This window comes from Halomonas sp. KO116, assembly GCF_000734975.2.
Taxonomy (GTDB): Bacteria; Pseudomonadota; Gammaproteobacteria; order Pseudomonadales; family Halomonadaceae; genus Vreelandella; species Vreelandella glaciei.
Genome location: NZ_CP011052.1, coordinates 3,279,631 through 3,394,973, shown reverse-complemented (window position 1 = coordinate 3,394,973; position 115,343 = coordinate 3,279,631). Strand labels below are relative to the sequence as shown.

Genomic DNA, 115,343 nt, shown 5'->3' with positions numbered 1-115,343 from the left:
AGCACTGCGAAGATAATCAAGAGTAGTCGGTATTGCGAATAAAAAGCGCCTAGCAGCTCCACGGCCCCAGACACTGGTCTATCGGCAAACTGCACCTCGCGACCGAAGGCGATGATGATCAACTGTCCTAGAACGATACCAAGTCCCCAAGTCGCCAAGATGGCATCTAAGGGGCGATGGTAAAGAAAACGCAGTATAGCGCGCTCTATGAATGCGCCGAGTAGGCAACCGACCACAAAGGCCAACGGCATGCTAAACCAAGGGTCCCAGTCGAATCGAGTCACCACCAATGATGAATAACCGCCAATGGTGAGGAATACACCATGTGCGAAATTAATGACTTTCATCACACCAAAGATAATGAGTAAACCAGAAGATATAATGAAGAGGATCGCTGCGGTGGTAATGATATCAAGAAACAGATAATTCACTTTTTTTGTTCCTTGCTGGCGACCACCACACAGTCACCCAAACCTCGGGGTTAGCTGGTTGTGACGGTCGCGTGGGCTAAAGCGTGATTAGCTGGTCGGGCACTGCTCGCCGGGATCTACGCCCTCGAATATTTCTACCACTTCTACACTACCGTCACCTTGGACCCGGCCGAGATGCGTAGTGAGTGGCGCATGGCGTTGAGCGTTCATCTGCACGGTCCCACGAGGACCGTCATATGAGACTTCCGCCAGTGCTTCGATAACCGCGTCAGCATCCGTGGTGCCAGCCATTTCTACAGCGGCTTTGTAGAGATAAATGGCATCGTACTGTGGTACAGAAAGGTCGTTTGGGGTGCGAAGATCGCTCCCGAAGTGAGTTTCTATACGCTCAAGGAAGTCTCTATTAGCCGCGCTATCAATGGCCGTAAGATAAGAGGCTGAAATATAGATTCCCTCAGCGTCCTCGCCCATACTCTGTGCGGTTAACTCATCTACGCTCAGATTGCCCACCAATGCTTGCATACCTGCCGCCTTGTACTGGCGCTGCAAGGTAACATTTGGTGCTCCTCCGGCGGTGGACATGATGACTGCATCGGGATTATTACGACGCATCTGACTGATGATGGATGTCCAGTCGGTTGCGTCCATAGGTTGATACTCCTCAGCGACAACTTCTCCTCCACGCTCTTCAATATAACTGCGCGTAAACTCAAGCATGCCTCGCCCAAAAGCGTAGTCACTGCCTACTAGGAAGAAGCGTTCTGAACCTTCTTCATCCATGAAATAGTCCACGATAGGACCTACCATCTGCTCTGGTACAGCACCGTTGGCATACAGGTAAGGGCTGCAGGAACGACCTTCGTATAGCGAGGTATATATGTAAGGCACTTGATGTCGTTCGACGATGGGAATGCCAGCATTCCGAGCGGCACTGGTTTCCATAGTGATTATAGCGTCAGCATTTCGGTTACTGATCAGGTCGTCAAAAGCGCGTTGAGCACCGGAAGCACCACTGCCATCATCTGCAATTTCCAAAACTACTTGGCGTCCTAAAATACCACCGCTGTCATTTATCTCCGCTACCGCCAGTTCAGAGGACTGAACCACTGCGGGTGCTACGGTGCTGTTTGCTCCACTTAGACCCGTCGGGACGCCGATTATTATTGGTTCGGAAGCCGTAGCCGATGATGTGATCGCCGATAGGCAGGCTGCACCTGCCATCGCGGCAACTTTTTTAGAAATATTCATGCATGTTTCTCCAACTTTTTTGTTTAAGAACGTGGTGAAGGCATCAATAGTCTATTGATCAAAAAGGTAGCAATTTCCGGAATACTGTTAATATTCTGCAAAAGTCAGTCCATTTTTTAAAAAAAATATTTAAAACAGTTATTTGAGTTTGATTGTTTGCATTAGAAAAGAATATTGTATTCATATTGAGATTTTATTTGCTCCATATTGAGGCAAAATTCATCATTAGCCATCCGAGTTTTCTCTAATAGAGGTATTACGACAAAATAATTATTTCCTGCAGACTTCGCTGATTGAGTAGGGAGGGATGATGAGTATTAATTTATTTTTAGAAGCTAAGCGTGCTACCCAATAGATGTGCCAGGCGCTCTCAGATTTTCAGGCCTACCCTCTCCCCGTTATTGGTTGGCCGTTTGTAAATTTGCTGTTAAGCCAACGTGGCGTATGAAAGCCATTAAGAAAAATTAGTCGTAGGATGAGAAGCGTGTTTTAGTTGTAAGCGCCCATAAATCGGCACCTACAGCCACGCCCTGAAATTGCCCACACTGATTTCCTCATAAACACCAGGAGGAATCAGCATGACACACGCCGAACGCAAACGTCTCTGGCAGCAGCATATCGAGGACTGGCAGGCGTCGGGTTTGTCCGGCATGGCCTACTGCCAGCAGCAATCACTGACTTATTGCCGCTTTGTTTACTGGCGCAAAAAGCTGGCCGAACCGGAGACAGCGGTTCCGGAGCAACCCGTGTCGTCGCCTGGGTTTGCCAAGGTATCGGCAGTGCCTGGTCCGGAGTCGTCAGAAGGATTAACGGTGTCATTGCCCGGCGGCGTCTCGATCACCGGCCTGCACGCTGGCAATGTGGAGTTGCTCGGTGCCGTGCTGAGGCAACTGTAATGCGCCACCGCTATCTGCGCCCCTCCTGGGACCTGCCGGAGATATACCTGTATCGACAGCCTGTCGATTTCCGCAAGCAGGCCAATGGGCTGGCGCTGATTGTCGAGCAGGAGCTGGGGCACAGCCCGTTCTCCGGCGCGCTTTATGCGTTCACCAACCGGCAGCGCAACAAGATTAAGTGTCTGATGTGGGAAGACAACGGCTTTGTGCTTTACTACAAGTCTCTGGCCGAGGAAAAATTTAAATGGCCGGGCCCGTCGGATGAGCTGATGCCGCTGAACGGCGAGCAGATCAACTGGTTGCTGGACGGCTACGACATCACCCTGCTGCAGGGCCATAAAACCCTGCATTATGAGAGCGTTGGGTAGCACTTTTTAAGTGTGTCAGGGCGTTGTTTTTGCTATCATTTCGCCATGAAAACAATGCCTGATAACACGCCCAAAACACCCGATTTCAGCGGTCTCTCGCCCGCTGAAATGGCGGCGGTTATCAACGATTTGCAGGAACAACTGGCCGCGAAAGAAGCGGCTCTGCAGAGTCAGTTGCAGCAGCATGATGAGGCCCTCCGGCGTCGCGACAATTACATCGCCATTCTCGAAGAGCTGCTGCGTCACAAGAAGATCCAGCAGTTCGCCGCAAGCAGTGAAAAACAGCCCAACCAGATCGTGTTGTTCGATGAAGCCGAGCTGGAAGTGGCGATTGACGAACTACGCGACGAACTCCCTGACGATGTGGAAGAAGCCGATGCGCCGCCTCGCTCCCGCAAGCGCCGCCAACGCGGCTTCTCCGACACGCTTTTGCGTGAGCGTATTGAGCTGACCCTCAGCGACGACGAGAAAGCCGGCGCCAGCAAGACCTTCTTCACCAAAGTGAAAGAAGAGCTGGAGTATATCCCGGCCCAACTGAAAGTCCTGGAGTACTGGCAGGAAAAGGCGGTGTTCGAACAAGACGGCCAAGAGCATGTCATTGCGGCCGCCCGGTCCAAGCACCCACTGGGCAAGTGCATTGCCACACCGTCACTACTGGCTTACCTGATCACCTCCAAGTACGCCGATGGCCTGCCACTGTACCGGCAGGAGCAGATGTTCAAGCGCCTGGGTCATGACCTGAGCCGCACCAGCATGGCCCACTGGATCATCCGCCTGAACGACGTGTTCAAACCGCTGATGACCCTGATACGTGAAACCCAGAACGGCAGTGACTACCTGCAGGCCGATGAAACCCGGATCCAGGTGCTCAAGGAGGATGGCAAAAAAGCCCAATCGGACAAGTGGATGTGGGTGACCCGGGGTGGTCCACCGGGAAAACCCTCGGTGCTGTTCGAGTATGATCCATCACGAGGTGGCAAGGTGCCGGTGCGCCTGCTGGATGACTTCCAGGGCATCCTGCAAGCCGATGGCTATTCCGGCTATGGACAAGTCTGCCGTGAAAACGGCCTGACCCGCATCGGTTGTTGGGACCATGCCCGACGCAAGTTCGTGGAAGCCTCCCGGGCCGCGCCAGCCAAGGGCAAAAAAGGCCAGCCATCGAAAGCCGATGTGGCCCTCAGCCACATCCGCAAACTGTACGCCGTCGAGAAAGCCGCGAACGAACTGAGCGACGCCGAGCGCTATCGCGTGCGCCAGGAAAAAAGCCTGCCGCTGCTGAATGCCTTCAAGGCCTGGCTGGATAAAAACACCAGCAAAGTACTGAAGGGCTCGCTCACCCGCAAGGCGATGGATTACACCCTGAACCAGTGGGATACCCTGGTGGGCTACTGTGAACGTGGCGACCTGAAAATCAGCAACGCGGGTGCCGAGAATGCCATCCGCCCGTTCGCTCTGGGAAGAAAAGCCTGGCTGTTCGCCGATACCTCGCAGGGCGCGAAAGCCAGCGCCACCTGTTACTCGCTGATCGAAACGGCCAAGGCCAACGGACTGGAGCCGTCGGCTTACATCCATCATGTGCTGACGCACATCGCCGATGCAGTTACCCTCGAACAACTCGAAACGCTCTTACCCTGGAATGCAGAGCTGCCAGCTTTAAAAAATGTGGCTCAATACGGTTAGGGCAAGTGGGTCGGTTTAATGGCGCTTACTTTTAGTTCGCCCGCAACATGAGTAAGGCTGAGTAGATAACTTATGCCCGCACAAAAACAACAACGGCGCCCAAAGGGCGCCGTTGTTAACGATTACTAATGGTTTAGTGAGGACTAAACTGCTGGCTTTGCTACCAGCGAGCGGGTCTCTTCGCGGGCTTCGGTCAAGATGACGCGAAGCGGGTCGCCTAGCTTGTAACGCTCTTCGCCTTCTATCTGGATACGTCCCTCTTTATCATCAATCACCACTTTGCTGCGGTCACTGTGCATTAAAGGGGCTGGAACAAAGGCGGTCGCGCCATTTTCCAGCAGACGAACGCGCATACCGCCACGGTTGATGGCCATGATTTCGGCCTCAAACGTATCCTGGTTCTGCGCGGCGGGTGTTAGGTAGCGCACGTAGAGCCAATCTTTCACATCGCGCTCGGCCATACGATTCAGGCGGCGACGCTCCGTCAACTGCTCGGTGAGCTGCTGGGTAGCTTCGGCGGGCGCCTGTTCGCCTTTCAGCACGCGTTTGATCAGGCGGTGGTTGACCATATCGCCATACTTACGGATTGGCGAGGTCCAGGTGGCGTAGGCGGCCAGACCCAAACCAAAGTGCGGGCCAGGCTGTGCGGACATCATGGTGAAGCCCTGGAAGCGGCGTAGGCGCGCATCCAGCCAAGCGTCGTCGCGGCTTTCCAGTGCACGCTTCAGCTCGGTGTAGCGGGCAAGCTCAGTCAGCGCTTCGCGTTCGACCACAATCTCCTGGCCTGCCAGGAATTCCTGGGCAGCTTCGGCTTTCTCTGGCTCGAAGGCGCGATGCACGTTAAAGATACCGTGACCGATATGCTGGGCCAGGAAATCCGCGCAGCAGGCGTTAGCCACAATCATCGACTCTTCGATCATGCGGTTGGCAATGCGGCGCTCTTCGGTGCGCACGGCCAATACGTTGCCAGCGGGATCGAGATCAAACACGTAGTCAGGGCGGTCTTTAAACACCAACGCGTGTTCGTTGCGCCAGGCGGTACGTGCCTCGGTCAAATCACGCAGCGCGGTGAGCTGCTCGGCAATCTCATCTGTGGGCGCCCAGTCGCCTTGACCTTCGATCCAGTCGGAGACGTTGTCATAAACAAGCTTGGCGTGAGACTTAACGTTCGCCGCAAAAAAACGATACTCGCCCAGGCTGCCGTCGGCATTGATATTCAGCGTACAGGCCAGCGCGGGGCGATCCTTGCCTTCCCATAGCGAGCAGAGATCATCCGCTAGCTGCTCGGGCAGCATGGTGACGTTCTGACCGGGCAGGTAAACGGTGAAAGCACGGGTGCGGGCTTCTAAATCAGCCGCATGGCCCTCTTCCACATAAGCGGTGGGGTCGGCAATCGCGACACTCAACTGCCAGCCGCCTTCAGCGCGAGGTGTGATGTGCAGCGCATCGTCCATATCGCGGGTCTTCTCGCCATCGATGGTGAAGAAGGGCGTGGCGGTTAAATCTTCGCGAGCCAGGCCTTCATCCATCAGCGGCCAGTCGGTGCCTGCATCGGGGCACTCTTGCTCCAGCGCATGGCGGGCAAGCGTGACGCGCCATGGTACCGCCGGATCATCACTTTTAGCGACCAGCTCATCAATCTGGGCAAAGAAAGCGCGGTCATCGGCTTTTAGCGGATGACGCACCAAGCGGGCAACGACCCAGTCGCCGTCAGCAATGGTGTCTTCATCAAGGCTGTTCTTAATCCGTGCCTTGATCACATTTTTAATCGACGGATGGTCGGGTACGACGGACAGGCGGCCTTCGCGCTTCTGCACGCGGGAAACAAACCGATCCAGCCCCGCTTCAATCAGCTTTTCAGGCTCAACGGATTTTTTGTCACCGTTCTCGTGGATAACCGCTTCCACACGATCACCATGAAGCACTAACTTCATGGCGGGCGGCGGCACGAAATAGGATTCACCGTCGTCAGTTTCGAGAAATCCGAAACCTTTGTCGGTGGCTTTGATCACCCCTTCAGCACGGGGGGTGGTTTGACGAATCTGTTGCTTGAGCTGGGCAAGCATGGCGTTATTCTGAAGCATGAGCTCAATCAGTTGGCGAGAGTTAGGGTGCCACTATACGGATTCCCGCTTGCCACGCCAATTGCCGCCATGCGAAGTCGGCCCTAATGTTAGCGTTGGTAACGGCACGTCAAAGGCTTACATGCGTCCAAAAGAATCGGTTAAGCTAAACGCCCATGGATATGGAGCGCGTTATGACACCCCGCCTGATTGTTTCTGACCTGGATGGCACTCTTTTAGGAAGCGACCATACCCTGCACGAAAGCACGGTTGAAGTGCTGCGGGTGCTGGCGAAGCAAGGCCACCATGTCGCGCTTGCCTCGGGGCGCCACTATCACGATATGAAGGTATTTCGCGATCAGTTGGATATACCAGCGCACTTGATCAGTACCAACGGCGCCTATGTGCACGACCCGAAAGGCACCTTGCTGGCCGCTACTCATGTTGACCCTGAGCATGCAAAAACGTTGATAAATCTCCCGCGTCCGCCTCAGGTGCGCTTGAACCTCTACCGTGAAAGCGGCTGGCATATTGATGCCGAAGCCCCACATCTATTATCTCTTCACGCCTCTACCGGGTTTAGTTATGACGTCGTGCCGCCTGATCAGATGGACATTAACGGCGTGGGTAAAGTGCTTTATCTAGGCGACCCGGAGGCGCTGAAACAGCTGGAAGAGCAGGCTCATAAGGCCCATGGCGCTGCGCTGCATATCACCTACTCGACGATTGACTCCCTGGAGATCATGGCCGGTGGGGTCAACAAAGGTGTGGCGCTGTCATCACTGCTTGAACGGCTGGGCTTAACGCCCGCAGATTGCCTAGCATTTGGCGACAATCTTAACGATACCGAAATGCTCGTTTTAGCCGGGGAAGCCCAGGTAATGGCCAACGCCCACCTTGATCTATTCGACCGTATAAAAGGCGCCGAGCGTATCGGTCATCACGGTGAAGCGGCTGTTGCCGAATGGTTGAAAAAACGGTTTGGACTGTAACGCTTACCTCAACCAGCCTAGTAGACAGCTGTTCGCGTTAGGTAGGGCGCTCCACTTCACCTTTATCTAGCTACTATAAAAGATAATAACTTAGTGGACGCTTTTCACGATGACAATCACGCTTGCTACCATTGTCGCCGATGATGGGTTGGACGATCTTGAGCTACTGGCGATTTACCCAGGTCAGCAACTAACTCACATACCTTTATCAATAAGGTAGCCCCAAGTACTGAAGTTGTTCTATGAGCCTCGGTAAATTATAGATAGCTCCGATAACAAGCGATATAGATTGTTTGAGCGAACTTGACTGGATGACAAAATGACAACGCAATTGGACTCTGATCGAGCACTGGAGAACGAAACAAAGGACAAATTTGGTTTTGCTGGTATGGCAGAGAGGCTGGCTCCTTCACTCGTTGAGGCATCGAAAGGTGATGGCATAGTCATTGGATTGGAGGGGAAGTGGGGTTCAGGTAAGACTTCGCTTCTAAATTTTCTTCGGCATGAGCTTGTTGCCGCTCAAGATGAGGAAATTTATACCATCACAATTGCCCCTTGGTTAAATGGAGATACATCATCATTAGTAGCTTCATTGTTGGAGCCGATGAGTGGGATATTAAATAAGAAAGAATATGAGATAGCTCAAGCTCATAGCGGGCAGGCCAGAGAAACAAGGGAAAGGATGGCTGAAGTCAGTCAATTGCTCCGTAACTACGGCCCAAAGACAGCGCGAAGAGCCGCATCAATTGCAAATGTTGTAGGGTACCTTGTCCCAGGAGCTCAGCTTGTTGGCGGTGCGCTTGAAGCAGGTGCAAACGCGGCAGAACAGGTGTTGCCGACAGAAAAGACACCTTCAGAACTAAAGCAAGAAATAGGGCAAAAAATCCGAGATTTGGATATTGGGTTTGTTGTCATCCTAGATGATCTTGATCGTCTTGAACCGGCACAAGCAGTTGAGGTAGTGCGCTTAGTTCGTTCTGTCGCTGATTTTCCAAGAGTTGCTTATTTAATGTGCTATGACCGGGAAGTATTGGCACAAGCACTTAAAACCGGCCTGAAAATAGATGATGGTGATCTTTTCTTACAAAAAATTGTGCAACTCACATTCAGTATACCACTTCCAGAGCCATTTGATCTTCGAACACAATTCTTAGAGGAAGCGCAATTAATCTATGAAGAAGTGATGGGTAACAAGATCGCAGGTGAGTTACTTGTTGACTTGAAAACTGCTGTTGACCGGCAAGGAAGCAAGCTATCTACTCCACGTGAAGTAAAGCTCGCTCTGAACGGTATTCGTTTTGTGTTTCCTCAGATTAAAGACGATGTATATTTTCCTGATTTCTGTCGCCTACATTTGATCAAAACTACACATTATAAATTGTATCAATGGTTGGAGTCATACCTGTCTGTACGTTCAGTTTTAGTGACCGGTGATGCAACTGTTGCAAGTGATGAAAGAGCTGAAATGGGTAAAGTTCTAAAAAAACTTTTACCGTCAGAGGGCGTTGGTTCAGCTCAGTCAATTTGGAGCTTGCAACGATTTGTTCCCGGTGTGTCTAACCAAAAAAAGCCTGAAGAGAGTGTTTTTAATCGAGCTGGCACCATGTCGGTTTCAAAGACCATAAGCTTAAAAAGGCTAGGTAGCCCGCTACATTATAGGTTTTATTTCGCTCTCACTGGCCCAAAGACTGTCATGTCTGATAATGATTTCAATAGCCTTTTAGAGTTGGCAAGATCTGATGTTGAAAAACTGGTATCACGCCTTTCTGAAGAAGTTGAAAAACGGCGGGGCTCTGGTAAAACTTGGTTTGAGCATGTGTTAGATAGACTGGATGATGGGTGCATATCAAATCTTGATGAGAAGCAGTTGGAGGGGTTCCTTCTAGCATTTGCCGATATGATGGACACTGCAATTTCTGTTGGGAATAATCAAGATTTCTTCTTTGTTACAGTAGATCAGGCCGCTGATTCTGCTGCACAGTGTTGTCTTAGGTTTTGTACGAAAAGTCGGCGAGCGAAGACTAGACAAGGCAAAATTAACGAGAAAGCGGAGTTTACGAGGTGTAAATGAGCATTTCGAGGCGATTTTTAACGCCGTATTGTCGAGCGCAGGCAGTTTTCGTACAAAGCCTAGTCGGTTACAAGTCTTAAACCCTGATAAGCAAGCTGAAACTGTTCGAAAAATCGCAAGTGACGGAAAAGCCATAAACTGGTTAGTTGGCTATTTTTTTCGAAACCAGCTTTTTCGCCACGGTAAGGTAGGCGATAAGGCTGAGCATCCAGATCAATGGGAAATTTCGGAAAAGGTGCTTGATCAAGCAATCGAAATTCTGAGAGAGCGCGTTCGTCAGCCAGATATTAAAGAGATCATACCAAGCTTGCCTGATGTTTCAGCCTATCTATATGGCTGGATTAACATATCTGAAAATGATGATGCCGTCGCGTGGGTACAAAAATACTGCGAAAGTGACGAAGGATTTCTCAAAATTTTGGATCACCTTAGAGGCTGGGCGATGAGTGATAGGGTTTATTATCCTCTGTCAGCCGAATCCGTTTCACGATTTCTTGACTGGAACGAAACCACTATGCGTTTGAAACAGTTGAAAGATGGTGAATTCAGTGAAAAAGTTGCTGAGCTGGAAATGGCAATTAAGCAGTCCCGACACTAATTTCTAACTTATACGTTCAATTGATGTTACTGCGAAGCCTGCATTGCCGCATGGTTAAAAACGCGGTTTGATATCCTGAATTCATTTTAAATTGCGACACTAATGCAACCTTGGTCGTAGCGGTATTGCTACTGCCTAGCCCCTCGACCATCATCAAGGCCCAATAAAGACAACAATGTAGGGCTGAACCCGCTGCGATGACGACAACCCCTGCTACTTTGATTGTGGTCGACGATGACCCGGAAATTTGTGAACTGCTCGCTGACTACCTGGGGCGGCACGGTTACCGGGTATTGACGGCGGATGGTGCCCAAGCGCTGCATTCGCTGCGCGCTGAACATACCCCCGACTTGCTGATAGTCGATTTAATGCTCCCCGGTGATGACGGCTTTACCATCTGCCGCGACGTCCGAAAGCACAGCGATGTGCCGATTATCATGTTGACCGCCAGTGCCGATGAGACCGACCGTATTCTAGGCCTTGAACTGGGTGCGGATGACTACTTGGGCAAGCCGTTTAATCCCCGCGAACTGCTGGCGCGCATCAAAGCGGTGCTCCGCCGTACCCGCAGTGCTCCGCCAGCGTTGCCCGCCGGGCAGGCGCGCTGGGTCACTTTCGGCAATTGGCAGCTCGACCGTATGACTCGCGAGCTGATTGACCTGGAGGGCGAGCGCGCCGCGCTGTCTGGGGCTGATTTTCAGCTATTGCAGGTGTTTTTAGAGCATCCGGCGAAGGTGCTCACTCGGGATGATCTCTACGCGCTTACCCGTGGGCGGGACGCGCCGCCGCTTGATCGCTCCATTGATGTCCACGTTTGCCGCCTGCGCCAACGGCTGGGGGAAGATGCTCAGCACTCGCAGTTAATTCGAACGGTGCGCGGGGCAGGCTATGTGTTAACCGCTCAGGTCGATGCATTAACGTGAAACAAGTGGGCTGGGCCGAGACCAGGCGGCGTTTATCCAGACGAGTAGCCCGCTGGCTGCCGGCGTCGCTGCGCGGGCGCTTCGTGATCATCATGATCGCCGGAGTGCTGGTCGCCCAAGGGGCCAGTTACGCGATCTGGACTTCTCAGGTGCGCTCCAGCCACTTGGCTCAGTTGGATGAGCTGTCCACCAATATGGCGTTTAGCATCGCCTCCACCATGAAGTTTTTCCGCTCACTGCCCGTTGACTACCGCCACATCGTGCTGGATCAGCTGCGTAATATGGGCGGCACGCGCTTTTTTGTCAGCGTCAACGAACGCAGGCTCACTATCGACGATATCGGCTCGGGGCCGGAAAAAGAGGTGGTGGTAAACAACGTGCGTTCGGTGCTCACCCAGCAGCTCAATATTAACGATGTGATTGTCGAGTTCTCCCGCCCGGAAAACCTGCGGGTGCTTAATAACGAAGTGCTGCTTTACGACCTGCCGCCCCGCTGGGGGCAGCACAGCCTGCTGATGGAGCCACTCTCCCCACCGATTTTAGTGGTTCAACTGGAGCTTGCCCCGGACACCTGGCTGTATGTCGCCACGCTGCTAGGCGTACCGGATATTTTCAGCGGCTATCGCTGGCTTTCTGAGGAGCGTTTGCTGGTCGGGTTACTGGTGCTGCTGAGTGTGCTGGCGCTTTCGCTATTGGGCATAACCAGCGTGACCCGGCCATTGGCGCGGCTTTCACGGGCAGCGAATCAGTTGGGCGATGATTTGGATATGCCGCCGCTAAAAGAGAGCGGCCCCAAAGAGGTCGCTGCCACTGCGGCGGCGTTCAACCGTATGCAGCGGCGCATCCGCGAGCAGATTGAGGAGCGCGAGCGGCTGTTTTCGGCGATTTCCCATGATTTAAAGACCCCCTTAACCCGCATGCGCCTGCGCGCTGAAATGCTCGAAGACGACTATCAGCGCGAGCGTTTTTGCGCCTCACTGGATGAGCTGGATAGTTTGGTTAAAGGCGCCTTGGCCTCAGTGAAAGGCTTGGATCTGCACGAAGAGCCCGCGCCCGTTGATCTAACGAACATGGTCGAAGAGCTGGCCGAGGAGCTTAGCCTTCAAGGCGGTAAGGTCACTATCGAGACTAAAAGCGGTAACCCTATTCCACCGCTGATTGCCAAACCGCTGGCGCTTAAGCGCTGCCTGGCAAACCTGCTTGAGAACGCGGTGTTCTATGGAAAGCAGGCCGATGTGCAGCTAATCGATCACGGCAATGTTGTCACCATGCGTATTCGTGACCACGGCCCAGGTATACCCGAAGAGCAGCTGGGGCGGGTGTTTTCGCCCTTTGTGCGCTTAGAACCCTCACGCAGTCGACATACTGGTGGTAGTGGCCTCGGGTTGGGCATTGCCCGGCATATTGCCCGTGCCCATGGCGGCGATATCACGCTCGCCAACCATGCTGATGGTGGGCTGGTGGTGACTCTCTCGCTACCCCGCCAGGAAACTATTACAGGTTTGTAATAAAACCCCAACACTATGCAGTACTCGGTAACTCCCGTTGACGCACACCTTGGCGTAACCTCTTGGATGTCGCACGTCCGAGAGGACAATAACAATATAAGGAGTGACTCCATGTCGACGTTTAAGAAGACAACCCTCGTGCTTGCTCTGGCAGGAGCCTCGCTCGCCAGTACCGCCCAGGCCAATGAAGTCGAAGTGCTGCACTGGTGGACGTCCGGTGGTGAAGCTCGCGCTGCCAACGTGCTTAAAGAGTTAATGGAAGCTGAAGGCTACGGCTGGCAGGATTTCGCCGTGGCCGGTGGCGGCGGAGAAACCGCCATGACGGTGCTTAAATCCCGTGCCATGTCGGGCAACCCACCCTCCGCCGCCCAAATCAAAGGCCCCGAAATTCAGGAGTGGGGTGAGCTTGGCCTGCTCGGTGACCTGAACGGCGTTGCCGATGCGGAAGGTTGGGATGAACTGCTGCCGGAAGTCGTGGCCGATATCATGCGTCACGACGGCAAATACGTGGCGGTGCCCGTCAATGTGCACCGGGTAAACTGGTTGTGGGCCAACCCGGAAGTGCTGGAAGCGGCAGGGGTAGAGATGCCCACCACGCTGGATGAGTTGTTCGAGGCAGGCGAGGCGATCCGCGAAGCGGGCTTCGTACCGTTGGCTCACGGCGGTCAAGCTTGGCAGGACGCGACCGTATTTGAAAGCGTGCTGCTGGGTGGCCAGGGCAGCGAGTTTTACCAGCAGGCATTGGTAGATTTGGATCCTGAAGCCCTGGGTGGTGAACAAATGATCGATGCCCTTGAAGACTTCAAGCGTATGCGCGAGCTGATGGATGAGGGTATGTCCGGTCGCGATTGGAACATTGCCACTGCGATGGTGATTGAGGGAGTGGCCGGCTTTCAGCTGATGGGCGATTGGGCAAAAGGTGAGTTCACCGCGGCAGGGCTGACCGCCGGCGAAGATTACCTCTGTGCCGCAGCGCCGGGCACCGAAGATGCGTTCACCTTCAACATCGATAGCCTGGCCATGTTCCGGGTCACCGACGACGAAGAGCGCGAAGCGCAGCAAGCGTTAGCCCGACTAGTGCTTGAGCCTACCTTCCAAGAGGCGTTTAACCTTGCCAAGGGCTCAATTCCTGCGCGGCCTGATCTGGACATGAGCGAATTCGATAGCTGTGCCCAGCAGTCGTTGGCTGATTTCCAGCGCACCGCCGAAGAGGGTGGCTTAGTGCCCAGTATGGCTCACGGTATGGCCGTACGCGCGGATATTCAGGGCGCCATTTTTGACGTGGTGACTAACTACTTCAACGACGCCGATATGCCCGCTGAAGAAGCGGCAGAACGTATGGTGAGCGCCGCCGAAGCGGCCTCTTTCTAGGCTTTTCTAGCGCTTGCGTTCTCCAGGCGCCGCTGCAATGGCGGCGTCTATTCTGCTTAGCAAGAACACTATTTTGCTTAGCAAGGACACTATGTTGCTTGGCAAGGATACTTCTCCATGAGAGATTCCCTCCCCATGAAAAATACCTCTGCGTCGCCTTTAGGGGTTGGCGCTAAGCGGTCGACGCCATCCGGCGGTTTGCAGGCGTGGCTGCCTCGTCTGGTGCTGGCACCGTCGGTGGCCATTTCGCTGTTCTTTGTTTACGGCTTCATGTTGTGGACATTCGTGCTCTCGCTAACCAGCTCACGCATGCTGCCCAGCTACGACTTTGTCGGCTTTGGTCAATATGCACGCCTTATGGCCAATGAGCGCTGGTGGGTTGCCTCGACCAACCTGATGATTTTTGGCGTGTTGTTCGTGGTAGTTTGCCTGGTGATTGGCTCGCTGCTGGCAATTCTGCTTGATCAGAAAATTCGCCAAGAGGGCGCACTGCGCACGATCTACCTCTATCCCATGGCGCTGTCGTTTATCGTGACCGGGGTGGTGTGGAAGTGGCTACTCAACCCGCAATTGGGTATTCAGGCCATGGTCCAGAGTTGGGGCTTTGAATCGTTTCGCTTTGATTGGATCACTGACCCGGATATGGCGATTTATACCCTGGTGATTGCCGCCGTATGGCAGGCGTCAGGCTTTGTGATGGCGCTATTTTTAGCCGGGCTGCGGGGTATCGACGACAGTATTATCAAAGCCGCACAACTAGATGGCGCTAGCCTGCCGCGGATTTATTGGCGCGTGGTGATGCCGTGCCTGCGCCCGGTGGTGTTCAGCGCCGTGATGATTTTGGCCCATATTGCCATTAAGAGCTTTGACCTGGTCGTTGCGCTCACCGGCGGTGGGCCGGGTTATGCCACCGATTTACCCGCCACCTTTATGTATGCCCATGCGTTTACCCGCGCGCAGATTGGCTTAGGCTCGGCCAGCGCCATGCTGATGTTGGGCGGCGTGCTGGCGATTTTGATTCCTTATCTCTACTCCGAATTAAGGAGCCGCAAGCATGGCTAATGTGATTCGTCGTCAGACGCCCGCTGCGCGGCTGGGCCGTGGCCTGCTCTATGGCGTGCTGATACTCGCCGCGCTGTTCTATATTCTGCCGCTGGTGGTGATGCTGATGACCTCGGTGAAGCCGCTGAGCGAAATCAGCGCCGGGTCGCTGCTCTCGTTTCCGCAAAATCCCACTTTCGCGCCATGGACGAAAGCCTGGGGCGAAGCCTGCACCGGCATGCGCTGCGAGGGGGTGGGTGGCTACTTCTGGAACTCCTTTGCGATCGTGATTCCAGCGGTGCTGATCTCCACCACTATCGGCGCCCTTAACGGCTATGCACTGACCAAATGGCGCTTTAAAGGCTCTGAATTAGTCTTCGCACTAATGCTTTTTGGCTGTTTTATTCCTTTCCAGGTGGTGCTGCTGCCCATGGCGCAAACCCTCGGCTGGCTGGGGATCTCCAGCTCCCGAGCGGGGTTGATCCTGGTTCACGTGGTCTTTGGCATCGCCTTCACCACGCTGTTTTTCCGCAACTTCTACGTGGGTATTCCCAATGAGCTGGTCTCTGCTGCCAAGCTGGATGGTGCCGGATTCTTCCGCATCTTCTGGCGCATTCTGCTGCCGGTTTCCGCGCCTATCATCGTGGTGTCGGTAATTTGGCAGTTCACCCAAATCTGGAACGACTTTCTGTTTGGCGTAGCGTTTTCAGCCCACAACACCCAGCCCGTTACCGTGGCGCTTAACAACCTGGTGAATACTTCCACCGGCGTTCGCGAGTACAACGTGGATATGGCGGCGGCAATGATTGCCGCGCTGCCTACCCTGGTGGTGTACGTGCTGGCGGGAAAATACTTCGTGCGCGGGCTGACAGCGGGTTCGGTTAAAGGTTAGTTATTTTAAAAGCCTAACAAAAATAGGGTTCCTTATTATGGCAGCGTTAGAAATCCACAACGTACGCAAAGAGTTCGGCAGCGAGCGGGTGCTCAAAGATGTCAGCATTTCGATCGATTCCGGCGAGTTCTTGATTCTGGTTGGTCCCTCAGGCTGCGGTAAGTCCACGCTGATGAATGCCATTGCCGGGCTTGAGCCGGTGACCTCTGGCAATATCTATATCGATGGCGAAGACGTGACCTGGCGCACCCCCGCGGATCGGGACATCGCCATGGTGTTTCAGTCCTACGCGCTTTACCCCAGCATGACCGTACGCCAGAACATCAGCTTCGGGCTTGAGATGCGCAAGGTGCCCAAAGCCGAGCGGGAAGCAGCCGTGGAGCGGGTAGCCGACTTACTGCAAATTACTCACCTGCTGGAACGCAAGCCTGCGCAGCTCTCCGGCGGCCAGCGTCAGCGGGTAGCCATGGGGCGGGCGCTTGCTCGGGAGCCCAAGGTCTACCTGTTTGACGAGCCGCTCTCTAATCTGGATGCCAAGCTGCGTGTGGATATGCGTACCGAGATCAAAAAACTCCACCAGCGCCTGGGTACCACCATCGTTTACGTTACCCACGACCAGGTCGAAGCCATGACCCTGGCCGACTGCATTGCGGTGATGCGCGACGGCCATATTCTGCAGCTCGGCTCGCCGGATGAGGTCTACAACAACCCGGTGGATATGTTTGTGGCGGGTTTTATGGGCTCGCCGTCGATGAATTTTATTCGTACCTCTCTGGAAAATAACAACGGCGGTTATCAACTGCGCATTGCCACGCCCGGTGAGGATGAGCTGGTGCTGCCCTGGCCAGAAGAGCGCATCGCCGCAGATATGGCCGAACGGCTTAACCAACCGGTTATTCTCGGCCTACGCCCAGAGCACTTCAGCGAAGAGGATGAGCGCTTAACGTCCCAAGCGGAAGGAACGCTGCTGAGCGCCAGTGTGGCGGTAGTCGAACCTACCGGGGCGGATATCCTGCTGCGTTTACCCTTGGGCGAACAGGAAGTGACTGCCCGTGTTGGGCCCAAATGCGCGGTGGCGGCAGGGGAGCGCTTATCGCTGCGTGTTGATATGGGCCGGGCGATTCTATTTGATGCGGAGACCGAGCAGCGTATTGCGTAATCAACTTGGTTTGAACCTGTTGTGAAATAGTAAGGCCCTCTGCTGGTTTCAGCAGAGGGCCTTTTTTACAGTTGCCTAAAGGTTTTAGCTGCAGGTATCACTTTCGGATAAGCCGCAACTCGCCATTGAGCGCCTTGATAATCGAGTAGCACAATAGCAACATCACAATCGAGAACGGAATAGCGGTGGCGGTGACCCCTGCCTGAAGCGCGGTCAGACCACCACCGATAAGCAGCACAATCGCGATCAGGCCCTCGATGACTGCCCAGAACATACGCTGTGGCCGCGGCGCGTCGATTTTACCACCGGCGGTGATGGTATCGATAACCAGAGAGCCGGAATCCGAGGAGGTGACAAAGAAGATCAGCGCCAGGACGATACCCAGGGTCGACATTAGGCCCGTCAACGGTAGCTCGTTCAGCATGCCGAACAGCGAAAGCTCGGGTCTGTAGTTGTCGATGACATACTCTTTCACCAGGCTGCCCGCCGGGTCAGCGTAGAGCTGTTCAAGGGCGGTCGAGCCAAAGACGCCCATCCAGATAAAGATAAACAGACTGGGAACCAGCAAAACGCAGAGGATAAACTCACGCACCGTGCGCCCCCGAGAAACACGAGCAATAAACATCCCCACAAAAGGTGCCCAGCTAATCCACCACGCCCAGTAGAAAATCGTCCAGGACTGACGGTAGGCATCGTCCTCGCGACCGAAGGGCGCGGATAGAGGAATAAAGTCCGTGACATAGGTGGTAAGCCCCGACCAGAAGCCGCTTAGCGCCAAAAGCGTGGGACCAGCGAAGAGCACGAAAAAGAAGAACAGAACGGCCAGGATCATGTTGATCTCGGAGAGCTTCTTCAAACCGCCCTCAAGACCGCGCCAAACCGACACCAGCGCCACCGCCGTTACCAGAATGATGACGATGACCTGGGTTAAGGTGCTGACTTCCAGGCCGAAGACAAAGTTCATCCCCGCATTGGCCTGCTGGGCGCCGAGCCCGAGGGACGTTGCCAGCCCGAAGAGGGTGGAAAACACCGCCAGGATATCGATCACATGGCCCCACCAGCCCCAGACACGCTCGCCGAGGATGGGAAAGAACGCCGAGCGAATCGAGAACGGTAGGCCCTTGTTATAGGTAAACAGGCCCAGCGCTAGCGCCATGACGATATACACCGCCCAGCCATGGATACCCCAGTGGAGATAGGTGCCGGCAAGCCCTAAGGCACTGGCATCAGCAATCGCCGCTGGGTTTAGCTCACCGTCAGCACCAAACGGGGACTCGACGCCCAAGGGCAGCGAGACATTGGCATGGTAAACCGGCTCGAGTACGCCGAAGAACAGCAGGCCGATGCCGATGCCCGCGGTGAACAGCATAGCGAACCAGGAGAGATAGCTGTGATCCGGTCGGGCATCGGCCCCGCCCAGTCTGACTGAGCCATAAGGCAGCACCACCAGTGCTAAGCAGAACAGAATAAAGAAATCGACCAGGATCATGAAATACCAGTCCAGCGTTCCCGTAGAGAAGGCGACAATGGACTGGAAAACGCTTTCCGCTCGCTCTGGAAACAGCAGGGTGAGGATGATGAAAATGGCCGAAGCAAGCGCGGAGACCACAAAGACGCGGTTGTGGATGTCGAATCCGATGGGGCCAAACTGCCCCTTGATATTGTCTTGACCGACAATATAGTCGGTCTGCATATCGCTCGCTGCCGAAGGCGACTCTGATTCATTAGGATGGTTCATACACTGCGTCTCTTCATTGGAGGATGCCATGATAAACCTCCATCATGAGGATAATCAGCGTTGAATCCCATCTAGTGGTTAAAAAACAGCTTGTGGAGGTTGTTTTATCAACGGCTCTGCGGCACTTTATCTTTATCCAACTGCTTGATCTGCCGCCATAAATCTTGGCGCAGATCGGCAATCTTGGGCTGTTCATCGACAGTGAAGGGCACCGGACGGCAGAGCCGCTGGGCGCGTAACCCAAGGCGCGCGCTAAGCAGCCCGGTGGCGAGGCCTTGGCCTGCGCGTGCGGAGAGGCGGCTGGCTAAATCCAGCGAGAGCATATCCATACTGGCGTCGGTGGCCAATTCGCTGGCACCGGCAAAAGCCATGTTGTGCAGCACGTTACGAAACAACCGCAGGCGGCTGGCGTAGCCCAGCTCAAGGCCATACAGGCGGCAGAGTCGATCCACCATCGCCAGGCTGCGCCAGGCTACCAGCGCCATATCCACCAGCGTTAGCGGGCTGATGGCGACCATGATGGCGGTTTCACCGGACATACGCGTAATCAGGCGCTGGGCCTCGCGGTCACGCGGTGTTAGCAGGTGATAACGCAGCAGTGTCTGGATCTCCTCACCACTATGGTGGGGTTGGCTAGCGCGTTGAAAGGCCAGCCAGTGCGGGTCATCGTCGGCTAGTTTAAGTTGGCGCCTCAACTGCTCGGCCATGGCCCGGGCCTGTTTGGGTGAGCGCAGCGGCAGTTCGGCAAGGTCGCCGCGCAGTTTGTCGTGGCGTTTAAGGCGGCGCAAACGCCCCAACTCTTTCAGCAGTGAAACGCCCCCTAGACCAATCAGGCTAATCCCGAACAACTGCCAGGCAATGGCGAGCCACTGTGACTGAGCCATCGCATCAGGAATGCCGGTGACCAGCTCGGCTGTGCCTAGCCCGGCACCACCCACCAAGGCAAATAGCAGCCCCCAGCGGCGTTTACGCGGGGCACCTAAACTGGCAGCAGGTAGCGCTTTATCTTCGGGAAGGGGCGCTAGCGGATGGTGCTCGCTAGTGCCAGCAAAGGCTTCGCGCTGGCGCAAGAGCGTCTCCGCATCAGCGGCCTCTTCGGGCTGGTCATCCAACGTAAAGTGGCGCCGTGGCTGTGGGGTTGTCATGTCAGTTTATCTCCAATCAGCCAGTCGATGGCGGCGTCCATGCGAATATGATCCAGCGCTTCTGAAGTGGTTTGCATCGGGCGAAAGCCGGGGAAGTCAAAGCCCTGCTGCTGCCAAAAATCGGCAGCGGGCAGCCGGGCGGGCACATCGCCGGGGTAAACCAGCACCTCTTCGCCTTCCAATGTGGTGCCTCGCAGAGCAGGTGAGCGCTTACCCTCATGGGTCACCTCGCGGGCTTCCGTGGCGCGAATCGCTGCCAGCGAGAGCGCTTTGACCGGTACGTTGGCAAAGCGTAGATCTTTGAGTGGCTCTGCCAGCAGGGCCTCTAACAGCTGCACCAAGTGGCCGTGTTGATCGGGAGTGACGTGATCGGCTTTGGTGGCGGCAATCGCCAGGCGGTCTATTTTAGGCGCGAACAGGCGCGTCAGTAGACTGCGTTGACCATAATCAAAGCTGTGCATTAACTGGCGTAGCGCACTGGAAAGGTCTTCAAAGCGCTCCGGCCCGGCATTGAGTGCGCCAAGCACGTCCACCAGTACAATCTGGCGGTCAAAGCGGCGGAAGTGGTCGCGATAAAAGGGCTTGACCACCTGCTGCTGGTAGTAGCGAAAGCGAGCTGCCAGGGTAGCGTAAAGGCTGTTGGCGGGCAGTGCCTCAAGCGCTTCTCTGGAGGTATCAAGTTGAGTTGAATTAAGCTGCGGTAGCGGGAAAAACTGCAGCACAGGCGCCCCTTCCAGCTCGCCCGGCAGCAAAAAACGCCCCGGCTGCAGGTCGGAGAAACCGGCCTTTTTGGCGCGGCGCAGGCCCTGGGCGTACTCCTCGGCCAGAGCGGCGAGCTGAGCCTCATCCGCCTCGCTTGCAGGGTCGAGTTGTTCCACCGCTGCCAGCCACTCACTGAAAAGACCGCGGCGTTGTTCACCTGCGTACATGGCCTGGGCTTTGCTCCAGCTGTAAAAGTCATGCTGCAACAGCGGTAAGTCGAGCAACCACTCGCCGGGGTAGTCGAACAGGTCGAGAGTGAGGTGGGCAATTTCTGGGGTTAACCAGCCGCTGCGGGCAGGGCGGTAGCGTAGCTGTAAGCGTAACTCGCTGATCCCGCGGGTGGGCTCCGGCCAACGCGGGGGCGTATCGCGCAGTGCAGCCATGCCGGGGTCGTAGGGAAAACGCGGCACGCCCAGGTCGGGCTGGTTAAGCCGCTGGGCGCCGAGCAGGCGGCCTTCCCTGGCAGCGGGCAGCAAATCGAGCCGCGCCTCAACGCCAGCGTGACGCAGTTGATTGACCAGCGAGGTCAAAAAAGCGGTTTTGCCTGCTTGCGAGAGGCCCGTTACCGCTAAGCGCAACTGGCGATCCCGCCCCCGCTCTAACAAATTGCTCAGTTCGCGACTTAACGGCTGACGCATCCTTTCGATCCTTTTATGGCTCTTGCCAACTTAACGCGGTCCCGTCTCTATTCAAAACTGGGTCTCTTCATAATCAGCCCAGTTCAAAACAAGCCGGGCTGTATGACCATTACTGGCGAAACATTAATAGTAGCTGTGAAAGCATCGGTAGGGTGGCAATCAAAAAGCCGATCCCCGCCAACGTGTAGCCCGGCCAGCGGCGAGTCATTTTTTGCGCCAAGGTAAGACCCACTAAACACACCACCATGCCGATTAAATTAAAGGCTAGCGTAGCGGCCTCTAGCCATTGCTGCGGATCCATTGGATCTCCCTAGCTCAAATGAAAGTGAGCGCATGATAGCAAAATATTGATGAACCGAAGGTTAACCGCGGCTGAGGGTGGTGCCTAACAGGTGCTGTGCTCCGGGCACCAGCCAGACCGGGTCTAGGCGCGTATTGGCCGCTTCAACGCAGATAAACTGGCGTGCTACCTCGGCGGGAGTGTCGCTGGGCAGGTCGTGGTTGGGATGCCACACCACGGTGGAGTCGCTGGACTGTTTGCCGATGCGCAGGCTGCGCTCGCCATCGTTGAGCAGCACGGCTTCATTGGTGTGATAAATGCGGTCAACGGCGCCCTGAACGGCCAGCGTGCCCTGCTGCTCACTCTCAGCAAAGTCGCGTAGTTTGTCGAGATAGCGGGCGCCGGAAAGGCCTTCCAAGCGGCACTGATGGGTGTCAGCAACGGCTAAATAGGTGTGCAGCGCACCGCTGGTTTTGATCGGCGTTTCGCCGATGTTTTCGCTAATCAGCTCAACGTTTAAGCGCTGTGCGTTGGCTTGTACCACCAGGCGCGCTGTGAGCACTGTATGCAGGGGCTGCGCCGGGGAAAGATGGAGTTCAATTCCCTCGGCGTGCTCATCCACGGCGTCCAAATGCCATTCAGCGTGGCGGGCAAGGCCATGGAAGGGACCGTCATGGTTGGGGCTCTCATCGGCATAGCGCTCGTCGGCGAACCACGGCCAGCAGAGCGGAATACCGCCCCGGATAGCACCTGGCAACGCCTGTGGCGTAGGCGTCAGCCATAACCAGTCGGTGTCGCCTACAGGGCAGAAGTGCAGCACTTGAGCGCCCTGGAAGCTAATCACCAACTCGCCCCACGGCATATTGAAAAGCACCACGTCTCGGCCTTCCCACTGGGCCGTTTGTTGCCCTTGAGTGCTTTTAACCAGTTGATTGAGCGAGTCGGGGATCATGAATTTTCCTTTAAGAGTTGCCAAGCAGCTATACCGGTAGGCGCCGAACACTAACGCTGTGTGCTATGGTAGAACAAGCGTGACTAGTAGGTAAAACACCTACTAACATACGTAGTGGAGATACATAGCTGAAATACGTACTTGAAACCCGTCATTAAATAGTAAGGAGACTATATGGGCTTTATTGCATGGTTAATTATTGGTGGTTTAGCTGGTTGGATTGCTGGCAACATCATGCGCGGCGGCGGTTTTGGCATCCTGGGTAATATCGGTGTCGGTATCGTTGGTGCGGTCGTGGGTGGTTTTTTGTTCAGCCTTCTTGGCCTCTCTTCTGGTGGCTTTATCGGTTCGCTAGTCACCGCGACCGTGGGTGCTGTGGTACTGCTTTGGGTAATCAGTAAGGTTAAAAAAGCGTAGCGATTGAGTTGCTACCTGTAAAACACCGCCCGGCCTTGTGCCGGGCGATGTCGTTTTATACTGACGCTATCGGTGTTTCGCGCCACTTCCGTTACACTGGGCGGCCTTATTCCGGCGCTTTGTCGGTGCCACTGTGTTTTTTTCGAGGTGCTTCTTGATCGACGCGTTAAATGCCTGGTGGGCCCAACAGCTCGTGCTGTGTGATTGGGCGTTTACTCCTCATCCGCTGGCGGTCGATGCAGGCGCTGCTGAGCAGCGTTTGCTGCAACTGGGAATTACCGATCGGGGAGAGCTGGCCGAACAGCTGTTTCACGGCCTGGGTGCACCTGCAGGTCGTGCCGATCGTCTATTAGGCGCGCTCGAGTGGGCTGCGCTTGCCGGAGCAGCGGGCTGGTTAGAAGCAGATCAGTCACGCGCCTGGGCGCACCATTTAACACGCCGTATTACCAGTGATTACAGCGATTTGCGCGCATGGCTCGCTGACCTGCGCCGTGCCCTGGGGGCAAGAGGCTGGGAAGTGGGTGCGGACGATCGCTTTATTGATGCCTGCCAGGCGCTTGCCAATCTCGAAACCGATGGCGAAGGCGTCACTTGGGAAGCCCTCGAAAACGCCTTGGCTAAACTTCCTGCCCCTGCGTCACTCTGGCCTCAACAGCCTCAGGCACAGAGCTGGCGGCTATGCGCGCTGTTTCGGCCAATCACTGTTTATCCTGCTAGCCATACCGACTGGCCCGACGCCACCGCGTGGCTGGCCCACGTATGGGATGTTCATGACCGCGACGCCCTGCTGGGGGGAATGCTCTGGCTAGGCGCACAGGGCGAGCGACAGCGCTGGGATATCGAAGCCCGTGAACTGCTGAGCATGGATAACGCTCAGCGCATGGAGTGGCAGCGCAGCGTAGTCGAAGAGTCGCCATATGCACCCGTACTGAATAAATTTGTAAACCAGGGAGAACCGCTGGAGTGGGCAGCCTGGGATTGGCTTCGACTTGTCGAGCTTGCCTGGGCGGGCGCTTGCTGCGGTTGGCTCAGTCAGGATGAGGCCGATGACCTGGCGGGACACGCCGCCGATTTGATCAGCCGCCGCTACCATGACTGGTACGCCGTCCTTAACGCCTATGGGCGTGGACAGAGCCTGTTTGATGGCATTGACCGGCGCGGTAAAACTCCCAGTGAGCGGCACCAGTTACTGCTGCACAGCGCTCACAGCCCCTGGAAGCGTTCGCCGGGTGAGCTATTGGATGAGCCCACGCGGAAGGCGTCTCAAACGCGTATTCGTGATTGGCGCAATACCCCTCACCACTGGCTGCTGGCATTAGCCAGCGTCCGTGAGCCGGATGTGATGCTGCGCCAAATAGACCCGTCAGCTGCGCTGCCAGAAGAGCAGCGAGCCGATGCGGCGCTCTATTTGCAGGAGTCGCTGGGTCTGCACGCCGATGAAGGTGCCCATGCGTTGGCGCGCTACTGGCTACCCGCTCAGGCGCATCATCTTAATCAACTGGCGGCTGACGCGGTGCATGGCGTTTTGCCACCCTCGCAAAGTTGGTTTGGCCAACCGACTCCGGAAGAGCTTAAACAGCGTAATGCCGTCAAGGGGGTGAGCCGTCACGCGGCCACTATCCATATGGCCGAAAAATTCGCTTTCTATCTGCATATGTCCCTCGATAGCGGCTTACTGGATCGTGGGCCATTAATGGAGTACGCCAGCGCGCTTCGCAGTTGCCTGTGTCGGTTTTACCCCAATGCCAAGCGCTTATTAGACGCATGGTTTGCCTGGGAGAGTTGCCTGCCCGAGCCCGAGCATGCATCGCTAATTAACGAAATTATTTGGCATATCGAAGACCCCGGTAGCCTGTTCCACTGGCTTGATTGGCGCCACGACGCCTGGTGTGAGCCGGGCAGCCGTCCCACCTTAAGCCACTTCACGGCCATGTCGCTGGTCGGGCCTTTAAACAGTGCCGTATGGAGCGAACCACAGCCCGAAAGCGCCCGTGAGTGCGCTGAAATCCGCGAGTGGGTAGAGAGCCATTATCACTTGAGCAGCGCTGGGGATATGCAGGAATTTTTGACCTATATGCTCGAGGCGGGGGATCGCCAGGAGTATCAGATCAACTATGCGCCTTACACCCTCAATACCGAACGTTTAAGCGCTGAAATCGCCATTCTTGAATCTGGCGACTGTGCTGAAGATGAGCACCACCATCTGCTTCGTTTACGTCGGGTACGCGACAACGAAGATGGCTGTAATGAAGTCGATATGGCGGCCTGGGATATTGCCCAGCTGGTCGATCTGGCGATTGCAGCACGGCAGCTTGGTTGGCTTGATAGTACTGCGTTTGCCAGCGTATTGGATCGCGCTTATCAGCTGGCGGCGGATCACTACGCCGGGTGGCAGGAGTATGCCATGGGCATGTACGCTGGCTTCTCGTTTTTTATGGGCGAAACCCCAGAAAGAGAGAGTTTTTTAGCCGGTTTTCGTCAAGCCCTGGTGGCCTGGGTATGTGGTGCGCCGGTCTTGGCCGGGCCGTGGGTCAGTCTCGATTTTCCGGGGAATAAACCGCGCCATTTTGCGCCACTGCATATTGATACGCTGCCGGGCGATCAGCGCACCTTACATTAGGCTCGCCAAACATAGGATAACTAGCTTATAGTCATGCGTGGGAAAATGAGTTTTGTCATACCGACCCCTTATCAATGTCACGAGGTTTATCGCATGGTTGCGTTGCCACGCCCCGCTGTGACCGCTGTTAGTGTTGTAAGTGTTTGTTTTATAGTTACATTGGTGGCTGGCTGCGCAGGTTCCTCTCGACAGAGCAATATGCAGGCCCCTGAAAACTACTTCTCTATGTCGTTGCCGGGTATGGGGGCGAATCCGCAAATGTCGCCGGTTGATCCCATCGATGCGCAATTGCGCAGTATGCAAGTCCCGCCGCCAACAGTGGTGCGCGAGGCGCTGCTGGCCCAGCATCAGCGCTGGGCAGGAACGCCTTACCGGATTGGCGGCACGACAGAAAGAGGAATTGACTGCTCGGCCCTGGTTCGCAATGTTTACCGTGACACCTTTAATTTAGAGTTACCGCGCTCCACTGGAGGGCAAATACACGAGGGACGCCCGATCGACCGCCAAGAACTGCAGGCGGGCGATCTGGTGTTCTTCAGCCCCCCAGGTCGATATAACCATGTCGGCATTTATGTCGGTAATGGCTATTTTCTGCATGCCTCGACCTCGAAAGGGGTGATTATTTCCAGCTTGGATAATAGTTACTGGCGGCGTTACTACTGGCAGGCGCGTCGTGCCCTGGAGCCAACGCATTTGGCCCAGCTAAGCGGAAGTGTTTTCTAGCCGTCAGGCCTCTCACTTTTTAGTTAGGAACGGCATGATTGAAGCCAAAACGCGCGCCTGGTGGCGCGCCACCTTGGCGCTTTGCCTCGGCTCATTTCTTGTTTTTATTAATCTTTATGCACCGCAGCCGTTGTTGCCAGGGTTAAAGGAGACTTACGATGTCTCGACCCTGGGTGTCAGCTTGCTCATGTCAGTATCGACCCTCTCTCTCGCCTTGGCTTTGCTGGTATTTGGCCCCCTTTCGGATGCCATCGGTCGCGAAGGTATCATGCGCATAACCCTGCTGCTGGCAGGCGGCTGCTCCCTTGCTTTGGCCTTCGCGCCCACCTTTGAAAGCTTGTTACTACTGCGCTTGGTGCAGGGCTTCGTGCTGGGCGGGTTGCCAGCAGTGGCTATCGCCTGGATGGGCGATGAGTTTGAGAAGCCAGCGCTATTAAGTGCGGTAGGGCTCTATATTGGCGCTAATTCGCTCGGCGGAATCAGTGGGCGTATTGTCGGTGGGGGCGCTGCCGAAATAGGTGGCCCCACCGCGGCATTTTTAGCGGTCGGTATCATGACGCTAATCGGCTGCGTCGTATTTTGGCGGTTGTTGCCCAATAGTCGCGCCTTTACTCCCCAGCGCTTTGAGCTGCGCAAAGCGGCCAGTGATTTAGTCAGTCATCTGCGCAACCCGGTGCTGCTGGCCGCTTACTGCTTGGGCGGCATCAACTTTCTGATCTTTATTAACCAGTACAGCTATATCACCTTCCGCTTAGCGGCGGTGCCATATCAACTGGCGGCCAGCGGTTTGGGGCTGATTTTCTTAACTTATCTAGGCGGCACTTTTGGCTCGATGATTTCCGGTCGGTTGGCAGGACGTTTTTCGCCGGCGGCATGCATGATGGTGGGGGTGCTGATTTTAATGCTGGGCACGGCGATCACCTTATCTGAGTCGCTAGTGCTGATTATTGTCGGGTTAAGCATCAATGCCTTCGGCTTTTTCCTGGCGCACTCGTTGGCTTCCAGTTGGGTGGGGCGTTATGCCCAGGGCGCCCGGGGCAGTGCCTCGGCGCTCTATCTGGTGTTCTACTATGTGGGTGCCAGTCTGGGTGGCTTCTGGTTAGAGCCGTTCTGGCGCTGGGCAGGCTGGGCCGGGGTGAGCATTGGTTCGTGGTTACTGCTAAGTATTACGCTAATGATTGCCTTCGGCCTCTGGCGCTTTGAACGTCGCCAAGCGGTTGGTTAACTACCATCAACTACCATGGGTTCAATTGGCCACCGCTTAAGTGCAAGCGCTGTGGGCAAAGCCGTTCCAGTAGTGAGCTGTCGTGACTGATCACCAGCACGCCAAGCTGGCGTTGTTCCGCCTCCCGTTTTAGCGCCTGCCACAGCTCAAGTTGAGTGATGGGGTCGAGCATCGTTGATATTTCATCGGCGATTAGAAAGCGTACCTCTGGTGCAAGGGCACGCAATACGCAAACGCGCTGTAGCTCTCCCCCTGATAACGATTGTGGAAAACGAGATAGCCAGCTTGGCTGCACGCCAAACGTTTGGCACTGCGCGTTAGAAGGCGTCCACGCTTCGCGTAAAATCTTGCCGACTCGCCAGCGGGGGTTAACCGCCAGCTCCGGCGACTGCGGCAGCCATTGAACGGGCTGTACACCGCTTTTCGGCAGGGCCTTACCATCTAAGCTTACCTCTCCTTCAAACGGAGCTAAGTAGCCTGCCAGTAGTTTTCCCAACGTCGATTTGCCTGCCCCTGAGTCACCGCTCAACCCTGCCCACTGGCCCGCGTTCAGCGTGAGTGAAACGGAATCAAACAAAGGCGCATCGGGTGAGAAATGAAAGCTAAGTTGGCGCGCTTCAAGCAACGGTGGCCTCCTGTTCCGTCTGTGGAGCATGGCTTACCGCGTGGCTCGAAAAGCTATTGTCGGGCAGTGCTAACCACAATGCCTGGGAGTAAGTGTTGGTAAGCGAAGCGCCGCTGTCTTGAAAGGCGCGGGCCGGGGCCGTTTCGACCTGCTGGCCGTTACGCATAATGGTAACGCGATCAGCAATCGGCAGGGCGTGGCGCAGGTCGTGGGTAATTAATATCACCGTTTTTCCTTGGTCGGCCAGTCCGCGCAGTGCATCTAAAACACGCTGGCGATGGAGAGGGTCTAGGCCCACTGTGGGCTCATCGGCAATCACTAGCTGTGCCTGACTAACATGAGCCATCGCCGCCAGTACGCGACGTGCCATGCCGCCGGAAAGCTCATGGGAGTAGGCCTGCTGGGCGCGAGCATCTAGCTGGTAGTGGTCTAAGGCACGTTGGGCGGCGTGTCGAGCGTGACGTGACGAGTGTCCGGCGCGCTGGGCCGCCCAGGCCACTTGGCGTTTGGTGCGCGCCAGTGGGTCTAGTGCGTTAAGCGACTGAGGAATAAGCGCCAGCTCCCGGCCGCGAAGCTTGCGTTGACGTGATGCATTCAGCGGTTCGCCCTTGTAGCCAATTTGCCCACTCAAACGAGCAGGTGTTGGTAGTAACCCCATCACTGCGTAGGCCAAGAGACTTTTTCCAGCTCCTGAAGCGCCGACCACTGCATGCACTTCACCCGCGGAAAATTTTAGTGAACATTCATTCAGGCAGGTGGCCCATTCACGCTTCCACCAGGAGACATATAACGGTAGCTGTAGCGACAGCCGATCAATCGTTAACACGGTAAACCTCCCATCAGTAATCTCCTTGAAAGCGCTAAAGGGCCCGGCGTAGATGAGTGGAAAGGCGCTCGAATCCCAGCACCATCAACAGCAGCCCCAGGCCGGGAAATACCCCCAGCCACCAGTAACCGCCGCTCAAATAGCGCATGGCATCGGCCAGCAGTACGCCAATAGCGGGCTGGCTGGGGCTCAAGCCAAATCCCAAAAAGGTCAATGCCGCTTCGTGGAGAATGGCGTGAGGGAACAGCAGCAGGGCACCGACTAAGCAGTGGGGAACAAGATGGGGTAATAGATGGCCGTGGATCACAAACCAGCGTGATTTACCTAGCGCCCGGGATATTCGCACATAGGGTGCCTGGCGCAGTTGCAACAGCTCGGCGCGTAGCACCCGGGCCAAACTCGGCCAGTGGGTGACGGCTACGGCAATAATCACTGCCTGGGTGCCGCCGCCCAGGGCAAAGGCGATCAACATCAATAAAATCAGGTGGGGCACACTGAGTAGCGTATCAATCAGTAGACTTACCAGCGCATCCAGCCGCGCTGATAGCGTGGCCAGTGCCGCCAGGCTCAGTGCAATCAGTGTGCTTAGTAGCGCCGCCAGGCAGCCCACCCAAAAGCTGAGTGCCAGCCCGGCCAGGGTTTTTGCCCAAAGTTCCCGACCTAGCGCGTCGGTACCTAACCAGTGGTCAAGGCTGGGCGGGGCCAAGCGGGCGTCAAACTGCATCTGCTGAGCTGAATCACCCAGCAGCCACTGGCTGGCGACCAGCCCCGTCACCAGCAGAACGGTGACGCCCAGGCTGAAAGCGGCACGCAGGCGTGGTTGAGCATCGCGGCTTGTTAGGGCGAGTCTCATAGGCCGCCCTGCTTAATGCGAGGGTCGATAACGCCATAGAGCGTATCGGCGATCATATTGCCGACGCTGACAAACAGCGCGGTAAAGAGGCCAATGCCTAGCAGCAGGGGAACGTCACTGCGCAGTCCCGCTGCCACCGTGGCCTGACCTAAACCGGGGTAGGCAAATACCTGTTCAATAAGGATAGAGCCGCCGAATAGCTCGCCCAGTGAAGCAAACGCCAGCGTCATCGCTGGTAGGCTGGCATGGCGCAGGCCGTGGCGCCAGGCCACATCAATTCGGCTGGCACCCTGGGCGAAAGCATGAGTGGCCACCTCTGAGCGCATTAGCTCAAGCATGCGAGCGCGGGTGTGAAGAGTGACATTGGCAATGCCCAGCAACGCCAGGGTGGCGATCGGCAGTATCAGATGGTGCAGGCGCGTAGCGAGAGTGACATCTTGGCTTAAGGTGCCCGTTGGGCCAGCGCAGCAAGTGGGTGTCCAGCCTAGCGTTACTGAAAAAAGCAGCACGGCAAGTATCGCCAGCCAGAAGGCGGGCGTGGAGGCGGTAATATAGGCGTAGGTACTAATGATGTTATCCAGCGTGGAACCCTCTTTAGCACCTGCCACAACGCCTAGGCTAAATCCGAGCAGCGCTGCGAGTAGCCAGGCGCTGCCCAGAAGCATGATTGAGCGCTGAAATCGCTGGCCAATAACCTCGCTAACCGGCTGGTTATACACATGGCTCCAGCCTAAATCACCGCTTACCAGCTGGCGCAGCCAGTGGCCAAACTGAACGGCGGGTGGCGCATCGAATCCCCAGCGTTCGGCAATCAGTGCACGCTGCTCAGGGCTTACCTGCGCCATTTGCGGGCCGAGGTAGGCATCCACAGGGTCGACGGGCGAGACCATCATCAGCCCAAATGACACCAGGCCTACGCACAGCAGCACCAGCGTCAGGCGGCCCAAGCGCCTTGCAATACGCAGGATCAGTCGCACGTCCAGCGCCACTCAAGCAGATTAGCGGTGATGGGCCAGCCGTGACCATGGGGCGCTACGCCAAGCTCGCCAACGTCTAAACAGGTGTTGGCGAAGTAAACGTGTTCAAGGTTAACCAGCCACGCCCAGCTGCTATCGCCGCGTACGCCATAGCCAGTGGTGCCATCCCACTGGGCAGCGCGCCAGTACTGGTTAGCAGTTTCGACACTCTCCGCGGCCTGAGCGGCATCTAAGTGTGTATCCACTTCAGTGTTAGCGTAGAGGCCGCTGTTATAAAAACCGTTGCCCCCATGCTGGCTGTGAAAAAGGTAATAAACCTCTTGGGGGCTGTGACTGCCAAAGCCGAACATGATGGCGTCCTGGTGAATCGCTTCACGCTGGATTTCATCCCAGTGGCGGCCTGTCGGCTGCATCTCGATGCCCAATGGGCGAACCATCTCGGTACTCACTTCCGCAAGCAGTTGTCGGGTGGTATCGCTTGAGGGGTAGGTAAGCCGAAAGCGAGCGGGCAGGCCATCTTTATAGCGCAGGCCATCGTCCCTCAGTTTCCAGCCAGCGGCGTCAAGTAGCTCATTCGCCTGGGCAAGGTCAGGTGCGTCTATCCGCTCTTCATCACTACTCCAGGGAAGGCCGTCTGCCGGGCCAAAGGCGGGGCGACCAAAGCCGTGCAGTGCTACTTCCACCAGCGTATCGCGATCAACGGCCAAATTGATCGCTTGACGAATGGCGGGGTCAGCCGTGACATCGTTGCCAATCGGTGCGCCGGAAGTGGCATGCTCGCCGGTGGCTGGCTGCATGGGGAAAAGAATGCCGCGATTATCGACGCTCTCCATGGTGACCCGTTGCATATGCTCAGGCACATTGGCCGCCAACGCCGGTGGAATTGATGCGATATCGACCTGGCCTGCATGGGCCGCACTGAGCGTGGCGTCTTCGCCGGTAAACAGAAATATCAGGCGATCAAAGGTGGGGGCAGGGCCGTAAAAATAGGGATTTCGTTCAACTATCAGCTGTTCGCCTTCCTGCCACTCCACCAGTTGATAGGGTCCAGAGCCCAAGGGATGTCGGCCGTATTGTTCGTTATAGCCGCTATCCCGCTCGGCGTGGGGCACAATGCCCAGCGTCATCAGTTGGTCTATAAAGGTAATTCGCGGGGCGTGAAGGCGAAGGGTGACGGTCTGATCATCAATGGCGCTCGCCTCGGCAAGCGCGCTTAAGTCTGCCCGCCCACCTGCCTCTGCCGCGGTATTAAAGGTGTAGGCCACATCTTCGGCGGTCAACGAGATGCCGTCGGCAAAGCGGGCGTCTTCACGTAGCGTTAGCGTCCAGGTGAGGCGATCTTCAGAGAGCGACCACTCGGTGGCTAATTCTGGCTGCGGCGCAAGATCTTTCCCCCGCGAGAGCAGCGTCGACTGAAACAGCGGAGTGCCATACTGCCCCCAACCCAAAAGTGGATCGAAGCCCTGTTCGGGTTCGCCACCAATGGCCAGAATTAACCGCTCTTTTGCCTCGGCGGTGCTGATGGCAGCTAAACAACTTAGCGCAATACCCAGTAAGATAGGCCGAGTTGGTGGAGCCATCGCTTTATCCTTTACGCTATTTAGTATGATGTTTTTACAATAACATCATACTAACGGTGGCGGCAGCACATGGAAAGCGGGTCTTATGAGAGGAGGCGTGAATGCAGCGTGTAACGGTAACGCTTGATGAGGAACTGGTGGCAGAAGTAGATGCGCTAATGCGTGAGCGCGGCTACCAAAATCGCTCAGAAGCGATTCGTGATTTAACCCGCAGTGGCTTAAAGCAGGTGAGAGAAGAGGCTGCACCGGACTCGCCCTGCATGGGCGCGCTGGTGTATGTTTACGACCATGCCGCTCGCGAGCTGTCCAAGCGCTTGACCCGTCATTCCCATGACCATCATGACCTCACGCTTTCGACCCTTCACGTGCATATCAATCATGACAGTTGCCTGGAAGTAGCGCTGCTCAAAGGTCAAGGGCGTGTACTTAAGCAGTTCGCCGCTGAAGTTACCTCGTCGCGAAGCGTGCGCCACGGGCAGCTAGTGCTGATACCCGATGAATAAGCCCGCTTTTCAGATGCCAAAAAAAAGGTGACCCGGAGGCCACCTTTTTTGATCGGTAGCGTGAGCGTCTTAGTGCTCTACGCCGCCTTCGCCGTGCACGTGGCCGTGCTCAACTTCTTCACTACTCGCTTCACGTACTTCAGCGATCTCAACGTCAAAGTTGAGCTGCTGGCCAGCCAGCGGGTGGTTGCCATCGACAACAACTGTATCGCCTTCGACTTTCTTGACGGTAACCATTAGCGGGCCACCTTGAGTCTGGGCTTGGAATTGCATGCCCGGCTCAATGCTTTCAACGCCCTGGAACGCATCGCGCGGTACTTCTTGCATTAGCTGCTCTTGCAGCTCGCCATAACCTTCTTCAGGAGAAACGCTAACGTTCAGCTTTTCGCCAGCAGCACGACCTTCCAGCTCTTTCTCAAGGCCCGGAATAATGTTACCGGCGCCATGGAGGTAGGTAAGCGGCTCACGGCCTTCGGAACTGTCTAGCACTTCACCTGCATCGTTGGTCAGAGTGTAGTGAAACGCGACAACCGAGTTTTGCGCAATTTGCATGGAATAACCTTTCGGTGAGTGCATGTTCCAATATGGTAACGCGTGTAGGCTGACTTGTCAGGGGGGGTGGCGGCGCTTTTTCCTACTCACCACTTTCGACGGTATTGCGCGCCAGGGTGACCAGGGATACCCTACGGCCATCACTTTTTTCTTTGCCCTATCATTTTGGAGCATGCAATGACGATCTTGATTATTTGGCTTATCGCCTTTTGCCTGATTGCTTATTTTGTCAATGACCGCTGGAACAAGGGTGTTAGCCAAGGGTTGGATAAGATGTTGCCCAGTGTGCTGAAGAGCCATGGCAACAATCGCTACTTATGGGTGATTTCGCTGGCAGTACTGGGAGCCACCACTCTGATCCAGCCCGTAGAGATGCTGTTGGTGGTCATTCTGCTAGCTCTTATTGGCTGGGCCATCATGGCTCTAGCTAATTGGGCAAGTAACAAGACTCATCATTAAGTTATCCGCCATAAAAAGTCAGTTGCCATAAAAAAGCCCGGCCATCTAATAAGATGGCCGGGCTTTTTTGATAACAAAATACTATTGAACGATAGCAATCAATTAATAAGGTGCAACACTCATGCTGGCGCCGCTACCGATTAAGCGTACCCGCTGACCAGCCTGGAACTGGCGGTCTGCACGTTGTACAACGATAACGTCGGTACCGTCGTCACGACGAATTTCCATTTCCAATGCGTCAACGCGGTTAGTCGCGTCTTCAGCTGCAGTGCCAGCTACGGCACCACCGAGAGCGCCTGCCACGGTTGCTAGCTGGCGACCTGAACCACCACCCACTTGGTTACCCAGAAGGCCGCCGATAATGGCGCCACCGCCGCTGCCTAAAAGGCCTCCAGCGCGGCTATCGGCTTGAATCTGTACCGGGCGAACCGCCACGATAGTGCCGTAGGTAACGCTTTGGCCGGTTTTTGCTTGGTTGCCGCTATAGACATCACCCGAGTATCCCGAGGTGTTGGCACATCCAGCCAACGTGAGAATACTTAAAGCTACAGCCGGTAGAAGAAGACGTTTCATTAAAACCTCCAGAGTGTCTATTGAGTTAACTGTCGCCCACACTGCCGTCGTTAAAAGCAAAGTGAAGAGCGATTATAGTTATAGAACGGTGTTCGCTAAAGATAGCTGATGTAAAGCATTTTGACCAGCAATCAATGGAAAAGGTCAAAGCTGACAAAAAAGTAGTCAAGAAATATCATAACGGAGAGTGTAACAGCGTATTAAGAAAACAGTGTGCAAATACTCAGAGCGAACCAAAACAGGAGGCCGTTAGGCCTCCTGTGCAGGGATCAAAAAGTAACGTGGGCGATTACTAACCAAATTGATTCATGGTGTTGTCTTTGCCCCCGGCTTTGAGCGCGGCATCACCGTGGAAGAACTCTTTATGATCATCACCGATATTGGAGCCTGCCATATCCTGATGGCGAACCGTGGCGATGCCTTGACGAATTTCCTGGCGCTGTACGCCTTTCACGTAAGCCAGCATACCTTCATCGCCAAAGTAGCCTTTCGCCAGGTTGTCGGTCGAGAGGGCGGCCGTGTGGTAAGTCGGCAGCGTAATTAAGTGGTGGAAGATGCCTGCGTCGCGAGACGAATCGCGCTGGAAGTTGCGCGTCCACTCATCGGCCAGCTGGCCCAGTTCGGTGTCGTCGTACTCGGCGCTCATTAACTTGTCACGCTGGTAGGCAGAAACATCCTTACCCTCTTCCTGCCAAGCACCGAACACCTGCTGACGGAAGTTCAGCGTCCAGTTGAACGACGGTGAGTTGTTGTAAACCAATTTGGCATCCGGCACGACATCGCGAATCCGGTTAACCATGCTGGCGATCTGGCCCACGTGGGGCTTCTCGGTTTCGATCCACAGCAGGTCGGCGCCGTTTTGCAGGCTGGTGATGCAGTCAAGAATCACGCGATCTTCACCAGTGCCGGGTTTGAACTGGTAGAGGCCCGAAGCGAGGCGCTTGGGTTTCACCAGCTTACCGTTCTGCTTGATGACCACGTCGCCGTTATTAATGTCGGCGGCGTTTTCGATCACATCCCCGTCGAGGAAGCTGTTGTACTGGTCGCCGAGATCACCTGGCTCATTGGTGACGGCAATTTTTTGCGTCAAACCCGCGCCGAGTGAGTCGGTACGCGCAACGATAACGCCATCTTCAATGCCGAGTTCCAAAAAGGCGTAACGCACGGCGTTAATTTTGGCCAGGAAGTCTTCATGGGGCACGGTGACTTTACCGTCCTGGTGGCCGCACTGTTTCTCATCGGAAACCTGGTTTTCCAGCTGGATGCAGCAGGCGCCCGCTTGAATAAACTTCTTGGCGAGCAGGTAGGTGGCTTCTGCGTTACCAAAGCCGGCGTCGATATCGGCGATGATTGGGACGATATGCGTCTCATAGTTGTCAATTTTACCGATCAGTTCCTGCTCTTTTGATTTGTCGCCAGTCTCTTTGGCTTCATCCAGGGCACGGAATAGGTGGTTAAGCTCCCACGCATCGGCTTGTTTCAGGAAGGTATAGAGTTCTTCGATGAGATTCGCAACAGAGGTCTTTTCGTGCATTGACTGGTCGGGCAGCGGACCGAACTCGGAGCGCAGCGCGGCAACCATCCAGCCGGAAAGGTAGAGGTAGCTACGCTTGGTGGTGCCAAAGTGCTTTTTGATCGAGATAAGCTTCTGTTGGCCTATAAAACCGTGCCAGCAACCCAACGACTGGGTGTACTGTGCGGTATCAGCATCGTAAGCGGCCATATCCTCGCGCATGATTTTGGCGGTGTAGCGAGCGATGTCCAGGCCGGTGTGGAAGCGGTTTTGTGCACGCATACGGGCGGCGTATTCCGGTTTGATGGCTTCCCATTTGCCGCCTTGAGCTTCGCGTAACTGGGCCATTGCTTTGATATCGTCGAGCAGTCCTGTCATGAGCTTATCCTCTTCGGTAGTGAACGTATTTTGCAAATCAGCACTTGCTTATGCTGCACCTGCGAGGTTGTATTTAGCATTATTGAATTTCGTGATTGTGTCTCTAGGCCAATCGTCTCTCATGCAAACGTCTTGAAAGCTGGAAGCAGTAACGCTAGAGACCTCCGCTACAGCGTTGAGCGGGCTTTATGGATTGACCAAATCGGCTTAACGCTGCAATGCAATAACTATCCACGAGGATGGCGCCTTCAACAATTGACACTTGGGGGCAGAGGCCGTTGTAACCCGACGACAGGGAGGTAGAGGAAGGGAGGGTTTGTGTAGTGGTTTTTCGTCAAACAGGCATAAAAAAGCACTGCCGAGGCAGTGCTAGAGATCCATCAAGAGGGCTTGTTAATCGAGCGAAAGCGTCATTTCTCGATGGGGAATGCCTGCATCCAGGAATTCATCGCCATGAGCGATGAAGCCCAGCCGCTCATAAAACGCTAGAGCATGGACCTGAGCGCTGAGGGCGACCTGGAGGTGGCCCGCATGACGCGCTGCCTCAATCGCAGCCTGCATCAACAGTACGCCAATGCCGGTGCCACGGGCAGTAGCGAGTACCGCGACACGGCCAATGTGCGCATCGGGTAGCAAGCGTGCGGTGCCCACTGGCTGGCCGTCAAGCATAGCGAGAAAGTGCTGGCACGCGGGATCCAGTCCATCCCACTCCTCATCCTGAGGCACGTTCTGCTCGTCGATAAACACCTGGCGGCGGATCTCGCTAGCCGCCGGGCCAAGTGTCTCCCAATCGCCAGTGCTAATGTGGGTAATGGCCATTAATACTCCTCGTCGTCCTCACCCTCATCACTCATAAAGCCCAAGCTGCCGGTGTTGACCAACTGGGTGATGAGCGCTGCGGCACCGTCAAGCTCAAGGTCTTCGGTGTAAAGGGGCTTGGTGTCGGCTAGGCGCTTGGCTAATTCAGTTGAACAGGCGTGGCCGTCACCATCCACAAATAGCGTGGTGCCGCTGGCGTCGTGTCGCCAGGCAAAGCGTGAGCCAGGCATATGGTAGAGCGGTTCACCCTCTTGTAGTTGAGCAACAAGCGCCGCTTCGGTTAGCGGCGTTTCAAGCGGCACCACTTGATCCACATACTTTGGCTGGGTCATCACCCGGCCAAACCACTGGGCAACCTGGGTTGGGTTATCCAGCGTCGACATAATCAGTTGGCGCATACGCTCGACGGCGTCGTCGTCCAGCTCACCGACCTGCTCGGCAGGCGCCATGCCCGCATCACTGTAACGCTGTGAGGCAGGAAGCTGCTCGCCCAAATAATCGGCATAGGAGGTAATCGCCTCATCAGCGGAGGGCGCGCGGAAACCAATCGAGATCGTCATGCAATCATCGCTTTGGCTCACACCGTGATGTGCCCAGCCGGGGGGGAGATAGAGCATGTCGCCGGGGTCAAGCACCCAGTCGGAGTCCGGCTCAACGGTGAATTCTTTCAGGATGCGAAGATCGATACCTTGGATGATCGGCGCATCTTCCGTGAGCTTGCCGCCCAGCTGCCAGCGGCGATGGCCGCTGGCTTGGAGTAAGAAAACATCGTATTGATCGATATGCGCGCCCACATTGCCACCAGGAGGCGCGTAGCTGATCATCACGTCATCGAGCCGCCAGCGCGGCAGGAAATCAAACTCGTCCATTAGCGCGGCGACCGCAGGCACATAATGGTCAACGGCCTGCACGAGAAGACTCCAGTTGTTCTCTGGCAGCCGTTCAAAGGTGGCTTCGTCAAAGGGGCCGTGGGAGACCTGCCAGGGCCCATCGGGGCCTTCTTCTTCGACCAGGCGTGCCTCTACGCCAGGCTCGCAGGCGAGCCCCGCCAGCTCATCAGCTTCAATCGGGCTAATGAAGTCGGGCATTGCGCCACGAATCAGCAGCGGCTTTTGCTGCCAATAATTGGCCAGGAAGTCTGCGGCGGTAAGATCGCCCAGCAGTGTTAGCGGCTTATCGTGATGGTTCATGGCGTGTCCTGGTGTAGTGGTCGCAGCAACGTTGGTTACAGCAAGTTGGTCACAACAAATGGGTTACAGCGAGTTTAGCTGATGCGTCAGTGCTTCGGCTTGTGCCTGGGCATTACCAATATAGTTGGCCGGTGAAAGCGCCTTCAATTCGGTTTTGACGTCGCTGGGTAGTTCAAGGGTATCAATAAACGCCGCAAAGCCTGCTTGGTCAATACGTTTGCCCCGGGTCAGCTGCTTGAGTTTTTCGTAGGGCTTCTCAATGCCGTAGCGGCGCATTACCGTTTGAATCGGCTCGGCGAGCACTTCCCAGCTGTTATCCAGATCAGCGTCTAAACGTTCAGGGTTGGCTTCAAGCTTGCTGATGCCTTTGAGGCTGGCGTGATAAGCAATTAAGCCATACGCCAAGCCCACGCCTAGATTGCGCAGCACGGTGGAGTCAGTCAGGTCGCGCTGCCAGCGGGAGATCGGCAGTTTTTGCGCTAGGTGGCTAAGCACTGCATTGGCCAGGCCCAGGTTACCCTCGGAGTTCTCAAAATCGATTGGGTTAACTTTATGCGGCATGGTGGATGAGCCAATTTCGCCCTCGACCGTGCGCTGCTTAAAGTAGCCCAGTGAGATGTAACCCCATACGTCGCGATCAAAATCGATCAGGATCGTATTGAAGCGGCAAATGGCATCAAACAGCTCGGCGATATAGTCGTGAGGTTCGATTTGAGTCGTGTAAGGGTTGAACGTTAACCCCAAGCCCTCCACAAAAGTGCGCGCATTGGCTTCCCAGTCGATCTCTGGGTAGGTAGTCAGGTGGGCATTGTAGTTGCCCACGGCGCCATTGATTTTGCCGAGCACTTCCACCGCTTCAATTTGCTTGAGCTGGCGCTTGAGGCGATAGGCCACGTTGGCCATTTCCTTGCCCAGGGTCGTAGGGGTCGCGGTTTGACCGTGGGTGCGCGACAGCATCGGCTGGGCGGCATGGGCAATCGCCAGCTTGGCAATTTCGTCAGCCACTTCGTGCATGGTGGGCAGCATGGCGTTAAGGCCGTCGCTGAGCATCACGCCGTAGGAGAGGTTGTTGATATCTTCGCTGGTGCAGGCAAAGTGAATGAACTCGGTCACTGCGTGGAGCTCGGCCTGACCTGCGATCTTCTCTTTCAGGAAGTACTCAACCGCTTTGACATCGTGATTGGTGGTGCGCTCGATCTCTTTGATCCGTTCGGCATCGGCAATCGAAAACTCACGAATCAACTGTTCAAGAAACGCCGTCGCTTCAGCGGAGAGGGGCGGCACTTCGACGATTTTCGTGTGCTCGGCCAAGCGCTGCAACCAGCGAACTTCCACAATCACACGGGCGCGGATCAGGCCGAATTCGCTGAAGTGTTCGCGCAGGGCGGCGGCTTTAGAGGCGTAGCGGCCGTCAACGGGGGAGAGGGCGGTCAAAGCAGAGAGTTGCATGGCATGGTTTCCAGGTAGTTCGAGAGCAGATTAATCGAGAACAAGTCGGTCAAATAGATTGGCGGACTAGTTGAGGCTGTCCAGCGCCCGGCGTAGCGCTTTGCGCTGGAAGACCAGCTTCCAGCGCCGCCCGCCTTGCTGGTGCCACAGGAGTCCAAAGCGAATGCCGGCCATTAAACAGGCGCGAACGCGTTCAGGCATCATGCGGCTTTGCAGCAGGGATGGGTCGCCTTGCACCACAATGCGGGTTTTAAAGGTGGAGATCGTCTCTTGGTACGCTTCCCCTAGGCTGGCGACCACGTTTTCATGGGTGGGACCGAAGTGCTCGGCCTGACCCTGGATACGGGTAAGCTTTTGGCCCAGGGAATCCATCATGTTGGTATTGGTGCGCAACTTGTTCATCAGCATGAGCAGCGAGAAGCCGTAACGCAGCACCACCGGGTTCGCCTGTTTGCGCCCTACTAAGGCTTCCAGCGTGTCCAGGCCGCGGCGCAAGTTGTTGGGGTGGCCACCATAGATGGCTTCGAAGCTTGCCGGATTGGTATCCACGGTGGCTTCAATCAACGTTTCCCAGGCGCGCGGGTCTACCTGACCGGTGCGGGCGAGTTCGTCCACCAGACTGGCGGCTTGAAACACACCGGCCAGCGCCAGCGCTTGGCGAGCTGCCGGGGAATCAGGCGCGCGATGAATCGGCGTAGTGGGGTTCATGCAGCAGCCTCCGCGGCTTTCTTCCAGGTGGCGCGAATAACGCCGCCACCCAAGCAAATGTCGCCATCGTAAAGCACCAGCGACTGGCCAGGCGTGACTGCCCACTGAGGATCATCGAAGGTGATCTCTACGCCGCCGTCGGGCAGCGCGCGCATTTCACAGCCGCAGTCACTTTGCCGGTAACGCGTTTTGGCGGTAAAGCGGCCCTGCTGAACCGGCGGCTCGCCTGCCACCCAGTCCATCACCTCGGTGGCCAAGGTGTCGGAGTAAAGCAGTTGATCGTGCTTACCCTGCACCGCGATCAGTACGTTGCGATCTAAGTCTTTCGCCGCCACGTACCAGGGCTCTTCTGAGTAGTTGGCAAGCCCGCCAATGCCTAGCCCCTGGCGCTGGCCCAGGGTGTAATACATCAGGCCCATATGTTTGCCGATGACATCGCCATCCGGCGTTTCAATGGTGCCGGGCTGGGCGGGTAGATATTGCTGAAGGAAGTCGCGAAAGCGCCGCTCGCCGATAAAGCAGATACCGGTAGAATCTTTTTTCTTGGCGGTAATCAGTCCATGCTCTTCTGCCAGCGCACGCACGGCAGGCTTTTCCAGTTCACCCACGGGGAACAGAGTGCGGGCAATGGCGGCTTCCGGCACCGCATGCAGGAAATAGCTTTGGTCTTTATTACCGTCGAGTCCTTTCAGCAGGCGCGGTCGGCCTTCACGAACCCCTTGTCGAACATAGTGGCCGGTAGCGATTTTGTCGGCCCCAAGCATTTCGGCGTACTCAAGGAACACCTTAAACTTGATTTCGCGGTTACACAGAATATCCGGGTTGGGCGTGCGGCCCGCTTTGTATTCGGCTAAAAAGTGCTCAAATACGTTATCCCAATACTCGGCGGCAAAATTAGCGGTGTGCAGCTTAATGCCCAGCTTTTCGCAGACAGCCTCGGCGTCGGCGAGGTCCTCTTTGGCCGTGCAATATTCGGTGCCGTCGTCTTCATCCCAGTTTTTCATAAACAGGCCTTCCACCTCATAGCCTTGCTGCATGAGGAGAAGGGCAGAAACAGACGAGTCAACGCCGCCGGACATACCGACAATCACTTTGCCGTTAGCGTTTGGCGCAGTAGTGGATGGCATAAGCATCCTCAGTAGATGTAGTGTGCAATTGGGGAAGGATTATACACGATGGGGGGTAATGGCTTCGAGTGCTTCACTCGCGAATCACCGTCAGCGGATAACACGGCCCGCTGAGGGCATCTTCGATACGTTTGAGTACCAGTGGGCTACGCAGGCGTGACTGTTGATCTAATTCGCGCAGTTGCTCAAGTGTCAGCCAGTGTGTGGCCATGATGTCGGGGTCCAAAGCAAGGTCGAGTTGACGCAGAGGCGCGGCACTAAAACCGTGGCTATGAAACGTTTGTCCGGCATCGGTATGAAAAATATATAGCCCAAGGTAGCTGGTAAGCGACACGCGCCAGGCGGTCTCTTCCTGCACCTCGCGCAGAATGGCTGCGATGGGTCCCTCACCGGGCTCGATATGTCCGGCGGGCTGGTTGAACACGCTATGCGGCCCGCCGCGCTGCTCTTCCACCATTAAGAAGCGCTCGCCTCGCTGTATAACACAGGCCGCCGTGCTGTGAATAAGGCTCATGATGGCTTCCTGCGTTTAGCGGCGGGTCGCGCTCGTTGAGCTGTTCGCTTATTTGCAGCTGTATTCGCCGGTCGGGGTGCGTGCAGGGTCTCTTTACGCCACTCGCCAGGCGCTAACCCTTCCAATGTCCAGGGGCCAATGGAGACGCGAATCAAGCGCAGCGTAGGAAAGCCTACGTGAGCGGTCATGCGGCGAACCTGGCGATTGCGCCCTTCGCTAATGGTTAGCTCCACCCAGCTAGTCGACGGGTGGCGCTTGGGGTCGATAGGAGATTGGCGCAAGGCGGTGGTGGGAGGCTCCATTTGGCGAGCCTTCGCTGGCTGGGTCGGGCCATCTTTGAGGGTAATGCCCTGACGCAGCGCCTTGAGGGCCGTGTCATCTATTTGCCCTTCGACCTGCGCCCAGTAGGTTTTGGGCTGTTTGTGGCGTGGATGAGAGATGCGATGAATCAACTCGCCGTCGTCGCTGAGCAGCAGCAGGCCTTCAGAGTCGTAGTCAAGCCGCCCTGCGGGGTAAATGTCTTTGACATCAATATATTGAGCCAGTGTTTGGCGCCCTTCGCGGTCGCTGAACTGGCTTAATACTTGAAACGGCTTATGCAATAAATAGAGGCGGCTCATGACATCTCGTTACTCTTTTTACTTTTTATGCGCTCTTGGGACGGGACATGTCGACAATGCGCATGGCGGACAGCGCTGGTATACTCCGGCCTAGCTGCTGGGGCGCGCTGGGGGCGTCATCGTTAAAAACAGGCTAGAGACCCGGCCATTAGTGAACTCGCGCTCCGCTCAAGATTTCTTGCAATCGTAGTGACAAGAGAGGTTAACGCAAAAATGACCAAAACGCCGAAGATCATCTACACGCTCACCGACGAAGCCCCCGCGCTTGCGACGTACTCCCTGTTGCCGATTATCGATGCCTTCACCGATTCAGCGGGTATTCAGGTAGAGACGCGCGATATTTCGCTGGCCGCTCGGATTATCTCTCAGTTTCCTGATTACCTGAGCGAAGAGCAACAGATCGGCGATCACCTGGCCGAGCTTGGCGAACTGACCAAGACCCCAGAAGCTAACATTATCAAATTACCCAACATCAGTGCTTCACTGCCCCAGTTGAAAGCGGTGATTAAAGAGCTGCAGCAGCAGGGCTACAAGCTTCCCGACTACCCGGAAGCGCCCCAGGCTGACCAAGAGAAAGACATTCAGGCGCGTTACGACAAAGCCAAAGGCAGTGCCGTTAACCCGGTGTTGCGTGAAGGTAACTCAGATCGCCGCGCACCGCTGTCGGTTAAAAATTACGCACGCAAATATCCGCACCGCATGGGCGAGTGGAGCAGTGACTCCCAGTCCCACGTGGCGCATATGAGTGAAGGCGATTTTTACGGCAGTGAGAAGTCGGCGCTGATTGAAAAAGCCACTGATCTTAAGATTGAGCTGGTCGCTAACGATGGCAGCACAACAGTGCTCAAGCAGAAAACGCCAGTACTCGAAGGCGAAGTGGTTGACGGTGCGGTCATGAGCCGTAACGCGCTGCGTCGTTTCGTGGCTGACGAAGTTGCTGACGCCAAAGCGAAAGATGTACTGTTCTCGCTGCACCTCAAAGCGACCATGATGAAAGTCTCTGATCCGATTATGTTCGGCATGGTGGTTAGTGAATTCTATCAGGACGTGTTGAGCAAGCACGCTGATGAGCTGAAGCAGGCAGGCTTTGATCCCAATAACGGCATTGGCGATCTCTACTCGGCGATCAAGTCGCTGCCGGAACAGCGTCAGACTGAGATTGAAGGTGAGATCCAAGCGCTGTATGCCGAGCGCCCACGCCTTGCAATGGTGAATTCTCATAAAGGCATCACCAACCTGCACGTGCCCAGCGACGTGATTATTGATGCTTCTATGCCGGCGATGATTCGTGACTCTGGCAAGATGTGGGGCGCCGACGACCAGCTGCACGACGTCAAAGCGGTAATTCCTGATCGCTGCTACGCCGGTATCTACCAAACGGTGATCGAAGACTGCAAACAGCACGGTGCGTTTGATCCGACCACCATGGGCAGCGTGCCTAACGTCGGCCTAATGGCGCAGAAAGCTGAAGAGTACGGCTCTCACGACAAGACCTTCCAGATTCCCACCGACGGTACCGTGCGGGTCACGGATGCCGACGGTAACGTCGTGCTTGAGCACAGCGTAGAGCAGGGCGACATCTGGCGTATGTGTCAGACCAAAGATGCCCCGGTTCGCGATTGGGTGAAGCTGGCGGTGAACCGCGCCCGTGAAAGCGGCACTCCGGCTATTTTCTGGCTGGACGCGCAACGCGCCCATGATGCTCAGCTGATCCAGAAAGTAGAAAGCTACTTGAAAGATCACGATACCGTTGGCCTGGATATTCGCATCATGACGCCGGAAGACGCGATGCGCTTCTCGCTGGAGCGTATTCGCAAGGGCGAAGATACTATCTCCGTTACCGGTAACGTATTGCGCGACTACCTGACCGATCTGTTCCCGATCATGGAGCTGGGTACCAGTGCCAAGATGCTTTCGATCGTACCGTTAATGAATGGCGGTGGCCTATTTGAGACTGGCGCAGGCGGCTCTGCCCCGAAGCACGTTCAACAGCTGTTGGAAGAGAACCACCTGCGTTGGGATTCCCTGGGTGAATTCCTTGCTCTGGCGGCTTCCCTTGAGCACCTGGGCAGCACGTTCGATAACGCCCGAGCGAAAATGTTAGCCAAGGCGCTCGATCAGGCCAACGGTAAGTTCTTGGACAGTAACAAGTCGCCTTCACGTAAAGTGGGTGAACTCGACAACCGCGGTAGCCATTTCTATTTAGCGCTATACTGGGCAGAAGCCTTGGCTGAGCAGAGTGGTGATACCGAGATGCAAGAACTGTTCGGTCGCTTAACCGAAGCGTTAAAAGCTAAAGAAGCGACGATTGTCGATGAGCTTAATAGTGTGCAGGGCCAGCCTACCGATATTGGTGGCTACTACCACCCTGACCACGAGTTGACGGACAAAGTGATGCGTCCCAGCAAGACCCTCAACGAGACATTGTCCATCGTCGCAAAAGGCTAATCGCTCCCGTATTCGATTAAGCCTGAACCCCCGCCCGCTTGGCTTGGTAGGCGGGGTTTTACACTGCCTTCACTATTGCATCCTGTGATATTTTACTTTTTCCATGAACCCTTACTGATCAGCAGCGTCTTACGTTCTAGTAAATTCGTTATAGCTGTAAATTCGCCATCGCTGTGGATTAGCTATAGTGAAACGTAAGCGATGCTTACATCGGTCAGTCTTGAGACAACCAACCGTGCTGCTTATGTCCAACCTAGAGAGTTCATACCTGGTCGATTTTCCCGTATACGCGGGAATGACACGTCCAGATATGCCCGATGAAGATGGCGATATAGCGGTGCAGCCGGCAGAACCAGCGCTGGCGCAACCGCCACTTTATAAGGTGGTGCTTCATAATGACGACTACACGCCGATGGAGTTCGTTATTGAAGTACTACAAGGTTTTTTCAACATGGATAGCGAGACTGCCGTTCAGGTTATGCTCGCGGTACATACCCAAGGAAAGGCCACTTGCGGCGTGTTTACGCGGGATATAGCGGAAACCAAAAGCTATCAGGTAAACGAGTACGCCCGTGAGTGTGAGCACCCGTTGATAAGTGATATTGAGGCCGCCAATTAAAAGCGTTGAGAAATAATTGGTGGTGAGGCTTGCAACCGTGCCATTTGTACCCGATGTTGAGAGTGCCGGTCGATTAAACTGATCCGACGCAAGCCCTAGGTGGCGATACGCCCTAGGTAGTAGCGAAAAGGGGACTGCCATGCTGAGCAAAGAACTTGAAATGACCCTGAACACGGCCTTTACCGTGGCCCGCTCCAAGCGCCACGAGTTTATGACCGTTGAGCACCTGCTGCTAGCGTTGCTGGATAATGCCTCAGCGGTAGACGTACTGAAGGCATGCGGGGCTAACCTCGACAAGCTGCGGTCCGATCTGCAGGATTTTATCAACTCGACCACCCCGCTGATCCCCGAGGGTCAGGGTGATCGTGAAACACAACCCACGCTCGGATTTCAACGCGTTTTACAGCGTGCGGTTTTCCATGTTCAGTCATCGGGTAAGAGCGAAGTATCCGGCGCGAATGTGCTGGTGGCTATCTTCTCTGAACAAGAGAGCCAGGCGGTTTACTTCCTTAAACAGCAAAACGTAGCCCGCGTTGACGCGGTGAATTATATTGCCCACGGTATCTCAAAAGTGGCTGGTCATGGCCCATCTCCTTCGCCCTCTTCATCAGAAAATGAAGACGCGGAAGAGGGAAGCAACGAAGGTGCTGCACACCCGCTTACTGGTTATGCCACTAATTTGAACGAGCAGGCGCGGCTGGGCAAAATCGATCCGTTGATTGGCCGGGATCACGAGCTTGAGCGCGTCGTTCAGATACTGGCGCGGCGGCGCAAAAATAACCCGCTGTTGGTCGGTGAGGCGGGCGTAGGTAAAACCGCGATTGCTGAAGGTTTGGCCAAGCGTATTGTTGAAAAAGACGTGCCCGATGTCATTGCCGATGCAGTGGTTTACTCGCTCGATATGGGCGCGTTGCTAGCAGGCACCAAATATCGCGGTGATTTTGAAAAACGTCTTAAGAGCCTGCTGGGTGAGCTGCGAAAGCAGCCCAATGCGGTGTTGTTTATCGATGAAATTCATACCGTCATTGGTGCGGGCGCCGCCTCCGGCGGTGTGATGGATGCGTCGAACCTGCTTAAGCCGCTGCTCTCTTCGGGCGAGCTACGCTGCATTGGTTCAACCACGTTCCAGGAATTCCGCGGTATCTTTGAAAAAGACCGTGCGTTAGCGCGCCGCTTCCAGAAAGTGGACGTAATGGCGCCGTCGGTGGATGACACCATCAAGATCCTCAAAGGTCTACGTTCACGCTTTGAAGAGCACCATGAGCTTAAATACACCGACGGTGCATTAGAAAGCGCAGCGCGGTTGGCGGACCGCTATATCAATGATCGCTTCCTGCCTGACAAAGCGATTGACGTGATTGACGAGGCAGGCGCTCACCAGCGGCTATTACCGCCGGAAATGCGCGCTAAAACGATCGACGTTGAACAAGTAGAAGCCGTTGTGGCCTCTATTGCGCGTATTCCACCGAAGAGTGTTTCAAGCTCTGATCGTAAGCTGCTTGAAAAGCTCGACCGTGACCTGAAAATGCTAGTGTTTGGTCAGGATGAAGCGATTGATAGTCTCTCTGCGGCTATTAAGCTGTCCCGGGCAGGGCTTAAAGCGCCCGACAAGCCGGTGGGTAGCTTCTTGTTTGCTGGCCCCACTGGGGTGGGTAAAACCGAAGTGGCCAAGCAACTCGCGCATATTATGGGCATTGAGCTGGTTCGCTTTGATATGTCGGAGTACATGGAGCGTCATACCGTATCGCGTCTGATTGGTGCGCCCCCAGGTTATGTTGGTTATGACCAAGGTGGCCTGTTGACTGAAGCGGTCACTAAACAGCCGCACTGTGTGCTGTTGTTAGATGAGATTGAAAAAGCGCACCCGGAAGTCTTTAACCTGCTACTGCAGGTGATGGATCACGGTCGCTTAACGGATAATAACGGGCGCGAAGCGGATTTCCGCCACGTTATCCTGATTATGACCTCTAACGCCGGTGCCGAGCAGGCCTCGCGTCGTTCGATTGGTTTCCAGCATCAAGACCACTCGACCGATGCCATGGAAGTAATCCGTCGCACGTTCTCGCCAGAGTTCCGCAATCGCCTGGATAGCATTATCCAGTTCCACTCACTGCCGGTTTCTGTTGTACGCAACGTGGTCGACAAGTTCTTGATAGAACTGCAGGCACAGTTGGATGAGAAGCGTGTTCAGTTGGATGTGGACGACATGGCGCGGGATTGGCTGGCTGACAAAGGCTATGATCCTGATATGGGTGCACGCCCAATGGCGCGCCTCATTCAAGAGAAGCTGAAGAAGCCATTAGCCGAGATGATTCTGTTTGGTGAGTTGGCTGATCAGGGTGGCATTGTTCATGTCAGCCTGGAAGAAGGCGAACTGCATCTTGCCACAGAAACGGAAATGGCTGATGCGCCCTGAAAAGGGCGCTAAGGCGCTCTAAAGTCAATCACGCTTGTTTACAAGCAGCCAAAACGCAGCGCCCTGTCATTGACGGGGCGTTGTCGTTTTTAGTGAACAGCCATTGACGCTGATCGGCGCTGTCGTTAAAAGCTGTCATTAAAGACAGTCTAGCGGGAACAGTTGAGATCAGCCGAACGCGTTAACGGTGCAACGACTTAGCGCGAACGGTATACGATACGGCCTTTAGAAAGATCGTAAGGTGTTAGCTCTACTTTTACCTTGTCGCCGGTCAGAATGCGGATGTAGTTTTTGCGCATTTTGCCAGAGATGTGAGCGGTAACAACGTGACCGTTTTCCAGCTCAACACGAAACATGGTGTTCGGAAGGGTATCGACGATAACGCCTTCCATTTCAATATGATCTTCGCGTGCCATATAGGCATGTCCTCACTTATGAGTTAGTAATGTAATAATCGGTCAGAAATTGAGGGCCGCATAGGTGGGCACCCAAGAAACAGCGCTATATTGTGCCGTAAGCCTGCCGTCAAGGCAAAAAAGCTGACGTCTTTAGCGAATTAATTGCCGCCAATGGCGCCCATCAAGAATTTCTAGTGGCGCAAAAGCCTGTTTGTAGCGCATCTTACGGCACTCTTCGATCCAATACCCTAAATATAGGTGCGGAAGCGCTTTTTGTCGGCTGAGCTCTACCAGTTGGAGAATGGCAAAAGTACCGAGTGAGCGCTTATCCAGTTCCTCGCTAACGGCAAAGAAGGTGTAGATGGCGGATAGGCCATGTTCCAGTTGGTCAAAGGCAGCCACGCCCACCAGTTCGTCGTGAAGGTACATTTCCATGAGATGAGCATAGGGCTCATCAAGAGTGAGAAACGTGCGGTACTGTTCACGACTGGGCGGATACATATCACCGTCAGCATGGCGCTGACGAATATAATCAGCGTAAAGCGAGTAGTGGGTGGATGCAAAGTAAGCGGGCATGATGCGGATGCTAATATCGGCATTGCGACGCCAGATTTTACGCTGTGTGCGATTGGACTCAAACTGCTCAACCGGAATGCGCACCGAGCGGCAGGCGTTGCATCCTTCGCAGTGAGGACGGTATAGATGACGCCCGCTGCGACGAAATCCTAGCAGTGCCAGCGAGTCATAGACGCCAGGCACAGGTGACTCCTGAGGGTCGAGGAACAGCGTCGTCGCTTCTCTGCCGGGTAAATAGCTGCAAGAATGAGGCACGGTAAGGAAGAAGCGCAAATCCCGCACCGGGCGACGCGGAGTGTTACTACTCACAGCTTGCCTCCTGGGTGAAACAGAATGAGTTCATCTCTAATCGTTAGCCTCAGTAGCAATCGCCTTCAGCCACAGCGATGCAGGAACAGGCGGTATTTCAACGGGTGATGAGGGTAACGTAAACGCCTTATCGGGTAACCAGTTTTTAAGATAGTTGATGAATGCCTCGCGAGCGACTGTAATAGCGCCCAGGCTGGCCAAGTGAGGGGTATGCATTTGGCAGTCGATGAGCTTACCATCATGCTCGCGCATTGCTCTGGCTAGGTGGGCTAGCGCTACCTTGGAGGCATCAGGCGCGCGGGAGAACATCGATTCGCCAAAAAACACCGGCCCCATTGCGATACCATACAGGCCACCTACCAACTGTCCGTTTTGATGGACTTCAATGCTATGGGCAATGCCGAGCGCATTTAGCTGGCTGTAAGCGTCGCGCATTTCGGCAGTGATCCAGGTGCCGCCTGCTTCTTCGCGTGGGGCGGCACAGGCATGAATAACCTGATCGAAGTGTTGATCCAGGGTGATATGGAAGCCACCATGGCGTAATCGCTTGGTCAGGCTACGACGCTGCTTAAATTGCTCGGGTAGGAGTATCATGCGCGGGTCTGGACTCCACCATAAAATGGGGTCGTTGTCGCTGAACCACGGAAAGATTCCCCGCCGGTAGGCTTCTACCAGCCAAACGGGGGAAAGCTCTCCACCGGCTGCCAGCAGGCCGTTGGGGGAATCCAGGGCCTTAGTGGTGGTTGGAAAATTAGGATATGGCGAGGAAAGCCAAGGTAGCATTACTTGCTCCTGTTGCTACGTGCTTTTACTAAGCTCTTGAGATGAGTTCTTGTACTGAGCTCTTGTATTGAGCGCTTAGATAACAGCTCTGTGACGGCGGAAGGATGCTCGGTATCATGCAAACTCGCAAGTGGATTAAAGACGCCATTGAGGTGTAAAGGGAGAGTCGCTTGAAAGTGAATAAAGCAGTCAACAAGCGAACGCAGCGTAGCGCGCGTCAAACACCACCATCGGCTTCTTCTGCGCGTGTTAACGCCGCAAAGGATCAGGCTCGCCGTTTTGGTCTGCGCTTACAAGGCTCCGTGCGCGAAGGCGTAGTGGTGTTACTGCTAGCGCTGTGTGTGTTTTTATTATTAGCCTTATTTAGTTACCACTCCTCTGATCCAGGCTGGTCTTACCAAGGGCCGGAAACGGAAATCCGTAACTGGATGGGGCAGGTGGGGGCCTGGTTAGCCGATGTTCTCTATTCACTACTAGGGGCCAGTGCGCTGTGGTGGCCGGGGATGTTTGGTTTTGCCGCCTGGTGGCTGATTCGCTCACGTCAGGTGCGCTTTGAACTCGACCCGGTCGCGATTGCTGTGCACGCGGGTGGCTTAGTACTCCTTATTTTTGGCACCACCATGTTAGGTGCGCTGCACTTTTATCATCCTGACAGCATGCTGCCCTATGCCTCTGGCGGCATTTTAGGGGAAGGCTTGGTCGGTGCATTAAGACCTTTAGTAGGCAGTGGCGGCGTTGGGTTAATCGCCGCGGCGCTTATTTTAAGCGGCTTTCCGCTGTTTAGTGGCGTGTCATGGTTGCAGGTGGCGGATGAGCTCGGTAAGCGTATATGTTGCCTGGGCGGCTGGCTATCGGCTCGTCGGCAGACAAAACGCATGCGCGCAGCGCAGCGAGCGGCCGCGAAAACCGCCCCTGCGGCGAAGTCTCAAGTAAAACCCGAGCTAGCTCCCAAAGCTTCATATGTTGAGGATAAACCTGCTGAAGCCAAGCCTGCTGACGTTAAGCCTACGGAAGCTAAGCCGACTGCTGAATCGGTAGGTGTAGGTAAAAGTGCCACGGGTCGCGAACGGCGCGAGCCAGGTTTCTCCATGCCGTTTGATAACAGTGTCACCGACCATTCAGCCGCTACTGAACACAGCAGCGAGACCACCGATACCTCGATTCCCTGGGAAGCCGCGGCTTTTTCAAGCAATAAGCACGTGCCCGCTAAATCACCGGCCGCTACCGAGGAGCCAGCAGTTACGGCGCCTGCAAAGGCGTCAGTGCCGCCAGTAGATAAATCCGCAGAAGAGGCGGAGGTGCCGGCACCCCCTGCGCCGCGAGAAAATGCCTTTGTCCAGGCAGAGGAGCCGGCAGCAGTGCCTGAGCCCGTTCCCAAGGAAAACGATGAGCCCAAGGAAGCCGACGTCTCCTTCCCACTACGCGCCTCGCGTCAGGAAGAGTCGCCAGCATCTGCTGCAAGTAACTTCTTTGTCAGCGACGAAGCGCCTGATGAGAAAACGCATACTCAGTCAGCGCCTGCTGAACGCCGCAGTGAGCCGACACTCAGCGAGTCACCTGAGCCTGTTTCTAGGCGCGCCATGGAGCCTGAGCCCGCACGTAAACCGGAGCGTGTGGCTGAAGTCGTCCCGGAGCCAGTGTGGGACGACGAAGAGCTGGACGACGAGTTGTACCAGCCAGAGGAGCCAAGCGAACCAGCACCAGTGCCTACGCCAGCAGCACGCCAAGAGCCCACTTTCTCGCCCGATGTTCAAGCGCAAGAATCTGACGAAGGCCCCGCGCTGTGGACCGTGGAGCATTTGCAGAGCCAGCGGCCTGCCTTTGAGACCCTGGACGAGCCCGAAGGCGATGTACCGAGCTTACAACTGCTGACTCCTGCTGAACCGCATCAGCCTAATTACAGCGATGAACAGTTGGCCGACATGGCCGAGCTGCTTGAAGTGCGGTTGCGCGAATACGGTGTTAAGGCGGAAGTCGTCGATACCTGGCCTGGGCCGGTGATTACCCGCTTTGAGATTAAGCCGGCGGCGGGTGTGAAGGTTTCCAAGATCAGCAATCTTGCCAAAGATTTGGCGCGTTCGCTGATGGTCAAGAGCGTGCGAGTGGTCGAGGTTATTCCTGGCCGTCCCACGGTGGGTATTGAAATACCTAACCCCAATCGGGCCATGATTCGTCTGCGCGAAGTGATCGATTCTGACCGATACCAGCAGGAAACCTCGCCGCTGACCATGGCGCTGGGTCAGGATATTGGCGGCAGCCCCGTGGTGGCCAACCTGGGTAAGATGCCTCATTTATTGGTAGCCGGTACCACTGGGTCAGGTAAGTCAGTGGGCGTTAACGCCATGCTGATCTCGATGCTGCTCAAGGCGAAGCCCAGCGAGCTGAAGCTGATCATGGTCGACCCCAAAATGCTGGAGCTGTCGGTCTACGATGGTATCCCCCATTTGTTGGCGCCAGTGGTCACCGATATGAAAGAGGCGGCCAACAGCCTGCGCTGGTGTGTGGCTGAGATGGAGCGCCGCTATAAGCTGATGGCGGCGATGGGGGTGCGGAACATCGCGGGCTTTAATGGACGCTTGGATGAAGCAGAGCGCGCCGGTGCCCAGGTGGCGGATCCTTTATGGGAGCCACAGCCCTGGGAAGTGCACCAGCCGCACCCCGTGCTGGAAAAGCTGCCCTATATCGTGGTGGTGATCGACGAATTTGCTGACATGTTCATGATCGTCGGCAAAAAGGTCGAAGAGCTGATTGCCCGCCTGGCACAAAAGGCGCGAGCCGCGGGTATCCATTTGATTCTGGCTACCCAGCGGCCCTCGGTGGATGTCGTAACGGGTCTGATCAAAGCCAACATTCCTTCGCGGATGGCGTTTCAGGTTTCCTCGCGCATCGATTCGCGCACCATTCTTGACCAGGGCGGTGCTGAAAGCCTGTTGGGGCATGGTGATATGCTCTATTTGCCTGCTGGCTCTGGGCCACCTAATCGTATCCACGGAGCCTTTGTCGATGATGATGAAGTGCACCGGGTGGTCGATGACTGGAAGCGTCGGGGCGCACCGGAGTATATCGAAGAGATCCTCTCAGGGGGCGTCTCAGCCGATGCCTTGACCGGCCTTGAAGCCGAAGGGGGCGATAGTGACGATGCCGAACAGGATGCGCTTTATGATGAAGCTATCCAGTTTGTCACTGAAACACGCAAAGCCTCGATTTCTGCCGTCCAGCGCCGCTTCAAGATCGGCTATAACCGGGCCGCTCGTTTAGTGGAGGCGATGGAGGGTGCCGGTGTGGTGACCTCCATGGGCTCTAACGGCGCACGCGAAGTACTTGCGCCGCCGCCGGTAGGCCACTAGGCCAGCCGAATGGTTGCGAGCCAATGCTACCTCCCAAGGGTACAAGTGGCTGGTTTTAAACGCCGGGTTGAATGGCGACAATTATGCAATAAGCGTGAAAGCCGTGCCGCGGGTGAAACCCTGCGGCGTTTTTTACGTCTTAACAACACATGGATGGTTAAGCCGACCTCACAGCTTGATTATTGAGCACTAATTTTTGAGCGACCGTTTTGAGTAGCCGTTATTTGGCAACGGTTGTCTAGGGAGATCACATGCGCGATACGCAAACAAAACGAACTTCATCGCTGGGCGCTTCACCCCTGGCATTAGCGGCAAGCGCCTTGGGTCTAACCTTTGGCGCCCCCGCATGGGCGGATGATGCAGCTGAGCGTTTGACCGAGCGATTAGATCCGCTTGAGCGTTATCAGGCCAATTTTGAGCAGCAGATTTTAGATGGCAGCGGCGATCGTCTTCAAAGTGCGCGCGGTGAAATGTGGCTTTCTCGCCCTGGTATGCTGCGCTGGGAAGTAGAAGCACCCTATTCCCAGACTGTGGTTTCCGACGGAGACGATGTTTACATGTACGATCCCGACCTTGAACAAGTCACCGTTCAAGAGATGGATGATCGCGTCACCCACACCCCTGCGTTACTGCTGTCAGGAAGCGTGAACGATTTAACCGAAAGCTATGAGGTGTTTTACGAGCAGGACGGGGGAGAAGATGTGTTTACCCTGGTACCTATCTCTGCCGATACGTTGTTCGAAGAGTTAAGCATGGTGTTTGATGCTGACACGCTAACCGAACTATGGATGATGGATAGTACCGGCCAGCGTACCGCGATTACCTTTAGTAATATTACCCTCAATGGTGAGATTGCTTCAGACGTGTTTGATTTCGAGATTCCCGAAGGCACTGACGTTATCCGCGAAGAGCTTTAATGGTGGAGGGATAGTGGTAAAGAGTCAGCGGTTGATTGAGATTCGTAGTTAGGTAATAACCATCAGGCGCCTTAGGGCGCCTGATCTGCTTCCTGATCACGATTTTCCCGCCACGCCATAATTTCGCCAAAGCGTTTCTCCTGTCCGAAAGGGCTCGGCTTGAAGAAAGTAGTTTTAGGCAACTCTTCAGGCCAGCAGTCGTGGGCGCTACCTGCCGGGTAGCCGTCTGGCTCGTTGTGTGCATAGCGATAGCCTTCACCATGCCCCAGCTGCTCCATTAGCTTGGTGGGGGCGTTGCGAAGGTAAGTTGGCACCTCCACCTGGGGTTGCTGGCTTACAAACTTTTTGGCCTCACTCCAGGCGCGATCAATGCGGTTGCTTTTGGGCGCCACCGCCAAATGAATCGCTGCATGGGCAATCGCTCTCTGGCCTTCGTAATCCCCAAGGCGCAGGTAGGCGTCCCAAGCAGCAATGACCAATGGTAGGGCGCGCGGGTCGGCATTGCCGACGTCTTCTGAGGCAATGGCGGTCAATCTGCGTACCACGTCCAGCGGGTCGCCACCGCCCTGCATAAAACGCGCCATATACAGCAGTGCGGCATTAGGGCGTGATGAGCGTATCGATTTATGAATGGCCGAGAGCAGATCATAATAAGCGTCACCCTGCTTATCGAAAGCGCTGGCTTGGTGGCCAATCACATCCGCCAGTACGTCCTTATGGAGTACTTCACGGCCCGCTTCCTGGGTGGCGAAATCACACGCCGTTTCTAATAGCCCCAGCGCCCGACGGGCATCGCCTGCGCTGGCATGAGCCAACGCGTTTAACACCTCATCGTCAACGTGAATATCGCGTTTTCCCAGCCCTCGCTCAGCGTCATTAAGCGCTTGACGCATCACTGTAATCAACTCATCCTGAGTGAGAGATTTCAACACGTAAACCCGTGCACGGGAGAGCAGCGCCGAGTTGACCTCAAACGACGGATTTTCGGTAGTGGCACCAATCAGCGTGAGCAGCCCCGACTCTACATGGGGCAGGAGGGCATCCTGCTGGCTCTTGTTGAGGCGATGGATCTCATCTAAAAAGAGGATGACCTTGGATGACATTTGCTGGGCACGTTCTACGACGGCACGAATCTCTTTCACCCCGGCCATCACCGCGCTGAGGTGCTCCAGGTGGGCTTGAGAGGCCCGGGCTAAAAGCTCTGCCAGCGTGGTCTTGCCCACCCCCGGCGGCCCCCATAGAATCATCGAACGCACAACGCCTGATTCCGCCATACGGCGTAGCGGTTTATCCGGCCCCACCAACGCCTGTTGGCCTACGTAATCGTCCAATTGGCGTGGGCGCATACGAAAGGCTAGCGGGGCGTCTTCTGAAGGTGCTGCGTGGGCGCTATCAAAAAGGTCCATGTAAACTTCCGTTGTCAATCGGGGCGTAGAACTACTTATTGGTTACAAGTGTCTGTGGTAAAGCGCAGCTTGTCGAACTACCTTTGGCGTAACCTAACAGAAAGATGCGCTTGCTAGGATAACGCCATAGAGGCATTGTTAATGATAACCCCTGTTAGTTGCTATGCCCCTATGATTGCGTGCCGTCAGCTTAATTAGGCAAAACGGCAGGCATGACACGATAAAGGAGACGGCTCAATGTTAAACCAACTGCGTCTAGATCATGCCAACATGGCCCGGATGCTTCATGTGCTACAGCTGAAGCAAAAAACGTTAGCACAGGGAGAACGGCCCAATTTCAAGCTGATGCGTGAGGTAGTCGATTACATTTTATCCTATATGGATGGTTTTGCCGCCCCGCTGGAAAAGGTTTGCGTTGAGCGGTTGCAGGCTAAAGCGCCCGACCATAGTGCGCTTACCGAACAGATGGCCAATGATTATCGTGAGTTAAAGCCTCGTCTGCAGCGTCTCTCCAGCGATATCGATATGATTCTGATGGACAATGTGCTGCCCATGGATCGTTTTGCTGAAGATCTAAAAGATTATTTAGAGGCGCATCGGGCCTACTTGCGCCACGAGCGTGAAGGGCTGTTCCCGCTAATTGATGAGCACTTTAGTCAAGAAGATATGGAAAAGCTTCGCGAGGCGCTTCCCGCCGGTGCGGAACAAGAGTTAGAACGCCTGCAGCAAGCCTACCCCGAACTCTACGCCGAACTGCGAGGGGCTGATGTGCCCGCGGTATAGCCAGGGAAAACGACTTAAGCGGGTAGCGACAATCAATAAATTCATAGGCGGGGCATGCTAAACTGGCGGCTCCGTTTTTATTGGGTGTCAGTTTAACCATCGACCAGCTCGGCGCTGATGAATGAAGCAGGATAGTGATGCAAAGAGAGTCATGAAAGGCCCCGTATTAGTTTTTGATTCCGGTGTCGGCGGCCTGTCGGTGGCCCAATCGCTGCGTCAACACTACCCTGATGCTGCTATGTGCTACACCTGCGATAATGCTTGGCTGCCTTATGGGCTTCGCGAAGACGCCGCACTAACCGAGCGTATCGTGTCGGTCTGTCAAGCGGCTGTTGACGCTTGCCAACCGAGCGTGTTGGTTGTCGCCTGCAACACCGCAAGCACCTTAGCGTTGGAGCATCTTCGCCAACAGTTAGCCATTCCTGTGGTAGGTACCGTGCCTGCTATCAAGCCTGCTGCTGCGATTAGCCAAACGCGGCATATCGGTTTATTGGCCACCAGGGCCACGGTGGCGCGGCCCTATACCCAGCGCTTAATTGATAGCTTCGCCAGTGACTGTGTCATCACGCGCGTTGCCGCCGATGCCTTGGTGGTGGAAGCAGAAGCCTACCTGGCTGGCATCACGCCCAATACAGAGCGTATGCAGGCGGCATTGACGCCGTTATGGCAAGTCGTCACTGCTCCTACCGAGCATCCCAAACTAGATACCGTGGTGCTCGGCTGCACCCATTTTCCGCTGTTAAAACCCTGGCTAGAGCAACTTGCCCCTGCGCCTTTATATTGGATTGATTCTGGTGATGCTATCGCTCGGCGTGTGGCGCAAGTGGTTGCTGAGCTATCCAGCGATCATCACGATGGTCGCTGTTATACGACTGCGCCCGCTGCGAATCTGACCGCGGGTTTAGCGCGCTACGGGTTTAAAGCGCCCCAATTGCTAAACGTGCGTTAACAAACATTATTTGTCGCTACTATTTCTGAACCCATTCAAGAGGAGCAGCCTTGGCTATCCCCGTCGTAGAACCTGAACGTTATGCCGAGCAGTTGGCCGCCAAGCGCGACTATCTGGAGAGTACCTTTGCGCCTTTCCAGCCACCGGCACTGGAAGTGTTTGAATCGCCGCCCGGCTACTACCGCCAGCGCTGCGAGTTTCGCATTTGGCACGAAGAGAACGATCTCTTCTATGCCATGTTTGAAGTCGATCCTGAGAATCCGAAAAATAAGCGCGTTATTCGCTTGGATCAATACGCTGTCGCCAGCGAACGAATCAATCAACTCATGCCGCAGCTGCGCAAGGCCTGCCTTGAGTCTGATGAGCTGCGTCGTAAGCTGTTTCAGGTTGAATTTTTAACCACGCTCTCCGGCGAAGCGCTGGTCACGCTGATTTACCACCGCCCGCTAGGCGAAGAGTGGGAACACGAAGCACGAGCGCTTGAAGCCGAGCTCGGCATCATGATTATTGGCCGTTCCCGCAAGCAGCGCATCGTGCTGACCCGTGACCATGTCTGGGAGCGCCTAGAAGTGGACGGCCGCACGTTGCACTATCAACAGGTCGAAAACAGCTTCACTCAGCCCAATGCGCATATCTGCCAAAAAATGCTCAGCTGGGCGCGGGAAGTGACCGCTAAGCAACAAGATGAGGGTGCGAAGAAAGATCTGGTCGAGCTCTACTGCGGGAACGGCAATTTTACCATTGCCTTAGCCGAGAACTTCCGCCGCGTGTTGGCCACGGAAATTTCCCGCACGTCGGTAGCCAGTGCCAACGTCAACTTAGAGGCCAATGGCGTCACGAACGCGCAGATTGGTCGCATGTCAGCAGAAGAGTTTGCGCAGGCGCTGAAGGGCGAAAAGGCCGGGCGTCGCGTGGCGGAAATGGGACTGGATGATTACGATTTTTCCACCGTGCTAGTAGACCCGCCCCGCGCTGGGCTAGATGAACAGAGTTGTGAACAGCTCAGCGAGTACGCTCAGATCGTCTATATTTCATGCAACCCGGCCACATTGGCTGAAAACTTGACCATACTGACCAACACTCATCGGATAGAGCGCTTTGCGCTATTTGACCAGTTTCCGTTTACCGATCACTGTGAATGCGGGGTGTTGTTAACGCGGCGGGATGTTTAAGCAAAAGTTAATGTTCTAACGGCCTAATGCGTAAACGGTATGTGCCATGAACAACTTGTCATGTGATTAGGGACGCGACGATAGGTAGCGTAAGCTAGCCGTTATGTTGGCCTAAAGGCCTATTGTCCTTCGTTTTTTGGCCGATTAATGGCCTAGGCAGTCGAGGTGATGGATGCACTACGTTGCGATTGAAGAGAGTCGTCAGGATCTTTTGAAGCAGCTTCAGGAGCGATTATATGCGCGTCTGGAGCCTGCTCGAGCCGCGACAATTGACGCCTTTGCTCGACACTTTTATGCCACCGTGCCGGTGGAGGATCTCGTCGATCGTCGCCTGGACGACCTGTATGGTGCAACGCTGTCAATCTGGCAGTTTTTACAGCACCACGACCCAAAAAGCCCTAAAGTGCGCGTGTTTAATCCAGATTTTGAAGAGCATGGCTGGCAATCAACGCATACCTTTGTGGCCGTGCTGCATGAGGATATGCCGTTTTTGGTCGACTCGGTGCGTATCGAGCTCAACCGTCGCGGTTTAACAGTACACGCGATTCAAAACGCCGTGCTGGCGGTTGCTCGTGATGACCGCCACCAGTTACAGGCGCAGACCTCACCTCGCGATGAGAACGCGCCGGAAGCCCGCGAGTCGCTAATTGTTATTGAAGTCGATCGACACACCGACGTGGCGTTGCTTGAGAAAATCGAAAGCAACCTGAACGACGTACTACGTGATGTGCGCACCGCCGTGCGCGATTACGACGCTATGTGCGCGCAAATTACCGCGTCGATTCAAGAGCTTGAAAAAAATTGCCCGCCGCAGATCGACCCTGACGACCACGAGGAAGCGATTGCCTTTTTAGAGTGGATGCTCAAGGATAATTTTACCTTCCTGGGTTACGACGAGTACCTGCTGGAAGGCAGTGAACTACAGCGCGATGCCGAGAGCGTGCTGGGCGTGTTCCGTCTGGATCAGCCGCGCTACTGCGAGCGGATCCGCACTGAAGAGGGCGTGGATGAGCACAATGAGTATGTGCTGGTGCCGCAGCTACTATCGTTTGCCAAGAGCGCCCATCACTCCCGCGTGCATCGCCCCACTTATCCCGATTACATCACCGTTGATCGCTACGATGACGATGGCAATGTGATTGGCGAGCGGCGCTTCTTTGGTTTGTTTACCTCCACGGTCTATAACGAGTCGCCGCGCAATATTCCGCTGCTGCGCCGCAAGCTCAAAGCGGTGATGGATATCGCTGGGTTTAATCCCCAGGGCCACAACGGCAAGCAGTTGCTGCAGGTGCTGGAAGTTTACCCCCGCGACGACCTGTTCCAAATCGATACCGAATCGCTGGCCAGTACCTCGCTGGGCATTCTCAATATCCGCGAGCGCCGTCAGGTGCGGCTGTTTATCCGCGCCGATATCAGCGGCAAGTTTTACTCCTGCTTAGTATTTGTGCCCCGCGACGTATTCTCGACGGACCTGCGTCAGCGAATTCAAAATGTGCTGTGCGATGAGTTGGATGCCCACTTTGGCGATTTCAATACCTACCTATCCGAGTCGGTACTGGCGCGCATTCAACTGATTCTGCGCTTCAATGGCGATGCGCCCAGCGATTACGATCTTAAGCGTCTGGAAAGCAAAGTGGCGCGGCTGGCGCGTAGCTGGCGCGATGACCTGCACAACGCCATGGTGGAAGGGTTTGGCGAAGAGCGTGCCAACCACCTGATGGATCACTTCCGCGAAGCATTCTCAGCAAGCTATCGTGAAGACTTTTCCGCACGCACCGCGGTGTTTGATGTGCAGCACTTGTTAACGCTGAACAACGGCGACGACTTATCGCTGTCGCTCTACCGTCCGCTGGAAGAGCAGGGCGGCGGCGTTAATCTAAAGCTGTTCCATCGCGGCACCCAGATTCCGCTTTCCGACGTGCTGCCGATGATGGAAAACCTCGGCCTGCGCGTGATTGGCGAACGCCCCTACGATATTAACTCCCCTGAGCAGCGCTACTGGATTCACGATTTTGAGCTAGAGCATAGCGGTGCGGATGTCAGCCTGGGCGATATGCGCGATGTATTCACGGAAGCCTTCAAACGCATCTGGACCGGCGAAGCCGATAACGATGCCTTTAACCGCCTGATTATCGGCGCAGGTCTGGATTGGCGTGAAGTGGCGATGCTGCGTGGCTACGCCCGCTACCTCAAGCAGATTCGCTTTGGTATGTCTCAAGACTATATTGCCGCGACGCTGGCCAACTACCCGGCCATCACCCGCGAATTAGTTGAGCTATTCCGCCTGCGTTTTGATCCTGAGCAGCAGGACCACGCCACCGATGAATGCATCGCTAGCTTAAACGAGCGACTGGAAGGCGTTGCCAGCCTTAATGACGACCAGCTGCTGCGTCGCTTTATGGAGCTGATTCTCGCTACGCTGCGTACCAACTATTACCAGCTCGCCGAGGGTGGCCGCTTTAAAGACTATATCGCTTACAAACTCGAGCCTTCCAAAGTGACCGGCATGCCCAAGCCGCGCCCGATGTTTGAGATTTTTGTCTGCTCTCCGCGCGTGGAAGGTGTCCACCTGCGGGGCGGCAAAGTGGCACGCGGTGGTCTGCGCTGGTCGGATCGCTTTGAAGATTACCGCACCGAAGTGCTGGGGCTAGTGAAAGCCCAGCAGGTGAAGAACGCGGTTATCGTACCGGTCGGCGCCAAAGGCGGTTTCGTGTGCAAGCGCATGCCGGAAAACGCCAGCCGCGATGTGGTGCAGAAAGAGGGCATCGCCTGCTATCAAATTTTTATCCGCGCGCTGCTGGATGTTACTGACAATCTGGTGGGTGGCGATGTGGTGCCGCCGGAAAACGTTGTTCGCCACGATGAAGATGATGCCTATTTGGTCGTGGCTGCCGATAAAGGCACGGCGACCTTCTCGGATATCGCCAACGAAATTTCCATCGAGTATGGCCACTGGCTGGGCGATGCCTTCGCCTCTGGCGGTGCCAACGGCTACGACCACAAAAAAATGGGCATCACCGCCCGCGGTGCCTGGGAGTCGGTTAAACGCCACTTCAAAAACCTCGATGTGGATACCCAGCGCGACCTGTTTAGCGTGGTGGGAATAGGCGACATGGCCGGCGATGTGTTCGGTAACGGCATGCTGTTGTCTGACAAGATTCAGCTGGTGGGCGCCTTTAATCACCTGCATATCTTTGTCGATCCCAACCCGGATGCAGAGGCCTCTTTTGCCGAGCGCAAACGGTTGTTCGCTCTGCCACGCTCCAGCTGGGAAGACTACAGCCAGGAGTTGATCTCTGCCGGTGGCGGTATCTTTAGCCGCAGTGCTAAATCAATCGCTATTACCCCGGAAATGCAGCAGGTGTTTGGCATCCAGGAAACCCGCCTGTCGCCGAACGAATTGATCCGCGCGATGCTCAAATCCAAGGTGGATTTGATCTGGAACGGTGGTATCGGTACCTATGTGAAGGGCTCCAATGAAACCGATGCCGATGTCGGCGACAAAGCCAATGACACCCTGCGTATCAATGGCAACGATCTGAACTGTCGCGTGGTCGGTGAAGGCGGCAACCTCGGTTTGACCCAGCGTGGCCGTATGGAAGCCGCCGCCAAAGGCGTGCGTGTCTACACCGACTTTATTGACAATGCCGGTGGGGTGAACTGCTCCGACCACGAGGTCAATATCAAGATCCTGATCGATGAAGTGGTCAAGCGTGGCGACATGACCGACAAGCAGCGTAATCAGCTGCTGGCGGAAATGACCGATGAGGTGGGCGATCTGGTGATCCTGGATAACTATCGCCAAAGCCAGGCGCTGGATCTGTCGGCTATCCTGTCCAATCAGGCAATGGGCCCTTACCGCCGCTTTATTAGTGAGCTGGAAGCCACCGGGCAGATTGATCGTGAGCTGGAGTTCCTGCCCACCGATGATGTGCTCAAAGAGCGAGCCAGCAACGATCAAGGGATGCGCCTGCCTGAGCTGTCGGTACTGATCTCTTACGCCAAGAGCACCTTGAAGGGCGACTTGATCACCTCTGACGTGCCAGATGACCCGTATATTCACCGTCATCTGGAGCGGTTGTTCCCCTCGGTGCTGGTAGAGCGCTTTAAAGACGAAATGTACGAACACCGTCTTAAGCGAGAAATCGTCGCTACCCAGGTAGCCAACGATCTGGTTGATCACATGGGTATCGTCTTTGTACGTCGCCTGATGGACTCCACTGGTGCCGGGCGTGCCGACATCGCTCGCGCTTATATTGTGGCCCGCGATAGCTTTAACTTGCCCGGTCTATGGGCGCAAATTGAAGCGCTCGATAATCAAGTGCCGAATCGCATCCAGTACTCAATGATGCTTGACCTGATGCGCCTGATCCGTCGCGCCACGCGCTGGTTTGTGCGTCAGCATTTAGGGCTCTCGACGCTGGACACTATCGAGTATTTTGCTCCTCGCCTGGCGCAGCTGCAGGAAGGTATTGGTGAACTGCTCAGCGGTGAGGAGCTGAGCGCTTGGAATAGCCGTCGTGACGAGCTGCTGGAAGCAGGTGTGCCGGAAGCCTTGGCGTCCACTGTCGCGGCGTCATCCAGCCTTTACGCCGGGCTAGGTATTATCCAAGCGGCACGCCTGACCAATGAAAAACCGCAGCGAGTGGCAGAGGTGCTGTACGAAATTGGCAGCCGCCTGGAGCTGCCGTGGATGATTCAGCAGGTAACCCAGCTGGAAGTGCGCGACGCCTGGCAGGCCCAGGCGCGGGAAACCTTCCGCGACGACATCGAGCGTCAGCAACTGGCACTGACCACTAGCGTATTAAAGCTCGACGCCGGCAGTCGCGATACCCAGGAGCGGGTGGCGCAGTGGTTGGATCAGCATGCCGATCTGCATCGCCGCTGGTGTCGTTTGATTGAAGAGGTGCGTGGCGGCAGTGAAGGGGGCTTTGCGCTCTTCGCCGTAGCGGTACGCGAACTGGTAGATCTGGCTGAAAGCGATAGCGAAGCCTAAACGTACCTAGGCTGATTAAAGCGGATCTATTTAATTAAAGCGTATCTATTTAATTAAATAGGAGTATGAAAGCGCGTCCTGGTTCTCCACCAGGGCGCGCTTTATTGCGTTATACTGGCGCCCGTTTTCAGCCTCCGCTTCAAGAGACCCGCTATGTACAACCTCGCCCGCTCACTGTTCTTTCGCGTTGACCCAGAAACCTCTCACGGTATGGCGCTGGGTGCGTTGGATGCACTGCATCGGGTCGGGGGCGTTACACGGCTATTTGGCCAGCGGGTTGAGGACCCCGTCGAACTGATGGGGCTTCGCTTTGCCAATCGAGTAGGTCTCGCCGCCGGGTTGGACAAGAACGCCGATCACCTCGATGCGCTGGGCGCGCTGGGGTTTGGCTTTGTCGAAGTGGGTACAGTGACGCCTAAGCCGCAGTCAGGCAATCCTAAGCCTCGGCTATTTCGCTTAGCGCAGCATGAGGCGATCATCAACCGCTTTGGTTTTAACAACAAAGGGGTTGCGCACCTGGTTCAGCAGGTCAAGCAGCGTCACTACGGTGGCATTGTAGGCATCAATATTGGTAAAAACCTGACGACGTCCGTAGAGGACGCACTGGATGACTACCTGGTATGTCTAGATGCGGTGCACCCTTATGCGGATTACATTGCCGTGAACGTCTCTTCACCAAATACCCCTGGGCTGCGCACCCTGCAGTTCGGCGAACAGCTGGACGCGTTGCTGGGGCCTATTCGTGCTCGCGCCAACGAGCTTGATGCCCAAGCGGGCCGAAAAATTCCATTACTGATTAAGATTGCCCCGGATATGAGCGCGGAAGAAGTGGCGTTGATGGCAGAAAGTATTGAGCGCAATGCACTTGATGGCGTGATTGCTACCAATACGACGGTTTCCCGCGCCGGAGTAGAGGGTGACTCACAAGCGGAGGAGGCGGGCGGGCTTTCTGGAAAACCAGTTTTCGAAGCATCCAATCGCGTTATTCGCCAACTGCGTGAGCACTTACCATCGCTACCTATCATCGGTGTCGGTGGAATCGATAGTGCTGCTGCTGCTCAGGCCAAAATCGCGGCGGGAGCAAATTTAGTGCAACTCTACTCGGGGTTGATCTATCAAGGGCCTAAATTGGTCGGTGAATGCGCAAGGGCACTGAAAGCTAACGGTTGACGTGCAGATGATTAGCGAAGCAGTATGGGTATCAATGCGCACTAAAAAGCCCACTTGAAAAAGTGGGCTCATTGAAAACCTCTCGTTTAAAATCTTTCTTTTAATACCTTGAAAAATAAAACGTTAGGCCATGACTAAGGGGTTTTTGTGGATGCCCGAGATGCCGGTCATCCCATCCCACTGGTCACCGCGGCCTTCACGCCAACCGCTCATCCAGTATTCACGTAAATTGATATCTTGACTGGGACAGTCGTCACGAGAACGACCCGATACACCCGCTTTGTATCCGTGGACATAAGCCCGCTGGAAGCGATCACGTTTTTGCCGTTTCATTGGCTAACCTCTTTTCACGAAAGCCTTTGATAAGAAATAGGGTGTTATCGACTTATGTTATCAACAACAGCCACTATTCCGAGAGCTTGCTTCAAGAGCGAGACGCCGCTCCAACCCTTTTGTTTGGCACTCACGGGCTGAACGAGCCGAGCGGCAATCTCTTACAAAGAACACTTGTAGTCCATAGGTCTAGTTTTGAACCGACCCTGACAAGCAACGCATGCGTTTTTCAGTAGCTACTCTCTTATTGTTAGACCATGATGGTGTCATCTGTCGACTATCAATTTGTCATAAAACGTAAACTCATTTGCTATATATAGGAATTTCGCGCCTTTACGCGCCGCTATTATCATGACCGAGTCGAATCAAAACGCCCCCTTGAGTCTGCTAGCCACTTGCCCGAAAGGCATTGAAGGCTTGCTCCACGATGAACTAGTGGCACTGGGCGCCACGCCGGGCAAAACCACGGTGGCGGGTGTTTACTTCACCGCCAGCCAAGCCATCGCCTACCGGGTATGCCTGTGGTCGCGATTGGCCAACCGGGTTATCTTAACCCTGGTACGCGAGTCGATGATCGATACCGCCGAGCAAGTGCGTGATGTGGTTGCCCGCATTGCCTGGACTCAGCACTTGGCGCCGGGCAATACGCTGGCAGTTGATTTTCACGGCCGCAGCGAACATATTCGCCACACCCGTTTTGGTGCGCAAACCGTTAAAGACGGCGTGGTTGATGCACTCCAACTGGCGGGGCAGGAACGCCCCAATGTGGATACCAAAACGCCACATTTGCGCATCTACGCCCACCTGCACCGGATGAATTTAACCATTGGGTTGGACCTCTCTGGTGAAAGTCTCCACCGCCGTGGTTATCGTCGTGACGTTGGCCACGCGCCGCTAAAAGAGAATCTGGCGGCGGCACTGCTGGTGCGCGCAGGCTGGCCCGAGCGCCTCAAGGCCGGTGAACCGTTGATCGATCCGCTTTGTGGTGCAGGCACGCTGCTGATTGAAGCCGCCATGATGGCCGCTGACCAAGCGCCTAACCTGAACCGTGATCGGTTCGGCTTTCACGGCTGGGCAGGGCACGATGATCTCGCTTGGCAGGAACAGAAGCGCGAAGCCGACGCGCGCGCGTCGATTGGCCGCAAGCGCTGTAAAGCCCAGCTACTCGGCTTTGATCAGAGCCCTGCAGCACTGACAGCAGCGAAATCCAATGCCATGCGCGCGGGTATTCCAGCCTTGATTAGCCTGCATGGTCAGAGCCTTGCCCAGTTAACCCGACCCGAAACACTGACAGCTGAGAGCGGGCTGTTGATCACCAATCCTCCTTACGGCGAGCGGCTGGGTGAGTTACCGGAACTGGTGCGTCTATACGCTCAGCTTGGTGAGAAAGCCAAAGCGCTATTCCCCGGCTGGACCCTGGCGGTATTTACCGGCAACCCGGATCTAGGCCACCGGCTGGGCATGCGTGCGCACAAGCAGTACGCGCTTAAAAACGGTGCGCTAGATGCCAAGCTGCTGCTTATGGAGATTGGTGGCGCTGAGCATCCGCCTGCCGAGAGCGATACAAAGCCCGTCCAGAGCGAGAGCAGTGCAGTGGTGACGCCTAGTGAAACGGCGAGCGAAGAGCAAGCCGCCCACAAAAACCAAGACAATGCGCAGATGTTTGCCAATCGACTGATTAAAAATCAGAAGCGCTTGAAGAAATGGCTGAAGCAGAGCGGTGAAACCAGCTATCGCGTTTATGATGCCGATATGCCGGAATACGCCCTGGCGGTGGACCGCTACGGTGATCGGGTACATGTACAAGAGTACGCGGCACCTAGCTCGATCAACCCAGCCCAGGCGCAAAAGCGCTTGTACGATGCCTTGGAAGTCATGCCCGAGGCGCTTAACGTTGACGCCAGCAAAATCTATATCAAACGGCGCGAACGCCAAACCGGCAGCGCCCAGTACCAGAAGCGGGCCGCCAGCGGCGAACGCTTTGAGGTGCAGGAGGGCGCAGCACGGCTATGGGTCAATCTGCGTGACTACCTGGATACCGGGCTGTTCCTTGACCACCGCCCGGTACGGCGCATGCTGGGCGAAATGGCCGGCGGTAAGCGCTTTTTAAACCTGTTCTGTTATACCGCCACAGTGACCGTACAGGCGGCCTTAGGTGGCGCCAGTGACAGCGTGAGCGTGGATATGTCCAACACCTACCTGGAGTGGGCCAAGGACAACTTTGCGCTGAACAAACTCGATACACGGCTGCACCGTGTGGTTCGTGACGACTGTTTCCGCTGGCTGGAAACGGCCAACGCTGAATTTGATCTGATCTTTATGGATCCGCCGACCTTTTCCAACTCCAAGAAGATGCGTGACACGCTCGACGTGCAGCGAGATCACCCGCGGTTAGTGGAGCTCGCCATGGCGCGCTTGGCACCCGGTGGCACGTTAGTGTTTTCTAATAACCAGCGGCGCTTTAAACTCGATGAAGCACTTAGCGAGCACTACGCGATTGAGGATATTACCGGGCGCAGTTTTGACCCCGATTTCCAGCGGCGCACTAACCTGCACCACGTATTCCTACTTCGTCATAAGGTGTCATAAGAGAGCTAGTATGAAGAGAGCTTCAGCATGATTCAGCTATCGCTATACACAACCATGGGCTGCCACCTGTGCAGCCAATTAGAGGCACTGGTGACAGCGCTGGCAAATCAAAAGGTGTGGCTGCACCACATCGAGATTAGCGAAGATGATGCGCTGGTGGAGCGCTACGGCGTGCGGATACCGGTGCTGGTGGATGGTGACGGCAATGAGCTGGATCGTGGCTTTGAGCTTGAGCGATTAAGCGCTTGGTTGCGCGAACGCGGCTGGCTGGATGAAGCGGCACTGGCGGGGTTTACTGCCCCGCCGGACACCACAGCACCCATAGGCGCCTATGAGCGTGGTGGAAGGCGCTTCTTAAGTTAATAAGTGCATGGTTAGCAAAAAAGCATAGGGCCAGCGCGAAGCTTAAAGCACATCCAGTAGCGATAGCTGGCGCATCGCTTCCTGGCCTTCCGGGGTATGGTCGGCCACTTCCAGCACCTTGCGAAAGCCCCGCGAAGACTGAATAGTGGTTTCATCTTCCAGCCACATATGGGCTTGCTCCAGCGTATCGGCTAGCTGATGTTTCAGGCCGCCAAATTGGGTGCCGATTTGGCCCCAGGCGCGGCTGAAAATCCAGTCACCAAACATATCCTGGTGAATATGAACCAACACATAGTCATGGTTGGTTTCCCAGCGTACGATCACAACACTCTCCTTACTTAGCTTTTAAAAGATAGCCTTTAAAAGATAGCCTTTAAAAGATAGCCTTTAAACACGCCTGCCCATCAAGCCGTCGCGGGCGGTATTGTAAAGCCCGGATACCCAAACGCCTATGAAACTTGTCATCGACGCCAATATCCCCGCTGCCGAGCACTGCTTCGGCCATTTCGGTACGCTCACCCGTGTGCCAGGGCGGGAGATAAACGCCGCCCACCTTCGGGATGCCGATGCGCTCATCGTGCGCTCCATTACCCAGGTCAACGATCAGCTGCTTGCCGATATTCCCGTTCGCTTTATCGGCACCTGCACTATCGGCACCGATCATATCGACCAGGCAGCGCTTGCCCAGCGCAATATCGCCTTCTCCAGTGCACCAGGTTGCAACGCCGAAGCGGTGGTTGATTATGTGCTGAGCAGCCTGCTAACGCTGGCGGAGCGCGATGGTTGGGCACTTAGCGAGCGCACCGTGGGTATTGTGGGGGTGGGTAATGTCGGCAGACGACTACAGGCAAGGCTAACCGCCATGGGCGTGGCAACGCTGGCCTGTGATCCGCCCAGAGAAGAAGAGGGGGCTGAGGAAGGCTTTCACTCCTTAGACGCTCTGATCGAGCGCTGTGACGTGCTCTGTCTGCATACACCGCTAACCCGCGAAGGCCCCCACGCGACGTATCAGCTACTCAACGCTCAACGTATCGAGGAGCTGGCACCAGGGTGCGTGCTGCTCAATGCCGGGCGCGGCGACTGCGTGGATGGCTTGGCGCTGCGGAGTCGTCTTGCGGGCAAGGGCGATATCAGTGCCATATTGGACGTGTGGGAGGAAGAACCCGATATCGATGCAGGTTTGTGTGATCTAGTCTCTCTGGCAACACCGCATATTGCCGGGCATAGCCTGGATGGCAAGCTGCGCGGCACCTGGATGATTCAGCAGGCGCTAGCCCGCCACTGCGGACGGCCTAGTGGATTAACATTCGCCGATATTTGCCCACCGCCTGCGCTGGCGTCCCTGCATTTGCAGCACGCGCTCCCTCCGGAAGATGCACTTAGACTCTGCATGAGAGCGGTGTATGACGTACGCCGCGACCACGATGCGCTACAGCGCCAAACCCAACATCACGGAATGCGCAAAGGCTTTGATGACTGCCGTGCCAACTACCCGCTGCGGCGCGAATTCGCCACACTCAACGTGCAGCTGTCAGGGGAGGCGGTAGCGCTGGAAGGCTTATTGCGTGGAGCAGGGTTTAATGTGATTCGCAAACTCAGTGAGCAGTAGATTAGGATCGCGAACGTTAGGCTCCCAGCCAACTAGATGCAGTCGTGGGAGGTAGCTTTAGCTCGCGACCCTAAGGGCGTTACTTACTGACGATAAGCCGCTTCTTTTAACGCTCGGATGCGCTCATCCAGGGGCGGGTGGCTAGCAAATAGCTTTTCCACCAGCGAGCGCGTTTGGCCTTTGGTGATGGCCATGGCGCGCAGCGTATCTGGCATTTGATCAGGCATTTCAGTTTCAGTTTTCAAGCGCGCCAGCGCGCTGACCATGGCATTAGTACCTGCTAAGCGTGCACCGGCTTCATCGGCGCGGTATTCGCGGTAGCGCGAGAACCAGGCGACGATAGCCGAGGCCAAAATACCAAACACAATTTCCGCAACCATGACCACTGCAAAGTAGCCCATAAAGCCTAGACCGCCGCCGCCATCGCTGCGGCTGCGTAGGAAATTATCAACTAAATGCGCCACTACCCGTGCAAAAAACATCACAAAGGTGTTCACCACGCCCTGAATTAGCGCCAGGGTGACCATATCGCCGTTAGCGACGTGGCCAATTTCGTGAGCCAGAACCGCGCGCACTTCTTCTGGACGCATGCGGTTGAGTAGGCCTGCCGAGACGGCCACCAGCGCATCGTCTTTGTTCCAGCCTGTGGCAAAGGCATTGGACTGCTGAGCCGGGAATATGCCCACTTCCGGGGTTTTGATGCCTGCCTCGCGGGAGAGCTCAGCGACCGTCTCCAGCAGCCACCGTTCGGTGGAGTTGGAGGGCGTTTCGATAATCACCGTGCCAGTGCTGCGTTTGGCCATCCATTTGGAGATAAACAGCGAGATAATGGAACCTGCCATACCGAAAATAAAGCAGAAAATCAGCAGGCTGGTGAAGTTGATGCCCTGGCCGCGCAGATAGCCCTCTACGCCTAGCAGGCGCAGGGTAATACTGGCGACCAGCAAAACCGCTATGTTGGTACCTAAAAACAGCAGAATTCGCATCATGGTGCAGGTTCTCCCCTAAAGTTCATCGAAGCATTACTAGATTAATGGCTTAGATACGTGCTGTTCATGGCAGTTTCAAGTCATGGCGGTGTCAATGAGTCGATTTAATTACCGGACTCACTGGCGATAGCGCGACAAGAAATTGGCAAAGCGGTCGAGTGCATCGCCTAGCTGGTCTGCCCAGGGCAGTGTCACAATGCGCACATGGTCGGGTTCTGGCCAGTTAAAGGCAGTGCCCTGTACCAGTAATATTTTTTCCTGCAGCAGCAGATCCAGCACCATCTGCTGGTCGTCTTTGATATTAAAGACCTTGGGGTCGAGCCGCGGAAAGGCGTACAGCGCGCCTTTCGGTTTCACGCAGGAAACCCCGGGGATCGCATTCAACTTTTCCACGGTAATATCGCGCTGGGCCAGCAGCCGCCCGCCGGGCAGGATTAAATCGTTGATCGATTGATAGCCCCCCAGCGCGGTTTGAATCGCGTGCTGGGCGGGCACGTTGGCACATAGCCGCATGGAAGCCAGCATATTCAGCCCCTGGATATAGTCCTGGGCGTTTAGCTTGGCCAAGTTGCCGGAGATAATCATCCAGCCCGAGCGGAAGCCGGCGCAGCGATAGCTTTTGGAGAGCCCGTTCATGGTGATGACTAATTGGTCATCGTCCGCCAGCGCGCCCGTGGCGGTGTGCTCGACGCCGTCATACAAGATCTTGTCGTAGATCTCGTCAGAGAACACCACCAGGTTATGCTGCTTGGCGATCGCCAACACCTCTTTCACCACGGCAGGCGGATACACCGCGCCGGTCGGGTTGTTGGGGTTGATCAGCACAATGGCCCGCGTGTGGCTGGTGATCTTGGCGCGAATATCCGCCATGTCAGGCGTCCAGTCGGCCTGCTCGTCGCACAGGTAGTGCACCGCGTGGCCACCGGAAAGGTGAGCGGCTGCGGTCCATAGCGGGTAGTCCGGCGCTGGAATCAGTACCTCATCGCCGTCATTCAGCAGCGCCTGCATGGCCATGACGATCAGCTCAGACACACCGTTGCCGATGAAGATATCCTCAATCCCCACGCCGGGAATCTGCTTGCGCTGGCACTCCTGCATAATCGCTTTACGGGCGGAGTAGAGACCTTTGGAATCGCAGTAGCCCTGGGCCGTTGGTAGGTTACGCATCACATCCTGAAGAATCTCTTCCGGCGCCTCGAAGCCGAAGGGCGCGGGGTTGCCGATATTCAGCTTGAGAATTCGTTGGCCTTCCTCTTCCAAGCGCTTGGCGTGGTCGAGCACCGGGCCACGAATGTCGTAGCAGACATTGTGCAGCTTATGAGATTTCTTTAACGGTTGTGATTCGTGCGACTGCAGGGTATCCATGAGGTGTCTGTCCAAAAGTAGCTAGAGGCCCAAAAGTGTCCAAAAAAACATGAGTGCTTAAAAAATGTCCGTAAGCCGTGTCTTTGGCTAAAGAGCAGTCAGGCCATTATGCGTCGGAAAGCGCTTGATTGTCTTCGTCGTTTTGCACGGGCGGCGGAGGAATATCCGCAGGAGTTTCAAGCGTTAGCCTGCCCAGCTTGCCGTCGCGTAGTTCGTGAAGCAGTACTTCGGCGCCACGGTGCAGATCCACCGCGCCACCAGGGCGCAGGCCGCCTCGGCGGGCAGCAATATCTTTTAAGATGGCGTTGCCGTCAAAGCCAGCAATAGCGAGAAAGTCAGGCTTTTTGGGGCCGTCCGCATCAATGTCGTGGGGAATGTCGGGTGCCGCGTAGGGCGGCAGCTCTTTGAGCTTATAGCGCTCGATGAGCGCTTCAGGGTAGCGTTTGGCAAGCTCCGCGCTGGTCACAATCGCCACGTCCGTGTATTCAATGGCCGTGTCGCGAATGGCACCGGTGGCGGCGAGGCGATAGGCGCTGGCCTGGTCTTCGATTTTGGGCCACAGCACGCCTGGGGTGTCGGTAAGGGCTACACGCCCATCAATACGCACCTTTTGTTGGCGCTTGGTCACCGCAGGCTCGTTGCCGGTTTTGGCGATTTTTCGCCCTGCTAAGCCGTTAATCAGCGTGGACTTACCGACATTCGGTATGCCCATTACCATTACGCGGACATCGCGATCAGCACGCACGGCACCGGCCAGCTCATGGCATAGCTTGGGGATTTTCTTTAGTTCGCGGGTATTGGTGGTGGTGACAGCTAGAGCGCGCATATTCTCTTGGGCATCGAAAAAAGCCACCCACTCGGCCGTTCGCTCAGGGTCGGCGAGATCGGCGCGGGAGAGAATTTTCAACACCGGCTTATGGCGGGTTAGCTCGGCCAACATCGGATTGGCGCTGGAGTAGGGCAGACGCGCGTCGAGTACCTCGATCACGACATCGATCTCTGGCAGCACCTCCGCAATCTGGCGGCGGGCCTTGTTCATATGTCCTGGAAACCAGCCGAGCATGAATCTCTCCTACAAGCACAAAAAAAGCGGGCTGCCATTATAGCAGCCCGCCGGACTTAACGCTGATTACTCGTCGGGGTGAAACTCCAACGACACCGAGTTGATGCAGTAGCGTAAGCCGGTGGTATCGGGTGGCCCATCGGGGAATACATGACCCAGGTGGGCATCGCAGTGGGAGCAGACCACCTCGGTGCGCTGCATGCCGTGCGTGGTGTCGGTATGCTCCTCCACACAGCGGGTGCCCAGCGGCCGGTCGAAGCTTGGCCAACCGCAGCCAGCGTCAAACTTGTGCTCGTTCTCAAACAGTGGCGCATTACAGCACACACAGTGGTAAATGCCCTGCGCATCGCGCACCTGATAGTCGCCGGTGAACGGTCGTTCAGTGCCTTTTTCACGCGCAACACGGTACTGCTCTGGGGTTAGCTGTTGTTGCCATTCGTCGGGGGATTTTTCTATTTTCGCCATGGGGTTCTCCTTTCCCTCTGGTTTCAATCATTCAGAGGCTTATTAGGCAGACTAGCTTATCACTTGTGTAAGTGACAGCTAGCCACCTGCCCAAGTTCAGCCTGTGCGAAGGCTGAGAAAGCCGCCAGTCTGCTTCTTATAAGCTTGCCGCCCCGCCATTACTGCGCGGGTCGTGGGCGCTTTCTATTAATCCATCGGGGTGGTGCACAATCCCACCTGCATGCCCCATGGTGTCGCTGAATGCCTCTGGGAGTACTTCCACATCATGGCCCGCCGTGACTAAGGCGGTGATCAGCGCGTCGTCAAAGCGCGCTTCCAGCTTTAAGTTAGTGCTGCTTTCACCCCAGGTACGACCCAGCAGCCAGCGGGGGGCGGTAATCGCCTGCTGGAGCGGCATGTCGTGCATTGCATAGCGTGAAAATACGGCCGCCTGGGTTTGCGGCTGGCCTTCACCGCCCATAGTGCCATAGACCATGGTGCGGCCATCGTTAAATTTGGCCAGCGCCGGGTTTAACGTGTGGAAGGGTTTGCGACCAGGGGCTAAGCCGCGCAGGTCGTCGGGGTTAAGCGAGAAGCTGATGCCGCGGTTTTGCCACAGCACGCCGCTTTCCGGCAGCACCACGCCGCTGCCAAACTCCCAGTAGATGCTCTGAATAAAGCTCACCGCACGCCCTTCGCTATCCACGGTGCCCATCCAAATGGTGTCGCCCGGCGCTGGTTTGTGGGGCCAGGGTAGGGCGTGCTGCGGGTCGATCTGAGCCGCTTCTAAGCCAATGTTCTCTTCGCTGAGCAAATTTTGCAGCGGTGTTGGCACACGGCCGGGGTCGGTGACGTTTTGGTCGCGCAGGATAAAAGCGCGTTTGGTGGCTTCGATGAGCCCGTGCAAGTGGTCAAAACCGTTTGGTTTGTCGGCCTTCAAGCGCTCGTAAATAGCTAAAATCATTAGCGACGCCATGCCCTGGGTCGGCGCCGGCAGGTTATACAGCGTGGCATCTTGCAGCGTTACTTCCAGCGGCGTGACGCGCTGGGCGCGGTAGGCGTGAAAGTCAGCCAAGCGCAGGGGGCTGCCCACTGCTTCCAAGTCTTTCGCCATGCTAGCGGCCAGTTTGCCGCGATAGAAATCATCTAATCCGGCTTCCGCCAAGCGCTTGAGGGTGGCCGCTAAACGTGGCTGACGCAGCCGCTCACCTTCCCGGGGCAGCTGGCCGTTAAGCAGCAGGGAATCACTAAAGCCAGGGCTTTGAGAAAGGCGCTCAACGTGTTTGGCGGTGAGGGCTTCCTGGCTTTGTGTGACCGAAATGCCCGCTTCGGCATGACGAATAGCGTCGGCCAGCAGCGTGGTGAGGGGAAGCTGTTTACCCCATGTTGACGCTACCTTCAGCGCTTCATGCCAGCCGCCAATGGTGCCCGCCATGGTGAGGGCGGCCTTTGGGCCTCGCTCAGGTATGTGCGATTCACCGGCGTAGAAATCCGCGTTGGCCAAGCCTGCCGCCGGGCCGCAGGCGTCGATGGCAATAGGCGCTTTGCCCGGTTCATGAATCAACCAAAAGCCATCGCCTCCCAGGGCGTTCATATGCGGATAAACGACCGCAATAGCGGCAGCGGCAGCGACCATGGCCTCCACCGCGTTGCCGCCCTGCTTAAGCACATCGCGCCCGGCGCTAGCGGCTAGGTGGTGAGGAGCGACGCAGCTGCCGCCGTAACTACGTTGAGTATGAAGCATCTTTGATTCCTTATTATTAAGTAAGTGCTAAAGCAGGTCGTTACCAGCCAATGGCTTGGGGCAACCAGGTAGCAATGCTGGGAAAGATAAATACCAGCGCCACGGCAACAAACTGGAGGCCGATAAACGGCAGCGCACCTTTGTAAATATCCAGCGTCGAGACTTCTTTCGGCGCCACGCCCTTGAGGAAAAACAGCGACCAGCCAAAGGGTGGGGTAAGAAACGAGGTTTGCAGCACCAGCCCCACCAGAATGCCCAGCCACACCATATCGACGCCCATCTGGACAAAGAAGGGCAAAAACAGCGGTAGGGCAATATAGCTGATCTCAATCCACTCAAGAAAGAAGCCCAGCACAAACATCAGCAGTAGCATAAACAGCATCGCGCCTAACTCGCCACCGGGCACCCAGTCGAACATACGGGCCACCAAGTGCTCGCCGCCCAAGCCACGAAATGCGAGACCAAATACCTGCGCGCTGATCAGAATAAAGAACACCATGGCCGAGATCACCAGCGTGGCCTTGGCGACCTCTTTGAGTAGCGCAAAGGTTAACCGGCCGGAGCAAGTCACAATTAATAACGCCCCTAGTGCGCCCATGGAGGCCGCCTCAGTTGGCGCGGCAATGCCGCCAATAATCGAGCCTAATACCGCAAACACCAAGCCCACCGGCGGGCCCACCACGGTGATGACTTTGCGAAACAACTGGCGCCGCCCCATATCCGCACGCTCTTCAGCTGGAATGGGAGGCATCAGGTGAGGATAAAGTTTAGCGATCACCAGAATGGCAATAATATACACCGCCGCCAGCGTCAGCCCCGGCACCATGGCCGCAGCGAACATGGTGCCGACCGATTCACCCAGGATTTCAGCGAGTAGAATCAGCACTAGGCTGGGAGGAATAATCTGTCCCAAGGTGCCAGAGGCGCAGATCATGCCGGTGGCCAGGGTCTTGGGGTAGCCGCGGCGGAGCAGCGTGGGCAGGGTGAGTAAGCCCAGGGTGACGATCGTGGCGCCGACAATGCCCGTAGCGGCGCCTAACAGCACACCAACCAAAATAATCGCCACGCCCATGCCGCCTGATAGGCCGCCGAACAAGTGGCCAATCACATCAATCAGTTCTTCGGCCAGCTTCGACTTTTCCAGCATCACCCCCATAAATACAAACAGCGGAATAGCCATAAAGGTGTAGTTGGTCACCACCCCATAGATGCGGGATGGCAGCAGGTTAAACAGCATTGGGCCAAAGCCAATATAGCCAAAGAAAAAAGCCGTGGCCGCGATGCTGATACCCACCGGAATACCAATCAGCAGGAACACGAAAAAAGCCACGATCATGCCGATCGCTAGCCATTCATTGGGAGACATGCGTTATTCACCTCGTGTGGGTAGGGCAAACGCTTGACGCAGCGCGTGGGCCAACCCTTGCAGCGCGAGAAGGACAAAACCGAACGGAATGAGCGACTTGAGCAGCCAGCGAAGGGGGAGTCCGCCTGGGTTGGGCGATGCTTCGCCGCGGGCGAACGACTGGGCGATCCAGGGCAGCGTCAGCCAGGCGATATACAGCCCCATGACTAGCAGTAATAGCCCGCCGATCACCTCAATTACTCGCTGCAGATTCGCGGGGAAGCGTTCGTAGAAGACGTCTACGCGAACTTGCTCACCCATCAGCAGTAGATACGACATGCCAAACAGTGCGATAGGTGAGATCAGGTGCCACTGCAGCTCCTGCAGCCATACCGCGCCAACGCTAAATGCATAGCGCATCAATACGTCACCAGCGACTAATCCGACTAATACCACGCAGGTCCAGGCGGCGATCCAGCCAAAAAGCCGAACCACCGCCTCAACTCCGTGGACAAAACATGCCACGGCGCGCATATCAGACTCCGATAATGTCGTTTAACCAGGCGCGTTCACTGGCGCCTGCCCAGCGGTCATGATTGGCTTTAAACGCCATATAGCTATCGTGCACTTTGCGCACCAGCGGATCGGCGTTGGCCTCTGTCGCCAGGGTATCTTGAGTGGCTTCACGCAGCGCATCGACAACGGGGGTGGGGAGCATGCTGGCAGTGACGCCTTCGTTCTCAACCAGATCGGTCATGGCTTCACCGTTAACGGCTTCGGACCAAGTGACGCTCTCCAAACAGGCCGCCATACAGGCGGTTTTGACAATCATCTGCAGGTCTTCCGGCAGGCTATCCCAGTGGGTTTTCGAGATCAGCAGTTCGCCTGTGGTGGAGGGTTCGTGCCAGCCAGTGGTGTGGTAGAACTTGGCAGCGTTATGCAGACCCATGCGACGGTCTTGGAAAGGGCCAACGAATTCAGCTGCGTCAATCACGCCACGCTCCAACGCTGGGAATATTTCGCCACCGGGCAGGACGCGGGCATCCACACCAAGCGAGGAGTAAACCTGACCCGCTAGGCCAGGAACGCGCATGCGCAGCCCGTTGAGCTGGCTAATATCTTCAATGGGCTCGCGGAACCAGCCGGTCATCTGCACGCCGGTATTGTTCAGCGGGAAGGCCACCATGCCGTAGGGCTCATACACTTCGTGCCACAGCTCCAAACCACCGCCGTGGTAAAGCCACGCCATATGCCCCATAAAGCTCATACCAAACGGTACGGTAGTGAAGTATTGGGCAGCAAAGGTGGTGCCTGACCAGAAGTAACTGTTAGCGGCGTTCATCTCAATCGTGCCGCTTTGAACGGCTTCGAAACCTTCAAAGGCTGGAATCAGCTCGCCGGAAGAGAAGTGCTGAATATTGAGGCGTCCGCCGGACATGGCGTTGATTTTGGCGATTACATCAGTAGGGCTGCCAGGCCCTTCCACGTAAAAGGGTGAGCCAGGCGGATAGGCATTGGTCATACGCCAGTTGAAGCTCTCGGCGGACTGCGCACGGGCGATAGAGGGGGCGCCCAATATAAGGCCAGCAGTGGAGGAGACGGCTGCCGTGGTGAGAAACTTGCGGCGGGATAAGGACATAGCACACCTCATTAAGTGGGAAGTAGTCAGCAAGGGAACACAATGAGGTAGCAAGGGGTGTGCCATAAAAATCGATTTTATTGTAAATAAAAGATTTTTAACGATTTTATAGGTGGGTGGGGGAGGGCGCAGCACTAAGCGAAATAAGCGTTTGCACCGGTATGACGCCGAATTATAATGCTGAGCACTTTCAGCGTGCATGGCTATGTCGTAACCCCCACGCTTTGCTTGCAGGTAATTGAAAGCTAGCCAATTAGATTGGTGAAGGTAGAGAGCTTGACAGCTCAATAAGGTCTGAGTAACATACGCGCCACCTCGACGAGGCATTGCAACGTCCCATTCGTCTAGTGGTCTAGGACACCGCCCTTTCACGGCGGTAACAGGGGTTCGAACCCCCTATGGGACGCCACTTATTTTTGAGGCCCAAGTCCTTTAAAGGTAAGTCCTTTAAGGAAGAGCGTTTTTAAGAGTAAGCGGTCGTCAGGTTATCGGAATGCGGGAATAGCTCAGTGGTAGAGCATCGCCTTGCCAAGGCGAGGGTCGGGAGTTCGAATCTCCTTTCCCGCTCCAATTAGGTGTGTGGTAAGTCAGGCGAGGTCGGGAGCTGGAACGCCAGCCCGGTCGAATCTACTTTCCCGCTCCAAAGTAGTTGAAGTAATTACAGTGTCCCATTCGTCTAGTGGTCTAGGACACCGCCCTTTCACGGCGGTAACAGGGGTTCGAACCCCCTATGGGACGCCACTTCCGATAGATTAGGTAAAAAGCTAAGTAAGCAAGTGTTCTATAAGCGGGAATAGCTCAGTGGTAGAGCATCGCCTTGCCAAGGCGAGGGTCGGGAGTTCGAATCTCCTTTCCCGCTCCAGTTTTGATTTAGTCCCATTCGTCTAGTGGCCTAGGACACCGCCCTTTCACGGCGGTAACAGGGGTTCGAACCCCCTATGGGACGCCATCTAGCGTTACACGTCGTTTTTGCGTTGCGGGAATAGCTCAGTGGTAGAGCATCGCCTTGCCAAGGCGAGGGTCGGGAGTTCGAATCTCCTTTCCCGCTCCAGTTTTGATGGTGTGGTAAAGAGTATCGCCTTACCAAGGCGAGGGTCGGGATCTGGTACGCCAGCCCGGCTGGGGGCAGCCCCGTCAATCTATTTCCCGCTCCAGTTAAACAGTATCAGGTAGCTATGACAGCGTCGGGAACTGGAATGTCAGTCCTGCAATATGACAGCCTATAGCTCACCTTCTCCGCTAAGCTTCTAGTATCCAAAACTTCTTCCATTTCACTGCTTTATATGCAGTTTTCGTCTATGTTCTTTTTGCTGATACTGAGTCAGTGGCTTTTAGCCTAATAGGGCTCTGGCTAAACGTCTTGGATGACCACGGGCTGGTTTTCTTTGGTTTTTTGTCCAAGCTCAGCTGGTTCGTCAGTGCTCCCTCCCGTCAGGCTATCATCGTCGTTCTAAATCATATGAAGCTTGCCGCTTTCATATTGGCAGTTAGGCATCTTATTAATTTGAAGATAAGCCAGTAACTGACGCTGTCACTTACTATTAGCGCACGTAGACGTGACCCACGACAATATGCAAATGCGTAACCTTAGCTATGATGGTGACCCAACGGTGCATGGCCTTGGGTACATTTGCCACTCAGATCGCGATGACCAATGCGCGCTGGCTTTGATTCCTACATGCAGCGAGGCTTCGATGACCGACGATCACAGGCAGCTGCCGGGCGCTTGAAGGCTAGGACGGGGATGCCTACCAGAACGGGGGTAGCCCTGGGTAATCGTTTCTTTTCACAGTGATTTAGGGTGCCCTGCGCGCGCGAAACTGATGCCACACAGATAACCCGGTTAACAGAGGATTAAAAAATGGCTTATGCAACGACCAATCCCTATACCGGGGAGACGATCAAAAATTTCCCCAACGCAACCGATGCAGAGGTTGCTCTGGCGCTGGATAGCGGCGATAAAGCATTCCGCAACTGGAAGAACACTCCCGTCCAGCAGCGGGTCACTATCCTGCAGAAAGCGGCCGACTTGCTGCGAGCCAATAGCGAGGAGTATGCAAAACTGCTGACCCTGGAGATGGGCAAGCTGCTGGGCGAGGCGCAGGCGGAGGTCGAGCTGTCAGCTGCGATCTTCGAGTACTACGTCGAGAACGCCGAGCGGCAGTTGGCACCTGAGAAGCTGCCGTCCAAGGATCCGGTGGTGACCGAGGCCTGGCTGGTGCACGAGCCCCTGGGCATTATCCTTGCGATAGAGCCGTGGAACTTCCCCTATTATCAGATCGCCCGCATCATCGCTCCTCAGCTTGCCGCCGGTAACGTGGTCGTGCTCAAGCATGCATCCAACGTCCCGCAATCGGCTGCGCTTTTCGAGAAGCTGATGCTTGACGCTGGCTTGCCAGTTGGCGGATTCAAGAATCTCTATGCAACGCGCGAGCAGCTGGAAACCATCATTAACGATCCACGCGTTCACGGTGTTGCTTTGACCGGTTCTGAAGCAGCTGGCGCGGTAGTTGCTGCACAGGCTGGCAAGGCGCTGAAGAAGTCAACGATGGAATTGGGCGGCGCCGACGCGTTTGTCGTGCTGGATGATGCCGACATCGACAAGGCCGTGAAATGGGCCGTGTTCGGCCGCCACTGGAACGCTGGGCAGGTATGCTGTTCGTCCAAGCGGATTATCGTCGTCGAGGAGGTCTATGACGCCTTCCTGGAGAAGTACAAAGCCAGCGTCGCCGTGCTCAAAGCAGGAGATCCCATGGATCCGACGACGACATTGGCGCCTTTGTCGTCTCAGAGCGCAGCGGACGATGTCCAAAAGCAAGTGGAAGATGCAATTAAGCATGGTGCTACGGCGACCGTAATCGGCGCCGCAATACCCGAGCGCGGTGCATTCGTACAGCCTGTGCTGCTGACGGACTTGACGAAGGACAATCCTGCTTACTACTGGGAGTTCTTTGGTCCGGTATCTCTGGTGTTCAGAGCCAAGAGCGAGTCCGAAGCCATCGAGATCGCCAACGATTCTCCCTTTGGGTTAGGCGGATCAGTGTTCACGCAGAACATTGAGCGAGGTCGCCAGGTGGCGGCTCAGATATCCACCGGCATGGTTTACATCAATCACCCAACGGCAGTGAAGGCCGACTTGCCTTTCGGCGGCGTTCGTCGCTCCGGCTATGGTCGCGAGTTGATTGGCCTCGGACTGAAGGAATTCGTCAACCACAAGTTGATTGGCGTTACCGACATCGACGGTCAGTTCTGACCGTCATGCTCGGGAGTACATTGTTAATGTGAGTTTTCTTGCCAGCACGCACGAAGTTGGGTTCTCGGCCACAGCCTGTTTTCAAGGTTTTGAAACAGGCTCTAAACGACTCTCAGGGGCATGCGACTGTTGATCTTGCACTCCGCAGGGCAGACGAGCTAACGCACGACTGCTGTATCATTGAAAACCTTGTTGAGGGGGGGCCGCAAAGGTTCCCTTTCCCACTCAAAGCGCTTCTAGTCTCAATTGCTTCCCTGATGCATCAGCTATTGCTGGACGCTATTTTTCTGCGTGTCTAGCGCTCGGCTCGATTGTTCGCCTTGAAAAAAGTCGTTTGCGCCCTAATGTTTTACCTTCTCTTCTTATTTTGCTGACAGGACATGTTCATGGCCGAACCGGCATTGTCGATCCGTGGCCTTACCAAAGTGTATGGCAACGGCTTTCAGGCGCTCAAAGGTATTGATTTAGACGTCCAGCAGGGCGATTTTTTTGCTCTCTTGGGACCCAATGGCGCCGGTAAATCCACCACCTTGGGGGTGGTTTGCTCGCTGGTGCAAAAAACAGCGGGCAAGGTCTCCATCTTTGGCATTGATGTCGATAAAGATTTCGCCAAGGCCAAATACCAGTTAGGTGTCGTGCCGCAAGAGTTCAACTTCAATCAGTTTGAAAAAGTGCTCGATATCGTATTGGCCCAGGCGGGTTACTACGGTATGACGAGCCGCGAAGCCTTGCCTCGCGCTAAACAGCTGCTAACTGATCTGGGCCTATGGGAAAAGCGCAACGGCAGCGCGCGGATGCTCTCCGGCGGGATGAAGCGCCGCCTGATGATCGCCCGGGCGCTGATGCATCGCCCCAAATTGCTGATTCTGGATGAGCCAACCGCTGGGGTGGATATTGAATTAAGGCGCAGCATGTGGGAATACATGCGGCGGATTAATCAGGATGAAGGCACCACTATTATTCTTACCACTCATTATTTGGAAGAGGCCGAGAGCCTTTGCCGCAATGTGGCGATTATCAATAATGGCGACATAGTGCGGAATACGAGTGTGCGAGGCCTGCTGGCTGAACTGAATACCGAGACCTTCCTAATTGATACCTCAGAGGCCATTACAGACATACCCAAGATAGAAGGGTTTGAGGTAAAGCAGCTGGAATCTACTCAGCTATCACTCGAGGTGCACCGCGGGCAACGTTTAAATGATGTGTTTAGTGCGCTGAGCGAGCAGGGCATCCAGGTGGTTTCCATGCGCAACCGGGCCAATCGCCTAGAGGAGATGTTTGTGTCAATGGTGGAAGGGAGTGGTCAAGGGGCGATAGACCAGCGCGTCGAGAAGCAGGAGGAGCGCGTATGAACGCTACGCAAACATTGATCGCTCTATGGACGCTGGTGCTCAAAGAGATCAAACGCTTCACCCGTATTTGGCCGCAAACGCTGCTGCCACCTTCGATCACCATGGCGATGTACTTCATCATCTTCGGTAATCTCATTGGTTCGCGGATTGGCGACATGGACGGCTTCAGCTACATGGACTTTATCGTCCCGGGGCTGATCATGATGTCGGTGATTACCAATAGTTACTCCAACGTGGCGTCGAGCTTCTTCTCTAATAAATTCCAGCGTTCGATTGAAGAAATGATGGTTTCGCCAATGCCCAACTGGGTCATTTTAGCCGGCTTTATTCTAGGCGGCATGGCCCGTGGTCTGGGCGTCGGGCTGATTGTGACCATCGTTTCGCTGTTCTTTACCCGTCTCACCATGGAGCATCCACTGCTCACCGTGTTGGTGGTGGTGCTCACCTCGGCCCTGTTCTCCATTGGCGGGTTTATTAACGCTTTGCTGGCCAACAAGTTCGACGATATTTCTATCGTGCCGACGTTTATTCTCACGCCGCTGACCTATCTGGGTGGGGTATTTTACTCTATCTCGATGTTGCCCGAGTTCTGGCAGGGCGTTTCCATGCTCAATCCGATTTTGTACATGGTTAACGTTTTCCGTTACGGCTTCTTAGGCGTGTCGGATATTCCCGTTGGCTGGGCGCTCGCTGCTATTTTTGCCTTTATCATTGTGCTGTTTAGCATTGCGCTTGCGATGCTGGAGCGCGGTAAAGGTATCCGCAGCTAGACGCATCAATCCGCTTGAAAAGAGAGCTTTTATCACATGGTACATCGCCCAGACACGTTAGAGCACGCGCCGTTAGGGCGCGATTCTGCCTACCCTGAGCAGTACGATGCGGGGTTGTTATATCCGATTCCCCGCGCAGCCAACCGGGTGCCACTGGGTATTGAAGAGGGCGCTTTGCCGTTTGAAGGCGAGGACGAGTGGCACGCCTTTGAAGTCTCCTGGCTGAATAGCCGCGGCAAGCCCATTGTCGCCGTGGCGCGCTTTCGGCTGCCCGCGCATTCGCCCAACCTGATTGAGTCCAAATCATGGAAGCTCTATCTCAATAGCTTCAATCAAACCCGCTTTTATAGTCGTCAGGAAGTGATGGAAACGCTTGCCAATGACCTCGCGGTAGCGGCAGGGGCTGAGGTGAGCGTTGAGTTGTTTGATGTGGATGCCCCCGAGCTTTCAGCACAGCATTTGCCGGGCGAATGCTTGGACGATTTGGATATCGCAGTAAGCGATTACACACCTAGCAGCGCACATCTCACGGTGGGGGAAGAGGTCGTAGAAGAGACGCTTTACTCCCATCTATTGAAATCTAACTGCCCCGTTACCGGCCAGCCGGATTGGGGAAGCGTGTTAATTCGCTACCAAGGGCCCAAAATCGATCGCGAAGGGTTGCTGCGTTACCTGATTGGGTTTCGTCAGCATCAGGATTTTCACGAACACTGCGTTGAACACATTTTCACCGACCTAATGACCCATGCAAAACCAACGCAACTGCTGGTGCTGGCGCGTTACGTGCGTCGCGGTGGATTAGACATTAGCCCCTGGCGCGCAACGCCGGGTCTAACGCCGCCCACACCGCTGCGCCTAGCAAGGCAGTAAGAGGCAGTGTTATAAATGGCGATGCTATCAATGGCGGTACTAAGTAGCCCACCGATTGAATTTGGAGTTATTAATGGATGCACTCACGCTACTTCACGAACGCAGCTCGATGGGCAAGCTGATTGAGCCAGCGCCTAGCAGCGAACAGCTAAGCGACATATATCAAGCTGCGTTGCGGGCGCCTGACCATAAAGAGCTGCGCCCCTGGCGCTTTATAGAGTTCAGCGGGGAAGGGCGTGAGCGTCTGGGCGAACTATTTGCCGAGGCGGAGTTCCAGGAAAATCCTAGCGCCGACGACGATACGCTCAATTCCGCGCGCAAAAAGCCGCTTCGTGCACCGATGATTATCGCGGTGATTGCCAAGGTCACGCCTGAGCTCGCTAAAGTGCCTAAAATGGAGCAAGTGATTTCTGCTGGCTGTGCCGCCCACGGCATTCTACTGGCCGCTCACGCACTCGGCCTGGGGGCTATGTGGCGCAGTGGAAAGTACGCGTTTGACCCGGTGGTACGCAAAGGGCTAAGCCTGGATGAAGATGATGAAGTCGTTGCCTTTATCTATCTGGGTACCCTGGGTGGTCGTCATAAACCGGTGGCGCAGCATAACGTTGCTGACTTTGTGGAGCGTTGGGACTAACCATGAGCGTATCCCGTCAACCAGGTTCCCCTCACCCACGTTTGCCGTTGCCAGAAGGCCAGCCAGACGACTTGGCCGCTTTCCAGCAGTGGCTGAGTGACGCTATTCCCATGGTAAGTGCGTTAGGCATTAGCGAGATGACGCGTCACGACGATTCACTCACGTGGCAGTTGGCACTTGAACCCAACCTAAACGATAAAGGCACAGGCTTTGGCGGCGCTCTCTCGGCGCAAACCACGCTGCAAGGCTGGTGCTGGGTAACGCTATGGTTACGTGAAAGAGGTCTGGCAAGGGATGTGGTGGTTGCAGAAGCCAGTCAGCGCTTTCTTGCGCCAGTAACCAACGATTACCGTCTAGTGTGTAAGCCAACAGAGCTAAATGGGCCTGAGCAACTTGCCAACAAGCTCGCTGACCGCGGTAAAGGGCGCATTGCGTTAACCCACCAGCTCTATTGCGGCGAGACCCTCTGCCTGGAAGCCAGTGGCAATTACGCGGTGTTGCCGTCACGCTAACCGAAGGGGTAATCGGCCTGAAAAGGCTTGCTATTTCGAGGCTTAGCCAATAGTATATGCGCCGTTCTGTTGCGAAAGGTTTAGCCTCTCAACAGAGCTAAAACGCGGAGGGGTGTCCGAGTGGTCGAAGGAGCACGCCTGGAAAGTGTGTAAGCCGCAAGGCTTCGAGGGTTCGAATCCCTCCCCCTCCGCCAAGAACATATATTAAGCCGCTGATTTCAGCGGCTTTTTCGTGTCTGCTGTTTAGTCAGCCCATACCTCAGCCCATACTTGTGGTTTGGCTCTCATTGAGCGGATCTGGTGTTTTTTGGACGCTTCTCTCCCAGGCTTCTTGTTGTTTACCCTACAGGTAATGTTCACAGCTAACTGAGTATCGCTTTGCCCCCATGCCCCCACACCGCTAAACTCAGCTCACTATTTTGTGGGGGCTAGGTATCCGCCATACCCACGGTTACTGCCATACATGGAATCATCAATGAGCCACACCGTTACGCTGCAACAGCTGGAATCCTTCTTATGGGAAGCCGCCGATATTCTGCGCGGCAATATGGATGCGTCCGAGTACAAAGATTACATCTTTGGCATGATGTTCTTGAAGCGCCTGTCGGATGCCTTCGAGGAAGCCCAAGAGTCAGTGGTTGCGTATTACCTCAGCAAAGGCAAAAGCGAAGCCCAGGCCCGTGAGCTGGCCGATGACGAAGACGAGTACGACAAAACCTTCTACATCCCGCCCGTTGCTCGCTGGGGTGCCATTAAAGACCTGAAACACGATATTGGCGCGGAGCTGAACAAGGCCACCGAAGCCATTGAAGAGCACAACGCCACGCTGGAAGGCGTGCTGGTGTCGATCGACTTCAACATCAAGAACAAGCTCTCTGATAAAAAGCTGCGGGATCTGCTCAGCCATTTCAGCCGCTACCGGTTACGCAACCAGGATTTCGAGCGGCCTGACCTGCTGGGTACGGCCTACGAATACCTGATCAAGATGTTCGCCGACAGCGCCGGTAAAAAAGGCGGCGAGTTTTACACGCCGTCTGAAGTGGTGCAGCTACTGGTATCGCTGCTCAAGCCCCATGCGGGCATGCGCATTTACGACCCAACGGCGGGGTCGGGCGGTATGCTGGTACAAACCCGCAATCATCTAGCCGTCAATGGCGAGAATCCGGCTAACTTATCGCTGTTTGGCCAAGAGATGAACCTGAACACCTGGGCCATCTGCAAGATGAACATGTTCTTGCACGGTGTTTACAGTGCCGATATTCGCAAGGGCGATACCTTGGGCGACCCGCAGCACACCCAAGGCGGTGAGCTGATGACCTTCGACCGGGTACTGGCCAATCCACCGTTCAGCTTGAAGAAGTGGGGCAAGGAAGAAGCCGATAACGACCCCTATGGCCGTTACCCCTACGGCACGCCGCCGAAAGATTCCGGCGACCTAGCCTTTGTGCAGCACATGATCGCCAGTCTAAATGCCGAAGGCATGATGGGCGTGGTGATGCCCCATGGCGTGCTGTTTCGGGGTGCCAGCGAAAAAGCTATCCGCCAGGGCATTTTGAACGACGACCTGCTGGAAGCGGTGATTGGCCTGCCACCGGCGCTGTTCTACGGCACCGGCATTCCCGCCAGCCTGTTGATTATCAATAAGCAAAAACCAACCGAACGCAAAGGCAAGGTGCTGTTTATCAACAGCGAGCTGGAGTTTGAAGAAGGCAAAAACCAGAACAAGCTGCGCACGCAGGATATCGAGAAGATCGTCAGCACGTTCGATAACTACGCTGAAATCAAGCGCTACTCCAAAGTCGTCAGCTTGGCTGAAATAGCCGAGAACGACTACAACCTGAACATCCGCCGCTATGCTGACACCAGCCCACCGCCAGAAATCTTCGATGTGCGAGCCATCCTCCACGGCGGCATCCCCGTGCGGGAAGTGGAAAGCGAGTATATCCGCGAAGAGATCCTGATGGCGTTTGACGTTAGCTGCGTATTTGATCGCCGTGATGAGGCCTACTACGACTTCAAGCCCATCATCGAAAGCAAAGAGCAGCTACGTAACATCGTTCAGCAAGAAGCCCCCGATGCTGAAAACAGCGCCGCTATTATCAGCCAGCTAGAACGCTGGTGGGATAAGTACAAGGTATCGCTGCATGAACTGGATGCTGAAGTAACCGAGGCGGAAAGCGTGATGAAGGGCTATTTGAAGGAGCTGGGGTATGAGTAATACGATTCCTGAAGGTTGGGAAGCTCCGAAGTTAGGACAGGTTTTCAAGCTGTTAAGAGGCTCGATTGTTCCTCAAGATAATCCAACTGAAAAGCTTGAGTATTACAGCATTCCAGTCTTCGACCAATGCGGCTCTTTCTCGGTAGTCATGGGTTTTGAAATTGAAAGCAACAAGACTTTAATTTCTGAGCCAGCAATCCTTGTTTCTAAGCTGAACCCACGTAAGCCTAGAGTTCAGGTGGTGGCAAAAAAAAGTGGCCTTAGGCAGTGTGCCTCGACTGAGTTCATGGCATATGCACCAAAAAATAAAGACTTAGATCTGAATTTTTACAAGTATTACCTGCTCTCAGAAAAGTTTTCGAATAAGTTACAGCTAGTTGCCACAGGCTCAACTAACAGTCATGTTCGTGTTACACCAAGTGAAACTCTCACTTGGAATGTACCGGCCCCTCCACTCCCCGAACAGAAAAAAATCGCCGCCATTCTATCATCCGTCGATGAGGTGATTGAGAAAACACGCGCCCAGATCGACAAGCTGAAAGACCTGAAAGCCGGCATGATGCAGGAGCTGCTGACCAAGGGGATTGGTCACACTGAGTTCAAGGACTCACCTGTGGGGCGTATACCGGCAGGGTGGAACGTTATAACAATGGAGAGTGTATTAAATAAAGTTATTGATTACCGTGGGAAAAGCCCACCGAAAAGTGATTGTGGAATCCCACTGATAACTGCTAAGAACATTCGTCAGGGCTACATAGATGAGAATCCTAAGGAATATATTTTTGCAGACCAGTATGAGTCCTGGATGGTTCGTGGCATTCCCACAACAGGGGATATTTTTATCACTACCGAAGCCCCTTTAGGAAATGTGGCAAAGGTACCTGGATTCAAGTTCGCAATTGGCCAAAGGGTTTTGGCATTGAACCCTGCGCCGTGCATTAGCTCCGACTACCTGCTGTACTTGATGCAAAGCAGATACTTCCAAGACCAGTTGGAACTTCAATCGACTGGTTCAACAGTAGCAGGTATCAAGCAGTCCACCTTTAGAAAAATACTTATACCTCTTCCTCCAGTACAAGAACAACAATCCATAACTAAGCCACTGGATTCCATTGTAAGAAGAATTGACTCAACGTTTTTAAAGCTCCACCAAGCTGAAAGGATGAAAAAAGCCCTGATGCAAGACCTACTCACCGGCAAAGTCCGCGTTAATGTCGATGCCCGCGAGCTAGCCGACACCTGATCTTTCACCCTCAACTGCTCTCTCCCTGAGTTGACAGGCCTGTATTTTAACTCATACTTGTCAACTCACTTCCTCGTCATTAAGGTGCTCCCTCATGCTGCATGATCGTTTGCATCGTGCGCGTGTCCTCAAGAACATGACCCTGCAGCAGGTGGCCGACCAGCTGGGGGACATTACCAAGCAGGCTCTCTCCAAATATGAGCAGGGCAAGGACGCGCCCAACTCCACTCGCTTAATCCAGCTCGCCGATGTGCTGGGGGTAAGCCCTGAGTATTTTTTCCGCCCGGATTCCGTGGCGTTAGGCGCAGTCGACTTTCGCAAGCACTCCGCCTTTGGCAAACGCCAGCAAGAAGCCGTGAAAGAGCAGGTGCGCGAACATCTTGAGCGCTATTTGGCGGCGGAAAGCGTGTTTGAAACTGAACCACGCCGCCGTGGTTTTACCCAATGGCATCGCCGTTTTGCGGTCGCTAACGCTGAAGAGATCGAACAGGCGGCGGAAGCGTTACGCCACGCCTGGAACCTGGGGCTAAACCCGATTGCTAACCTGACCGAAACCCTGGAAGAAAACGACATCAAGGTCGTGGGCCTGCACGCCCACCAAAAGTTTGATGGCCTGTGTGCGCTGGTCAACGATGGCGCGGATGCGGTGATTGTGAGCAACACTGACCGCCCCGGTGAACGCCAACGCTTTAACCTCGCCCATGAGCTGGGCCACCTCGTCATGGCCATGCCTGACGCTATTCACGGTACTCGGGAAGAAGAGAACCACTGCCACCGCTTTGCCGGTGCCTTTCTGTTTCCTGCCAGCCAAGTGCGCGCCATTTTCGGCGAGCACCGCAAGCGTGTGCTGTTTGATGAGTTCCTGCTGGCAAAACAAGAGTGGGGCATTTCCATTCAGGCGATTCTACGGCGGCTGCATGACCTGGGTATCATCAACCCGAACCTCTACCAAAGCACTGCCAAATACTGGTCAATGCAGGGCTACCGCACCAGTGAGCCTAACCCCTTGCCCTCAGAGACTTCTTACCGCCTACGGCAGCTGGTTTATCGGGCGCTTGCGGAAGGGTTAGTGACCCCCTCACGGGCAGCGGAATTACTCAATACCGGCCTGGAGGATATCCAGGAGGTCATGGCCAACGGACAGACAGGTGGCGGCGCGCATGTCAGCGAAAATACTGGTCTCTGATACCAATATTTGGATTGATCTTCATCGTAGTGGCCTACTCTCAACCGTCTTTGCACTGCCCCATCACTTCGTCACCACGGATTTTGTATGGCGTGAGCTAAGGCAGCCCCCTGGCCAGCAGTTGACCGATCTGGGGCTGACGATAGAAGGCTTAAGTGGCGATGAGGTGGTGTCGCTTTTTGAACTTCGCCAGACTCTGGGCAACTCTTCTCTGGCCGATGTGTCCTGCTATTTTCTGGCCAGAGAGCGACGCTGGCCGCTATTAACTGGTGACGGTGCGCTGCGCAAATCTGGCCAACAAGGCCAGCTTGAGGTGCGGGGTGTGCTTTGGATTTTGGACGAGCTGGAACGCCACGCCTTGCTATCGACGCAACAGCTCGCCGATGCGTTAGACCGCATGCTGAAGGCAGGTGCCCGATTACCGGAGACTGAATGCCGTAAACGGCTGAACCGATGGCGGTAGCATGGTAGGCTGAGCAAAAAGCATGACAAAGGATACTTACCTTGTTTCAGGATGAAGTCGAAAAGGTCGAGCTACCTGCCATTGCCCAACTCCAGCAACTGGGGTGGCGTTATGTTCCTGGGGCAAGTTTATCCCCTGTGTTGCCTATTGACGGTGCCCCTTCTACTGGTGAGCGCGGCTACTATCGTGACGTAGTACTCGTCAAACAGTTAGAAGCCGCCCTGCGGCGCTTGAACCCTTGGATCAGTGAAGAGAACCTGCGCAAGGTACTGCGGGAAATGACTCATCCCCATCACGCAGGCCTGATGGAGTACAACCACGCGATTTACCAGCATCTGGTCAACTACCTCTCGGTAGAGCAGGACGTAGGCAAGGGGCGAAAAGGGCAGACGGTCAAAATCATCGACTTCGACCAGCCTGACAATAACGACTTTCTCTGCACCAACCAATTCAAGATTGAAGGCCTCAATCAGAACATCATCCCGGATATCGTTTGCTTCGTGAACGGGCTGCCGCTGGCGGTGATTGAGTGTAAGTCGCCTTATATTGCCGATGCTCTGGCGCAAGGTATTGACCAGTTACGGCGCTACGCCAACCTGCGTTATCCCGAAGATGACGAAGGTGCGCAAAAGCTGTTCTGGTACAACCAACTGATGGTGTCTACCTGCCGAGACCATGCCAGGGTCGGCACGATTAGCTCCAGCGCTCAGCATTACGGCGATTGGAAAGATGCCTACCCGTTTAGCGATGCGGATATTCATCAGTTACTCAGTTCCACCCAGGTGGCCAACACGCCTAAGCCTTCCTCCAACTCGTATGACGTTAACGAGGTGCCTTCACCCGCTTACCTGCTAGAGGCGCAACGTATCGCAGCGGGCAATCCGCTTCACAGCGCTATTACCGCCCAAGAGCGGCTACTCGCCGGACTTTTCGCACCGGCCAACTTTCTCGATGTACTGCAGAACTTCACGCTGTTTGAAGCCGTGGATGGGCGGCTGATCAAAAAGATCGCTCGCTATCAGCAGTACCGGGCGGTTAATAAAGTCATTGAACGGCTAAAAACGGGGCGGGATCGTAAGGAAAAATCTGGCGTGGTGTGGCATACCCAAGGCTCGGGTAAGTCGCTCACCATGGTCATGCTGGCGGTGAAGATGCGTCGCGACCCAGAACTACAGCAGTACAAGCTGGTGTTTGTGACCGACCGCACGCAGCTAGATAGCCAACTCTCCGCGACGTTCCGCGATGCTCAAAATGAAACCATCCACAATGCGGGTTCCGTTGCTCAGCTAAAAACGCTGTTGCAGCGCGACTCATCCGATATCGTCACTGCCATGGTGCAGAAATTTCAGGATGCCGAAGCCGAAGGCGATTTCAGCGACCTGAACCCCAGCGATAAAGTGATCGTGCTAGCCGATGAGGCCCACCGCACCCAGTTCGGTAACCTCGCCGCCACCATTAACGCGGCGCTACCTAATGCCCCCAAGATTGGCTTTACCGGCACACCGTTGCTGAAAACGCAGAAAATGAGCCAGGCGTTTGGCGGGTACATTGATCAATACAAAATCAACGAAGCCGTGGCCGATGGAGCCACGGTGCGTATTCTCTACGAAGGCCGTCAGGTGCTCACCGATGTGGTGGGCGATTCGCTGGATGCGCTGTTTGAGGAGTACTTTCGCGATTACAGCGATGATGAAAAAAAAGAGATTCGAAAAAAGTACGGGGTCGAACGTGCGATACGCGAGGCACCGGCACGCATCCGCTGGGTATGCATCGACCTGCTGAAACACTACCGCGAACATATTCAGCCCAACGGCTTTAAAGCGATGATTGTGGTCGGTAGCCGCTATGCCGCCACGCTGTTCAAGAAAACCCTGGATGAGCTAGATGCACCACCGTCTGAAGTGATTGTTTCCGGTAGCCACAACGACCCCGCTTATTTGGCGCAGTACACCGATAAAGCCCACCAGAAACAGGTCATCAGCAACTTCACCAAGCCGTTAAGTGAAGACCCGACGGCTTTTTTGATCGTGAAAGATATGCTGTTGACGGGCTTTGATGCGCCTATTGCTCAAGCCATGTATATCGACCGTAACCTGAAAGACCACACGTTGATGCAGGCAATTGCGCGGGTTAACCGCACCTGCGCGTCACCTAACGGCCAGGGGGCAAAGCAGGCAGGCTTTATTGTCGATTACTACGGGCTATCTGATCAGCTGACCGAAGCGCTGGAGATGTTCAGTAACGACGACGCCGAAGGCACCTACCACAGCCTGAAAGACGAGATACCCAAGCTGAAGGCCGCCCATACGCGGGTGGCTAAGCTATTTGCAGGGGTGAAAGAGAAGGATATTGATACCTACGTCCTGTTTCTCAAAGACGAAGACAAACGCCAACAGTTTGAGCTGGCCTATAAAGCCTTTGCCAAGCAGATGGATATCATCCTGCCAGACACGGCGGCCAAACCGTTTGTGCCTGACCTGAAATTCTGGGGCAAGGTGCAAAACGCCGCGAGAAACCGCTACCGCGATCCCGGCCTTAATCTGGCTGATGTAGGTGAGAAAGTTCGCAGGCTGGTGGAAGACCACATTATCAGCACGGGGGTAGACCCCAAGATCCCGCCAGTGGATTTAATGGATGCCAACTTCAAGCAAACCGTGGAGCAGATAAAATCCCCGGAATCTAAGGCGTCCGAGATTGAGAGTGCCATCAAGCATCACATTACCGTCAACCTGGAAGAAGACCCCGAGTATTACAAATCGCTCAGCCTGCGCCTGCGAGATATCATCGAGAAAACGGCGGGCAAATGGGATCAGCAGCTGGAGCTGCTTTCAAAGATGGTCAGCACCATTAATACCGAGCGTAAACAGGAAGCCGATGCCCTGGGGCTGAGTGAAACCGAGTTCGCGTTCTACAACATCCTAATGGCGGAAGTGACCCAGCATGCCGGGGAAGATGCTATTAGCGAAGCGGTGCATGATGAGATCAAGGCCATTAGCCAGCACCTTGTCGATATGTTTGATGAAGCCACCCAGATCGTCGACTTCTTCGATAAGCAGGATCAGGTCAAACGCATGAAAAAAGAGATCAAGCGCGCCGTGCTGGATGGCTCCTTTGCGGATAAAGCACTGGTCACCGTCGTGCAAGACCGCTTTATGGAGCTGGCCAAGCACCGTTTCGGCAAAGCAACCCCATGACCGCTATGGCACATCCAACCGAATACCGAGAGGCCTCGGGTTTTATTGCTGAAATCATCCGCACCAACCGCCGTAAATCGGCGGATATCCGCGTGGAAGAAGGGGCAGTCTCTATCGTCGTACCCAGTGACACCACGCTAGAAAAGATCGACCAGCTGTTGGCCAGCAAGCGGCGCTGGATCAAAGAAAAAATGGCGCTACACCAGCTGGCCGCACCTGCCAGCAGTCGAGAATTTGTCTCCGGCGAAGCGTTCCCTTACCTGGGGCGTAACTATCGCCTCAAGATAGAAACCGGTGCCTTTACTCCCGTAAAGCTGGTACACGGCAGGCTGCTGGTCACGCTACCCCGAAGTACCCAGCGCCAATCCATGGTGCGTAACGCTCTGGTGCGCTGGTACAAACGCCAAGCCGAACAAAAAATAAAAGAGAAAGTGACGCGCTTTGCCCCCGTTGTTGGGGTATCGCCCATGGGCGTCGGCATTCGCACGTTTAAATCACGCTGGGGCAGCTGCACCACCAAGGGCCAGCTGGAGTTCAACTGGCAGATCATGATGGCCCCCAACCGCATGGTGGATTATGTCGTGATGCACGAGCTTTGCCACCTCATCCGCCACGACCACTCCCCTGAGTTTTGGAATGAGCTGGGGCGGGTGATGCCGGATTATCCGCAGTGTCGTGAGTGGTTGAGGGAAAATGCGGAGAGGGTGAGGTTTTGAAGTGTTTCCAAAAAATATTTAATATAGGGCATTTACAAGGCATCACTTTTTAATATTTAATTACCTAAAGAAAATTTATATTAGCAAGGATAGAAAGATAATAAAAATTCATCAATAAATCAAAAAGCAAAATTTCCATACAATCGGCTGCGTCGTTTGCCATCCATATGCAGGCAAAAAATATAATGTTCAATAAGCTCTGGGTAAGAACGAAAGAAGTTGCCACGATGTATACAGGCACTTTTGTAGTTGTAATGATTTTGAATCAGCTGCTCTTTTTTGGCTTTTGTCTAAATCCTATTTGCTTAATTGCGGCTATGCCACACGTTTTATTTATCACTGTCATCATAGGTACGTGGTTAAATAAAAAAAATGGCTGGGGTAAAGAGCAAGTAGCCAGTAAAGCTGTTAAAAAAACTGCTAAGACAGCTTCTTCGACAGTTTCTGAAGTAAATAGAGTACTAAAAGAGCTAGGAGATGAAAGCGCAAAAAAATCAGAATCAGAGCAAAAAAAAACAAAATCAACATTTATTCAGCCAAAGCTTATTGAAAACAGTTTCTCAGAGAAAAAATGTAATAATCTTGTAACTCTAGATAGCTTTAATAAAAAGAGCTTACCAAGCTCTAAAGATACGGCATCTAAGATAGACATAACAACACCTTGGGTAAGTGAAATACCACCTTGGATAGATGAGATGCCTCCATGGCTAGATGATATGTCTAACCACGAGGCTCTTTGGATTGATGAGAAAAATTTATTTATTGAAAAGCTGAAGTTTTACGGTGTATCTTCAGTTTGGCATATTACTCATAGAGAAAATCTTCAAGGAATTCTTAATAAAGGAATTCTTAGCAACTATCTTGCGTATGAAACAGAAAATCTACCAGTAGACATTTCTGATCATGGTGCTCAAAGATGGCGAGAAGCAAAAGAGCCTATCTATAAACGCAGAGTACACGAATATGCGCCTACATATTTTAATGTTAGGAACCCGATGTTGTTTGTCAGACAGAACATTCAAGATGACCTTTGTTTAGTTGAAATATCACTGACTTCTTTATTGCATAGTGATTTTGTCTTTACTGATGGTAATGCAGCTTCGCGCAATACATCTTTCTTCAATAGTGCAAATGATTTAAAACTATTACCATGGGAAGTAATAAAAGCACCTTATTGGAGTGGATTTGCTGATGGAAAAAGAAAAAAGTGTTCTGAATTACTAATTTATCCACTAATTCAACCAGAGTGCATAGTGGAAATACATTGCAACTCAACTGAAACATTGAATTATGTTACGAAGTTTGGTTGCTCTGCAAGAATATCACCTGAGTTTTTTTTTAATCAGAATAAAACTAATCAAACCTGCGGGAGCTTTAATGATGATGAAATCCCTTTTTAGGCTAAAGCTATGAGTTTTAATATAATCGAAGGAAATATATTTACAAGCACCTGTCAGACTATAGTAAACACAGTTAACTGTGTTGGTGTTATGGGGGCAGGCATCGCTTTAGAATTTCGTTTGCGTTATCCAGAAATGCATCTAAAGTATATCAATCTATGCAATGAAAAAAAAATGGAAGTCGGTAAGCTATGGATATATAAATCGCATGATCGTTGGATTTTAAACTTCCCAACTAAAACACATTGGAAATACCCTTCAAAAATATCGTATTTACACGCTGGGCTTGAAAAATTTGTAGCAACATATAAAGCTAGAGGCATTACCTCAGTAGCATTCCCTTTACTTGGTGCTGATAAAGGCGGAATATCGCAAGATATAAGTCTTTCAGTAATGAAAGGTTATTTAGAAAATTTAGATATAGTTGTTGAAATATATAAGTACTTGCCAGGTGCTGAAGATGATTTATATAAAAAAACAAAAAGCTGGCTGCTATCACAGGAAGTTGATTATATATCAAAGTCAACCGGGCTAAGAAAAGATTATGTTGTTAAGGTGTTAGATGCAATGCAGTCAAGTGATATTTATCAGTTAAATCAAATTGGAAGAGTTCAAGGTGTTGGTATTAAGACCTTAGAGAAGATTTTCAGCTTTGCACAAAATTCAATAAACGATAGGCAAAGCGTGGTTAGTCAGAAAAAATTGTTATGAAATTGGATAATAATTAAATCCTGGAATTAAATAAAGGTTATATTTTGATTATAGGCGGCGTTTTATAGCTCAGGGGGATTAAGAGGAAACTGAAACATGGAATTATTCACGGCTCTACTGAGTGGCCCCAGCGTACTGGAATTTTATCTGCGTGCTGCCGACGCCGGTACTGTGACTAGCATATTTTTTAGCCTGATCGCGGGCTTCTTTGTCATTGCGCTGGTCTTGAGGTGTCCACTGTTACTGGGCAAGATCAGTTCCTCTAAAGAGCCCTTAAAACGAATCACTCGATGATGGCTATTCAGGAACAGTACACTGCATTCTCTTACTCTTGAAGTAGTAGATATTCAAAACGCCTATGAGGGCTAGGTAATCTTGCGGCCTATAGCCAGTATTTGCTGCCTCCTGCCTCCTGCCTCCTGCCTCCTGCCTCCTGCCTCCTGCCTCCTGCCTCCTGCCTCCTGCCTAGAAAACTAGAGCATTACTCTAATCAATAAGGTGGGCTTTATTGTAAGATGTTTATTACAAATATTTAATATTTTGCTCACATTTTTATTGCGCCAATAAAATTATCTAAGGTAAAATAATCTATAATTTAAAGTTTTCCTTTCTAAGTGAGGTGCTTTTCATGTTGAAAAAAATGCTGATGACCGCATCCGTATTGGGAATGGGCTTGGCGGCGTCATCGGCTCATGCTGAAAGTGTGAGCTGTGTGCTGGAAAATGAAAAAGTATTAACTTTGAGCAATTTGAGCACCGCTCCAGTTTATAGCTATGGCACTGCTGGCAACTTTGAAATGGTATTGCCACAAGGCTCAGCTGAGGGAACTGTATATAAGGGCGAAGAAAGTTTTTCAGGTGGAGGTGCTAGCTATATAGCATTTACCAACGGAAACTACACTTATGTTGCTTATTCTGGTATAGGTCGTGGATGGAGCTTTGACGGATTAAGACTCTACAACGGATCTGAAATAATACTTGAACAACCCTGCAAAATACCAGAGGCAATGAGGTATAGCTATCCGTCCATAAATGCTCCTGAAGACCTTCTTCCATATTAGCTATAAAACCAAAAAAAATCCTTTAACGCAAAGCCGCCCCCACCGGGCGGCCCTATTGTGCTTCGTGCTCAATCACATAGATAGCAGCCCTTGCTCTGCAAACGATGCACAGCCCTCACTCCCCACCACCACATGATCAATCACTCGGATATCCATCAGTCCCAGTGCTTCTTTCAGTCGCTCGGTAATACGCCGATCCGCATCGCTAGGCTCAGGATCACCACTAGGGTGGTTGTGAACGAGGATCACAGCGGCGGCGTTGTAAGCCAGAGCGGCTTTCAGCACTTCCCGTGGATAGACGCTGGCGGCATCGATGGTTCCCCGAAACAGCTCTTCAAAGCGGATCACGCGATGCTGGCTGTCGAGAAACAGCACGCTGAATACTTCATGTTCGTAGTCTTGAAGCAGTAACTGCAGGTGCTCGAATGCCTGCGAGGGCTGGGTGATCTTGCGGCCTTTGGCGAGCTTGCGGCGTGCGAAGCGCTTGGCCATGGAGATGATCTCGGTTTCTGTGACTGGTGATGTGACGTGATAGGTGCCTACCACTTCACCGGCTTTGAGTTTGCTATGGAACATGATGACCTCCAAAAAATAAAAAATGCCGGGGTGGTGGCCCCGGCATATATATCGTTAATGGTTGATTGGAATATCTGTGAGAGTGAAGAATCACGCGGCCATCACTTGGCTCATTCGCCGCTCCATCTCTTCATGAAAAGCGTCGACCCGCTCAGCGATGGTGCGAATCATGATGTCGTCACGGTAAGCCCGTTTTATAAACAGCGGCATACCGGGCCAGTAGCTCACAAAGTCGATCCACTCCCGCTCACTGACCCAGAGCCCACCTTGGCACTGAGTTACGTGTTCGGCGGGAATCTCACCGCTCAGCAGCACCTCGATTTGGAACTTGGGGAGCTTGGTTTTAATTTCCAGCAAGCCGTTATCGCCTACTAGGCTGTCGGGCGAGTAGCCCACATCATGATTGAGAATAATGCCTACTTCCTTCGGTTCTGGTTCGCCAGTGGCATCGCGGTATAGCTCTCGGGCTATGCCTTCTAGCTCATGACCACGGCGGGTATGCACGTTGCCTTGAAACGGTTCAGCCAGTTCACCGGTAATCCGTTCGCCGATTAGTTGGTGCATATACGAAAAGGCCCCAGTGCCAAACCCACCAGGGCCTTTGCCGTTGACCAGCAGCGTTTTTAGCTCCGACATAGTGACGCGCCCTAAGCGCGCCGCCAGCCATTCAGGGGAGCCTTGTGGTATCGTTAATATCTTCATGGTAGCTTCCTGTTTATAGCTTCTAAAAAAGTTGAGTGGGATAATTTATCCTGTACGTGGCACATCAGACGGCCACCCACAAAAACTCCTGCACAACTGATCGACTGTTTTAAATGGTTTTATAGTTTTGCAGGCATGATCATTCTCGCTTAGCTAGTGTGGGTCGTGCGGGCAGCTGACTGGTTGCAGCCGTTTAGTGACTATCTCGATACCCCCCTGGGGAGGGGGCGAACTAAGGTTCCAAGGGTCTGAAGCCAGAAACGGGCGGAACCGAACCCCGAATCCAGTTGGGTGCCTCCGCTCGCCAGGAACTCCACACCCCAACACGCGACTCTCGACAAAAGTCTCGGTACTCGTTTGTTTATTTCTCTTAATATGCCTTCTATACTGTTCTCCTAATATTATTTTGGTTGTCCGCTACCAAAGACTATAGGGTTGCCTATGCGCAATCCCATTTTGATTTTTACATTTGCACTATTAGGAGGCTGTACAATGTCGGGTGATATTGTGCCTACTGGCCCAGACACTTAACTTATATGACGAGTGCGGTTGCCTGCCCTGCCTGTGGCGGTACAACTAAATCAATGACGATGGTTTTGCAGCAGGCCAGTGAATTTGCGCGTCTCAAAACAAGCGCGTTTTGCGTCAAGATATGACCAACGATCATTGGTTTAACGAGGCTGTCGAGACGGTGTTAGAGTTTCGGTCTTTAAATGAAGATCATCCTGCGTTTGATAGGGCAGATGGTCGACGCGCAAGCGATGTGATCATTGAGCAACGTTGATAGGCGAGGCAGGCACTATGGATGAGTACGAGAGAGAAGCTGACCGTTACTTGTACCATCCAAGAGACGAAGAATTTGAGGGCAAATCCTCTGACGGTCCACATAGTTACAGCGACGACGGTTATGAGAATGTTTATATTGAATTAGAGCAGAAAGCGCTTCGAGATTATGAAAGCGAGGACTGCGAGGATTCTTTCACCACCCAAAACTTCTACGAAGATAACGGTGAAAGTTTTGGTGATAAACTTAGTCGGTATATTTTTTATGTGTTTGGTGTATGGATACTATTTGGAGTAATACGGACTCTTTATGGGTTTCTATAGATACCGCCCCTTAGCCTAAACTCCTTCAGGTGGCAACAATGAGATTGGTAGTTTGCTCGATAGCATTATGTTTTTCGGCCAGCGCTTATGCGATTTCCTGGGAAGACAAGGATCTTGCCACTGCCGAAATCGCTTCATGTGTCGGTGTTTATGCGCACATAGCTCACCATTACCAAATTGCTGATCGACCTGGTGCGGCAGCTAACTACATTTCTAGGGCTGCAACAGCAATCACCACCAACATGTTCTTCAACCGTGATGGCGATAGTGTTTCTGGTGAGCGTTTACATCTAATGAGATCTGCGCAGGATCACGCTAGAGGGGTTTACGAAGGTGATCTTCAGCAGGCTGCGTTCCTAGCGGCCGATTGCGATGAGGCGTCTCCCGATATGGTTCGACGCATGTCAGGTGAACCGCCTTTGTTCGGTAAATCGTTCCTTGACTTCAGAACGTATATGTTTGAGCAAATGAAGGGTGCTATTGGGTTGTAGTACAGCATTCAACACCATTCATTTTTTGCAACGAATATATGTTTGTTGGCGTCTCGGATACCTAGTTCGTGCCGCTCTGATGGAGTTCCTCATATGAGTCCCTACAAGTCTGTTTTTCTGCGCCGCTTGTTGGTTCTCCCCGCAACACTATTTTTGGCTTATTGCGGCGGAGTGGTGCTAGCTGATGAGTATCTACCTTTTCCTGAGTTAGACGGCATGGGTATATATGACGGCGAATATACAGCGGGCGAATTGATACGCCACGGCCTTGCTTCCCCACCCCCTGGTGCTGATGGTGAGGCAAGTATCGAACAGGCGTTAGGTATTGCGGATGAGCTATTTGGCCGTGATTCAAAAAAAACAGAGCTTGCCTCGCTAAGAGACTCTTGGCGTGAAACACGATCTGACAATATGCGCCGTTACTTGAGTACTGAGGATAATAATCTGGATTATCTCGATCAATACCCAACACAGCCCGCATATGCTCAGCCGCAATCAGAACGGGGCGAAGCCGCCGAATTTCTACGCAACGAAGCGGTAAAGCAATCTTACATGGAGAGTATTTCACGCGCGCTAGGCGTTGATCTAAGCAGACCATAAAACACAAACCAAGATTTTTTCTACAAAAAATCTTGCATTTAGTATTTTGTCTTTCGGCACTGTACGATTATCGCAATACGAAAATTCCTGCCGGATGCCCTACGACCCAAAAGAGATGACTAAAGAGCAGTTGGTTAATATGGAGACTGACGCCGACCTCGGCGCAGTTCTTTGCCGCAGACCACTGCGCCCCGCAGCGGTATTCCGTATCAGCACAGATTGTGGCATGTGGGACTAATTTTAGCGCTGCGGCGAGTACCAGTTCGGTCATTGCGGCCAATTGGTTAAAACTTGAGCTTCTTTCATTCAAAAACTCGCTACCTACAAGGAATATGATTTTGCTAAGAATCTGACACAGTGTGTAAATGCCCACCTGGAACAAATGAACTCGTATCTCCTGGTGGGCTTCTGTAGGCTAAATAAAATAAACCCAAAAATTTTCTGCTATCACTTAAATTTATTGGTGCCCTACTTCATCATCCGTTTAGTCAGGGATGCCCGTAGTTTGTCAAAGTCAACCTGGGGCACCTGAACCGCTGAGCCGTATTTACCACTGAACCATTCCTGGGTCGTGGCTGGGCATTGGCTGATCAGACGTTGAATCTGGCCTGCCTGGAACGGTGTCACGAGCCTGACCCCACCAGCAGCGTTGCCGTTATCGTCTTGGCCTCGCGTCGTAATGTTGAGCAGTGCGGAAAGTACATAGCGCTTGCCATAGCTGGTAGACGATCCAAATGCCTGAACTGCATTCTTGTTACCGCTCATGTCCGCAGGCAATAGCATGCTGGTCTCTTCCCGGTGGCCATCCTTGTGCATCAGCACGCCCGTCACTTGGATACCGCGTTCCTGGGTCTGAATACGGAAGCTCACCGCAAAGCCGTGCTTCTGCAAGATGGGTCGCACGGTATCGACGATATCCTCTAACGTGGCGTAACAACCGTTGTTGGTTTTTCCACGCTCTTCAATGCTAGGCAGTTCCGTTTGCATCGCCGCCATGGCAGCGCTGTAGGCCATCATGGCTTGACGATCCATTACCCGTTCCTGCATTTGCAGCAGGCGCTCCATTTTGTCGATATCGACATCGGGGTTGAGGGCAGCTCGCTCAATCACTTGGATAATGGCGGTGCTATCAGCTGTAGGATGCGCTTCTAGCGCCGCTGAGTTTGGGGAATGCTGAGCGTTGGTGTCTGCTTGAATGGCAGAAGCTGGAGCTTTTTGTGTAGAAGCATTTACTACATGAGTACGCTGTGCCATGGGGCACCTCCTGTGGTGTGGATAGAGAAAGAGGGGCTAGTCAGCCCTGTTCATGGGGTGTGTCATTTAACGAGCTCAGGAACATCGGGTAAGTGATACGCAATGTCTGCGGGATCGATACGCTCCAGACGTATCTCCGCTCGATAAAACTCGCCCTGAGCGCACACCAGTGACGTTGCGTTATGGGCGTCGTGTTCTAGCAGTTGTTTGGTCAGTCGAGTGAGAGCCATCTCAATGGCGTCGGAAACAAAGCTCATATGGGTACCTCGCAGCATAAGCCCCACAGCAAAACGCCCAGCCTTTTCAGGGGCTGGGCGTCTATGCCGTGAGGGTTAGTATGATCATTAGGTGAATCGCTTGTGGGAATGGGTGTATGGATGGTTACGACACCAGCTGTAGGGCGGCATCCAAGGCCTCTTGTTTGAGCTGTGCCCCCTGACCGAACCAGGCTGAGTCCATACGGGTATCGTTACTACGTGCCCGCTTGTCGTGATCGACGTACTCGGTCACGGCATTGAGCAAGCCCCAGGCCGTATCTTTGGCCGTCACCAAGTGAGCGCCACGCCCTTCGCCGTGGTAGAGCTTCTGCACCTTATTCAGCGCCCGGTAGTTGGGCAGTTTGGAAGGATCGTCCAGCGGCTTCTCGGCCCCACAAATCACCGACTGAAGATACTGCTGGGCTTCCTGCCGAGTGATTTTACGCTCCGCTAGGGTTTTCATCCGGTACATGAAGTCATTCCATTGCGACACCGAAATGCCTAACTGACGCTTCACGGCACGCGGATCAAACTCTGAACGATGGGGCACCTTCACCGCTTGCGACGTTCCATCGACCGCAATTTGCAGCGTGTTGTTGCACACCACCCGCACCGTGGTGGGCGTTGCCATGGTAGCGAGAGTGCCATCGCAGGAAGTGGCCAACAGCAGGTAGTCATTGACCTCATCCTGACCTTTGAGCGACGTGCTTAAGCCGCTACGGGCTAGCGCCCAGAACTTACGTCCGCCTTTGAGCACGCCAGCGGTTTCTAGCTCATACCCGGCGTACTCGGTCAGGTCACGGTAAAACTCCAAAATCTCCTCGGGCTGCACCACCTTATAGCGCTGTGACACCACCGACAGCGGTGCTTTAGTATCTGAGCGGTAGAGCACCTTCTGCTCAGGGAACGAGTGAATGCTGCCAAGGTGGCTAGCCCCTTCGGCAATAAAGCGTACTGGGGCTTCTTCAATGTGCCAATTCATACCAGCCTGTTGCTGCCAGACCTCCAGCGGTTGATGACGGTCGAGTTGCTGCCCCAGGCCATGCCAAGGGGTAGCGCCTACGTAAGCCATTTGTTCAACGAGATGTGCCATGGTGATTTCCTCAAAGAATTTTCATAGGCATCAATACGAACCACTGGCCGCCCGACCTATCAGGAAGCGGGCAAAGCCGTGGTAGCGCATACGAGATAGGAATCAGTGAACTGCGATTAGCGAGAGGGATAGCCAGGGTACTCTGCGAGCGGCAGCCGAAAAGTGTGGCCACACGCGCAGCACTCGATGTTATCCAGCACCTTGGTATCTAGCTCATCGCCAAGCCGAGCACCGGCGACACCGCCTGCGGTGCCGCCTACTAATGCACCAAACAGCGCACCGGCTAAGGTGCCAATCGATACGCCGACGGGGCCTGCGACAGCACCGACCACCGCACCGGCTTTGGCACCACTCAGCGCCCCCATGGCACCTGTCGCACCTCCAGAGACAACCCCCGTGGTTGCCCCCACTTGGCGGCCTAATCGACGTGGTATCAGTTGCGTTGATGTACAGCGTGGACAGTGGGCGGACATAAGCCACCTCCTTGAGTGAAGTGAATCGGAAGCGCCTCATGAGTAGGGCTTCACTCAAGTAATACGTGGCTGACATATTTTTAAACCCGCTTTAAAAGTCTGATGTAGTTAGCTACTCATTGGACTATGTGGCGATAAAATTAAAATTTACAAAATGTTACAAAAAATAGTTTACTGTCCAATTCAATCCACTTTAAACCGAGTGAAGATAGGCTTTTATAATAATCAAGATTTCAAGATTTTTTAGCATTGTGTTCGAAAATTAAAGTAGTAATATCGTTTCCGAGGTCTTTAGCAGAAGTCATTATGCTGAGGGCTAGGGGTTAATTTTAAACGATAAAAGAGGTAAGTATGTACGACGATATTTCTGAGGATACACGTCTTTATTTTGACGAGCTTGCTGAAAGAGAAGCTATTGAAGAGCAGCGTCAACAAGCTATAGAAGAAAATGAACAGCGGTATTACCAATGGAGAGAAAATTGGTATAAACAGTTTGGCAGTTGGCCAGAAGAGTGGATGGAGATAGAGCGTTATGAAGCAGATGTTGCGGGGGGTTATATAGACTGACACGGCGATTTTTATCCCCCTGACCTCTGTAGAATAGAGGTTTCTAAACAGTATGTCTCTATTGATTCTTGTCTTTAAAGACTGCTTTTATGATTGGTTGGTTAGATAGGCTGTGAGCGAGCATTTGGAGAATGTAAGTGTAAAAACTATTTCCATTGCTTGCTCACTTTTTTGCTTTGTTGGTATATTTTTTCTATTTTAAAAGGGTGTTTTTTTATCTCTTATAAAAAAATTTTTTCCGGTAAATAGTAATATGCAAAAATAGGGGTTAAATAAAAATAATAAAATAGCAAAGAAATACAAAGAGAGTAGGCAGTATTAAAGCCGCCACTAGGCAGGCTAAGTAAGCTGCTCAGCTGTTAATTCGCTGATAGTAGTGCTGTCTTTATAAAAAGGGTTAACTGTTTTTATAGGAGGGAAAAATGGTCTATCGAGTTAAAATACGTAAGCGCATATCTCAACGCCCTCATCTACATGCTTATTGGGAAAGGTATTTTTATTCGTATCCGATACAGCAGGATATTCCAAAAGGGCCGCAAGTTAAAGAATATCTTGAAAGTACACTTGAGTCACTTGCTTATATGCAATACCAATACAGCCAATGTTTTGCATTGCGTGTTGATCTTCGGTTTCCACGAGATGCGTGGTGTCCTTCTTGGGTAGAGAGTAATACGGCTGTACAACTATTTCTTGAACATTTAAATTATGAGCTAAGCCAGGCTAATGGTAAACACTCGAGAAAGCTACATTATATCTGGGCTCGTGAGCACAACGACCAGCAACGCCGTTATGCCCCTAATGAATCGCACTTTATAGACCGAGAAGCAGATCTGACAAAACCGCACTACCATTTACTGATTCTTCTTAATCGTGACTCCTTCAATACGTTGGGCCATATATTTCCTACGCGAAATGGGCCTTGGGCGGGTAACTACGCTGACCAGTGTTTAGCGCACCGTATTCAGCGATCTTGGTCGCATGCTTTAGGTAATCGGCCTCATGAGCGCATGCCAGGTCTAGTGGAGTTTGCAAAAGATATTAGTCAACGGCCCATCAGTTTCACTTTTCGTCGCCAACAAGGGCCGGAGGGTTTGAAAGAGGTGATGTATGCTGCCAGTTACCTCTGTAAAGCCTATTCAAAGGATTTCTCGTCCTCAGCACGCTGCTTCCAGCGATCGTATGTAGATCAAGATTTCTGTGCGGATTTCTGGCAGAAAGTTGGCCCTGACCCGCATGATCATTTTCGTGTTTTATTGTCATGAATGTTGAAGGCTCACCTTATATAAGAGTGGCACAGGTCCGGCTGCCGATAAATTTCGTGGCTGGCACGTAGAAAGTGACAGTCATTGCTGGGTATCTAGCTCTAAGGAAATCTTTGCCTTCTTATGTGACCAGGGTGCCGTCGACGAGTGTTTTGTGCACTTTGAGGATATGAGCAAAAGTTGGCTAACCGCTGCTGAGGTTGCAACCCAATTTGATCCGGTAGACCCGAACGACCCAGAGTTTGACATGTTAGGTGTCGAGGGTGGCGCGTCAGTCGCTTGTGACACGATGCGTACGATCCAATTCATCCAGCCTTTCAATAAATGACCAATAACTGAGGAGCCTCCTGAATGGGGGCTTTTTTTTGCTTTTTTCTTACAACGTCTGAGCGAACGTTACGTGGATTGGTGAAGCCGCGTTTAGTAACCAGCAAACAGCGTGTATTGACTAAAAATCTAGGATTTTCACAAATTTTTTCATCGTTTGATTCTCGAAAAAAGTTCTACATTAGAGCTGCTTTCGAGGATGGCCGTTGTAGCAGTGCGCCGCCTCACATTGCCTAGAGAAAGAGCAAGGGCGTTTGAGCAGGCGCTTATTTCCGCTACAGGTAGCGATGTAGCAAGGAATTCTGCGGAATTGGCTATAAAGCGAATGTGTTTTTAAAATCATGAGTTATTCAATTTGTCAATGATTAAAATCTAGGGTCGTATCTTCTCCTTTTTTTATCCCAGAAAACCTACCTGGATACGCGGCTCATAGCTAGCTAAATTGCCTTCCATCCAAGGCGCCCTGGGTAATTTGCTAACAAACAAGGAGGCATATAGCCATGCACGCAACCGACGATTTAACCGTCCTACGGATGAAAGACCTGACAAAATTTATTGGTCTATCTCGCTCAAAGATCTACGAAATGCTGGACCCAAAATCAAAGCGCTACGACCCTAAATTTCCTCGGCAGGTGCGATTAAGTATCGCTGCTGTAGGTTGGTACCGAGGTGAGGTGGTGGCCTGGCTGGAGTCTCGTCGTCAACAACGCGACTAGCCAATCTGACAAGTTCCAAAACTGCATTTGCTCTTTAACAACGTATTTTTGTGCATTTTCTATGCGGCGTGTGGCGTGAGCTTTGCGCTGCATGGAATAGGTGCCTGCATGAGGAAAGCACCATGTCTAACTTCAGCAGCTATTACCTCAGCTGTTTACCAGCCACTATTTTTGATTTTCCACTGATTAAGAGTGGTGGTGTGTTGCAAAATAAGATTCACCAAGTACGGGAGGCTACCCAGGCACCTTTACCGATGGTCGCGCAAGGGGGCTTGGCCGTTGCCTCCTTCTTGCTGCAGAACCTGATAGATGTTGAAAAGCCAAACGGCCAAATTGTACCGCCGAACCAGTATTTTGTGGCCGCCGCTGAATCAGGTGAACGTAAGACAACCGTTGATAATCTGTTCTTTGCGGAGGTTAACGAGCTAGAAAGTGAGCTAGACCAAAAATACGCGGAGGAGGTGCGAGATTATGAGCTTGCACTGACGATTTGGAAGGCGCGAAAAAACGGACTGTTGAAAATAGTTGCAAGGAACGGAAGTGAAGTAGCCATTGAGGAGCTCTATGAGCTCGAACAACTTAAACCTGATCACCCAATAAGAGCAGGTATTCGCACACTTAGTGATGTAACGCCTGCCGCCGCCATGGCCCTATTTGATCGTGAGGCCATTCAATCCACTATATTGCGCTCTAGTGAAGGGGAGGAAATTTTATCCGGGCACGCAGCTCAGAAATTATCGCTTTGGAACTCATTATGGAGTGGTGATGCAGTGCGAGTTGACCGCAAAACGAGCACGAGCTGCGTAGTGAGGCCACGAACAACGCTGTATGTGCAAGCCCAGCCCAGCGTTTTGCAACGATTTGTTTCCAAAGGAGGTGAAAACGCACGAGGTATAGGTTTTTTTGCTAGAACTCACATTACTTTTCCGGCAACCACACAGGGCATGCGGCCTGTTAAGGAGATTATAAAGATACCCAACGATGAATACGGCGCTTGGGTAAAAGAGCTATTTCAGCACAACGTTGAAGTAGCCAATACCTCCAACTCCGAGCGTATCATCGTCCGCTTTGATAATGACGCTAAAGGGCGTTGGTTTGTGCTAGCTAACGCTATTGAGCGTGAAATTTGTCCAGGAGGGCGCTTTGCGGGCTTTGGCGATCACGCCTCCAAACTGGCAGACAACATCGCTAGGATGGCCGTGCTGCTGCACTGTGCCGAATTTGGAATAAAAGGAGAGGTGTCATTACGCACACTCGATGATGCTACTGCGCTCTGCTTTTGGTTCTCAAACGAGTTTATCCGCTTGTTTCAGGCCCCTTCAGAAGAGCAGCGTGACTACCTATCATTGCAAAGCTGGTTCAACCAGAAGCGGGCTGAAGGCTACCGCTATCTGCGCAAAAATCACGTCAGGAAATATTGTCCCAATGCGCTACGTGATGCGGGGAAGCTCAATATTCTGACAAACCTTATGCAAAATAATGGTGAGATTCGTGTTGGTGTATTGGCTAAGAAAACGATCATTGACCTATACCCAAACTACCAAGACGACCAAACGCTACTGATGACGGTAGTCAACTCATAGCTAGCCACTTGTAGCCAACCAAACAACCCCGGGCCTTTTCAGGCTCGGGGCTTTTGCATACATGGGTAATGGTAAAATATAGTGAATTTTTATAGCGCTTCATTCGCCTTAGCAATTGATATACGCTGATGTAAAGTTATTTTCTGAAGTTATGCCTAATTGAGGCAAGGGCCTCCGGTTGGCAGTCAGGGACGGAGAAGGGGGAGTATTTGGAGATCATCGATAATATCAACCGCCTGCTGGGCGACGATCTGAAACGCACCGTACAGCCCGGCGCTAAGCTCAAGATTGCAGCTTCGTGTTTCTCTATTTACGCATTTGAAGCGCTCAAGCAAGAGCTAGAGAGCGTAGACTCGCTAGAGTTCATCTTTACATCCCCTACCTTCGTGCCCCATGAAGCCACCGATACGTTTCGAAAGGCCCACCGTGAGTTCTTTATTCCCAAAGCAGAGCGTGAACGCAGCCTGCATGGCAGCGAGTTTGAAATTCAGCTCAAGAACCAACTGAATCAAAGGGCCATTGCCCGTGAATGCGCTAGTTGGATTCGGCGTAAAGCCAGCTTCCGCTCAAACCGTGGTCAAGCAGCCATGCAGCCCTTTGCTGGGGTAGAGGCGCACGCGGGCGACACCGTTTATATGCCGTTGCAAGGCTTTACCGCTGTCGATCTTGGTTACCAGCAAGGCAATGCCATTTCCAACTTTGTCACGCGGTTCAGTGACCCAGCACATACCACACAATTTATGACGCTGTTTGACCAGCTCTGGGAAGATGAAGAGAAGCTGGAGGATGTGACCGCCGCGCTGTGCGAGCATATCGAAACCGTGTATCGAGAGAACTCGCCCGAGCGCATTTACTTTTTGATGCTTTACCACATCTTTCACGAGTACCTGGAAGACATCAGCGAAGACGTTTTACCCAATGACCGCACGGGCTACCAAGATACAGTGGTGTGGCAGAAGCTCTTCAATTTTCAGCGGGATGCAGCCACTGGCATTATCAACAAGCTAGAAACCTACAACGGCTGTATCCTGGCCGATAGCGTTGGGCTTGGTAAAACCTTCACGGCACTAGCGGTGATCAAATACTACGAGCTGCGCAATCGTGCCGTGCTGGTACTCTGCCCGAAAAAGCTAGCCGATAACTGGCTGACCTATAACCGTAACCTGACCACCAACGTACTTGCTCAAGACCGGCTTAATTACGATGTGCTTTGCCACACGGACTTGCAGCGCACCACTGGCGAATCCCTAGGCATGCCACTGGATCGGGTCAACTGGGGTAATTACGACCTGGTGGTGATCGACGAGTCACATAATTTTCGCAATAACGACATCTATAAAGACCGGGAAACGCGTTACCAAAAGCTGATGAACCAGGTCATTCGCGCTGGTGTGAAAACCAAGGTGCTGATGCTGTCCGCGACGCCAGTCAATAATCGCTTTAACGACTTGAAGAATCAGTTGGCACTCGCTTACGAAGGTGAATCAGAAAACCTGACGCGTCATCTCAGTGGCACCCAGGATATCGATGTTGTGTTTAGGCGTGCTCAGGCCGCTTTTAATCATTGGTCGTCTCTGCCTCCTGAAAAGCGCACTACTAGCGCTATCCTTAAATCGCTGGATTTTGATTTCTTTGAACTGCTGGACAGTGTCACCATTGCGCGGTCACGGCGGCATATTGAAACCTTCTACGACACCAGCGAGATAGGCAGCTTTCCTAAGCGTCGAAAGCCTCTGTCATTTCATTGTCCATTGACTGAGCGTCGAGGTGTCATTGATTTCAATGAGATTTTCCAACACTTGTCACAGCTTAGACTCGCTGTTTATGCGCCTATCAGCTATATCCTGCCCAGCCGTTTGAAGAAGTACGAAGCGATGTATGACACCCAAGTGTCAAGTGGTGGAGGGAGTTTCAAGCAGGCTGATAGGGAAAAGAGCTTGCAAGCCTTGATGACAACGAATTTGTTGAAGCGGCTAGAAAGCTCGGTGGCTTCCTTTCGACTGACGTTACAAGCGCTGCAAAATAGTCATCAGACGATTCTAGATAAAATCGAAGCCTTCAAGCAAAACGGCAGTACGCAACATTTTGCTGATATTGCAGCGGCTTATGAGAACGCTGATCCTGAAGATGATGACATCCCCATGCCTGACGACAGCACGGTGGGCAAGAAGATACAGATCAGCTTGAAAGACATGGATTTACCTTCGTGGGAGCATGACCTTAACAATGACTTGGTGTGGATAGAACTGCTGTTAGAACAAATGGCAAAAGTCACGCCTGAAGAAGATACCAAGCTGCAGCATCTAGGCCGTTATGTTACTGACAAAATCGGGGCACCTATCAACCCGGGCAATAAGAAAATTCTCATCTTTACCGCCTTCGCGGACACGGCTAAGTACCTCTACCAACAGTTGTCCCCGACGCTATTAGAAGCGCATGGTCTTCACACTGCGCTAGTGACTGGTAGCGATGCCCCGGTTTCTACACTAGGTAATATGCCCGGTAGCCGCCGCCATTACGATTTCCAAGGTTTACTCACTCTGTTTTCGCCGCACTCCAAAAGCAAAACGCAGGTGTTTCCGAATGAGCCGCGTGAAATTGATATCCTGATCGCGACAGACTGCATCTCAGAAGGCCAGAATCTACAGGACTGCGACACCCTCATTAACTACGATATTCACTGGAACCCGGTGCGTATCATCCAACGCTTCGGGCGTATCGACCGTATAGGATCAACCAACGAGACCATTCAGCTAGTTAACTACTGGCCTGATATCAGTTTAGATGAGTACATCAACCTGAAAGAGCGGGTAGAGAACCGCATGGTGATTGCCGACGTCACCGCGACGGGGGACGACAACGTACTCAATGCCCAGGCCAACGACATTGCCTACCGGCGCGAACAACTTCGCCGTCTTCAAGACGAAGTCGTCGAGATGGAAGATTTGAAGTCCGGTGTCTCTATTACGGATCTGGGCTTGAACGAGTTCCGTATGGATCTGCTGGGCTATATCAAAGAGCACGGTGATTTAAGCCATCTGCCCAATGGGTTGCATAGCGTTGCACCAGCACAGCCTGACAAAGGCCTGTTTCCTGGTGTGATTTTTCTGTTGCGACACCTCACGAACTCCGGCCACAAAGCAGAAGGCGAACTGCAGCAACAGAACCGCTTACATCCTTACTACCTGGTTTATATTGGCAATGATGGAGAGGTACTGAACGATTATACTGAGGTCAAACGCCTGCTAGATTTAGCGCGCACGGCCTGCAAAGGGTATTCCAACGCTGTAGAGCCAACCTATCGTCCGTTTAATGAAGAAACCCAGGATGGCCGTGATATGAGCGTTTATTCAGCACTGCTGGATCAAGCAATTCGCTCTATGGTGGCTGCCAAGGAAGAGCGAGAGGTAGATAGTTTGTTCGGGGGCGGGACAACCACGGCCTTAGTCGATAACATACAAGGACTTAGCGATTTTGAGTTGATGGCGTTTGTGGTGATTCGCGACGCAGCGCATCAAGCCTATTAAAAGGATATCGCTGCGATTAACTGGGGGAAGGATGAAACTGAACAAAGTTGATGTCAGGAACTACCGCTGCTTTGCGTCAGTGAGCCTGTCTTTGCACCCCCAAATGACGGTGATTGTGGCGGAGAACGGTCAGGGGAAATCCACCCTGCTAGATGCGTTACGCGTTGGGCTATGGCCCTTCATCAGCAGTTTTGATCTGGCAAAGGCTTCAGGATACAGCGACCCGCAAAACGGTATTTCAGTCGCAGACGTGCGCCGTGTGATGGAGAGCAGCGTGGGGATGAAGCGTCAGTTGCCTACCATTATCGAAATGGAAGCCGATTGGGGCGAGCTTTGTTCAGTCGAGTGCGGCAACACCATGCCAGCGTCACACTGGCTTCGTTTTCGTGAAAGTGAAGCTAGTCGCACCAAAACGAGAGGGGATGGTGATACCAAACAGTTGGAGAAGTGGGCCAAAGCGCTACAGGAAACGGTGCGCAAGCCAGAAGATGCTTCTCCCTTACCCGTTTTTGGTTATTACGGCACTGGGCGCTTGTGGATGCAGAAGCGCCTACTATCAGAAGCAGATCGTCGCTCAGAAAAACAGTCTGAGAAAGACGACTTCTACGTGCGCACTTTTGCCTACCGACACTGTATGGACCCGGCCTCATCGTTCAAATATTTTCGTGACTGGTTTATCTGGGCTTGGAAAAGTCGTACCAACACGAATGAGCGTAAATCGGCAACATCAGCTGACCGAATACGCGCTCATGAACGCATTGAAGCTGTTCAGCATGCTATCGACGCTATTCTTAAGCCGACCACCGGCTGGCATACATTGGAATATAGCCTGGAAGATGGCGAAACCCTTATTCTCAATCATGATAATGCAGGCTATTTATCGGTCGACCAGCTAAGCGACGGCATACGTAGTGTTTTGGCAATGGTAGGGGACTTAGCCTACCGCTGTATTCGCCTGAATCCACATCTAGGGTCGGAAGCGCCCTCTAAAACGACGGGTGTTGTGTTGATCGATGAAGTAGATATGCACCTGCATCCTCGGTGGCAACAGCGGATTTTGCAGGCATTACAAACATCGTTTCCCTCTATTCAATTTGTGGTGACTACACATAGCCCCCAAGTGATCACAACCGTGGCGCGGGAGAATCTGCGCGTGATTCACGAAGAGGACGGGCAGTTCGATGTTGGTATGCCAGAATTCAGCCCCCTGGGGCATTCGTCAGGGGATGCGCTTTCGTATGTCATGGGGGTAACGCCCACTCCCGCCATCGACAACATTGAAGAACTGGTGGCGCAAACCGAGCAGCTGATTCGTGCAGGCAAAGAGCAAACGCCAGAAGCGCAGCAAGCTATGCAAACCCTCACGGCAATGGGCTACGAATTTACTGAAGCAGAGCTTCACACTTGGCGCTTTTTGGCAGACCTGAAAAAGAGCCGTAACAATGGTTGAACTACAGCATGGCAACACAGAACCTCATGTCCTGACAGCGTTCAAGCAGCAGCACCCTGGCTTGCAGGTAATAGACTTTAAAGAGAATCAGCAATTTCAGGCTATCAAGTACGAAATACGCTCGGCCCTTAACCTTTTGCAGGAAGGGCGCTGCGTTTATTGTGAGGCTTGGCTGAGTGATGAAGAGGGGCATATTGAGCATATAGTGCCCAAAGGTGGGCCAAATGCTCAGCCAACGCTCTGTTTCGAGTACACCAACTTTGCTCATAGCTGTTCCACGTACAACACCTGTGGGCATAGCAAACAAGCAAAAGTGTTACCCATACCACCAGGGCCGGGCTGCAATGATCACTGGACCCTAAGCACCGAAGGCGGTTATATCCAACCACTGGCGGGATTGAACCGGTCACAGCGCCACAAAGTGACGCAGACCCGCGATATGTTGGGGTTAAACAGGCACGCCGAGCTTGTACGTGACAGAAAAAAATGGATTGAACAATTTGAGGTAGTGGCGAAAGCTCACCCAGAAGCGATAGACCAGTTTATTGACAGTGCGCCGTATCGATACCTACTCGCCACACTGCTCCGGTAACGTCAGTCATGTTCTATCACTACCCAGATAAAACCCGCTTAGATCGCGTGGTAGCCAAGCAGAAGGTGCTTGCTCACACCAAGGGAAGCAACAAGCTGCGTGAGCTTTTTCGTGATGAAGTAGAGCAGATAACTTGGCATGCCAAAATAGCCCCCAGCACACTGAATTTACCCAGCACGAAGGATGTGCCTGAGCTGCAGGTGTTTGTGGTCACCCTGAAAGGTGAAGCACTCCATGACGATGTATTGAGCGCCATAGACCATGCTATCCCATTTCCCATTGTGTTTGAGCTGAAAAGGCCAAGCGGCGTGTGTCTTAAAGCGGCCTATAAACGCCCAAGCCAAGCGGATGCTAACAAATGGGTAACTGACGAAAGCTATCTTAGTAGCGGTTGGCATGCGG

At 53.9% G+C, this 115,343-nt stretch carries 101 protein-coding genes and 7 tRNA genes (2 of these 108 only partly in view); 65 read left to right on the top strand and 43 right to left on the bottom strand.

What is annotated here, in order from left to right:
- A protein-coding gene (locus KO116_RS15630) for a branched-chain amino acid ABC transporter permease (RefSeq protein ID WP_035563099.1) crosses the window boundary here: on the bottom strand, nt 1-431 show its 5' portion. 406 nt of this gene lie to the left of the window's left edge; the window shows 431 of its 837 coding nt (coding positions 1-431); the start codon lies at nt 429-431; its stop codon lies beyond the left edge, outside the window.
- Between the two features lie 87 nt (nt 432-518).
- Complete coding sequence (locus tag KO116_RS15625) at nt 519-1,679, bottom strand: substrate-binding protein (RefSeq protein ID WP_200897103.1); 1,161 nt, start codon at nt 1,677-1,679, stop codon at nt 519-521.
- Nucleotides 1,680-2,257: 578 nt separating this feature from the next.
- On the opposite strand from KO116_RS15625, the gene tnpA reads away from it, so the two are divergent.
- From tnpA to tnpC, 3 genes are read left to right on the top strand one after another with little or no spacing between them, the layout of a single operon-like run.
- The gene (gene tnpA / locus KO116_RS15620) at nt 2,258-2,575 is read left to right on the top strand and encodes an IS66 family insertion sequence element accessory protein TnpA (RefSeq protein WP_035565170.1); all 318 of its coding nucleotides are present in this window, start codon (nt 2,258-2,260) and stop codon (nt 2,573-2,575) included.
- Nucleotides 2,575-2,943, top strand: coding sequence for an IS66 family insertion sequence element accessory protein TnpB (gene tnpB, locus KO116_RS15615; protein WP_035565167.1), 369 nt, complete (start codon nt 2,575-2,577; stop codon nt 2,941-2,943). The genes tnpA and tnpB overlap by 1 nt, the downstream gene beginning before the upstream one ends.
- A gap of 45 nt (nt 2,944-2,988) precedes the next feature.
- Nucleotides 2,989-4,623 (top strand): IS66 family transposase, encoded by a 1,635-nt coding sequence (tnpC, locus tag KO116_RS15610; protein ID WP_035565164.1) that lies wholly within the window; start codon nt 2,989-2,991, stop codon nt 4,621-4,623.
- A gap of 143 nt (nt 4,624-4,766) precedes the next feature.
- Here tnpC and KO116_RS15605 read toward each other — a convergent pair whose 3' ends face one another.
- Nucleotides 4,767-6,707 (bottom strand): exoribonuclease II, encoded by a 1,941-nt coding sequence (locus KO116_RS15605; RefSeq protein ID WP_035555970.1) that lies wholly within the window; start codon nt 6,705-6,707, stop codon nt 4,767-4,769.
- Nucleotides 6,708-6,880: 173 nt separating this feature from the next.
- Here KO116_RS15605 and KO116_RS15600 point away from each other — a divergent pair, with 173 nt between their 5' ends.
- The 9 genes from KO116_RS15600 to KO116_RS15560 all read left to right on the top strand — a co-directional run bounded on the left by KO116_RS15600 (nt 6,881) and on the right by KO116_RS15560 (nt 17,241).
- Complete coding sequence (locus tag KO116_RS15600) at nt 6,881-7,678, top strand: Cof-type HAD-IIB family hydrolase (protein ID WP_035555967.1); 798 nt, start codon at nt 6,881-6,883, stop codon at nt 7,676-7,678.
- Between the two features lie 319 nt (nt 7,679-7,997).
- Nucleotides 7,998-9,749, top strand: coding sequence for a KAP family P-loop NTPase fold protein (locus KO116_RS15595; protein ID WP_082072609.1), 1,752 nt, complete (start codon nt 7,998-8,000; stop codon nt 9,747-9,749).
- 28 nt (nt 9,750-9,777) lie between these two features.
- Nucleotides 9,778-10,347 carry a hypothetical protein gene (locus KO116_RS15590; RefSeq protein ID WP_035555965.1) on the top strand — a complete coding sequence of 190 codons (570 nt, stop codon included), beginning with the start codon at nt 9,778-9,780 and terminating at the stop codon, nt 10,345-10,347.
- A 197-nt stretch (nt 10,348-10,544) separates the two neighbouring features.
- On the top strand, nt 10,545-11,270 hold the full coding sequence (locus KO116_RS15585; RefSeq protein ID WP_035555963.1) for a response regulator: 726 nt from the start codon (nt 10,545-10,547) through the stop codon (nt 11,268-11,270).
- Complete coding sequence (locus KO116_RS15580) at nt 11,267-12,778, top strand: ATP-binding protein (RefSeq protein WP_035555961.1); 1,512 nt, start codon at nt 11,267-11,269, stop codon at nt 12,776-12,778. Before KO116_RS15585 ends, KO116_RS15580 begins: the two co-directional genes overlap by 4 nt.
- A 111-nt stretch (nt 12,779-12,889) precedes the next feature.
- Nucleotides 12,890-14,149 (top strand): ABC transporter substrate-binding protein, encoded by a 1,260-nt coding sequence (locus KO116_RS15575; protein ID WP_035555959.1) that lies wholly within the window; start codon nt 12,890-12,892, stop codon nt 14,147-14,149.
- 135 nt (nt 14,150-14,284) lie between these two features.
- Complete coding sequence (locus KO116_RS15570; RefSeq protein ID WP_035555957.1) at nt 14,285-15,211, top strand: carbohydrate ABC transporter permease; 927 nt, start codon at nt 14,285-14,287, stop codon at nt 15,209-15,211.
- The gene (locus tag KO116_RS15565; RefSeq protein ID WP_035555955.1) at nt 15,204-16,082 is read left to right on the top strand and encodes a carbohydrate ABC transporter permease; all 879 of its coding nucleotides are present in this window, start codon (nt 15,204-15,206) and stop codon (nt 16,080-16,082) included. Before KO116_RS15570 ends, KO116_RS15565 begins: the two co-directional genes overlap by 8 nt.
- A 37-nt stretch (nt 16,083-16,119) precedes the next feature.
- Nucleotides 16,120-17,241: an ABC transporter ATP-binding protein gene (locus KO116_RS15560; protein ID WP_035555953.1), complete on the top strand. Its 1,122-nt coding sequence runs from the start codon at nt 16,120-16,122 to the stop codon at nt 17,239-17,241.
- A gap of 97 nt (nt 17,242-17,338) precedes the next feature.
- On the opposite strand, the gene KO116_RS15555 is transcribed toward KO116_RS15560, so the two are convergent.
- From KO116_RS15555 to KO116_RS15535, 5 genes are all read right to left on the bottom strand, one after another.
- Entirely contained in the window at nt 17,339-18,979 is a 1,641-nt protein-coding gene (locus KO116_RS15555) for a BCCT family transporter (protein WP_045812275.1), read from the bottom strand.
- 107 nt (nt 18,980-19,086) lie between these two features.
- The gene (locus tag KO116_RS15550; protein ID WP_035555952.1) at nt 19,087-20,124 is read right to left on the bottom strand and encodes a YcjF family protein; all 1,038 of its coding nucleotides are present in this window, start codon (nt 20,122-20,124) and stop codon (nt 19,087-19,089) included.
- On the bottom strand, nt 20,121-21,524 hold the full coding sequence (locus tag KO116_RS15545; protein ID WP_035555950.1) for a YcjX family protein: 1,404 nt from the start codon (nt 21,522-21,524) through the stop codon (nt 20,121-20,123). Before KO116_RS15545 ends, KO116_RS15550 begins: the two co-directional genes overlap by 4 nt.
- Before the next feature lie 109 nt (nt 21,525-21,633).
- Complete coding sequence (locus KO116_RS15540; RefSeq protein WP_035555947.1) at nt 21,634-21,825, bottom strand: hypothetical protein; 192 nt, start codon at nt 21,823-21,825, stop codon at nt 21,634-21,636.
- Nucleotides 21,826-21,886: 61 nt separating this feature from the next.
- The gene (locus KO116_RS15535; RefSeq protein ID WP_035555945.1) at nt 21,887-22,756 is read right to left on the bottom strand and encodes a D-hexose-6-phosphate mutarotase; all 870 of its coding nucleotides are present in this window, start codon (nt 22,754-22,756) and stop codon (nt 21,887-21,889) included.
- A gap of 174 nt (nt 22,757-22,930) precedes the next feature.
- On the opposite strand from KO116_RS15535, the gene KO116_RS15530 reads away from it, so the two are divergent.
- The 4 genes from KO116_RS15530 (at nt 22,931) to KO116_RS15515 (ending at nt 27,741) form a co-directional block, all read left to right on the top strand.
- Entirely contained in the window at nt 22,931-23,173 is a 243-nt protein-coding gene (locus KO116_RS15530) for a GlsB/YeaQ/YmgE family stress response membrane protein (protein ID WP_035555944.1), read from the top strand.
- 154 nt (nt 23,174-23,327) lie between these two features.
- Nucleotides 23,328-25,793 (top strand): DUF1266 domain-containing protein, encoded by a 2,466-nt coding sequence (locus KO116_RS15525; RefSeq protein WP_035555942.1) that lies wholly within the window; start codon nt 23,328-23,330, stop codon nt 25,791-25,793.
- Nucleotides 25,794-25,991: 198 nt separating this feature from the next.
- A complete protein-coding gene (locus tag KO116_RS15520; protein WP_035555940.1) occupies nt 25,992-26,516 on the top strand; it encodes a C40 family peptidase in 525 nt (174 codons plus the stop codon).
- Between the two features lie 34 nt (nt 26,517-26,550).
- Nucleotides 26,551-27,741, top strand: a complete 1,191-nt coding sequence (locus KO116_RS15515; protein ID WP_035555938.1) for an MFS transporter — start codon at nt 26,551-26,553, stop codon at nt 27,739-27,741.
- A 10-nt stretch (nt 27,742-27,751) separates the two neighbouring features.
- On the opposite strand, the gene KO116_RS15510 is transcribed toward KO116_RS15515, so the two are convergent.
- From KO116_RS15510 to KO116_RS15490, 5 genes are read right to left on the bottom strand one after another with little or no spacing between them, the layout of a single operon-like run.
- Nucleotides 27,752-28,366 (bottom strand): ABC transporter ATP-binding protein, encoded by a 615-nt coding sequence (locus tag KO116_RS15510; protein WP_082072608.1) that lies wholly within the window; start codon nt 28,364-28,366, stop codon nt 27,752-27,754.
- Entirely contained in the window at nt 28,359-29,192 is an 834-nt protein-coding gene (locus tag KO116_RS15505; RefSeq protein ID WP_035555934.1) for an ATP-binding cassette domain-containing protein, read from the bottom strand. Before KO116_RS15505 ends, KO116_RS15510 begins: the two co-directional genes overlap by 8 nt.
- Nucleotides 29,193-29,226: 34 nt before the next feature.
- Nucleotides 29,227-30,045: an ABC transporter permease gene (locus KO116_RS15500; protein ID WP_035555933.1), complete on the bottom strand. Its 819-nt coding sequence runs from the start codon at nt 30,043-30,045 to the stop codon at nt 29,227-29,229.
- A complete protein-coding gene (locus KO116_RS15495) occupies nt 30,042-31,022 on the bottom strand; it encodes an ABC transporter permease (protein WP_035555931.1) in 981 nt (326 codons plus the stop codon). Before KO116_RS15495 ends, KO116_RS15500 begins: the two co-directional genes overlap by 4 nt.
- Complete coding sequence (locus tag KO116_RS15490) at nt 31,013-32,602, bottom strand: ABC transporter substrate-binding protein (RefSeq protein WP_035555929.1); 1,590 nt, start codon at nt 32,600-32,602, stop codon at nt 31,013-31,015. The genes KO116_RS15495 and KO116_RS15490 overlap by 10 nt, the downstream gene beginning before the upstream one ends.
- A gap of 101 nt (nt 32,603-32,703) precedes the next feature.
- Here KO116_RS15490 and nikR point away from each other — a divergent pair, with 101 nt between their 5' ends.
- Complete coding sequence (gene nikR / locus KO116_RS15485; protein ID WP_035555927.1) at nt 32,704-33,105, top strand: nickel-responsive transcriptional regulator NikR; 402 nt, start codon at nt 32,704-32,706, stop codon at nt 33,103-33,105.
- 69 nt (nt 33,106-33,174) lie between these two features.
- Here the strand turns inward: nikR and KO116_RS15480 are convergent, their stop codons facing one another.
- Nucleotides 33,175-33,657 carry an FKBP-type peptidyl-prolyl cis-trans isomerase gene (locus tag KO116_RS15480; RefSeq protein WP_008958526.1) on the bottom strand — a complete coding sequence of 161 codons (483 nt, stop codon included), beginning with the start codon at nt 33,655-33,657 and terminating at the stop codon, nt 33,175-33,177.
- Between the two features lie 177 nt (nt 33,658-33,834).
- Between KO116_RS15480 and KO116_RS15475 the strand changes: the two genes are divergently transcribed.
- On the top strand, nt 33,835-34,116 hold the full coding sequence (locus KO116_RS15475) for a hypothetical protein (RefSeq protein ID WP_035555924.1): 282 nt from the start codon (nt 33,835-33,837) through the stop codon (nt 34,114-34,116).
- 102 nt (nt 34,117-34,218) lie between these two features.
- Here KO116_RS15475 and KO116_RS15470 read toward each other — a convergent pair whose 3' ends face one another.
- From KO116_RS15470 to KO116_RS15430, 9 genes are all read right to left on the bottom strand, one after another.
- Nucleotides 34,219-34,689: a glycine zipper 2TM domain-containing protein gene (locus tag KO116_RS15470; protein WP_035555921.1), complete on the bottom strand. Its 471-nt coding sequence runs from the start codon at nt 34,687-34,689 to the stop codon at nt 34,219-34,221.
- 292 nt (nt 34,690-34,981) lie between these two features.
- Entirely contained in the window at nt 34,982-36,580 is a 1,599-nt protein-coding gene (locus KO116_RS15465; RefSeq protein WP_035555918.1) for an isocitrate lyase, read from the bottom strand.
- Between the two features lie 393 nt (nt 36,581-36,973).
- A complete protein-coding gene (locus KO116_RS15460; RefSeq protein WP_035555916.1) occupies nt 36,974-37,399 on the bottom strand; it encodes a GNAT family N-acetyltransferase in 426 nt (141 codons plus the stop codon).
- The gene (locus KO116_RS15455; RefSeq protein ID WP_035555914.1) at nt 37,399-38,589 is read right to left on the bottom strand and encodes a cupin domain-containing protein; all 1,191 of its coding nucleotides are present in this window, start codon (nt 38,587-38,589) and stop codon (nt 37,399-37,401) included. Before KO116_RS15455 ends, KO116_RS15460 begins: the two co-directional genes overlap by 1 nt.
- 63 nt (nt 38,590-38,652) lie before the next feature.
- Nucleotides 38,653-40,038 carry an adenylosuccinate lyase gene (purB, locus tag KO116_RS15450; protein WP_035555912.1) on the bottom strand — a complete coding sequence of 462 codons (1,386 nt, stop codon included), beginning with the start codon at nt 40,036-40,038 and terminating at the stop codon, nt 38,653-38,655.
- Between the two features lie 66 nt (nt 40,039-40,104).
- Nucleotides 40,105-40,746: a high frequency lysogenization protein HflD gene (hflD, locus tag KO116_RS15445; RefSeq protein ID WP_035555910.1), complete on the bottom strand. Its 642-nt coding sequence runs from the start codon at nt 40,744-40,746 to the stop codon at nt 40,105-40,107.
- Complete coding sequence (mnmA, locus tag KO116_RS15440; RefSeq protein WP_035555908.1) at nt 40,743-41,873, bottom strand: tRNA 2-thiouridine(34) synthase MnmA; 1,131 nt, start codon at nt 41,871-41,873, stop codon at nt 40,743-40,745. Before mnmA ends, hflD begins: the two co-directional genes overlap by 4 nt.
- Before the next feature lie 73 nt (nt 41,874-41,946).
- On the bottom strand, nt 41,947-42,387 hold the full coding sequence (locus KO116_RS15435; protein WP_035555906.1) for an NUDIX domain-containing protein: 441 nt from the start codon (nt 42,385-42,387) through the stop codon (nt 41,947-41,949).
- On the bottom strand, nt 42,384-43,007 hold the full coding sequence (locus tag KO116_RS15430; RefSeq protein WP_035555904.1) for a pseudouridine synthase: 624 nt from the start codon (nt 43,005-43,007) through the stop codon (nt 42,384-42,386). Before KO116_RS15430 ends, KO116_RS15435 begins: the two co-directional genes overlap by 4 nt.
- 213 nt (nt 43,008-43,220) lie before the next feature.
- On the opposite strand from KO116_RS15430, the gene KO116_RS15425 reads away from it, so the two are divergent.
- The 3 genes from KO116_RS15425 (at nt 43,221) to clpA (ending at nt 48,490) form a co-directional block, all read left to right on the top strand.
- Entirely contained in the window at nt 43,221-45,455 is a 2,235-nt protein-coding gene (locus tag KO116_RS15425; protein ID WP_035555902.1) for an NADP-dependent isocitrate dehydrogenase, read from the top strand.
- A gap of 310 nt (nt 45,456-45,765) precedes the next feature.
- Nucleotides 45,766-46,074, top strand: a complete 309-nt coding sequence (gene clpS / locus KO116_RS15420) for an ATP-dependent Clp protease adapter ClpS (RefSeq protein ID WP_008958433.1) — start codon at nt 45,766-45,768, stop codon at nt 46,072-46,074.
- A 139-nt stretch (nt 46,075-46,213) separates the two neighbouring features.
- The gene (gene clpA, locus KO116_RS15415; RefSeq protein ID WP_035555901.1) at nt 46,214-48,490 is read left to right on the top strand and encodes an ATP-dependent Clp protease ATP-binding subunit ClpA; all 2,277 of its coding nucleotides are present in this window, start codon (nt 46,214-46,216) and stop codon (nt 48,488-48,490) included.
- A gap of 197 nt (nt 48,491-48,687) precedes the next feature.
- Here the strand turns inward: clpA and infA are convergent, their stop codons facing one another.
- From infA to aat, 3 genes are all read right to left on the bottom strand, one after another.
- Nucleotides 48,688-48,906 carry a translation initiation factor IF-1 gene (gene infA / locus KO116_RS15410; protein ID WP_007111068.1) on the bottom strand — a complete coding sequence of 73 codons (219 nt, stop codon included), beginning with the start codon at nt 48,904-48,906 and terminating at the stop codon, nt 48,688-48,690.
- A gap of 132 nt (nt 48,907-49,038) precedes the next feature.
- Complete coding sequence (locus KO116_RS15405) at nt 49,039-49,773, bottom strand: arginyltransferase (protein WP_035555898.1); 735 nt, start codon at nt 49,771-49,773, stop codon at nt 49,039-49,041.
- A gap of 36 nt (nt 49,774-49,809) precedes the next feature.
- Nucleotides 49,810-50,556: a leucyl/phenylalanyl-tRNA--protein transferase gene (gene aat / locus KO116_RS15400; protein WP_035555895.1), complete on the bottom strand. Its 747-nt coding sequence runs from the start codon at nt 50,554-50,556 to the stop codon at nt 49,810-49,812.
- 170 nt (nt 50,557-50,726) lie between these two features.
- Here aat and KO116_RS15395 point away from each other — a divergent pair, with 170 nt between their 5' ends.
- Together KO116_RS15395 and lolA are read left to right on the top strand one after the other, a co-directional pair.
- Nucleotides 50,727-53,903: a DNA translocase FtsK gene (locus KO116_RS15395; protein WP_035555893.1), complete on the top strand. Its 3,177-nt coding sequence runs from the start codon at nt 50,727-50,729 to the stop codon at nt 53,901-53,903.
- Nucleotides 53,904-54,154: 251 nt separating this feature from the next.
- A complete protein-coding gene (gene lolA, locus KO116_RS15390) occupies nt 54,155-54,820 on the top strand; it encodes an outer membrane lipoprotein chaperone LolA (protein ID WP_035555891.1) in 666 nt (221 codons plus the stop codon).
- A gap of 71 nt (nt 54,821-54,891) precedes the next feature.
- Here the strand turns inward: lolA and KO116_RS15385 are convergent, their stop codons facing one another.
- Complete coding sequence (locus KO116_RS15385; protein ID WP_035555889.1) at nt 54,892-56,226, bottom strand: replication-associated recombination protein A; 1,335 nt, start codon at nt 56,224-56,226, stop codon at nt 54,892-54,894.
- Between the two features lie 237 nt (nt 56,227-56,463).
- On the opposite strand from KO116_RS15385, the gene KO116_RS15380 reads away from it, so the two are divergent.
- From KO116_RS15380 to KO116_RS15360, 5 genes are all read left to right on the top strand, one after another.
- Nucleotides 56,464-57,009: a hemerythrin domain-containing protein gene (locus KO116_RS15380; protein ID WP_008958426.1), complete on the top strand. Its 546-nt coding sequence runs from the start codon at nt 56,464-56,466 to the stop codon at nt 57,007-57,009.
- Nucleotides 57,010-57,160: 151 nt separating this feature from the next.
- Nucleotides 57,161-57,958 (top strand): glutamate racemase, encoded by a 798-nt coding sequence (murI, locus tag KO116_RS15375; protein WP_035555887.1) that lies wholly within the window; start codon nt 57,161-57,163, stop codon nt 57,956-57,958.
- A gap of 50 nt (nt 57,959-58,008) precedes the next feature.
- Nucleotides 58,009-59,130, top strand: coding sequence for a tRNA (uridine(54)-C5)-methyltransferase TrmA (gene trmA, locus KO116_RS15370; RefSeq protein ID WP_035555885.1), 1,122 nt, complete (start codon nt 58,009-58,011; stop codon nt 59,128-59,130).
- Nucleotides 59,131-59,302: 172 nt separating this feature from the next.
- Entirely contained in the window at nt 59,303-64,126 is a 4,824-nt protein-coding gene (locus tag KO116_RS15365; protein WP_035555883.1) for an NAD-glutamate dehydrogenase, read from the top strand.
- 153 nt (nt 64,127-64,279) lie between these two features.
- Nucleotides 64,280-65,296, top strand: coding sequence for a quinone-dependent dihydroorotate dehydrogenase (locus tag KO116_RS15360; RefSeq protein WP_035555881.1), 1,017 nt, complete (start codon nt 64,280-64,282; stop codon nt 65,294-65,296).
- Nucleotides 65,297-65,419: 123 nt separating this feature from the next.
- On the opposite strand, the gene rmf is transcribed toward KO116_RS15360, so the two are convergent.
- A complete protein-coding gene (rmf, locus tag KO116_RS15355; RefSeq protein ID WP_007111057.1) occupies nt 65,420-65,629 on the bottom strand; it encodes a ribosome modulation factor in 210 nt (69 codons plus the stop codon).
- A gap of 351 nt (nt 65,630-65,980) precedes the next feature.
- Here rmf and rlmKL point away from each other — a divergent pair, with 351 nt between their 5' ends.
- Both rlmKL and KO116_RS15345 read left to right on the top strand, forming a co-directional pair.
- Complete coding sequence (gene rlmKL, locus KO116_RS15350; RefSeq protein ID WP_035555879.1) at nt 65,981-68,218, top strand: bifunctional 23S rRNA (guanine(2069)-N(7))-methyltransferase RlmK/23S rRNA (guanine(2445)-N(2))-methyltransferase RlmL; 2,238 nt, start codon at nt 65,981-65,983, stop codon at nt 68,216-68,218.
- A 27-nt stretch (nt 68,219-68,245) separates the two neighbouring features.
- On the top strand, nt 68,246-68,581 hold the full coding sequence (locus KO116_RS15345) for a glutaredoxin family protein (RefSeq protein WP_035555876.1): 336 nt from the start codon (nt 68,246-68,248) through the stop codon (nt 68,579-68,581).
- Between the two features lie 42 nt (nt 68,582-68,623).
- On the opposite strand, the gene KO116_RS15340 is transcribed toward KO116_RS15345, so the two are convergent.
- Nucleotides 68,624-68,905 (bottom strand): hypothetical protein, encoded by a 282-nt coding sequence (locus KO116_RS15340; RefSeq protein WP_035555874.1) that lies wholly within the window; start codon nt 68,903-68,905, stop codon nt 68,624-68,626.
- Nucleotides 68,906-69,032: 127 nt separating this feature from the next.
- On the opposite strand from KO116_RS15340, the gene pdxB reads away from it, so the two are divergent.
- Nucleotides 69,033-70,190 (top strand): 4-phosphoerythronate dehydrogenase PdxB, encoded by a 1,158-nt coding sequence (gene pdxB / locus KO116_RS15335; RefSeq protein WP_035555872.1) that lies wholly within the window; start codon nt 69,033-69,035, stop codon nt 70,188-70,190.
- Nucleotides 70,191-70,273: 83 nt separating this feature from the next.
- On the opposite strand, the gene htpX is transcribed toward pdxB, so the two are convergent.
- The 8 genes from htpX to KO116_RS15295 form a co-directional block, all read right to left on the bottom strand.
- Nucleotides 70,274-71,179 carry a protease HtpX gene (gene htpX, locus KO116_RS15330; RefSeq protein WP_035555870.1) on the bottom strand — a complete coding sequence of 302 codons (906 nt, stop codon included), beginning with the start codon at nt 71,177-71,179 and terminating at the stop codon, nt 70,274-70,276.
- A 117-nt stretch (nt 71,180-71,296) separates the two neighbouring features.
- Nucleotides 71,297-72,544 (bottom strand): pyridoxal phosphate-dependent aminotransferase, encoded by a 1,248-nt coding sequence (locus KO116_RS15325; protein ID WP_035555868.1) that lies wholly within the window; start codon nt 72,542-72,544, stop codon nt 71,297-71,299.
- A 106-nt stretch (nt 72,545-72,650) separates the two neighbouring features.
- A complete protein-coding gene (gene ylqF, locus KO116_RS15320) occupies nt 72,651-73,607 on the bottom strand; it encodes a ribosome biogenesis GTPase YlqF (RefSeq protein WP_035555865.1) in 957 nt (318 codons plus the stop codon).
- 66 nt (nt 73,608-73,673) lie between these two features.
- Nucleotides 73,674-74,072, bottom strand: a complete 399-nt coding sequence (gene msrB / locus KO116_RS15315; RefSeq protein WP_035555862.1) for a peptide-methionine (R)-S-oxide reductase MsrB — start codon at nt 74,070-74,072, stop codon at nt 73,674-73,676.
- Nucleotides 74,073-74,208: 136 nt separating this feature from the next.
- Nucleotides 74,209-75,795, bottom strand: coding sequence for a gamma-glutamyltransferase family protein (locus tag KO116_RS15310; RefSeq protein WP_035555860.1), 1,587 nt, complete (start codon nt 75,793-75,795; stop codon nt 74,209-74,211).
- Nucleotides 75,796-75,835: 40 nt separating this feature from the next.
- Entirely contained in the window at nt 75,836-77,161 is a 1,326-nt protein-coding gene (locus KO116_RS15305) for a TRAP transporter large permease (RefSeq protein WP_035555858.1), read from the bottom strand.
- 3 nt (nt 77,162-77,164) lie between these two features.
- A complete protein-coding gene (locus tag KO116_RS15300) occupies nt 77,165-77,674 on the bottom strand; it encodes a TRAP transporter small permease subunit (protein ID WP_035555856.1) in 510 nt (169 codons plus the stop codon).
- Between the two features lies 1 nt (nt 77,675).
- A complete protein-coding gene (locus tag KO116_RS15295) occupies nt 77,676-78,779 on the bottom strand; it encodes a TRAP transporter substrate-binding protein (RefSeq protein WP_035555854.1) in 1,104 nt (367 codons plus the stop codon).
- Between the two features lie 333 nt (nt 78,780-79,112).
- Here KO116_RS15295 and KO116_RS15290 point away from each other — a divergent pair.
- From KO116_RS15290 to KO116_RS15165, 23 genes are all read left to right on the top strand, one after another.
- Nucleotides 79,113-79,188 (top strand) — tRNA-Glu (locus KO116_RS15290).
- Between the two features lie 86 nt (nt 79,189-79,274).
- Nucleotides 79,275-79,349, top strand: a tRNA-Gly gene (locus KO116_RS15285).
- Between the two features lie 95 nt (nt 79,350-79,444).
- Nucleotides 79,445-79,520: transfer RNA gene (locus KO116_RS15280), tRNA-Glu, on the top strand.
- A 46-nt stretch (nt 79,521-79,566) separates the two neighbouring features.
- A tRNA-Gly gene (locus KO116_RS15275) sits at nt 79,567-79,641 on the top strand.
- Between the two features lie 11 nt (nt 79,642-79,652).
- A tRNA-Glu gene (locus tag KO116_RS15270) sits at nt 79,653-79,728 on the top strand.
- A gap of 27 nt (nt 79,729-79,755) precedes the next feature.
- Nucleotides 79,756-79,830, top strand: a tRNA-Gly gene (locus KO116_RS15265).
- Nucleotides 79,831-80,640: 810 nt separating this feature from the next.
- Complete coding sequence (locus KO116_RS15255) at nt 80,641-82,032, top strand: NAD-dependent succinate-semialdehyde dehydrogenase (protein ID WP_035555850.1); 1,392 nt, start codon at nt 80,641-80,643, stop codon at nt 82,030-82,032.
- 386 nt (nt 82,033-82,418) lie between these two features.
- Entirely contained in the window at nt 82,419-83,387 is a 969-nt protein-coding gene (locus tag KO116_RS15245; RefSeq protein WP_035555846.1) for an ABC transporter ATP-binding protein, read from the top strand.
- Complete coding sequence (locus tag KO116_RS15240; RefSeq protein ID WP_035555844.1) at nt 83,384-84,157, top strand: ABC transporter permease; 774 nt, start codon at nt 83,384-83,386, stop codon at nt 84,155-84,157. Before KO116_RS15245 ends, KO116_RS15240 begins: the two co-directional genes overlap by 4 nt.
- A 36-nt stretch (nt 84,158-84,193) precedes the next feature.
- Entirely contained in the window at nt 84,194-85,027 is an 834-nt protein-coding gene (gene queF, locus KO116_RS15235; protein WP_035555842.1) for an NADPH-dependent 7-cyano-7-deazaguanine reductase QueF, read from the top strand.
- 73 nt (nt 85,028-85,100) lie between these two features.
- Entirely contained in the window at nt 85,101-85,661 is a 561-nt protein-coding gene (locus tag KO116_RS15230) for a nitroreductase family protein (RefSeq protein ID WP_035555840.1), read from the top strand.
- A gap of 2 nt (nt 85,662-85,663) precedes the next feature.
- Entirely contained in the window at nt 85,664-86,173 is a 510-nt protein-coding gene (locus KO116_RS15225; RefSeq protein WP_035555838.1) for a YiiD C-terminal domain-containing protein, read from the top strand.
- Nucleotides 86,174-86,279: 106 nt separating this feature from the next.
- Nucleotides 86,280-86,367 (top strand) — tRNA-Ser (locus tag KO116_RS15220).
- 281 nt (nt 86,368-86,648) lie between these two features.
- On the top strand, nt 86,649-88,391 hold the full coding sequence (locus KO116_RS15215) for a type I restriction-modification system subunit M (RefSeq protein ID WP_035555836.1): 1,743 nt from the start codon (nt 86,649-86,651) through the stop codon (nt 88,389-88,391).
- The gene (locus tag KO116_RS24170; protein WP_052703782.1) at nt 88,384-89,634 is read left to right on the top strand and encodes a restriction endonuclease subunit S; all 1,251 of its coding nucleotides are present in this window, start codon (nt 88,384-88,386) and stop codon (nt 89,632-89,634) included. The genes KO116_RS15215 and KO116_RS24170 overlap by 8 nt, the downstream gene beginning before the upstream one ends.
- A gap of 94 nt (nt 89,635-89,728) precedes the next feature.
- Nucleotides 89,729-90,820 carry a helix-turn-helix domain-containing protein gene (locus KO116_RS15200; RefSeq protein ID WP_045812150.1) on the top strand — a complete coding sequence of 364 codons (1,092 nt, stop codon included), beginning with the start codon at nt 89,729-89,731 and terminating at the stop codon, nt 90,818-90,820.
- The gene (locus KO116_RS15195; protein WP_035555835.1) at nt 90,795-91,283 is read left to right on the top strand and encodes a DUF3368 domain-containing protein; all 489 of its coding nucleotides are present in this window, start codon (nt 90,795-90,797) and stop codon (nt 91,281-91,283) included. The genes KO116_RS15200 and KO116_RS15195 overlap by 26 nt, the downstream gene beginning before the upstream one ends.
- A gap of 41 nt (nt 91,284-91,324) precedes the next feature.
- The gene (locus KO116_RS15190; RefSeq protein ID WP_035555833.1) at nt 91,325-94,477 is read left to right on the top strand and encodes a type I restriction endonuclease subunit R; all 3,153 of its coding nucleotides are present in this window, start codon (nt 91,325-91,327) and stop codon (nt 94,475-94,477) included.
- Nucleotides 94,474-95,193 carry a M48 family metallopeptidase gene (locus tag KO116_RS15185; protein ID WP_235272402.1) on the top strand — a complete coding sequence of 240 codons (720 nt, stop codon included), beginning with the start codon at nt 94,474-94,476 and terminating at the stop codon, nt 95,191-95,193. The genes KO116_RS15190 and KO116_RS15185 overlap by 4 nt, the downstream gene beginning before the upstream one ends.
- Before the next feature lie 185 nt (nt 95,194-95,378).
- Nucleotides 95,379-96,593 (top strand): DUF4433 domain-containing protein, encoded by a 1,215-nt coding sequence (locus tag KO116_RS24165; RefSeq protein ID WP_052703781.1) that lies wholly within the window; start codon nt 95,379-95,381, stop codon nt 96,591-96,593.
- Between the two features lie 9 nt (nt 96,594-96,602).
- The gene (locus KO116_RS15175) at nt 96,603-97,304 is read left to right on the top strand and encodes a macro domain-containing protein (RefSeq protein WP_035555831.1); all 702 of its coding nucleotides are present in this window, start codon (nt 96,603-96,605) and stop codon (nt 97,302-97,304) included.
- 96 nt (nt 97,305-97,400) lie between these two features.
- Entirely contained in the window at nt 97,401-97,598 is a 198-nt protein-coding gene (locus KO116_RS15170) for a hypothetical protein (RefSeq protein ID WP_035555829.1), read from the top strand.
- A gap of 334 nt (nt 97,599-97,932) precedes the next feature.
- A complete protein-coding gene (locus KO116_RS15165) occupies nt 97,933-98,364 on the top strand; it encodes a hypothetical protein (protein WP_052703780.1) in 432 nt (143 codons plus the stop codon).
- A 72-nt stretch (nt 98,365-98,436) separates the two neighbouring features.
- Here KO116_RS15165 and radC read toward each other — a convergent pair whose 3' ends face one another.
- On the bottom strand, nt 98,437-98,856 hold the full coding sequence (gene radC, locus KO116_RS15160; protein WP_442905825.1) for a RadC family protein: 420 nt from the start codon (nt 98,854-98,856) through the stop codon (nt 98,437-98,439).
- Nucleotides 98,857-99,030: 174 nt separating this feature from the next.
- Nucleotides 99,031-99,642, bottom strand: coding sequence for a lambda exonuclease family protein (locus KO116_RS15155; RefSeq protein ID WP_035562916.1), 612 nt, complete (start codon nt 99,640-99,642; stop codon nt 99,031-99,033).
- Nucleotides 99,643-100,443: 801 nt separating this feature from the next.
- Between KO116_RS15155 and KO116_RS15150 the strand changes: the two genes are divergently transcribed.
- From KO116_RS15150 to KO116_RS15140, 3 genes are all read left to right on the top strand, one after another.
- The gene (locus KO116_RS15150) at nt 100,444-100,749 is read left to right on the top strand and encodes a hypothetical protein (protein ID WP_144408602.1); all 306 of its coding nucleotides are present in this window, start codon (nt 100,444-100,446) and stop codon (nt 100,747-100,749) included.
- A gap of 38 nt (nt 100,750-100,787) precedes the next feature.
- Nucleotides 100,788-101,240 (top strand): hypothetical protein, encoded by a 453-nt coding sequence (locus KO116_RS15145; RefSeq protein WP_035562910.1) that lies wholly within the window; start codon nt 100,788-100,790, stop codon nt 101,238-101,240.
- 93 nt (nt 101,241-101,333) lie between these two features.
- Nucleotides 101,334-101,840, top strand: a complete 507-nt coding sequence (locus tag KO116_RS15140) for a hypothetical protein (protein ID WP_035562907.1) — start codon at nt 101,334-101,336, stop codon at nt 101,838-101,840.
- Nucleotides 101,841-102,308: 468 nt separating this feature from the next.
- Here the strand turns inward: KO116_RS15140 and KO116_RS15130 are convergent, their stop codons facing one another.
- The 4 genes from KO116_RS15130 to KO116_RS15115 all read right to left on the bottom strand — a co-directional run bounded on the left by KO116_RS15130 (nt 102,309) and on the right by KO116_RS15115 (nt 104,917).
- On the bottom strand, nt 102,309-103,094 hold the full coding sequence (locus tag KO116_RS15130) for an ERF family protein (protein WP_035562902.1): 786 nt from the start codon (nt 103,092-103,094) through the stop codon (nt 102,309-102,311).
- A gap of 62 nt (nt 103,095-103,156) precedes the next feature.
- Nucleotides 103,157-103,351, bottom strand: a complete 195-nt coding sequence (locus KO116_RS15125; protein ID WP_035562898.1) for a hypothetical protein — start codon at nt 103,349-103,351, stop codon at nt 103,157-103,159.
- A gap of 124 nt (nt 103,352-103,475) precedes the next feature.
- Nucleotides 103,476-104,444 (bottom strand): DUF932 domain-containing protein, encoded by a 969-nt coding sequence (locus KO116_RS15120; RefSeq protein WP_035562895.1) that lies wholly within the window; start codon nt 104,442-104,444, stop codon nt 103,476-103,478.
- Between the two features lie 116 nt (nt 104,445-104,560).
- Nucleotides 104,561-104,917 carry a hypothetical protein gene (locus tag KO116_RS15115; protein WP_035562892.1) on the bottom strand — a complete coding sequence of 119 codons (357 nt, stop codon included), beginning with the start codon at nt 104,915-104,917 and terminating at the stop codon, nt 104,561-104,563.
- 351 nt (nt 104,918-105,268) lie between these two features.
- Between KO116_RS15115 and KO116_RS15110 the strand changes: the two genes are divergently transcribed.
- The 8 genes from KO116_RS15110 to KO116_RS15080 form a co-directional block, all read left to right on the top strand.
- The gene (locus tag KO116_RS15110) at nt 105,269-105,484 is read left to right on the top strand and encodes a hypothetical protein (RefSeq protein ID WP_035562889.1); all 216 of its coding nucleotides are present in this window, start codon (nt 105,269-105,271) and stop codon (nt 105,482-105,484) included.
- A 422-nt stretch (nt 105,485-105,906) separates the two neighbouring features.
- Entirely contained in the window at nt 105,907-106,746 is an 840-nt protein-coding gene (locus tag KO116_RS24705) for a YagK/YfjJ domain-containing protein (protein ID WP_082072606.1), read from the top strand.
- An 827-nt stretch (nt 106,747-107,573) separates the two neighbouring features.
- Nucleotides 107,574-107,789, top strand: coding sequence for a helix-turn-helix transcriptional regulator (locus tag KO116_RS15105; RefSeq protein ID WP_035562886.1), 216 nt, complete (start codon nt 107,574-107,576; stop codon nt 107,787-107,789).
- 122 nt (nt 107,790-107,911) lie between these two features.
- Entirely contained in the window at nt 107,912-109,372 is a 1,461-nt protein-coding gene (locus KO116_RS15100; RefSeq protein ID WP_035562884.1) for a YfjI family protein, read from the top strand.
- Between the two features lie 209 nt (nt 109,373-109,581).
- A complete protein-coding gene (locus tag KO116_RS15095; RefSeq protein WP_035562882.1) occupies nt 109,582-112,899 on the top strand; it encodes a helicase-related protein in 3,318 nt (1,105 codons plus the stop codon).
- 31 nt (nt 112,900-112,930) lie between these two features.
- Nucleotides 112,931-114,349, top strand: coding sequence for an AAA family ATPase (locus tag KO116_RS15090; RefSeq protein ID WP_035562879.1), 1,419 nt, complete (start codon nt 112,931-112,933; stop codon nt 114,347-114,349).
- On the top strand, nt 114,342-114,941 hold the full coding sequence (locus KO116_RS15085; protein WP_035562876.1) for a retron system putative HNH endonuclease: 600 nt from the start codon (nt 114,342-114,344) through the stop codon (nt 114,939-114,941). The genes KO116_RS15090 and KO116_RS15085 overlap by 8 nt, the downstream gene beginning before the upstream one ends.
- A gap of 8 nt (nt 114,942-114,949) precedes the next feature.
- A protein-coding gene (locus tag KO116_RS15080; protein ID WP_035562874.1) for a DUF4391 domain-containing protein crosses the window boundary here: on the top strand, nt 114,950-115,343 show its 5' portion. It continues 269 nt past the right edge of the window; only the first 394 of its 663 coding nucleotides appear in the window; the start codon lies at nt 114,950-114,952; its stop codon lies off the right edge, out of view.

Bases quoted from the DNA above. Each gene is read 5' to 3' on its own strand.
- radC (WP_442905825.1), bottom strand. From the start codon at position 98,856: ATGGCCAAGCGCTTCGCACGCCGCAAGCTCGCCAAAGGCCGCAAGATC.
- KO116_RS15175 (WP_035555831.1), top strand. From the start codon at position 96,603: ATGAGTTTTAATATAATCGAAGGAAATATATTTACAAGCACCTGTCAG.
- KO116_RS15090 (WP_035562879.1), top strand. From the start codon at position 112,931: ATGAAACTGAACAAAGTTGATGTCAGGAACTACCGCTGCTTTGCGTCA.
- KO116_RS15600 (WP_035555967.1), top strand. From the start codon at position 6,881: ATGACACCCCGCCTGATTGTTTCTGACCTGGATGGCACTCTTTTAGGA.
- KO116_RS15475 (WP_035555924.1), top strand. From the start codon at position 33,835: ATGACGATCTTGATTATTTGGCTTATCGCCTTTTGCCTGATTGCTTAT.
- KO116_RS15365 (WP_035555883.1), top strand. From the start codon at position 59,303: ATGCACTACGTTGCGATTGAAGAGAGTCGTCAGGATCTTTTGAAGCAG.
- KO116_RS15155 (WP_035562916.1), bottom strand. From the start codon at position 99,642: ATGAAGATATTAACGATACCACAAGGCTCCCCTGAATGGCTGGCGGCG.
- KO116_RS15360 (WP_035555881.1), top strand. From the start codon at position 64,280: ATGTACAACCTCGCCCGCTCACTGTTCTTTCGCGTTGACCCAGAAACC.
- tnpC (WP_035565164.1), top strand. From the start codon at position 2,989: ATGAAAACAATGCCTGATAACACGCCCAAAACACCCGATTTCAGCGGT.
- KO116_RS15230 (WP_035555840.1), top strand. From the start codon at position 85,101: ATGGATGCACTCACGCTACTTCACGAACGCAGCTCGATGGGCAAGCTG.
- lolA (WP_035555891.1), top strand. From the start codon at position 54,155: ATGCGCGATACGCAAACAAAACGAACTTCATCGCTGGGCGCTTCACCC.
- queF (WP_035555842.1), top strand. From the start codon at position 84,194: ATGGTACATCGCCCAGACACGTTAGAGCACGCGCCGTTAGGGCGCGAT.
- htpX (WP_035555870.1), bottom strand. From the start codon at position 71,179: ATGATGCGAATTCTGCTGTTTTTAGGTACCAACATAGCGGTTTTGCTG.
- KO116_RS15305 (WP_035555858.1), bottom strand. From the start codon at position 77,161: ATGTCTCCCAATGAATGGCTAGCGATCGGCATGATCGTGGCTTTTTTC.
- KO116_RS15345 (WP_035555876.1), top strand. From the start codon at position 68,246: ATGATTCAGCTATCGCTATACACAACCATGGGCTGCCACCTGTGCAGC.
- KO116_RS15165 (WP_052703780.1), top strand. From the start codon at position 97,933: ATGTTGAAAAAAATGCTGATGACCGCATCCGTATTGGGAATGGGCTTG.
- KO116_RS15150 (WP_144408602.1), top strand. From the start codon at position 100,444: ATGGATGAGTACGAGAGAGAAGCTGACCGTTACTTGTACCATCCAAGA.
- rmf (WP_007111057.1), bottom strand. From the start codon at position 65,629: ATGAAACGGCAAAAACGTGATCGCTTCCAGCGGGCTTATGTCCACGGA.
- tnpA (WP_035565170.1), top strand. From the start codon at position 2,258: ATGACACACGCCGAACGCAAACGTCTCTGGCAGCAGCATATCGAGGAC.
- KO116_RS24170 (WP_052703782.1), top strand. From the start codon at position 88,384: ATGAGTAATACGATTCCTGAAGGTTGGGAAGCTCCGAAGTTAGGACAG.
- KO116_RS24165 (WP_052703781.1), top strand. From the start codon at position 95,379: ATGTTCAATAAGCTCTGGGTAAGAACGAAAGAAGTTGCCACGATGTAT.
- KO116_RS15225 (WP_035555838.1), top strand. From the start codon at position 85,664: ATGAGCGTATCCCGTCAACCAGGTTCCCCTCACCCACGTTTGCCGTTG.
- KO116_RS15385 (WP_035555889.1), bottom strand. From the start codon at position 56,226: ATGGACCTTTTTGATAGCGCCCACGCAGCACCTTCAGAAGACGCCCCG.
- KO116_RS15215 (WP_035555836.1), top strand. From the start codon at position 86,649: ATGAGCCACACCGTTACGCTGCAACAGCTGGAATCCTTCTTATGGGAA.
- KO116_RS15460 (WP_035555916.1), bottom strand. From the start codon at position 37,399: ATGGCCATTACCCACATTAGCACTGGCGATTGGGAGACACTTGGCCCG.
- KO116_RS15465 (WP_035555918.1), bottom strand. From the start codon at position 36,580: ATGACAGGACTGCTCGACGATATCAAAGCAATGGCCCAGTTACGCGAA.
- KO116_RS15105 (WP_035562886.1), top strand. From the start codon at position 107,574: ATGCACGCAACCGACGATTTAACCGTCCTACGGATGAAAGACCTGACA.
- KO116_RS15130 (WP_035562902.1), bottom strand. From the start codon at position 103,094: ATGGCACAGCGTACTCATGTAGTAAATGCTTCTACACAAAAAGCTCCA.
- KO116_RS15605 (WP_035555970.1), bottom strand. From the start codon at position 6,707: ATGCTTCAGAATAACGCCATGCTTGCCCAGCTCAAGCAACAGATTCGT.
- ylqF (WP_035555865.1), bottom strand. From the start codon at position 73,607: ATGCTCGGCTGGTTTCCAGGACATATGAACAAGGCCCGCCGCCAGATT.
- KO116_RS15125 (WP_035562898.1), bottom strand. From the start codon at position 103,351: ATGAGCTTTGTTTCCGACGCCATTGAGATGGCTCTCACTCGACTGACC.
- KO116_RS15530 (WP_035555944.1), top strand. From the start codon at position 22,931: ATGGGCTTTATTGCATGGTTAATTATTGGTGGTTTAGCTGGTTGGATT.
- KO116_RS15470 (WP_035555921.1), bottom strand. From the start codon at position 34,689: ATGAAACGTCTTCTTCTACCGGCTGTAGCTTTAAGTATTCTCACGTTG.
- tnpB (WP_035565167.1), top strand. From the start codon at position 2,575: ATGCGCCACCGCTATCTGCGCCCCTCCTGGGACCTGCCGGAGATATAC.
- infA (WP_007111068.1), bottom strand. From the start codon at position 48,906: ATGGCACGCGAAGATCATATTGAAATGGAAGGCGTTATCGTCGATACC.
- KO116_RS24705 (WP_082072606.1), top strand. From the start codon at position 105,907: ATGGTCTATCGAGTTAAAATACGTAAGCGCATATCTCAACGCCCTCAT.
- KO116_RS15575 (WP_035555959.1), top strand. From the start codon at position 12,890: ATGTCGACGTTTAAGAAGACAACCCTCGTGCTTGCTCTGGCAGGAGCC.
- KO116_RS15570 (WP_035555957.1), top strand. From the start codon at position 14,285: ATGAAAAATACCTCTGCGTCGCCTTTAGGGGTTGGCGCTAAGCGGTCG.
- KO116_RS15565 (WP_035555955.1), top strand. From the start codon at position 15,204: ATGGCTAATGTGATTCGTCGTCAGACGCCCGCTGCGCGGCTGGGCCGT.
- KO116_RS15540 (WP_035555947.1), bottom strand. From the start codon at position 21,825: ATGGATCCGCAGCAATGGCTAGAGGCCGCTACGCTAGCCTTTAATTTA.
- KO116_RS15295 (WP_035555854.1), bottom strand. From the start codon at position 78,779: ATGTCCTTATCCCGCCGCAAGTTTCTCACCACGGCAGCCGTCTCCTCC.
- KO116_RS15490 (WP_035555929.1), bottom strand. From the start codon at position 32,602: ATGGCTCCACCAACTCGGCCTATCTTACTGGGTATTGCGCTAAGTTGT.
- KO116_RS15560 (WP_035555953.1), top strand. From the start codon at position 16,120: ATGGCAGCGTTAGAAATCCACAACGTACGCAAAGAGTTCGGCAGCGAG.
- KO116_RS15255 (WP_035555850.1), top strand. From the start codon at position 80,641: ATGGCTTATGCAACGACCAATCCCTATACCGGGGAGACGATCAAAAAT.
- KO116_RS15170 (WP_035555829.1), top strand. From the start codon at position 97,401: ATGGAATTATTCACGGCTCTACTGAGTGGCCCCAGCGTACTGGAATTT.
- KO116_RS15185 (WP_235272402.1), top strand. From the start codon at position 94,474: ATGACCGCTATGGCACATCCAACCGAATACCGAGAGGCCTCGGGTTTT.
- KO116_RS15500 (WP_035555933.1), bottom strand. From the start codon at position 30,045: ATGAGACTCGCCCTAACAAGCCGCGATGCTCAACCACGCCTGCGTGCC.
- KO116_RS15310 (WP_035555860.1), bottom strand. From the start codon at position 75,795: ATGCTTCATACTCAACGTAGTTACGGCGGCAGCTGCGTCGCTCCTCAC.
- KO116_RS15515 (WP_035555938.1), top strand. From the start codon at position 26,551: ATGATTGAAGCCAAAACGCGCGCCTGGTGGCGCGCCACCTTGGCGCTT.
- KO116_RS15145 (WP_035562910.1), top strand. From the start codon at position 100,788: ATGAGATTGGTAGTTTGCTCGATAGCATTATGTTTTTCGGCCAGCGCT.
- KO116_RS15195 (WP_035555835.1), top strand. From the start codon at position 90,795: ATGTCAGCGAAAATACTGGTCTCTGATACCAATATTTGGATTGATCTT.
- clpA (WP_035555901.1), top strand. From the start codon at position 46,214: ATGCTGAGCAAAGAACTTGAAATGACCCTGAACACGGCCTTTACCGTG.
- KO116_RS15435 (WP_035555906.1), bottom strand. From the start codon at position 42,387: ATGAGCCTTATTCACAGCACGGCGGCCTGTGTTATACAGCGAGGCGAG.
- KO116_RS15120 (WP_035562895.1), bottom strand. From the start codon at position 104,444: ATGGCACATCTCGTTGAACAAATGGCTTACGTAGGCGCTACCCCTTGG.
- KO116_RS15200 (WP_045812150.1), top strand. From the start codon at position 89,729: ATGCTGCATGATCGTTTGCATCGTGCGCGTGTCCTCAAGAACATGACC.
- KO116_RS15555 (WP_045812275.1), bottom strand. From the start codon at position 18,979: ATGAACCATCCTAATGAATCAGAGTCGCCTTCGGCAGCGAGCGATATG.
- KO116_RS15455 (WP_035555914.1), bottom strand. From the start codon at position 38,589: ATGAACCATCACGATAAGCCGCTAACACTGCTGGGCGATCTTACCGCC.
- nikR (WP_035555927.1), top strand. From the start codon at position 32,704: ATGCAGCGTGTAACGGTAACGCTTGATGAGGAACTGGTGGCAGAAGTA.
- KO116_RS15115 (WP_035562892.1), bottom strand. From the start codon at position 104,917: ATGTCCGCCCACTGTCCACGCTGTACATCAACGCAACTGATACCACGT.
- KO116_RS15625 (WP_200897103.1), bottom strand. From the start codon at position 1,679: ATGAATATTTCTAAAAAAGTTGCCGCGATGGCAGGTGCAGCCTGCCTA.
- KO116_RS15325 (WP_035555868.1), bottom strand. From the start codon at position 72,544: ATGGATACCCTGCAGTCGCACGAATCACAACCGTTAAAGAAATCTCAT.
- msrB (WP_035555862.1), bottom strand. From the start codon at position 74,072: ATGGCGAAAATAGAAAAATCCCCCGACGAATGGCAACAACAGCTAACC.
- KO116_RS15545 (WP_035555950.1), bottom strand. From the start codon at position 21,524: ATGCGTCAGCCGTTAAGTCGCGAACTGAGCAATTTGTTAGAGCGGGGG.
- purB (WP_035555912.1), bottom strand. From the start codon at position 40,038: ATGCAACTCTCTGCTTTGACCGCCCTCTCCCCCGTTGACGGCCGCTAC.
- KO116_RS15425 (WP_035555902.1), top strand. From the start codon at position 43,221: ATGACCAAAACGCCGAAGATCATCTACACGCTCACCGACGAAGCCCCC.
- aat (WP_035555895.1), bottom strand. From the start codon at position 50,556: ATGCTACCTTGGCTTTCCTCGCCATATCCTAATTTTCCAACCACCACT.
- clpS (WP_008958433.1), top strand. From the start codon at position 45,766: ATGCCCGATGAAGATGGCGATATAGCGGTGCAGCCGGCAGAACCAGCG.
- KO116_RS15380 (WP_008958426.1), top strand. From the start codon at position 56,464: ATGTTAAACCAACTGCGTCTAGATCATGCCAACATGGCCCGGATGCTT.
- KO116_RS15085 (WP_035562876.1), top strand. From the start codon at position 114,342: ATGGTTGAACTACAGCATGGCAACACAGAACCTCATGTCCTGACAGCG.
- KO116_RS15550 (WP_035555952.1), bottom strand. From the start codon at position 20,124: ATGACAACCCCACAGCCACGGCGCCACTTTACGTTGGATGACCAGCCC.
- pdxB (WP_035555872.1), top strand. From the start codon at position 69,033: ATGAAACTTGTCATCGACGCCAATATCCCCGCTGCCGAGCACTGCTTC.
- KO116_RS15240 (WP_035555844.1), top strand. From the start codon at position 83,384: ATGAACGCTACGCAAACATTGATCGCTCTATGGACGCTGGTGCTCAAA.
- murI (WP_035555887.1), top strand. From the start codon at position 57,161: ATGAAAGGCCCCGTATTAGTTTTTGATTCCGGTGTCGGCGGCCTGTCG.
- KO116_RS15430 (WP_035555904.1), bottom strand. From the start codon at position 43,007: ATGAGCCGCCTCTATTTATTGCATAAGCCGTTTCAAGTATTAAGCCAG.
- KO116_RS15245 (WP_035555846.1), top strand. From the start codon at position 82,419: ATGGCCGAACCGGCATTGTCGATCCGTGGCCTTACCAAAGTGTATGGC.
- KO116_RS15585 (WP_035555963.1), top strand. From the start codon at position 10,545: ATGACGACAACCCCTGCTACTTTGATTGTGGTCGACGATGACCCGGAA.
- mnmA (WP_035555908.1), bottom strand. From the start codon at position 41,873: ATGCCATCCACTACTGCGCCAAACGCTAACGGCAAAGTGATTGTCGGT.
- KO116_RS15300 (WP_035555856.1), bottom strand. From the start codon at position 77,674: ATGCGCGCCGTGGCATGTTTTGTCCACGGAGTTGAGGCGGTGGTTCGG.
- hflD (WP_035555910.1), bottom strand. From the start codon at position 40,746: ATGAACCCCACTACGCCGATTCATCGCGCGCCTGATTCCCCGGCAGCT.
- rlmKL (WP_035555879.1), top strand. From the start codon at position 65,981: ATGACCGAGTCGAATCAAAACGCCCCCTTGAGTCTGCTAGCCACTTGC.
- KO116_RS15535 (WP_035555945.1), bottom strand. From the start codon at position 22,756: ATGATCCCCGACTCGCTCAATCAACTGGTTAAAAGCACTCAAGGGCAA.
- KO116_RS15110 (WP_035562889.1), top strand. From the start codon at position 105,269: ATGTACGACGATATTTCTGAGGATACACGTCTTTATTTTGACGAGCTT.
- KO116_RS15100 (WP_035562884.1), top strand. From the start codon at position 107,912: ATGTCTAACTTCAGCAGCTATTACCTCAGCTGTTTACCAGCCACTATT.
- KO116_RS15520 (WP_035555940.1), top strand. From the start codon at position 25,992: ATGCAGGCCCCTGAAAACTACTTCTCTATGTCGTTGCCGGGTATGGGG.
- KO116_RS15595 (WP_082072609.1), top strand. From the start codon at position 7,998: ATGACAACGCAATTGGACTCTGATCGAGCACTGGAGAACGAAACAAAG.
- KO116_RS15480 (WP_008958526.1), bottom strand. From the start codon at position 33,657: ATGCAAATTGCGCAAAACTCGGTTGTCGCGTTTCACTACACTCTGACC.
- KO116_RS15140 (WP_035562907.1), top strand. From the start codon at position 101,334: ATGAGTCCCTACAAGTCTGTTTTTCTGCGCCGCTTGTTGGTTCTCCCC.